This window comes from Streptomyces huasconensis, from assembly GCF_021028635.1.
In the GTDB taxonomy this organism is placed as follows: Bacteria; Actinomycetota; Actinomycetes; order Streptomycetales; family Streptomycetaceae; genus Streptomyces; species Streptomyces huasconensis.
Map to the genome: position 1 here is coordinate 6,815,559 of NZ_CP086119.1, position 111,843 is coordinate 6,927,401.

The following is a 111,843-nucleotide window of genomic DNA, read 5'->3' on the forward strand; positions in this document are numbered from 1 at the left end:
CCGCCGCCGTGATCGGGTACGGGGCTAGGCGGTGAAGGATCAGCGGGGCATCCTTGACGCCATGTTGCAGAAGGCAGACACGGGGCGCGCCCGCGCGGCCGGCACGGCTGAACTCTCGTACGCCCACGGCACCGGGGAGACTCCTCTCCTCGGTGACACCATCGGCCGCAACCTGGACCGGGCCGTCGCCGCCTGGCCCGACCGGGACGCCCTCGTGGACGTCGCCGCGGGAGCCCGGTGGACGTACGCGGAGTTCGGCGCCGCCGTCGAGCGGCTGGCGCGCGGCTTCCTCGGCTCCGGGGTGGCCAAGGGCGACCGCGTCGGGATCTGGGCGGTGAACTGCGCCGAGTGGGTGCTCGTGCAGTACGCCACCGCGCGGATCGGCGCGATCATGGTGAACATCAACCCCGCCTACCGCGCGCACGAGTTGGAGTTCGTGCTCAACCAGGCGGGTGTCTCGCTCCTGGTCGCCTCGCGGGCCCACAAGAGCAGCGACTACCGCGCACTCGTCGACGAGGTGCGGCCCCGCTGCCCCGGACTGCGCGCCGTCCACTACATCGGGGCCGGCTCCTGGGACGCACTGCTCGACGCCGCCGCATCGGTCACGGGTGAGCAACTTGCCGCCCGCGAGGCCGAGTTGAGCTGCGACGACCCGGTGAACATCCAGTACACCTCGGGCACCACGGGCTTCCCCAAGGGGGCCACGCTCTCCCACCACAACATCCTCAACAACGGCTACTGGGTGGGCCGTACGGTCGGCTACACCGAGCAGGACCGCGTCTGCCTGCCCGTCCCCTTCTACCACTGCTTCGGCATGGTGATGGGCAACCTCGGCGCCACCTCGCACGGCGCGTGCGTCGTCATCCCCGCACCGTCCTTCGACCCGGCCGCCACACTGCACGCCGTCGAGCGCGAGCGCTGCACCTCCCTGTACGGCGTACCGACCATGTTCATCGCGGAGCTGAACCTCCCCGACTTCGCCTCGTACGACTTGAGTTCGCTGCGCACCGGCATCATGGCGGGCTCGCCCTGCCCGGTGGAGGTGATGAAGCGGGTGGTCGCCGAGATGCACATGAGCGAGGTCTCCATCTGCTACGGCATGACGGAGACGTCACCCGTCTCCACGCAGACGCGCCGCGACGACGACCTGGAGCGCCGCACCGGCACGGTCGGCCGCGTCCTGCCGCACATCGAGGTGAAGGTCGTCGACCCCGCGACCGGCGTCACCCTGCCGCGCGGCACCTCCGGCGAGCTGTGCACCCGCGGCTACAGCGTGATGCTCGGCTACTGGAACGAACCCGAGCGGACCGCCGAGGTCATCGACTCCGGCCGCTGGATGCACACCGGTGACCTGGCCGTCATGCGCGAGGACGGGTACGTCCAGATCGTCGGCCGCATCAAGGACATGATCATCAGGGGCGGTGAGAACATCTACCCGCGCGAGATCGAGGAGTTCCTGTACGGCCACCCCAAGATCGCCGACGTCCAGGTGGTGGGCGTGCCCGACGAGCGGTACGGAGAAGTCCCGCTGGCCTGCGTCATCCTGCGGGACCCCGAGGAGACGCTGACGGTGGAGGAGCTGCGGGCCTACTGCAAGGGGAAGCTGGCCCACTACAAGGTGCCCGCCGCACTGCGCGTCATGGAGTCCTTCCCGATGACGGTCTCGGGCAAGGTCCGCAAGATCGAGCTCAGGGAGCGGTACGCGGAGTGAGGGCGCGGCGCATGCACAGGCGGGGCCACCGGTCGAGGCCCAGCTCCGCCTCATGCGCGCGGATCTTCCGCAGGGCCGGGGTGAGTTCGGCCTCCGTGAGCGGGCGGAAGCCGATGCGGGCGTAGTACGGGGCGTTCCACGGGACGTCCGCGAAGGTCGTGAGGGTGAGGGCGGTGCCGCCTTCCGCGAGCGTCCGGCCCGCGAGGTGGTCGATCAGGGCCCGCCCGATGCCGCGCCGGGCGGCGCGCGGGTGCACGGTGATCTGCTCGATGTGCTCGCACCGCGAGGCCGTCGCCGTCACCGTCGGCTCGTCCAGGGGCTCGCTGAGCAGGTACGCGAGCGGGGCGCCCGTCCCGCCCGCCGCGACCCACGCCCCGCCCGCCCGGCGAAAGCGCTCCAACTCCGCGACCGTCGGCGGCTCGTCGTCCGCGACGGCGTCCATGCCGAGGGCGCGGAAGGCTTCCCCCGCGGCGCGTTCGATGTCCTGGAGGGCGGGGAGTTCGGCGGCGGTGGCGGGGCGGATCGGCATGGGGCGAGTATGCCCCGGCCAAAAGTGGTTGTGCCGAGCGGCGATGCCGGGGATCGTGTGCCGGTGATCCATGGAGTGACCGGTCGCGGTGAGCGGCCCGAGACGGAGCCGGCCGCGGGCCCCGCCGCACCACCGGCCGGCCTGAGCCGCGGCATGGTGCTGCTGCTCGCCGTGGTGTGCGGGGTGGCCGTCGGCAACGTCTACTTCCCGCAGGCCGTCAGCCCGTTGGTCGCCGAGGGGCTGCACGTGTCGGCGGACACCGCCACCCTGGTGGTCACGGCGACCCAGTTCGGCTACGCCGCCGGCATCTTCCTCCTCGTACCGCTCGGCGACCGCATCCCCTCCCGGTCGCTCATCGCCGCGCTGCTCTCGCTCACCGGGCTCGGCCTGCTCGGCGCGGGGCTCGCGCCGGGCCTGGTGCCGCTGGTCGCCGCGAGCGCCCTCGTCGGCGTCACCACCGTCGTCGCCCCGGTCGTCGCCCCCATGGCCGCGGGCCTCGTGCCCGAGGAACGGCGCGGCGCCGTCACCGGCACCCTGCTCAGCGGCTCCCTCGGCGGCATGCTGCTCTCCCGCGCCTTCGGGGGCAGCCTCGGCGAGTGGCTCGGCTGGCGCGCCCCCTATCTGACGTCGGCGGCCGTCGCCCTGCTCATCGCGCTGGTCCTCCTGCGCGCGCTGCCGAAGACCGCCGCACCCTCGCGGCAGAGCTACCCGGCGCTGGTCGGCGAGTCGCTCCGGCTGCTGCGCACGGAACCGGAGCTGCGGCGCTCCGGCTTCTACCAGGCGATGCTGTTCGGCGCCTTCTCCGCGCTGTGGACCGGCGTCGCGCTCCTGATGACCGGCCCCGCGTACGGGCTCGGGGCCTCGGCGGTCGGCCTGCTGGCCCTCGTCAACGCCGGAACCATGATCTGTACGCCGCTCGCGGGGCGCCAGGTGGACCGGCGCGGGCCCGACGCGGTGAACCTCGCCGCCGCCCTCGCGGTCCTCGCGGCGGCTGCGGTCCTCCTGTTCGGCGGCGCCGGCGGGGCGGCGGGGCTCACGGCGCTGGCCGCGGGGTCGCTGCTGCTCGACGTCGCGATGCAGTCGGGCATGATCGCCAACCAGGTGCGGATCTTCGCGCTGAGCGACGAGGCGCGCTCCCGGCTCAACACGGCGTACATGACCTGCGGCTACCTCGGCGGAAGCATCGGCTCCTGGCTCGGCGCGCGCTGCTACGAGGCGTTCGGCTGGCCGGGGGTCTGCGGGCTCGTGGCGGTCCTGGCCGCGCTGGCCCTCGCCCGCCATCTGCTGCACGTGAAGTCCCGGGGCTCCGGCGCCTGAGGGCTCCGGGGCAGCGGCTCCCGAGGGCTCCGAAGGCAGCGGGTCAGCGCACTCCCCGCGGGCGGAACTGGATGCTGATGCGACCCCCGGTGGCCCGGGCCGACTTGGGGACGGCGTGTTCCCAGGTCCGCTGGCAGGAGCCGCCCATCACGATGAGGTCGCCGTGCCCGAGCGGGTGGCGGACGGTCACGCCGCCGCGGCGCGGGCGCAGCAGCAGGTCGCGCGGTGCGCCCACGGAGAGGATGGCGACCATCGTGTCCTCGCGGGCGCCCCGGCCGATGCGGTCGCCGTGCCACGCCACGCTGTCGCGCCCGTCGCGGTAGTGGCACAGCCCGGCCGTCGCGAACCCCTCGCCGAGTTCGGCGGCGTAGTGCTCTGACAGCGCGCGCCGCGCCTCGTCGAGGACGGGATGCGGCAGCGGTGCGCCGGCGCCGTAGAAGGCGAGCAGGCGGGGCACGTCCACGACCCGCTCGTACATCTGCCGGCGCTCGGCCTGCCACGGGACGTCCGAGGCGAGGTGTTCGAAGAGGGCGTCGGCGCCGGTGAGCCAGCCCGGCAGGAGGTCGATCCAGGCCCCGTCGGCGAGGACCGTCCTGCGGACTCCGTCCAAGGGGCGCAGCCGCGGTTCCTCGCCCTGGTCGAAGAGAGACCCTTGGAGCTGGTGCTGTGCCATGGCACCAGCGTACCCCTGGTTCGAATGGGTGTACTAATAGCGCTGTCCGGCCCTCAGGCGCCGCGTGCGACGAGTTCGTCCGCCGCGCCGTTCACCGGCTGCGGCGTGCCGGTGAGGTCGATCGTGAACAGCGGGACGCCGAGCGTGTCCGCACGGGCGCGCGCCTCGCCCGTGTAGCCCGCCAGGCAGAAGAAGGCGCGGCCGAGAGGCGTGTCGCCCGCCGCCGTCATCGCGGTGAGCCACAGGCATTCGACGTCGCGGGCCGCGACGCGCCGCAGGCCTGGATCGACCTGGGCGACCATCCCGCGGGCGGTGATCCGCGTCCCCGAGGGCGGGCGCCGCGTGGCGCTGCGCGTGTCGCGGTAGCCGAGCCACCGCAGGTACAGCGCGGCCGTGGCCACGGCGTCACGGGCGTCCCGGATCGGCGCCGGCCGGAAGGCGGGGCGGGGGCGGGGCGCCGTGCGCGGCAGCGGGATGTGGGCGGGGGCCGCGCGCCTCGGGGGTGCGGCGGCGCGCGCTATCGGCACCACCGCGAGGCGCAGGACGGTTCCGCAGGCGCAGTCCAGCTCCGGTTGCGGCCACTGGCACCGGCGGCCGCAGGCCGGGCAGCGGACCGTCACCCACTCGTCCGCCCAGCTCCGGTCGGTGACCGGCGTCGGCGGCGCGCCGCGGGCCATCGGCGGGGTGAGCGGGGCCCCGCAGGCGCAGGGCAGGGGAGGGGGCGCGTACAGATGCTCGCGCCGGCACCCCGGGCACCGCACCGGCATGCCGCCGTCCGCCATCGCCCTCACCCGCCCTCGTCCGCCCTCGCGCCGCCTTCCGCACCATCCTCCCCGCATGCGGGCGGCCCGGTGGCCGGATCGCGGACGTCTCTTGACGGCCTTCGGCTCACGCCCTTACATTGCTTCCATATAGCAGAACATTCTTTCCACAATGCGGAAACAGAAGCTCGCCGCGGGGCGCGACGGGAGCCGAATCCGCCAGCCGTATCCGGCAGCCGCAAAGCTGCCGAAGCTGTCGAAGCAGGAGAACCCCATGGCTCGTATGACCGCTGCCCGCGCGGCAGTTGAGATCCTCAAGCGCGAGGGCGTCGTCAACGCGTTCGGTGTGCCGGGCGCCGCGATCAACCCCTTCTACAAGGCGCTCAAGGAGGGCGGTGGCATCGACCACACCCTCGCGCGCCACGTCGAGGGCGCCTCGCACATGGCCGAGGGCTACACCCGGTCCAAGCCGGGCAACATCGGTGTCTGCATCGGCACGTCGGGCCCCGCGGGCACCGACATGATCACCGGGCTGTACTCCGCGACGGGCGACTCCATCCCGATCCTCTGCATCACGGGCCAGGCGCCGACGCACCTGCTCCACAAGGAGGACTTCCAGGCCGTCGACATCGCGACGATCGCCAAGCCGGTCACCAAGATGGCCGTGACCGTCCTGGAGGCCGCGCAGGTTCCCGGCATCTTCCAGCAGGCCTTCCACCTGATGCGCTCGGGCCGCCCGGGCCCGGTCCTCATCGACCTGCCCATCGACGTCCAGCAGACCGAGATCGAGTTCGACCCCGAGACGTACGAGCCGCTGCCGGTCTACAAGCCCGCCGCGACCCGCGCCCAGATCGAGAAGGCGGTCCGCTTCCTGGTCGAGTCCGAGCGCCCGCTGATCGTCGCCGGCGGCGGCATCATCAACGCCGACGCGAGCGACCTGCTGGTCGAGTTCGCCGAGCTGACCAACACCCCCGTCGTGCCGACCCTGATGGGCTGGGGCACCATCCCCGACGACCACGACCTGAACGCCGGAATGGTCGGCCAGCAGACCGGCCACCGCTACGGCAACGCGACGTTCCTGGAGTCGGACTTCGTCCTCGGCATCGGCAACCGCTGGGCCAACCGCCACACCGGCTACAAGCTGGACGTGTACACCCAGGGCCGCACGTTCGTGCACGTCGACATCGAGCCGACCCAGATCGGCAAGATCTTCGCCCCCGACTACGGCATCGCCTCCGACGCGAAGGCGGCGCTGGAGCTGTTCGTCGAGGTGGCGAAGGAGCTGAAGGCCGCGGGCGAGCTGCCCGACCGCTCGGAGTGGGTCGCCTCCCACCTCAGGCGCAAGGAGACCCTCCAGCGCCGCACGCACTTCGACAACGTGCCCATGAAGCCGCAGCGCGTCTACGAGGAGATGAACAAGGCCTTCGGCCCCGAGACGCGCTACGTCACCACGATCGGCCTCTCGCAGATCGCCGGCGCCCAGATGCTGCACGTCTACAAGCCGCGCCACTGGATCAACTGCGGCCAGGCGGGCCCGCTCGGCTGGACCATCCCGGCCGCGCTCGGGGCCGCCAAGGCCGACCCGGAGAGCCCGGTCGTCGCCCTCTCCGGCGACTACGACTTCCAGTTCATGATCGAGGAGCTGGCGGTCGGCGCGCAGCACCGCATCCCGTACGTCCACGTTCTGGTCAACAACGCCTACCTCGGCCTGATCCGCCAGGCGCAGATCGGCCTGGAGATCAACTTCCAGGTCAACCTGGAGTTCGAGAACCAGAACTCCCCGGAGCTGGGCGTCTACGGCGTGGACCACGTCAAGGTCGCCGAGGGCCTCGGCTGCAAGGCGATCCGCGTCACCGAGCCCGACGAGCTGCTGCCGGCCTTCGAGCAGGCCAAGAAGCTCGCGGCCGAGTACCGCGTGCCGGTGGTCGTCGAGGCGATCCTGGAGCGCATCACGAACATCGCGATGAGCCCGACGGCCGACATCAGCGCCGTCAAGGAGTTCGAGGAGATCGCGACGGAGCCCGGCCACGCGCCGACGGCGATCCGTCCGCTGAAGGTCTGAGGCGTCGGCCGAAGTGACCGGGGCGGTCCACCCGAGGGGGGTGGACCGCCCCTTCGGCATGCCCTGCGGCAACCCGCTGCGGGTGCACGCACGTTCCCGTAGCGTGGCCTCGGTGACCGCCGCGGAGGTCAACGACGTGGCGCTCTGCCACGGCTGGATCACCGGACACCGCAAGGCGTACGACGACGTCACCACCTGCAGAAGAGCACCCGCCGCCGACCGCGCGCAAGGCGTTTGAGGCGCTGGGCAAGACGGCCCGGCACACCGTGCCGCACCGCCTGATGACGGCGCGGACGTATGCCACGCCAGCGGCCCGCCTGGAGCGGATGATCGCCACTCTGGAATCCGGCGGCAAGGTGACCCAGGGGGTCGCACATCAACCGCCCGAGGCTGGGGGCGAGGCATCGCCACGCGCTACGAGCCCAGGGGCCGCCCCGCAACGAAGTGACCGGTCAAACCACGTGTGGGTTGCATGCGTTTTTGGTGAGGATCGTCACGCAATGGTGATTGGCGATGCCCCAGAGTGGTCCGTTATGTTCATGATCATTCCGCTCGGGCCGGGCCCAACTTCGCCCCGTGCCCAAGGGATCGCATCAGGAATCACAGGCGGATGCGGGCGCCAGTGCACAGGTTTCGCAAGCCCAGGTGCACTCGTGACGCCCGCACCCTATTCACCTTCGATCAGGAGCATACGTGAACCGCAAGGGACTGCGCATAGCCGCCGCCGCCATGGCCGGCGTCGCTTTCGGAGTCGCCGCCCCGATGGCGTCGGCCACCGAGGCCCGCCGCGCGCAGGAAGCAGCCGTACAGTTCGAGGAGTCGCTGAGCCCGACGGCGAGCGACGTGCGTGACCTCGTCTCGCGCATGCGCGCCGATGGCGCGGACGAGCAGGAGATCAAGCAGTTCGAGCTGTACGCGCAGGAGTTGGAGAACCCCCACCACCGCACGAAGCGGGCCCTGGGCATGGGCACGATCGTGCGCAAGCTGATCGTCGCGGGGCTGCGTCACGGCGGCACCTGGGCCGGCAAGATCCTCGGCAAGGTCAACAAGAAGACCGGGCGGTACGTCGGCAAGTACGGCAACAAGATCGCCGACGCCATCGAGGACGTCGAGGGCTGGAGCGAGACCGCCCTGAGCATCGCTCTGGTCCGCGCCGGTGTCCCGACCGACATCGCTCGTGACCTCGCGCACGCGATCATGCTCGTCGCGATCTGAGCCCTGTCCCATGAGCGTCGGGCCGCGCTCTCCTTGCCTCGCGAGGGCGCGGCCCGCCTCAGGAACTGCCCACTTGCGCCAGGAAGGTGTCAGCGATGAGTGACGAACGTCGGCCGGATGACGAGCAGGAGCCGACATGGGGTTCCTTCGGTACCGGAGGGAAAGTCCTTGCCGCGGTCGGGTTCACCGGGCTGGGACTCGGTGTCGCGGCCCTCGTCATGCTCTTCCTCCTGCTCGTGGTCCTGGGGGTCACGGCTCTGTGCAGCGACCTGATCGAGTTCGACGGACTGAGCGCGCTGTTCTGGGCCGCACTGCTGTGCCTCCCCTGCGGAATCCTCGCCGCTCTCTTCACCGCGCCGGTGCGTCTTCTCCTGCGGCTCAGCAGCCTTGCGGAGCGGACCAAGCGGGCTGCGACAGAGGCCACTTCGTGCCTGACGACGTTCCTGGCCGCCCTCTTCGTACTGGAGTGCACTCCGGGCCTGCACGCCACCAACCCGTGGCTCCCGGCGGCAGCGGCGACCGTGCTCGGGATCGTGGCGAACCTGATCGTGGCCCGGGCGGAGTCACGCGGGAGGTGAGAACCCGGGGGGCCAGCCCCAGCGCAGCGTCAAGCACGGACGGAGGCGGTCCGCGTACGCGCCGAAGAGCGCCGTGGGAACGACGTCGACGACCGACTGGTCCAGGCGAAACCGCCCGGACCCCACGCACGGAAGAGCGCCGGGTACGGGACCGTCCGTACCCGGCGCTCTGGCCGTGTGGCATGTGAAGTGGTGACCGCCCGACGGCGCGCGACTGGCGAGACATGCATACGTGCTGCCGGGCGGAGTCCGTGGACCCCGGGTGCGGGTACGGGACCGCGGCGGGTGCGACGGACCGGTGGTTCCCCTCCCTCAGGTCGAGAGGAAAGCCGCCGGACCTTGACCACCGCACTGGCTCGCAGAGCCGCCGCGGACCGTGCCCGCCCGCCCGCGTCACGTACCACCCCTCATCCGGGTCCGTGACGGCGGTGCGGGCTCAGCGCCGGTGAGCTGACCTCCCGTCAACCCACCGGCGCAGCCTGGGTGCTGGTGCTCGCTCAGTCCTCGCGCAGGGCGCGGACGGCCTCCTCGACGCGCTTGCCGTAGTCGGCGTCGGCGGCGTGGAAGTGGGCGAGGTTCTTCTCGATGACGTCGTCGCGGGAGACCTGCGAGAGGCCACCGGCGATGTTCGCCACCAGACGCGACTTCTCGTCCTCGGACATCAGGCGGTACAGCTCACCGGCCTGGAAGAAGTCGTCGTCCTTGGTGTGGGTCGGGGCGGCGTGCGTGCCCGTGTAGCCGGCGATCGCGAGCGGCGCCGACAGCGGCCGGCCGGTCTCGACGGGGCCGTCGTACGAGTTGGGCTCGTAGTTCTTGCGGTCGCGGCCGTAGGGGTTGGACGCCATCAGGCCGTCGCGCCCGTAGTTGTCGGCCTTGGCCGCCTTGGGGGCGTTGACCGCGAGCTGGGTGTGGTTGACGCCCAGGCGGTAGCGGTGCGCGTCCGCGTAGGCGAACAGGCGGCCCTGGAGCATCTTGTCCGGGGAGGGACCGATGCCCGGCACGAAGTTGTTCGGGGAGAACGCGGCCTGCTCGACCTCGGCGAAGACGTTGTCCGGGTTGCGGTCCAGGACCAGGCGGCCCACGCGCTGGAGCGGGTAGTCCTTGTGCGGCCACACCTTGGTGAGGTCGAAGGGGTTGAAGCGGTAGTCCGCCGCCTCGGACGCGGGCATGATCTGCACGTGCAGCGTCCAGGACGGGTTCACGCCCCGCTCGATGGCCTGGAGCAGGTCGGTCTGGTGCGAGTTCGGGTCCTTGCCCGCGATCTCGGCGGCCTGCTCGCTGGAGAGGGAGCGGATGCCCTGGTTCGTCTTGAAGTGGTACTTGACGAAGAAGGCCTCGCCCTTGGCGTTCGTCCACTGGTAGGTGTGCGAGCCGTAGCCGTTCATGTGGCGGTACGAGGCGGGGATGCCGCGGTCGCCCATCAGCCAGGTGACCTGGTGCGTGGCCTCGGGGGCGTGCGCCCAGAAGTCCCAGACGTTGTCCGGCTCCTGCTTGCCCGTGAAGGGGTCGCGCTTCTGGGAGTGGATGAAGTCGGGGAACTTGATCGGGTCCTTGATGAAGAACACCGGGGTGTTGTTGCCGACGAGGTCGTAGTTGCCCTCTTCGGTGTAGAACTTCACCGCGAAGCCGCGCGGGTCACGGACCGCGTCCGCGCCGCCGAGGTTGTCCGCCACGGTCGAGAAGCGCAGGAAGACCTCGGTGCGCTTGCCGACCTCGCCGAGGAAGTCGGCGTGCGTGAAGCCGGTGACGTCGTCGGTCACCTCGAAGTAGCCGTACGCGCCGGAGCCGCGGGCGTGCACGACGCGCTCCGGGATGCGCTCACGGTTGAAGCGGGCCAGCTTCTCCAGGAGGTGCTGGTCCTGGAGGAGGATCGGGCCACCGACGCCGGCGGTGGCGGAGTTCTGATTGTCGGCGACGGGAGCGCCGGACTCGGTCGTGAGCACACGCTTCGACATGGTGGCGAGGTTGACCTTCCGTACGGAACTGCTTCGACTGCAGACGGTGTTCGGGAGCGTAAGGACCCCTGAACAGCTACGTCAACAGTTTGTTGAAGTTTTTGGGTGGGCCTTGCGGGCGTGCTGGTTCCGGGCCGCGGCGGCGCCTGGGCGCGACAGGACAGGTGTCAGCGCCGCCACGGCCCGGAAGTCTTGGGGAGCCCCGGTGGACTAGAGCTCGGCGCCCGACAGGCGCTCGACGGAGCGCAGCAGGGCGGAGTGGTCGAGGCCGCCGTCGCCCTGCGCGCGCAGGGAGGCGACCAGCTGGGCGACGACCGCGCCGACCGGCAGGGCGGCACCGACGTTGCGGGCGGCGTCGGTGACGATGCCCATGTCCTTGTGGTGCAGGTCGATCCGGAAGCCGGGCTTGAAGTCCCGGTTCAGGAAGTTGTCCTTCTTGCGGGTCAGCACGGTCGAGCCGGCCAGACCGCCGTTGAGCACGTCGAGCGCGGCCGCCAGGTCCACGCCGGACTTCTCCAGGAAGACCACGGCCTCGGCGCACGCCTGGATGTTGACGGCGACGATCAGCTGGTTGGCGGCCTTCACGGTCTGACCCGAGCCGTGCGGACCGCACAGCACGATGGTCTTGCCGAGCGCCTCCAGGAGCGGCTTGGCCTCGTCGAAGTCGGCCTGCTCACCGCCGACCATGATGGACAGGACGGCCTCGATGGCGCCCGCCTCGCCGCCGGAGACCGGGGCGTCCAGCACGCGGATGCCCTTGTCCTTGGCGGCCTTGGCGAGATCCACGGAGGTCTGCGGGGTGATCGACGACATGTCGATCAGCAGCGCGCCCGACCGCGCGTTCTCCAGGATGCCGTCGGGGCCGTACGCGATGGCCTCGACCTGCGGGGAGGCGGGCACCATCGTGATCACGACGTCGGCGTTCTCGACGGCCTCCGCGATGGACTTGGCGGCGGTGCCACCGGCGGCCGAGAGCCGGTCCAGCTTGTCCTGCTCCAGGGTGTAGCCGGTGACGGAGTAACCCGCCTTGATCAGGTTCTCGGACATGGGGGAGCCCATGATGCCGAGACCGATCCAGGCGACCTTGGGAAGCGTGCTCATGAGGGTGCCTCTCTGACTGCTCTAAAGCGTTTGGTACGTCGATGAGTTGGCGCTCAGCGCGCGGCGCGGGCCTCGGCGGGCAGCCAGTCGAAGGCCTCGGCGCTCGGGCGGTCGCCGGCCTTGTACTCCAGGCCGATCCAGCCCTGGTAGCCGGTGTCCCGCAGCTGGTCGAGCAGGGCCTCGATCGGCAGCGAACCCGTGCCGGGGGCGCCGCGGCCGGGGTTGTCCGCGATCTGCACGTGCCCGGTCTTCGCGGTGTACCGCTCGATGACCGAGGGCAGGTCCTCGCCGTTCATGGACAGGTGGTAGAGGTCCATGAGGAACTTCGCGTTGCCGAGGCCGGTCGCGGCGTTCACCCTGTCGACGATCTCGATCGCCTTGGGCGCGCTCACGATGGGGCACTTCGGCGACTCGGGTGCGTTGAGCGCCTCGATCAGCAGGGTCGCGCCGACGCGGTCGGCCTCCCGGGCGGCGAGCACCAGGTTCTCCAGGGCGAGTTCGTCCTGGACGGCCGGGTCCACGCCGTCGACGCGGTTGCCGTACAGCGCGTTGAGCGCCGTGCAGCCGAGCGACTCGGCGAAGTCCGCCGCCACCGCGAGGTTCGCGCGGAACTTCTCGCTCTCCTCGCCGGGGACCGACAGGGCGCCGCGGTCGGGGCCCGGCAGCTGCCCGGCGTAGAAGTTCAGGCCCACCAGTTTCACGCCCGCGTCCTCGATCGCCTTCTTCAGGGCGTCGAGCTCGGACTGCTCGGGGGTGGGGGCGTCGACCCAGGGCCACCACAGCTCGACCGCGCCGAAGCCGGCCTTCGCGGCGGCCGCGGGGCGCTCCAGGAGCGGGAGCTCGGTGAAGAGGATCGACAGGTTCACATTGAAGCGCTGGTCGGAGTATCCCATGGGGCTTCCGCGCTCCTTCCGTATTGCGGAAGTTCATTTCTGCTTGATGGAAGAGTGCCTCCGATCTGCGGAAGCTGTCAAGAGGGGGCTGCCGAAAAATCCCGACGCGGCAGTAGGTTGGCCGCGTGCGATTGAGAGTGGAGTTCACGACCGAGCCCTTTGATCTCGACGAGGCCCCGCAGCATGCGCTGGTGGCCCGCGAGGTCATCCAGGGGGCCTCGCTGGACGCGGTCGATGTCGGCCCGTTCGGCAACACCGCCGAGGGCGACGTCGACGCGGTCCTGACCGCCGTCGACGCGATGCTGCGCCAGTCCCTGGGGGCGGGCGCCACCCGCGTCTCGCTCCAGGTCAACGTGATCGGGGAGCCGGGCCGGCCGGGAGACCGGGGCCTGCCGGGGGAGGCGGATAAGTGACCAGCTTCGGGGACGACCCCTTCGTCACCGCGGTCAAGCCGCTGGTGGACGCCATGGGCGGCGAGATGGTGCCGCCGGACCAGGCCGGGACCGATGACGTGGTCCTGGCCTGGCAGGGCGAGGACGTGGTGGCGGTGCGCCTGCCGCAGCTCGCCGACTCGCTGGACCACATCCTGCTCGCCCTGGAGCGCAAGCGGGGCAAGCCCCTCTCGGAGCTGGACCGCAAGGCGAAACAGGAGGTCGTGCGGATACTGGAGGCGCGCGGCGCCTTCGCCGTCCGGCATGGCGTCGAGACGGTGGCGGGTGCCCTCGGGGTCTCCCGCTTCACCGTGTACAACTACCTGAACAGGGAGAATGCCGCGAAGGGTGATTAAGGGCGGTCCGCCCCGCACCCTCCTGTCGCTCAGTGTGGTCGAGCCGTCACCCGTTTCGTCGGGTGGCGGCTTCTTTGTTCAAGTTATTTCAACAAACTGTTGACGCTGCGTTGTTGAAGGTCTTAGCTGTTCCGCAGCCCGTCCAGCACAAGGCCACGGAGGCTTCCCGTGACTTCGAGTACGACACCGGGCATCGCCCGGTTCAACGCCTTGGCGGAGCCGGCGGCCACCGCCGCGCTCCACGAGGCCTGTGCCTCTTCGGCCTGGGGGAGCAAGCTGCTCTCCCGGCGCCCCTACGCCACCGCCGAGGACCTCTTCGCCGCGAGCGACGCCGCCATGGCCGAGCTGACCGCGGACGACCTGGCCGAGGCGATGGCCGGGCACCCGCCGATCGGCCGCCCGAAGCCCGGGGACCCGACCTCCTCCCGCGAACAGCGGGGCATGGCCGGCGCCTCCGAGGAACTCAAGGCCGAGATGCTCGAACTGAACCTGGCCTACCAGGAGAAGTTCGGCCACGTCTTCCTGATCTGCGCCACCGGCCGCACCGGTGAGCAGATGCGGGACGCGGTCAAGGAACGGATCGGCAACTCGCCCGAACAGGAGCGGGAGATCGTCCGCGCCGAGCTGGGCAAGATCAACCGCATCCGCCTGACCCGCCTCCTGGAAGAGGAAGAGACCGCATGAGTACGGAAACGACCGCATCCGTGTCCACGCACATCCTGGACACCAGCGTCGGACACCCCGCGGAGGGCGTCGCGATCTCGCTGTCGGCCCGCGGTGGCTCCGACGCCCAGTGGCAGGCGCTCGGCGGCAGCGCGACCGACGCGGACGGGCGTTGCAAGGACCTGCCGGCGCTGCCGGAGGGCACCACCCACGTACGCCTCGACTTCGAGACCGAGGCGTACTTCCTGAAGTCGAAGAACCAGCAAGCCGAGGCGCAGCAGGACGCCCCCGCGAATCGGGACAGCGGTGCGACCGGAGCGTTCTTCCCGGAGGTGGCGATCACGTTCGCCGTCACGCCGGGCGAGCACTACCACGTACCGCTGCTGCTCAACCCGTTCGGCTACTCCGTTTACCGAGGGAGCTAGCAGACATGCCCACCATTCTGGGACAGAACCAGTACGGCAAGGCTGAGAACCGGGTCGTAAAGATCACGCGGGACGGCGACACCCACCACATCAAGGACCTGAACGTCTCCGTCGCCCTCTCCGGCGACCTGGACGACGTCCACTACAACGGCTCGAACGCCAACTGCCTGCCGACGGACACGACGAAGAACACCTGCTTCGCGTTCGCCAAGGAATACGGCATCGAATCCGCCGAGCAGTACGGCATCCACCTCGCCCGGCACTTCGTGGACAGCCAGCCCTCGATCCACCGCGCGCGCATCCGCATCGAGGAGTACGCCTGGGAGCGCATCGGCGGCTCCGACAGCAACGCCAAGTTCATAGGCGCCGACGAGGTCAAGCACTCCTTCGTCCGCAAGGGCCAGGAGACCCGGCTCGCCCAGATCACCTACGACGGCGAGAAGTTCGAGGTGCTCTCGGGGCTGAAGGACCTGACCGTGATGAACTCCACGAACTCCGAGTTCTGGGGCTACATCAAGGACAAGTACACGACGCTCCAGGAGGATTACGACCGTATCCTCGCCACCTCCCTGTCCACCTGGTGGCGGCACAACTGGACCAGCGACGAGCAGCGCATGCCGAGCTGGGAGCGCAGCTACGAGCAGGCCAAGAAGCACATCCTGCACGCCTTCGTGGAGACCTACTCGCTCTCCCTGCAGCAGACGCTGTACCAGATGGGTTCGCGGGTCATCAACAACCGCAGCGAGATCGACGAGATCCGCTTCTCCGCGCCCAACAAGCACCACTTCCGTCAGGACCTCTCGCCCTTCGGCCTCGACAACGAAGCCAAGGACGGAGCCGTCTACTACGCCGCCGACCGTCCCTACGGCCTCATCGAGGCCACCATCCTGCGGGACGGCGTCGAGCCGAAGATCCCGGTCGACATGACCAACCTCTGACGCGGGACGCGCGCCCCCGCCCCACCGCAGTGGGCGGGGGCGCGCCACACCGGAGGGAACAGCAATGGCACAGCCTGCACAGGGGCCGGCAGAAGGCCCGTGTTCCACCCCACCCGTAGGTGACGACGCAGCAACTCCCGACTGTCACCCGGTGGATGAGAAGCTCCACCCCTCGCGGCTGGTCCCCGCCGCGCTCCAGCACATCGCCGCCATGTACGCGGGTGTGGTCACCCCTCCGCTCATCATCGGCCAGGCCTGCGGCCTGGACACGGTGGCCCAGACCCGGCTGATCGCCGCCGGACTGCTGATCGCCGGTCTCGCCACCATCCTGCAGACGCTCGGCGTCAAGGGATTCGTCGGCAACCGCCTGCCATTTGTGAACGCCGCCTCCTCGGCCGGCATCGCACCGATCCTCGCCATCGCCGAGACCAACGCCAAGGGCGACCAACTCCCCGCCATCTACGGCGCGGTGATGGTCGCGGGCGTCTTCTGCCTCGCCGTCGGCCCCTTCTTCGGCAAGCTGCTGCGCTTCTTCCCGCCGCTGGTCACCGGCGTCGTCATCACGCTCATCGGCGTCACGCTGATGCCCGTGCCCGTCAAGTGGGCGCAGGGGGGTGACGACACCGACCCGGCCTTCGGCGACATGAAGTACCTCGCGCTCGCCGCCTTCACGCTCGTCGTCATCCTGATGTTCCAGCGCTTCGGACGCGGCTTCCTCAAGCAAGTCGCCCTGCTGGCGGGCATGTTCATCGGCACGCTGGCCGCGATCCCGTACGGCATGGCGGACTTCACCTCCGTGCAGAGCGCGCCGCTGGCCGCGCTGCCCACGCCGTTCGCCGCGGGCACCCCCGTCTTCCAGCCTGCCGCCATCCTCTCGCTCTGCATCGTCATGCTGGTCCTGATGACCGAGTCGGCGGCCGGCATGCTCGCCCTCGGCGAGATCTGCGAGCGCAGGACCGACGGCAAAACCATCACCCGGGGCCTGCGCACCGACGGCATCGCCACGCTCGTCGGTCCCGTCTTCGGCGGCTTCCCGACCTCCGCCTTCGCGCAGAACGTCGGCGTCGTCTCCCTCACCCGGGTCCGCAGCCGCTACGTCGTCGCCGTCGCGGGCGCCACGCTCATCGTCCTCGGCGCCTTCCCGGTCCTCGGCGCCGTCGTCAACGTCGTCCCCATGCCGGTCCTCGGCGGCGCGGGCATCGTCCTCTTCGGCTCCATCGCGGTCAGCGGCATCCGCACGCTCTCCGAGGCGGGCCTCGACGACAGCTCCAACATCATCCTGGTGGCCGTGTCGCTCGGGGCGGGCATCATCCCGCTCGCCGCGCCCACCTTCTACGCGCAGTTCCCCGCCTGGGCACAGACCGTCCTCGGCTCCGGCATCAGCGCCGGCGCGCTCGTCGCGGTCACGCTCAACCTCTTCTTCCACCATCTCGGCACCCGCAGCAGCGCGCAGAGCGCGGCCGCGGCACTCAAATCTTCCTAGGGTCATGCCGTGCCCTCATCGCCACTCACAGAGTAAGGAAGCACCATGGCAGCACCGGCAACCCCCGACAGCGGCGCCGTAGAGCGCATCGTCATTGAGAACGCCGCGATCGCGACCGTCGACGCCCAGGACACCGAGTACGCCTCGGGCCACATCGTCGTCGCGGGCAACAGGATCGAGTCCATCGGCGCGGGCAAGGCGCCCGAGGGCCTGGCGAACGTCGTACGCCGCGTCGACGCCACCGGTCACCTGGTCACCCCCGGCCTGATCAACACCCACCACCACTTCTACCAGTGGATCACCCGGGGCCTGGCCACCGACCACAACCTCTTCAACTGGCTGGTGGCGCTGTACCCGACGTGGGCGCGCATCGACGAGCAGATGACGTACGCGGCCGCGCAGGGCTCCCTCGGCATGATGGCCCGAGGCGGCGTCACCACCGCCATGGACCACCACTACGTCTTCCCCAAGGGCTCCGGCGACCTCTCCGGGTCGATCATCCGCGCCGCCTCCGAGATGGGCGTGCGCTTCACCCTGGCCCGCGGCTCCATGGACCGCAGCGAGAAGGACGGCGGCCTGCCGCCCGACTTCGCCGTGGAGACCCTGGAGGGCGCGCTCGCCGCGACCGAGGAGACCGTCAAGAAGCACCACGACGCCTCCTTCGACGCGATGACGCAGGTGGCCGTGGCCCCCTGCTCGCCCTTCTCGGTGTCGACCGAACTCATGAAGCAGGGCGCCGAGTTGGCCCGCCGCCTGGGTGTACGGCTGCACACCCACGGCAGCGAGACGGTCGAGGAGGAGAAGTTCTGCCATGAACTGTTCGGCATGGGCCCCACCGACTACTTCGAGTCGACCGGCTGGCTCGGTGACGACGTGTGGATGGCGCACTGCGTCCACATGAACGACTCCGACATCGCCGCGTTCGCCCGCACCGGCACGGGCGTCGCCCACTGCCCCTCCTCCAACGCGCGCCTCGCGGCCGGCATCGCCCGCGTCCCCGACATGCTGAAGGCGGGCGTCCCCGTCGGCCTCGGCGTCGACGGCACCGCCTCCAACGAGTCCGGCGAACTCCACACCGAGCTGCGCAACGCCCTGCTGATCAACCGCCTCGGCGCCCACAAGGAAGCCGCCCTCAACGCCCGCCAGGCGCTGCGGCTCGGCACCTACGGCGGAGCCCAGGTCCTCGGCCGGGCCACGCAGATCGGCTCCCTGGAGGCCGGCAAGCTCGCCGACCTCGTCCTGTGGAAGATCGACGGCATCGGACACGCCTCGATCGCCGACCCGGTGACCGCCATCGTCTTCGGCGCGGCGGCCCCCGTCACCCTCTCCCTCGTCAACGGCAGGCCGGTCGTCGAGAACGGCCGCCTGCTGCACGCCGACGAGGACGCCATCGCCCGCTCCACGCGGGACGAGGCGCAGCGCCTCGCGCGGATCGCCGCCGAGAGCTGACCCCAAGAACTCCGGTCAGGGGGGACGGCCCTTGACCGGACTTGAGCGGCCGAGCGGGCCGCTCAAGTGCCGCCCCGCGAACGTGGCCCAAAGCTTCACGTGCGCGGGGCGGTCAGTACTACCTGGGCGCATTTCCACAACCGCATACCGAGCAAGTCCTTGCACCACGCACCACCCCCCCACCTCCCAGAAGCGAAAAGTGCCGGCGCCCAGCCGGGGCTGGAAAACAACCGGAGGAGCCATCGTGGCCACTCAGCCCAGGTTCACCAAGCAAGGCACCACCCCGGACCCCGACTCCGACGACGGGTCCATACGACCGGAAGGCATCCATCCGGTCGACGAGAAGCTCCCGCCCCTGAAGATGGCCACCACCGGCCTTCAGCACGTGGCGGCCATGTACGCGGGCGTCGTCGCCCCGCCGCTCATCGTCGGCGCCGCCGTCGGCCTCTCCGCGAAGGAACTCACCTTCCTGACCGGCGCGTGTCTGTTCACCGCGGGGCTCGCGACCTTCCTCCAGACGCTCGGCATCTGGAAGATCGGCGCCCGCCTGCCGTTCGTCAACGGCGTCACGTTCGCCGGCGTCGCGCCGATGCTCGCCGTCGTCGACTCCACGAAGGACAAGGACGACGCGCTGCCCCTCATCTTCGGCGCGGTGATCGTCGCCGGCGTGCTGGGCTTCATCGCGGCGCCGTTCTTCTCGAAGATGATCCGCTTCTTCCCGCCCGTGGTCACCGGTACGGTCATCACCCTCATCGGCATCTCGCTGATGCCGGTCGCCTTCGGCTGGGCGCAGGGACCGGTGCCGGGCGCCGACGACTACGGCTCGACGAAAAACCTCGCCCTCGCGGGCATCACGCTCGTCGTGGTACTGCTGCTGCGCCGCTTCACCACCGGCTTCGTCAAGCAGATCGCGGTCCTGCTCGGCCTGGTCATCGGCACGCTGATCGCCATCCCGTTCGACGCCACGGACTTCGGGCCGATCGGCGAGGCGGACATCGTCGGCTTCCCGACGCCCTTCCACTTCGGCGCCCCGCAGTTCGCGGCCGCCGCCATCGTCTCGCTCTGCGTCGTCATGGTCGTCTCGATGACGGAGTCGACGGCCGACATGCTCGCCCTCGGCGAGATCGTGGACCGTCCGGCCGACGAGAAGACCATCGCGGCGGGCCTGCGCGCCGACTGCCTCGGCTCGGCGGTCAGCCCGCTCTTCAACGGCTTCATGTGCAGCGCCTTCGCGCAGAACATCGGCCTGGTCGCGATGACGAAGATCCGCAGCCGGTTCGTGGTCGCGGCGGGCGGCGGCTTCCTCGTCCTGATGGGCCTGTGCCCGATGGCGGCCTCGCTGATCGCGGTCGTGCCGCGCCCGGTGCTCGGCGGCGCGGGCGTCGTCCTCTTCGGCTCGGTCGCGGCGAGCGGCATCCAGACGCTGGTCAAGGCGAACCTGGAGAAGGACAACAACGTCCTCATCGTGGCCGTCTCGCTGGCCGTCGGCCTGATCCCGATCGCGGCGCCGGAGTTCTACCACGCGTTCCCGGAGACCGCGAAGATCATCCTCGACTCGGGCATCTCGACGGGCTGTGTGGCCGCCGTCCTCCTGAACCTCGTATTCAACCACATCGGCAAGGGCCGCGAGGACGACGACGTGACGGCACCGATGGAGCCGGGCGGGGAGATCGCGCAGCAGCGTACGCACTCCTCGGCGACGGGGTCGTCCGCAGCCGGGGTGCACTGACGCACGGCCGCGGAGCCGCCCCCGTAGGGCGAACGCCACGCCCACTTTGCCCCGCCCCAGCCGGCCCCTGCCGTCTCTCATGAACACCACGGCACGGGGCCGGCTTCCGACGTCATGCGACGGAGCGCCTCGGGCAGGCCGGAAGCTGCGCGATCGTCAGCTCCCGCACAGCTTCGCCGAGTTGACCGCGCCGCCCGTGTTCTCGTCGTCCGTGCCGAGCAGGGCGGTGCGGGAGTTCGGCACGCACTCCACGGCCTCGATCTTGTGGCCCTTGAACTTCCGCAGGACTTCGGGGGAGTCGCTGAGGCCGAGGCGGACCTTGCCGGTGCGGGTGACGGACAGTGTGCCCGCGTCGACGACCGCCGAGTCGAACGGCCCGTCGTCGCCCGGGTCCGAGGCCGCGCCGATCAGGAGGCGGCCCGACTCCGTGACCGAGATGTCCGAGGCGTGCCGGACCGGGCCCGACGGGTACGGCGTGCGGTAGCGGACGGTGGTGACCGGGCCGAAGTCCGCCTCGCCGTACTTGGTGAAGGCGAAGGAGGCGGCGCGCAGCGTCGCGGGGCGGTCTTTGCCCGCGCCCCGGTCGGCCCACACGGCGGCCGTCCTGCCGTGCCGGGAGATGAGCGCGAAGCTCTCGTAGTCGTCGCCGTCGGCGATCGCGGGGAGCGGGGAGGTGCCCAGGACCTCGACCCGGGTGCCCGTCGCCTTGAGGTGGTAGACGAGGCCGCGGCTGGCGAGTGCCACGTACTCGCCTGGGGTCCCCGGCACCGCCTCGATGGCCTCCAGGTCGATGGGCTCGCCGCCGCCCGCCCAGGTCATCGGCTCGACGGCGGCGGAACGTCCCGGGCGGTAGGTGAGCGCGGCGACGCGGTTCTGGCCGGGCTTCTTGTTGTCGCGTACGACGAGCGCGTGCGTGGTGCCCTGGGCGCGGCCGCTGAACGCGAGGCCGCTGACGCCGGAGGTGATGTCGGCACCCACCTGTTGCCAGCCGCCGCTCGTGGCGGGGGCCGGGGCGGCTCCCGCCGCGACGAGTGCGGCGGTGGCGGCGGTCAGCACGGTCATGCGAAGGAACATGGATCTCTCATCTCGGTGCGCGCCGACGCGCGCGGACGCGCGTAGACGGGGAGTTGGCCGGAAACGTACCCAGCTGCGTGCGCCGGAGACAAGAGGTGCGTGGAAGGGCTGTGGGAGGTGCGTGGAGTGCGTGAGAGCACGCGCCGTCGCGCGGGACGTGTGTGCGCCCCGCGCGAGCGCGCCGGACCGGAGAGGGGCGCCCGTCAGCCGATGCGGTACGAGTCGCCGTACACCTTCCACTCCAGCGGGGTGTCCAGGTTGAGGTTCTGCTTCTTCAGGAACACGCGCTGCGCGGTGTCGACACGGCTGGTGTCCTCGTGGGCCTCCTCCTGCTTCATCGCCCACACGCGCGCGTCCAGGAAGGCGTTGAGGTACGTCACCTCGTCGCCGCCCTGCGCCGGCGTCTTCGCCGAACGCAGCGCGCGCTTGCGGATGTTGCGGAAGCTGGTGGAGTCGCTGCCGTCGCCGTGCATGACGATCGCGTCGTAGTAGCAGAACTGGCCGAGGACGCCGACGCCGTCCGCCTTGCCCTGCTTGACCGCCGGGTCGAAGTACACGCGGTCGCGCTCGTCGTTCTGCGCCTTCTGGAACGCCGGGTCCTCGGCGGCCTTCTCCCAGTCCCTCGTGAAGGTCGGGTCGAGGCCCTCGTGCGAGTCGGTGCCGTCCACCTCGCGCAGCGCGGGCAGGTACTTGGCGAGGACGTTGCCGGGCTTGCGCCGGGTGTACAGCTCGACGAGGTCCAGCATGTCGCCGGTGCCGGAACAGAAGCCGATGATGCCCGCGGTGTAGCCGCGGCCGTCGTTGATGTCCTCGATGTAGCGGTAGTACTTCTTCCAGTCGAGGCTGGAGTTCTCTGCGCTGCAGACGAGCTTCATGGCGATCTCCTTCTTCGCCGGCTCGTCGAGCCCGCCGGCCCGCAGCGGGGACGCGGTGGCGGAGGTCATCTGCGAGGCGATGACCGGCCCGGCCACGACCGAGGCGCCGATGAAGGCGAGCAGGGTGCGGCGGGAGGTGAGGGGTCGCGGGCGTGTGTGAGGGGAGTCGGGGGTCTGCACGAGGGCCTCCAGAAGGGGGAGTTCGTCGTTCCGCGTACTGTTAGGAAGGTTTCCTACCAGAATTTCGGTGTGACGGATACCCGTCAATGCACAATGAGCGGCTCCGCGTTACGAATACGTGGGGGTGGTGCGCCGAAGGTCGCTGAAACCGGCGGCGACCCCTTGGGAACCCATGGTCATCATCGACAGGTGCTTCTTGTCGGGCGTCGTCAGGTACATCTGGGCGGGCAGGGAAGCGGGACAGGCGGAGCCATCCGGGGGTGACCCCGACTCGAGGTTCGTGGTGAAGAGGATGTCCTTCTTCTCGCCCGATATCGAGAACACGCCGCCCTGGTAGAAGCACGATGTGGCCTCACCGGGCTTCCCCGCCTTGATGGAGACCGCGACCTTGCTGGTGAGAAGCACGTTTCCCGGATCGATGGTGACCGTCTGGAGCTGGAGGCGCCGGTCCGGCGAGAAGCCGCTGTCGTCCTTCTTGAGCTGCCAGTGGCCCGTGAACGCCGTCGGCACCTTCTGCTGGACGGCCATCTTCGGCTTCTTGAAAAGCGTGACCGCGTGGTTGCCGAACTCCCAGCTGAGCGTCGTCACCTCGCTGTTCTCCGCACCCTCCGCCACGAGGCTGCCGATCGGCTGCCCCGCGCACGCGTCCTTCTCTGTCGCGGGCGCGCCGGTCCGGAGCTTCGGTGAGCCGAGTACCAGCCGGTCGTAGAACTCCTTCTTCACCTTGACGGGATCGGCTTCCACCATGCAGAACCGATCGGAGTCGACGGTCTGCACAGAGATCTTCGTGTCGCCGGGCAGGATCTCGACCCGCACGACGCGATTGCTTCTCATGGGGCCTTTCTGGGTGAGCTGGCCCTCCCATGTGCCCGTGAACTTGTCCGGGACGGTGGCCGGCGTGAGTCCACCGGCTGATTCCCCCTTTCCGGCTGTCCCGTCACTGCCGCCGCTGCCGTCGGCCCAGGGTTCGAGCGCGACCAGCCCACCGACGGCGGCGATCACGGCCACTGCCCCTGCCGCGATGGCCGTGCGGCTGCGGCGCCGTACGGGGGCCGACGGCGGTGGGCCCGCAGGGGGCCGCGCGGGCATGGTCGGGAACGGGGGTGACGACGGCTCGGGGACGTGCACCGTGGCCGGGTGGTCCTGCGACGCGGCGGACACCGCCGGCGCTGGATCGTAGTCGAGCAACTCGGCGGTACGGCGAGCAAGTTGAGCGAGTACCGCACTGGGCAGCCAGTGCTCGGTCGACCCGTCCTCGGCGCGCTCGGCGATCTGGCCGGGCGTGGGGCGCTGCCGCGGGTCCTTCGCCAGGCACTCCCGCACTAGATCCACCAGTGAAGACGGCACTCCGCTCAGGTCCGGCTCGTCCTCGGCCACACTGAACAGCTGTGCGGCGAGCCCGCCGTTTCCGCCCGCGCCGAACGGCTGGCGCCCCGTGGCCGCGTACACGAGGACAGAGCCGAGGCAGAACACATCGCTGGCCGGGGTGAGTTCGCGCCCGCGGGCCTGCTCGGGGGACATGAACCCGGGTGAGCCGATGACCATGCCCGTGCGGGTCATCGCCGATTCCGCGGCCATCGTGTCCAGGCCGTCGAGGGCCCGCGCGATCCCGAAGTCGATGACACGCGGCCCGTCGACCGTGACCAGGATGTTCGACGGTTTGAGGTCGCGGTGGATCAAACCGCCGCCGTGTATGCCCTGGAGTGCTAGGGCGAGGCGGCAGGCGAGGAAGCGTACGGAACGCTCGGGCAGCGGGGCGAAGTCCTGTGCGACCACGGTGTGCAGATCCGGGCCCGCGATGTACTGGGTGGCGACCCAAGGGACGGCCGCTTCGACGTCGGCGTCGAGAACCGCCGCGGTCCACGGCCCGGCCACACGCCGCGCGGCATCCACCTCGCGCGCGAACCGTCTCCGGAAGTCGGGGGCTTGGGCGATCTCGCTCCGTACGACCTTGAGCGCGACCGTGCGCCCGCCCTCCGACCGGCCCAGGTATACGCGGCCCATGCCGCCCTCGCCGAGCACCCCCAGGATGCGATAGGCCCCGATACGTGCTGGATCGCCCTTGCCCAGTGCCTTCACGTCGTCCCCCGCCGTCTGCCCCACCTGGTCGAAGGTCAAAGTACCCCACGTGTGTGTGGCGGGTGCGGTGGTCCGCCGCTGCTCACGGGCGCGGCGGCCGGGCGGTGGCTGTCAGCCGGGCGTGCACCCGCTTCGCGATCTCGTATGTGTCGCCGACCGGCCGTTTCGCCAGGCGTCCCGGATCGCGGATCCACTGGTCCTCCATGGCGAACCAGTCGATCTTCCGGGGCGTACGGCGCTCCGCGAGCGCGGTCCGCAGCTCCGTGAAGTACCGCTCCCAGCGCAACCGGTAGAGGCCGCCGACGAGCCCGGCCCACTCGCGGTTGGCGTAGTCGCGCAGCCCGGCGTCGGCGCCGGACCGCGGGCCCCACACCGTCACCAACGTCAGTTGGTCGTAGGCCAGCTGGTCCCGCTCGTGCTCGTCGGCTCCCCAGGCCCGTGCGTCGGCGACCCAGCGGCCGAGGAGGTGGCGGGAGTCCGTCGCCACGAGCCGGTCGAGCAGGTCCATCAGCTCCAGCCACTCGCGGGTGAGCCGCTCGAAGCGGGCCGCGTCCCGGGCGTTGTACGCCTCCTTAATGTGTGGCAGCAGGACGCGGCTGCGGTTCGAGAGCGCCTGTCGGGCGACGTCGAGCAGGTCGCGACGGTACGCGGAGGAGTTCCGCAAGCCGGTTCGCACCGCCAGGAGTTCGCCGAGCGCGGGCTCGAAGTCGGTGGGTTCGTACCGCATCTTCCGTGGTGACCAGGACGCCGCCGACTTCGCCGCCAGGTCGGGGCGCGCGCCGAAGAGGCCGTCGGCGCCCTCGGCCCACTTGTCGGCACGGGTCGTGCCGTAGGCGGTGCGGCGCAAGGTGTCCCACGCGGCGGCGGCGTGCGGGTCGGCGGCGCCGTACCGCGCCGTCGACCAGTCGGCGAACCAGGCTTCGAGGTCCAGGTCTCCCGTTCTCCAGGCCAGTTCGGAGAAGAGCGCGAAGGCGGCGGGGTTGTTGTCGGCCGCCTCCGGCATGAGGGAGATGCCGGTGAGCGTGCTGCCCTCCTTGGTGCGCCACGCCTCGAACAGAGTGGCCCAGTCGGGGGTGTTGGCGCCGAGCGTGGTGTGCCCGCCGAAGTTCCAGATGGAGCCGAAGGTGTAGGGCGTGGCGCCCCAGTCGGCCTCGCGGTCGGTGATGGCCGGGAAGCGGTCGGAGAGGCCGTCGACGACGAGCATGCGCTCCTTGTCGACGGCGTCGGTGAGGGCCTTCGGCGGGTTGTGCTGCCAGCCGAGGATCACCCAGATGGCGCCGGGGTGCGCCGTCCTCAGGGCCTTCTCGACGCCCTTGGCCGCCTCGCCCACGGGGACGTCACCCGGTTTGCCGCCCTCATGGAGCAGGTCCATCTTGTACATCGTGGACGGCCCGAACAGCTCGTCCTGGGCGCGGTAGAACGCGGCGGCCACCCGCGCGAAGTGGCCGGTGCGCGGGTCCAGCCAGTCGGGGCGCGCGAAGCCCACCCAGTCGCCCTGAGGGACCGTCCGCGCGCCCGGGTTCCGATCCGCGAAGCCGGGCGGCACGGTCCCGAAGTAGCCCGGCAGGACAGGCGTCATGCCGAGTTCCCGCAGCCGGTCGCAGACGCGGCGGCCGAGGCGGGCGCGGGCGTCGAGAAGCTGCCGGGAGACGAGGTGCGGGAACGCGGACATGTTCTGCAGCAGCCACCACGGCTGGTGGGCGGGGGCGGGTACCCAGGCTCTCAACTCCTCGTCGCCGTACCCGAACTCCCGCCCCTGGAAGGCACGGTGGTACACGGCGTCCGCACCGATGTACACCAGGACTTCGTTGTAACCGTGCAGGGCCAGTACGTCGAGTTCGCGCTCCCAGTAGTCCCAGCCGTGGTACGCGCCCGTATAGCCGTCGTTGGTGTCGTTGAGGACGAAGCGGTGCGGGGTGTTGGCCCGGATGGTGACGGGGGCGGCGAGGGCGGGGAGGCGGTCGGGCAGGTCGGTCTGGCTGCCCGCCCAGGTGATGTTGGCGTGTGCGGTGTGTCTCAGGTAGTGGCCCAGCCCGGTGAGCTGGGTCGCCGGTGTGGTCCCGGTGACGGTGATGTGGCCGCGCCGGCCGCTGATCCGGAAGAAGTCCTCGGCGCCCTGCCCGGGCCGGGCGGTCCGGAAGGTGATCTGGTCCCAGTGCCGGGGCAGGAGACGCCGCGCCGCCTCGGACGCGGCGGCACGGCGCGGGACCGGCGCGCCGTCCCCGGAGGCGCCGTCGATGGTAGTGCCGGGGGAGCAGGCGGCGGTGGCCCCCGCGGTCCCGGCGAGGCCCGTGAGGAACGTACGGCGGGGGAGTGGCATCGGGACTCCGTAGGTCGAAGGGGCCACACAGGGCGGGGCGAGGGCGTACCGAAGTGACTCTTCCCCCGCGCGGCCAGAAGTGTGCTGCCGCAGCCGGACAGCCGGGCAAACGGACGTCATAGGGCCGCAAGTCCCACGAACCAGGGACCAGAGACCATCCGCGCGAGGACCAACGGCAGGCACTTCCCGCCCCGGAGGTTGGCAGTGTTGATCGACGCCCGCAGGGCAGACGAATGATCAGCAAGGACCGACGCCGACCGAGAAAGTGACTGACTGCACCGTGAGCGCGCCCGAAACACCAGAAATACCCGCACCGCCCGCTCCGGAAGCCGTCGCCCGTCACCGCGCGCTCTTCCGTGCCATCTACCGCCGCACGCACCCCCGCCTGCGCCAGTCGGACATCACGGTCACCGAGGAGGCCCAGGTCAAGCGGGCGGTGAAAGCGACCGCCCTGGGCAACGCCATGGAGTGGTACGACTTCGGCGTCTACGCCTACCTCGCCGTCATCATCGGCAAGGAGTTCTTCCCCTCCGGCAACGACACCGCCCAGACCCTCTCCTCGCTCGCCACCTTCGCCGCGGCCTTCTTGGTGCGCCCCATCGGCGGCATGTTCTTCGGCCCGCTCGGCGACCGCGTCGGCCGCAAGAAGATCCTCGCGCTCACCATGATCATGATGTCGACCGCGACCCTCGCGATCGGCCTGATACCCAGTTACGCCTCGATCGGCGTCTGGGCCCCGGTCCTCCTGGTCCTCTGCCGCATGGTGCAGGGCTTCTCCACGGGCGGCGAGTACGGCGGCGCGGCGACCTTCATCGCGGAGTACGCCCCCGACAAGCGGCGCGGTTTCTGGGGCTCCTTCCTGGAGTTCGGCACGCTGATCGGCTACACGGTCGCCGCCGTCCTCGTCACCACCCTCACCGCGCTGCTCAGCGACGACGCCATGCAGTCCTGGGGCTGGCGCGTCCCGTTCCTGGCCGCGGCGCCGCTCGGCCTCATCGGCCTCTACCTGCGGATGAAGCTCGACGAGTCACCCGCCTTCCAGAAGATGGAGGAGGGCGAGGGCCCCGCCGCCGAACGCCAGAAGAAGTCCTTCAAGGATTCCTTCGTCGGTCAGTGGCGGGCGATGCTGCTCTGCATCGCGCTGGTCGCCGCGTTCAACGTCACCGACTACATGCTGCTGTCGTACATGCCGACGTACCTGACGCAGCTCGGCTTCGGCGAGACCGGCGGCCTGCTGTCCATCGTCGTCGTCATGCTGATCCTGATGGCGCTCATCAACTCGGTGGGCCGTCTCTCGGACCGCATCGGCCGCAAGCCGGTCCTGATGGCCGGTTCGGTCGGCTTCTTCGTCCTCGCGCTCCCGGCGTTCCTGCTGATCAAGCAGGGCGGTACGGTGGCCGTCTTCACCGGCCTGCTGATCCTCGGCCTCGCTCTGGTCTGCTACCTGGGCGTCATGTCCTCCTCGCTGCCGGCCCTCTTCCCCACGGACGTGCGCTACGGCTCGCTCTCCATCGGCTTCAACATCTCCGTCTCGCTCTTCGGCGGTACGACACCGCTGGTCGTCGCCGCGCTGATCGGCGCCACCGGCAACGACCTGATGCCCGCGTTCTACACGATGCTCGCGGGCCTGGTCGGCATCATCGCCGTCGCCGCGATGAAGGAGACGGCCCGCCAGCCCCTGGAGGGCTCCCCGCCGGCGGTGGCGACCGACGAGGAGGCCAGGGAACTGGTGGCGGCCCAGCGTCAGCCGCGCGAGGCGTAACCCACGAAGTGCGCCCAGGCACGGGGCTCCAGCGCGAGCTGGGGCCCCTCGGCGTTCTTGGAGTCGCGTACGTGGATGGCGGCGGGGCAGGGGGCGATCTCTACGCAGTCGTCACCGGAGCCGCCGCTGTAGCTGGACTTGCGCCAGGTGAGGGCGACTTCCACGCAGTCACCGGAGCCGCCGCTGCTGTAACTGCTTTTGAACCAGGCCAGGTCGGGGGTGCCCATCATGCTCCTCGCATCCGCTTCAGCAGGCTCACCGAGTCTTCGAACGAGAGAGCCTGGGAGCGCATCTTGGCATACCGCATCTGGAGCGTGCTGACCACTTTTGGGTCGGAAATGAGCTGGCCGCTTTCCTGCCCCTCGGAGTAGGCGAACCACTTGTTCTCCGGGCTCTCCAGCAATCGCATGGGACCGTCGAGCCCCGCATGGCTCTCACGCTGCAAGGGCATGATCTGCACCTCGATGTTCCTGTACTCGGCGAGCGCCAGGACGTGGTCGATGAGTTCCATGGTGACGTCATGCCCGCCCACATGCCGCAGGAACAGGTGTTCCTCAAGGATGAAGCTGTACGCCGTGTTCGGCCGCTCTGTCAGCAGGCGTTGCCTCTCCATGCGGGCCACCAGCTTCTCCTCGACCTGCTCGTCGCTGAACGGGGGCAGCTGATTGGCGAAGAGCGTCCGCGCGTACGCCGGGGTCTGCAACAGTCCCGGGATCAACCGGCATTCGTACGTGTAGAGAGCGATCGCCTCCTTCTCCATATCGGCCCACTGCTGAAACCACTTCGCGAGCCCCGGCTTCCGCGACAGCTGGTTCGACGCGAGCCGCAGCGTCCCGAACGCGTCGAGTGCCGCCTCGCAGCGGTCGACGAAGCCGGGCGGTGGGAACCTCCTGCCCTGCTCGATGGAGGCCAGGAAGTGCGACGAGCAGCCCACCTCACCGGCCAGCTCCTCCTGGGTGTGCCCCGCGCGTTTGCGGAAGCTCTTGAGCACGGCGCCGAACGTCTTCAGACCGTCCGACGCTTCCGGCTCTTTGCTGCTTGACGACATCATGAGTAACCCCCGGCGCTCCTGCCTCTGTCCCCGCCAACACCTCAATGATTACGCACCGTTACCCTGAATGTCTACCCTTCGTACTCGTACGCTTACTCAGCGTACGAGTTTGGGGGCTGGTGCATGACGCCAGGATGGTTCACCGTGGACGCCATGCTGATCCAAGCGCAACCCGCCACCGCGACGCGGGAATTCACGCAACGTCTCAGCGCCACCCCTCGGGGTGCCCGCCTGGCACGCAGGCTGGCCAGGTATCACCTGGACAGCTGGGGCATCGCGTACGACAGCGAACTCTCCGATGTCGCGGAGGCGATCGTCGCCGAACTCGCGGCGAACGCGGCGACGCACGGCCGTGTGCCGGGCCGTGACTTCGAGGTCCGCCTGGCGCTCGGCGTGGACACTCTCCGTATCGAGATGACCGACACCAGAACCGAACTGATGCCCCCGGAATCACCCAAACCCCCGGCCACCGACGGGGAGTCGGGCCGGGGGCTCGTGATCGTGGCCGCGCTGGCCGATCAGTGGGGTGTGACGGCACGGCAGGTGGGCAAGACGGTCTGGGCCCACCTGTCCTTGCCGGGGGCGAGCCGGTAGCCGTGGAGGCGGAGGCGGCGCGCCGACGGCGAGGGAGCCGTGCCGGTCGAGGGCGGGGTCAGCCGGGCAGATCGCCGGTGTAACGGTAGATGTTGCCCGCGGAGTTGACGCCCCAGACGGTGCCGTCGGCGCCCGCGCCGATGTCGGTGAGGGCGCCGGAGACCTGCTGCCAGGGGCCGGCGTCGTTGTTCGTGTAGGTGTAAATGTTGCCGCCCGCGTTGACTCCCCACACCGAGGTGCGGGACCCCGAGGCGATCGCCTTGAGGCCGCCGCTGATCTGCTTCCAGTGGGCGGCGTCGTGGTCGCCGGTGTAGCGGTAGATGTTGCCCGCGGAGTTGACGCCCCAGACGGTGCCGTCGGCGCCCGCGCCGATGTCGGTGAGGGCGCCGGGGATCTGCTGCCAGGGGCTGGCGTCGTTGTTGGTGTAGCGGTAGATGTTGCCGGCCGAGTTCACGCCCCACACGTTGGTCCGTGAACCCACCGCGATGCGCGTCAGGCCGCCGCTGATCTGCTTCCAGTGGGCGGCGTCGTGGTCGCCGGTGTAGCGGTAGATGTTGCCCGCGGAGTTGACGCCCCAGACGGTGCCGTCGGCGCCCGCGCCGATGTCGGTGAGGGCGCCGGGGATCTGCTGCCAGGGGCTGGCGTCGTTGTTGGTGAAGCGGTAGATGTTGCCGGCCGAGTTCACGCCCCACACGTTGGTCCGTGAACCCACCGCGATCCGCGTGAGCCCGCCGCTGATCTGCTTCCAGTCGGCCATGGCACCGACTCCTTCCGCTCGGGAAAAGCTGCGTCCGCATGCTCTCCGGACGCTCTCCAGGCGGAACGATTCACTTGTCAGGAAAATATGCTGAGCGGACGACATCATCGTCCGGAAGGCAATGTTTGGCGGGGGCGGACGCAGTGCCGGGGCGGAGTGCGCCGGTGTCGCGGCGGGTCAAGGTGGCGCGATCCGAGATCCCCCGAGTGAGTTACGAACCGGGCGCGGTGTTGACGCGCCTCGCGTGCGCCCGGTCGCATCAGGGTCCGCACGGGCGGCGGCTTCTCCGCCCGGGTGGCGTGGTCACGGCTTGCGGGCCACCGCCCCGTACGCGTCGACCGCCGTCTGGTCCTCAGTCTCCGGACGCCAGCGCGTGACCTGGGTGACGCCGGGTTCCACCAGTTCGAGTCCCTCGAAGAAGGCGGCGATCTCCTCGACCGCGCGTACGTGGTAGGGGATGGCGCCGCTCTTGTTGTACTCGTTCGACGCGGCGATCATGCCCTCGCTGGTCGCCGTGGAGTCGCTTATCACCAGGTAACTGCCGGACGCCAGACCCGACATGAGACGGGCGACCAGGTCGCGGGCCTCCTTGTGGTCGGCGACGTGGCCGAGGGTGTTGAGGATGATCAGGGCCACCGGCTGCGAGAGGTCCAGCGTCTTCGCGGCCTCCCGCAAGATCGCCTCGGGCTCGTAGAGGTTCGCGTCGATGTACGCCGTCTCGCCCTCGGGGGTGCTGGTCAGCAGGGCCCGGGCGTGGGCGAGCACCAGGGGGTCGTTGTCGACGTAGACGATGCGGGCGTCCGGGGCGGCGCGCTGGGCGACCTCGTGCGTGTTGTCGGCCGTGGGCAGTCCCGTACCGATGTCGAGGAACTGCCGCACGCCCCGCTCCGTCGCGAGATGGCGCACCGCGCGGCCGAGGAAGAGGCGGCTGGTGCGCGCCACGTCGACCAGGCCGGGGAAGATCTCCTTGATGTGGTCGCCGAGTTCGCGGTCCTTCTCGTAGTGGTCCTTGCCGCCCACGAAGTAGTTCCAGAAGCGTGCGGAGTGCGGCTTGCTGGTGTCGATGCGCGCACGGACGTCGGCGGCGGAGCCGAGCTGGGGGTCGTTGTCTGACACGAGAGCCTCCTGGGAACCTGCGTCATGTTGTTCGACGATCAAGCGTCAATCTAGACGGTGTTCCGCCCGGATCGCCCGCCTGCCCCAAGGTTCCGTCGCACGACGGCCGTTGAGCGGGTCACCAGACCTCTTCCACCCACTCCGGGTGATCGATGAACGGGTTCCGGTTGTGCTGGAACTTGTCGAATATGACCTGGTTGCGGTTCTTCTCGAACGCGTCCGGCGGGTCCTCGTCGCTCCACTGCTTCAGGACCGAAAGGCGGCCGATGGCGGGCGCGCTGCCGTTGTCCACCCTGTCGTTGGGCTCCAGGTCGGGGAAGCCGTCCGCGCCGTCGTAGCGCACGGCCATGTAGAGGATCATGCGGGCCACGTCGCCCTTGACCGCGTCGCGGGGTTCGAACGAATCGCCGTCGGTGAGGTTCCCCGGGGCCCCGGAGACGGTGCCGCCGCCGTTGTCGAAGTCCTTGTTGCCGCGGATGCTGTTGACCGTGACGTCCTCGGGGCGCAGGTGGTGGATGTCCGTGCCGGGCCCGGTCGTCGTGCCGAAGTCGCCGTGGGACTTGGCCCAGACGTGCTCGCGGTTCCAGTCGCCCTGGTCGCCGCCGCTGCTGGACTTGCTCCGTGAGGTGCCGGTGTAGAGCAGGATCACGTTCGCGCTGTTGGCCGGGTCCTGGTCGGTGGTCTTCAGGGCGTCCCACACCTGGCTGTACGACAGCTTGGTCTGCTTGCTGATGATGGTGTGCAGCGCGGACTTCAGCGCGGGACCGGTCTTGCCGAGCGCGTCCTTGTAGTACGTGTCGTCATAGGCGCTGACAGCCGTGACGGCCGGGGCCGGCGCGGGAGAGGTGGTGGCCGTCGCCGTGGCGGGCACGGTGATGCCGGCGAGCATGGCGGCGGCGGTCAAGGCCAGGGGTTTCCAGCGGCGTACGCGCGGGACGGGCATGGGGGGCGTGTCCTTTCCCGGAGGCCTCGCGCGCCGGGCGCCCACCTGACAGGGCCGCGGTCTACGCGAGTTGACTTTTCAATCACCGGGAGAGTGGCACGAATGTGCGTACGCCTGTGTGAACGCCGTGAGTCGGTCCGGTAAAGGTGTCATGCACGCGCTCAAAGGGTGGTCGCGTGTGCGCGCGGTGCGTCAGAGGCCGAGCCGGGCGGGGTCGGCCGCCAGCGCCCGGAAGCGTGCGCGAGGCTCCGCCACCATCCGCCGCTCCTTGAGATCGAGCAGCCCGCCCACACAGGAGACCGTCGCGGCGACCGTGCCGTCCGCCTTGGTGATGGTCTGCTCGACGCGGAAGGTCTTCCGCTCACCCCACACGAACGCGCAGCTCACCGCCGTCTCGTCACCCGCGTGCAGCTCGCTGAGATAGCGGATGGTGGTCTCCAGGACCACCGGACCGACCCCCTCGGCCAAGAGGTCGGCCTGTGTGATGCCGGACGCACGCAGCAGCGACCAGCGGGCGTGCTCGGCGTATTGGAGGTACACGGCTTGGTTGAGGTGGCCCTGTGAATCCGTCTCGTACCCACGGACGGCGACGGTCACGGTAAAAGGCTCTGCCATCGTCTTCCCTTCTCCGGTTCATGTTCGTCTCGGGGAGGCCAGGAGATAGCGGGCGCCACGCGGCCCGGCGTGCTCGCCGACCTGCCAGCCCGCCCGCTCCAGCGCCGCCGCGCAGGCCCGCAGCCCGTCCGGGGACGGCTCGCGCACGGCGACGGCCTCGGGCTGCGGGGTGCCCGACACCTCGTAACCCTCCACGAAGCCGGGACCGGGGCGGGCGGGAAGGCAGCCGGCCGCCTCCAGGGCCAGGGCCGCCGCCTGCACCAGATGCGTGCGCTCCCACGCGCAGGGGCGGTCCCGGGCACCATCGGGGTTCGTCATGCGGCGCAGCTCGACCAGGCCCTCCCAGGCACTGCGGACCTCCCGCGCGCGGGCGGGGCCCTCGCTCCCCGTCACGGACGTCTCCGTGCCGGTCCGCGCGGCGAAGACGCCGGGGGCCGCCGCCGTCTCGGCCGGAGCGACGGCGGGCGCGGGACGCGACCGCGCCGCGGCCTCGTCCCGCAGGCGGTGGCCCGCGGGCGTCAGGAAGTACGCGTGCGGGGGCCGGGGATGGCGGAAGGCCAGGCGCGCCCGCACCAGGCCGGACAGCTGGGCCTCGCTGCCGGACAGCCGCCCGGTCCCCGGGTCCGCCGCCTCGATGATCCGTCGCTGCGCGGCCGTGGGTGGCTTCACCGCGCACGCACCCCCTTCCGCGTCGGCACCGTCAGGTCAACTGGTACCGATGGTGCCCTGTGCCACTGACATCACGAGTTCGAGCACCCGCCGGTCCTCGTCGGCGCCCGCCCGTTCGCCGGGAGCACCGGGGTAGGTGTCCAGCAGCACGTCCGTGGCGCCCAGCTCGGCGAGCGTCTCCAGGTCGCCCCGGATCTGGTCCACAGTGCCGTGCCCGAGCGGCCGGTCGCAGGTGTCGGGCCGCTCGCCGATCCGGATCTGGAGCCGCGGCGCGAGGTCCGGCACGGGGCGGCCCGCGGCCTCGGCCTCGGCCGCGATACGGGGCAGCGCGGCGGCCAGCGCGTCCCGTGTCGGCATGAACGGATGCCAGGCCTCACCGAGCCGGGCCGCGCGGCGCTGCGCCGCGGGGGAGTTGCCGCCGACCCAGACCGGCAGCCCGGTCGCGGGGGCCGGGGCGGTGCGGACATCCTCGTACGAGACGTACGTGCCCCGGAAGGACGTCGGGTCCTCCCGCCAGGCGGCGCGGATCGCGGTGAGGTACTCGTCGGTGATCGCCCCGCGCTCGCGGAAGGGGACGCCGAGCACCTCGTACTCGGCGGCGGACCAGCCCACCCCGGCGCCGAGGATGAACCCGGCGGCGTTGAGCCGGTCGATGTTGGCGGCGAGCCGCGCGGTCTGCAAGGGGTGCCGGTACGGGATCACGGTGATGGTGGTGCCGAGCCGCAGCCCCGGCACGCGCCCCGCGAGATGCGCGGCCAGCACGAACTGGTCGTAGAACGGCGCCGGATAGACCTCGTGGACGTCCGGGGTCACCGCGATGTGGTCGGAGATCATCGCGAACTCGAAGCCGAGTTCACGGGCGTCGGTCGCCTGCCGCACGAGGGAGTCGGGGGTGGTGCCGGAACCGAAGTTGAGGAGATTCACGCCGTATCGCATGCGCGCAGTCTTGATGATCAAGAGCGTGGCTGTCGAACGCCGTCCTGCGGCCGCAGGTTCCAGCTCGCCACCACCGGCCGCCCGTGCTCCGTGCTCAGCCGGCTCACCGTGCCCGTGGCGAGGAGGAACATCGAGCCGCCCGACGCGGGCAGGCCCAGCCGACGCGCCGTCAGGACACGCAGGAAGTGGCTGTGGGCGAAGAGGACCACGCTGCCCTCGTTGTTGGCGAGCGCCGCGTCCACCTTGGCCAGCATGCGGTCGGCGCGCTCGCCCACCTGCTCCGGGCTCTCGCCGGGGTGCTCCGGCGGGCCGGGCGCGACGCCGTCGGTGAACAGGTACCAGTCGGGCCGCGTGCGGTGGATCTCGACGGTCGTCACGCCCTCGTACCCGCCGTAGTCCCACTCGCGCAGATCCGGGTCGACGTACGCGTCCGGGAACCCGACCAGCTCCGCCGTCTCCCGCGAGCGCCGCAGCGGGCTCGTGAACGCCGCCCCGATCCGGAACCCGCCGACGAGCGGGGCGAGCGAGCGGGCCTGCCGCCTGCCGTTGTCCGTGAGGGGGATGTCCGTCCAGCCGGTGTGCTGCCCCGAGAGGGACCACTCCGTCTCGCCGTGCCGGACGAGGAGCAGATCGCCCATGGTCGCGCCCTTCCTGTTCTTCCGGTGGTGGCCGGACCGTGCGGTCCGGCCACCACCGAGCCTGCCACGCCGCGCGGCGCACCCGCGTGGCGGGCCCGCCGAGGCGGCTACATGCCTTGCGGCACCCGCGCGGGGCGGCCCGAGCCGCGGGTCAGGGCGTATCCGCCGACGCCCGCGAGGGCCGCGAGCACACCGCCGGCCGCCGTCCAGAGCCAGCGCGAGGACCACCAGCCGGAGGACCAGCCGTCCTCCGGTTCCGTGGCGGCGGCGGGCCGCTGCCGGTCCGAGCCCGCGCCCGGCACCAGCGGCTCCGCGAGCGACCCGTCGACGGCCTGCGCGCCGCCCGCGTCGGTGGTGGTCACCTTCGTCTCGGCCCGCACCGGCAGGCCCAGGTCATCGGCCTTCAGCCCGGTGACCGTGAGCCGCAGGTAGTAGGTGCCGGGCAGCGGGTCGTTCGCCCACTGCTCCGACCAGGCCCGCACGGTGCGCAGCGTGCAGGAGAGCGAGACGGACGCGGCGTCCGGCGCCACCGTCCTCTTCGGCGTGCCGAGCCGGCAGGCCTGGCGGCGCCGCAGGCCGTCGTACACGTCGACCTGCCAGGTGGAGGCCGCGTGCCGGGCGGCCGCGTCCGGCAGCTTCACCGTGGCGTGCACGGTGGCGCGCTGCCCGGTGTCCACGGGGAACGCCCAGTACAGGTAGTCGCCCGTGGACGCCTCCGCGGTGGCCGCCTGGTCGGGGCGGATCGGGGTGGCGGTACGGAAGGACGTGCCCGCCTCGGTCGGGGCGTCACCCTTGTCATCACCGTCGCCGTCGGCGGCGGCTGCTCCGGGGAAGGCCAGCAGGGCGGCCGCGCCCAGCAGGGCCGCGCGCCCCCATACACGTGTCGTAGGCGTTGAACGGTCCATCAGTTGGTCCTCCAGACCGCGAAGCGCCAGCGCGAGAGCCAGCCCCAGACCAGACCGGCGACGAAGCCGACGAGTACGAGCAGACCGAGCAGCCACCAGCCGTGACCGAGCCCGAAGAAGGCGACGTCCGAGGCCTCGTCGGGGGAGTCGACCAGGTCGACGGCGAGCTCGACCGGCAGGCCCGGCGTCTTCTTCACCGAGGCGGGCGCCGAGAAGGAGTTGCTGACGCGCAGGCAGACCGTCTCGGTGGCCCCGTACTTGTCCTTCTCGTCCATACCGTCCGCTTCCGGCCTCGGGTAGCGCAGACCCGTCGAGATGACGTCGGTACGGCCGTCACCGGACTCCTGGCCGCGTACGATCTCGCGTCCGCCCGGCGTCTCGGCGCGCAGCAGCACGCCGTAGTCCTGGTTGACGGCGCGGTCGGCCGACACACTGACGGAAGCGCGCAGCTCCTTGCCCGCGGGCACGTCCACGCGGTACCAGCGGTGCTCGCCGAACTTCTCGCGGTCGGTGTAGAGGCCGGACTTCAGCCGGGGCGCGTCGGTGCATTGGGCGGCGCCCTTGGCCTCCGCCGGGGTGACCACCGGATCGGCGGCGCGGTCGATCAGCTGCTTGACGCGGCCCGCGAGTTCGTCGGTGTGCCGGATCGACGTGTACGTCCCTCCGGTGGCCTCCGCGATGCAGCTCAGCTGGTCGCGGGTCTTGGCGTCCGGCACCAGGCCGAGCGTGTCGATGGTGAGGTGGATGCCCTTGGCGGAGATCTCCCGCGCCACCACGCACGGGTCGAGCGGCTGGCAGGTGTCCTCGCCGTCGGATATCAGTACGATGCGGCGGCTGCGCTCGGCGGTGTCGTCCGTCAGGTCGTCGGCCGCCTTGAGCAGCGTCGGGCCGATCGGGGTCCAGCCGGTCGGCGCGAGGGTCGCCACGGCGGTCTTCGCGTCGGTGCGGCCCGCCTTGTCGAGGCGCTCCACGGGGTAGAGCAGCTCGGTGTCCTTGCAGCCCGTCTTGCGGTCGTCGCCGCGGTAGTTGGCGCCGAGGGTGCGGATGCCGAGCGCGACCTCGTCCGGGGTGGCGTCCAGGACCTCGTTGAACGCCTGCTTGGCCGCGGCCATGCGGGACTTGCCGTCGATGTCGCGGGCCCGCATGGACCCGCTGACGTCGAGCACCAGCTCGACCTTGGGGTCGGGGCGCGCCGGTTCGTCGTCATCGGCGGCGGCGGGGCCTGCCGTGACGACCCCGGCGGTCAGGGCGGCGAGCAGGGCGATGACCCAGGCCGCCGGCCGTTGTCTTGTGATCATCGCCGGATCTTATTGATCACGCCCACCATCCCCCAAAACGACACCGCCCCAGGAGGCACTGGACGGGCCCGAAGCCCCGTCAGGGGCGCGGGGAACTGCGCGCCCAGCCACCCCCACCCGCAGACCCGGACGGCCCGCACCGGTCCCCCGGAAGGGCACGGTGCTCCTCAGGTGGTCGGTGCGGTCACTGGCGGTAGCCGCTCAAGAAGCGGCCGATGCGGCTGATCGCCGCGTCGAGGTCGTCGGCGTGGGGGAGGGTGAGGATACGGAAGTGGTCGGGGCGGGGCCAGTTGAAGCCGGTGCCCTGCACGACCTGGATCTTCTCCTGGAGCAGCAGGTCGAGCACGAACTTCTCGTCGTCGTGGATCGGGTGGACCTTCGGGTCCAGGCGCGGGAAGGCGTACAGCGCGCCCTTCGGCTTGACGCAGGAGACCCCGGGGATCTCGTTCAGCTTCTCCCAGGCCCGGTCCCGCTGCTCGTGCAGCCGGCCGCCCGGGGCGGTGAGCTCACGAATGGACTGCCGCCCGCCGAGCGCGGCCTGAATGGCGTACTGCGCGGGCGCATTGGGGCACAGCCGCATGGAGGCGAGCATCGTGAGCCCCTCCAGGTAGTTCTTCGCGTGCTGCTGCGGCCCGGTGACGACCAGCCAGCCGGAGCGGAACCCCGCCACCCGGTACGTCTTGGACAGGCCGCAGAAGGTGAGGACCACGAGGTCCGGGGCGAGGGCGGCGACGCTGTGATGCACGGCGTCGTCGTAGAGGATCTGGTCGTAGATCTCGTCGGCGAAGACCATCAGGCCGTGCCGTCGCGCGAGATCGAGGATGCCCTCCAGGATCTCCTTCGGATAGACCGCGCCCGTCGGGTTGTTGGGGTTGATGATCACGACGGCCTTGGTCCGGTCCGTGATCTTCGCGGCCATGTCGTCGAGGTCGGGGTACCAGTCCGCCGACTCGTCGCACACGTAGTGCACGGCCTTGCCCCCGGAGAGGGTGGTGACGGCGGTCCACAGGGGGAAGTCCGGCGCGGGGATGAGGACTTCGTCGCCGTCCTCAAGAAGCGCCTGCACGGCCATCGTGACCAGTTCGGAGACGCCGTTGCCGAGGAAGACGTCGTCCACGGAGACCTCGTCGAGGCCGAGCGCCTGATAGCGCTGGGCGACCGCGCGGCGGGCGGACAGGACACCGCGCGAGTCGGTGTAGCCGTGCGCGCGGGGGAGCATCCGGATCATGTCTTGGACGATCTCCTCGGGCGCCTCGAAGCCGAAGAGCGCCGGGTTGCCGGTGTTGAGGCGCAGGACGCTGTGGCCCGCCTCCTCCAGCGCGTTGGCGTGCTCGATGACGGGGCCCCGGATCTCGTAACAGACCTCGCTGAGCTTGCTCGACTGCCGGAACTCCATGCGGTGCGCCTCCCGTGACGTGAGTTACTTGGTTTTACCAAGTCCCGCCTTGGAAAGTCCAACAACCTGTCTAGACTGCGTCCCATGTCACCTCGCCGAAGCTACGACCAGTACTGCGCCGCGGCCCGCGCCCTGGACGCCGTGGGCGACCGCTGGACCCTCCTGGTCGTCCGGGAGCTGCTGGTCGGCCCCCGCCGCTACACCGACCTGCACGCCGACCTGCCGGGCGTCAGCACCGACGTCCTCGCCTCGCGCCTGAAGGACATGGAGCAGCAGGGCCTGACCACCCGCCGCCGCCTGCCCCCGCCCGCGGCGGCGTACGTCTACGAACTCACCGAGCGGGGCCGGGCGCTGCTCCCCGTCCTGGAGGCCCTCGCCGGGTGGGGCGCGCACGGCCTGGCGGAACGCAGGCCCACGGACGCGGTGCGCGCCCACTGGTTCGCCCTGCCGCTGCTGCGGCGCCTCGCCGGGACCGGGCTCGAAGGCGTGGTGGAGGTACGGCTCGACGAGGGACACTTCCACGTACGCCTCGGCGACACCGGGAGCTACGGCGACGGACCCGCGCCGGACGAGCCGGACGCACGCGTCGCGCTGGACGCCGGGACGTGCGTCGCGCTGAGCCGCGGCGAACTCACCGTCGGGCAGGGCGTGCGGGAGGGCCGGATCGAGGTCGCCGGGGACTCCGTCCTCGCCAAGGCGCTGCGCGAGACGTGACGCCCGCGGCCCCGGCGGTCAGGGCAGGGGGCCGCCCCGGGCGGTGACCCACAGCTCGTACCACTCCTCGTGGGTGAGTTCGGGCTCGCGGCTGACGGCGTCGCGGCAGGCGAGGATGCGTTCGGGCCGGCTGGAGCCGATGACCGGCGCGATCCGGGCGGGATGGCGTTGGAGCCACCACAGCAGGATCGCCTCCGGCGTCGTCCGCTTGCGCTCGGCGAGGTCGGCGACGAGCCGCCTGACCGGTGAGTCCTCCGTGCCCGTGTAGCGGCCCTGCGCGAGGGCGCCCCAGGCCTGGAGCTGGATCTTGTGGGCGTGGCAGTACTCGACGGTCCCGTGCGGGAAGCCGTTCGCCGCCGCGGCCGGTGTGTTGACCAGGACGCCCGCTTCGACCCAGTCCCGGTCGGCGAGGCTCATCTCCAACTGGTTGGCCACCAGCGGGACATCGACGTACGCCTGGAGGTGCGCGATCTGCGCGGCGCTCATGTTCGACACCCCGAAGCGGCGCACCAGGCCCTGCCCGTGCAGCGAGCCGAACGCCTCCGCGATCTCCGCCGGGTCCGCCAGCGGATCGGGCCGGTGCAGGAGCAGTACGTCGATGACGTCGGTCCGCAGCCGGGTGAGGCTCTCCTCGACGCGCCGCACGATGGTCGGCCCCCGCAGGTCGTACATGCCGGGCAGACCGTCGGCGGCCTGCCGGATGCCGCACTTGGTCTGCACGGTGACACGGCTCCGCAGCTCCGGCGCGCGGGCCAGCAGCTCACCGAAGACCGCCTCGGACTTGCCGTGCCGGTAGATGTCCGCGTGGTCGAACACCGTGATGCCGATGGCCAGCGCCGCCTCGACGGCGGCCTCGGCGTGCGCGATGTCCGAGGCGGTGTACGGCGTGGTGTCCCAGGCCCCGCCGAGCCCCATGCACCCGTAGAGCGGTCGGCCGGTCGGCCCGGCGGCGGTCTGCGACGTCATGCCTCTGCCTCCGTCTGCGCGAGAAACGTGGGTGACGAACCCGCCGTGGCCACGTGTTACGCGTCGTCGGTACGGTCTCGCCGGGCGGCGCGGCGCCGCAGGGCGAGCGGCAACGCGAACCAGCAGACACCGAACCACAGCATGACCCCGCCGACGAGCACTTCGGCGAGGACACCGGGAACCGTGACCCGGAGGATCAGCAGAAGGGTGCAGCCGATGGTGAGCGCGAGGAGCACCATGCCGCACATCATCAGACGGCCGGCGACCTCCACGAGGTCGTCCTTCATCCGCTGCCCCGACAGGAAGCGGTGGAGGGAGACGGGCGCAATCAGGGCTCCGGTGGCCGTCGCGCCGAGCACCACGGTGACGACGTAGGTGACGCGGTCGAACGTCTCCAACTGCCGGAACAGGGGAGTGAAGGCCACGCTGAGCAGGAAACCGAAGAGGATCTGCACGCCCGTCTGGGCGACCCTCGTCTCCTGCAGCAACTCGTGCCAGCGGCGGTTGACCCGCTCGTGCGCCGCTTCCGGCTCCTCTCCGCCGGGCCCCTGCCCGCGGCCATCGTGGCGCGGACAGCAGGCCACGTCGCCCTTCGGCACCACTGGCTGCTCCGTCATGGTCATGGCATCCTCCACTTCCCAGACGGTCAGCTTGCCCCGCGCCGACCCGGCCATGCGTGTCGGGCTTCCGAGGGGGTGCCTGCCCGTGGGGCTCGGCCATTAAGGGTGACCCGCGGCGCGCTCGCGTTCCCCGCACTCTGTGAAAGAAACGTGACGCTTCCGCGTTTGTGTGGCGAACTCAAGAGCACACGGTGGTCAGGAGGTTGATACACATGGTTCCCCTGCTTTTGGTTCTTCTGCTCGCCCTCATCCTTTTCGGTGCCGGTTTCGCCCTGAAGGCTCTGTGGTGGATCGCCGTCATTGTGCTGGTCGTATGGGTTCTCGGATTCATCATCCGGCCCGCTGCGAGCGGCGGCCGCAAGGGCCGCTGGTACCGATGGTGACGAGCATGCCGTGAAGGAACACGCGCATGAAGGGGTGGGCCCAGCCGACAACGGCTGGGCCCACCCCTTTTCGGTGTGCAATAACGGTGTCCAATAAAGGGACGATTTCGAGCCGGGGTTCCCTGTATGGGACATATGGGGCGGGCGGCGGGGTACGCGTAATCCCAGCGGCCCCCGCGGGCCCAGCAGTGGGAACCCTGCGCCTCCACCCGCGGGGGCCGCCTTCGGCAGACGCTAGTGCGGGACCGGGCACACGCCCGAGGCGACCGAGTTGTAGTTGGGCGCGGCCATCGGAGTCGTCGTGTTGCTGCCCAGCTGGATGAGGATCTCGTCGGACAGCAGGTCCTGCTGGCCCTTCAGCGCGTCGGCGACCTTCGTGTCCTTCGGGAACACCATCTCGGCGGCGATGTTGTCCTGCACGATCCGCGCGAGGTTGTCCAGCGCGGTGAAGATCGGGTCCGCCGGCGGCTCCAGGCCGGGCAGGTCGATCAGGTGGGTGGCGACCTTCGCCGCGTTCATGCAGTCCTTGATGATGATGGTGTTCTGGTTGAGGACGCTCGTCGTCCACTGCGACAGGACCACGCAGTACAGGTCGGTCCACGCTTCTTCGCCGACCTTGGCACGCCAGGTCTTCATGATGTCCTGCACGCCCTTGATCTGGGCCTGCGAGGCGTGCTCCATGTTGGTGCGGATGTCGGGGTAGACGCTGGCGGAGAAGGTCTCGAAGGACGCCATGTCGAACTTCTTGGCCGCGACCGAGGCGCTGATGAACTTCTGGCCGCCGTCGAGGATGTTGCCGCAGGACGTGGTAAGCGCCGCGGGCAGATTGGCGGAGGCGAGCTGGTGGCGGGCCGTGGCGAGTTTGGCGGCGTACGCCTGCAGCGGCTCGATCCACGCGGTGGACGTGCTGCCGTTGAACGCCACCATGACGAGGTCGTGCGCGTCGATGCGGTTGGCGTTGGGCAGGTTCGGCACCTTGTTCGCCAGGTAGGGGGCGATCACGGAGAAGATGCCGAGCGGGACGTGAGCGATGGACTTGGCCAGCTCGAACGTCTCCGACACGGGGTTGGCGGACTGCTGGCCGTCCTTGGTCACCAGGGTGAACCGGCCGCCCTTGGCGTCGTTCTGCACGACGACCACCGGGGAGAGGTGCTTGATCAACTCTGACTTCAGAACGGCGTAGTTGGCGCGCATTCCGGCGTTGACGGCGAGCAATGAGGACCGCGCCGTCTGCTGGCTGACCGCTTCCGCGGCCGCGGTGTCCGCCGCGGTGGCCGCGTGGCTCGGGGATGCCGAGTAGCCGAGCAGGGTCGCCGTGCCGATACCGGTGGCGCTGCCTATGAACCCTCTGCGGGTAGCCATCTTCGTTTTCTCCATTGGGTTTTGCTGTGCTGTTTCTGACGCTTTTTCGATGTGGGGATCGAATTCATGGGGGGACCTTTGGGTCGGGAGGTTGGGGGGTTTGGGGGGATAGGGGGGATCGGGGGAAGGAGGGGGATTTTGAGGAGGGGGCTTTTCAGGGGGCGCAGGTAGTTGCGCTCATCGGCGGGGAAGGAACCGGAGTTCCTTCCCCCGCCGAAGTCGGAGCTACTTGATGTCGCGCTGCCGGGGGACCACGACGCCGAAGCGGTCCTGGATCGTGGCGAGCGCGGACTCGTGGACCTGCTTGGCGGGAATGCCGTTGGGGTTGCCCTTGACCGGCAGCGGCCGCGTCGCGGAGGCGTCGCCCACCACGGTCGGGTTGTACCCGTTGTAGACGGCTCCCTCAGTGGTGAAAAGGGTGCACATGTGGGTCATGAACCCGGCGATGATGACGTTCTTGCGGCCGGTCTTCTTCAGCTCGGCGTCGAGGTTCGTGTCGTGGAAGCCGTTGGGGACGGCCTTCTCGACGACGGCCTCGCCCTTGGCCGGCTCGAGCGCCGGAATGATCTGCCCGGCCTTCGACTTGAGGTCGTAGCCCTTCTCGACGATGTGGATGACCGGGGTGTCGGCCTTGCGGGCCCGCGCCAGCAGGGCCTTGGTGTTGTCCACCGACTCGCGCCAGCCGTCGAGTTCCATCGGGCCGCCGGTATAGACGTTCTGGTAGTCGACGAGGATCAGCGTGGCGTCGGACAGCTTCGCCGGCGTCTCGTCGAGCTTCATGATCTGACGCAGCGTCGTGGTGTCCTTCGCGACGTTCCCCTCGGCGGACGGCGACGGCTTCTTGTCGTTCCGGTCGGTGCGGGTGGCGGCGTCGGTGTCCCCGCCGCACGCGGTCACGGTGGCCGCGAGAACGGCGGTGGCACCCAGGACGACGAGCGAACGCAGCGGCTTCATCAGACGATCTCCTTCTGGGAGGCGGTGACGACCCCGTACAGGTCGGCGATGGTGGCGAGAGCGCCCTGATGCACCTGGTCGGCGGGGACGTCGGTGCCCGCGACGGGAAGCGAGCGGGTGGCGGTCGCGTCGGCGGCGACCGTGGGGCGGTTGCCGTTCAGGAACGCGCCCTGCGCGGTGAACGCGACACACATGTGGGTCATCCACCCGGCGATGACGACGTCCTGGCCCTCCGTGAGGTGGCTCGCCAGGTCGGTGCCGACGAACGCGTTCGGGACCTCCTTGACGACGACCGGCTCGCCGTCGACAGGGGCGACCTTCGGGTGGATCTGGCCGATCTCCGCCCGGATGTCGTACGGAGTTCCCTCCCCGCCGTCGTTGATGACGTGCACGACCTTCGTGCCGGCGGCGCGGGCCCGGGCCAGCAGCTGCGCGGCGGCGTCGAGGGACTGCTCCCAGCCGTCGAGCTCCATCACGCCCTGGGTGTAGGTGTTCTGGAAGTCGATCAGGATGAGCGTCGACTCGGCCAGCTTCGCGGGCGCCTGAACGAAGCCGTTCAGCTCGCGCAGCGTGGTCCTGGACATGGGTGTACCGCCTTTGCATCGCGTGGAGAGATCACAGCCCGATGCCGGTCCTTCTCGGTCCGGGAGGCTGTGTCCACCACGCTATGAGCCCGCGGCGATGTCAACAATGACGTCTAACATGCAGAAACCGACGTACGGTTGGCCGACACAGCGGCAGCGACTCCAGGGGGAAGCGTGACGGAAACCGCGAAACGGCTCGTCGTGATCGTGATCTTCGAAGGTGTGGACCTGCTCGACGTCACCGGGCCACCGGAGGTGTTCGCGCTGGCCCGCCGGGAGACCGCGGACGCCGCCAGCTACCACGTGGTCCTCGCCGCCGAGACCATGGACCCGGTCACCACCGGCGCCGGTGTCCGTGTCCTGCCCGACCTCACCTTCGGCGCGGCCGCCGAGCGCAGCATCAACACCCTCATCGTGCCGGGAGCCGTGGAGATCGATGACGACGGGCGCGTCCACCCCCTCGTCGACCCCGCCCTGGTCGACTGGGTGAAGGTGCTCGCGGCACGGACGCGGCGGATCACCTCGGTGTGCGTCGGGGCGCACCTGCTCGCCGCCGCCGGGCTGCTCGACGGCAAGCGGGCCACCACGCACTGGTCGACCGCACCGCAACTGGCCGCCGACCACCCGGAGGTGGAGGTTGACGCCGACCCCATCTTCATCCGCGAGGGCGACGTATGGACCGGCGCCGGGATCAGCGCCTGTCTCGACCTCTCCCTCGCCCTGATCGCCGACGACCTCGGCGAAGCCGTCGCGCTGCGGGTGGCCCGCCAGCTGGTGATGTACCTCAAACGCCCCAGCGGCCAGAGCCAGTTCAGCGTCCCGCTGGAGCAGGTGTCCACCACCCGCCGCATCGAGGAACTGCGCCACCACATCCTGCGGCACATCTCCGAGCCGCTCACCATCGTGGACCTCGCCGCGTACGCGCACGTCAGCGACCGGCACCTGACCCGCCTGTTCAAGAACGAACTGGGCACGACCCCGCACGCGTACATCGAATCGGTGCGCGTCGAGAAGGCCCGCCACGAGCTGGAGTCCTCCGACGCCACGCTCGACCGCATCGCGTCCCTGTGCGGCTTCGGAACGACCGACACCCTCGTACGGGCCTTCCGTCGTCGCCTGAACACGACGCCGACGGAGTACCGGCGCAGGTTCCGGGTGCCACACGTCTCCTGACGGACGTGATGCCACGAAAAGCCAAGAAGAGGCGAGGAGGGGCAAGAAAAGCCAAGAAGAGGCAAGAAAAGCAAGCAAAGGTTAAGCAGAGGCAAGCAGAGGCAGGGAGAGAGGAACAGCGTGCAGAATCTGCCCGATTCCACGACGGACCGAGACGACGGGCACGCGGTCGTGCGCGTGCTCAGCTACAACGTCCGTTCCATGCGGGACGACGTCGCCGCCCTCGCCCGGGTCATCCGGGCCTGCCGGCCCGACGTCGTCTGCGTCCAGGAGGCGCCCCGGTTCTTCCGCTGGCGCAAGGCCGCCGCCCGGCTCGCGCGGACCAGCGGGCTCGTGTACGTCTCGGGCGGGGCCACCGCCTCCGGCCCGATGATCCTCTCCTCGCTCCGCGCCCGCGTGGAAAGCACCGAAGACATCCTGCTGCCCCGCACCCCGGGCCTGCATCAGCGTGGCTTCTCGACCGCCGTGCTGCGGTTCGGCCGGGCCCGGCTCGGCGTCCTGAGCTGCCACCTGAGCATCGACGACCAGGAGCGCTACACGCAGGGAGAACTGCTTCTGGAGAGGCTGTCCGCCCTCGGAGCGCCACACGCCGTCGTCGGGGGCGACTTCAACGACCGGCCCGACGGCCGTACGTTCGGCCTGCTCAGCGACGCTCTCCAGGACGGCTGGGCGACGCGGCCGTGGGGGCGGGAGCACACCACCCGGCTGGGCGATCCGCTCCAGCGCATCGACGCCGTCTTCGCCACGCCGGAGGTGGAGGTGCTGGGCTGCGGAGTGCCGATGGGGCTCCCCGGGGTCCGTGAACAGGATCTGCGCGCGGCCACGGATCACCTGCCGGTGCTGGCCGCCGTGCGGGTTCCGGCCGCGCGCTGACCGCTCCGCGGGCATGGACGCCGGTGATCGTTGTGGCGGGAGGTGTCGGTGTGGCCTGTGGTTTTCGGGGTTAGACGTACGACAGTCGTACGAAACTGAGGAGTGCCGATGAGTCGCCCCCTTCACCAGGCTCCGCTGACCCGGCAGGACGGATCTGTCCGGTGGCAGCCGCGCCGCCACCGCACCGCCGGTGGGCGTCACGCAGGCCGGGTGACCCGTGGTTGATCCGGAGCGACGCCGCGGCCTCGACATGAGCGCGGCGCAGTGACCATCGCCGACGCGGTGTTCGCGTGGCTGGGAGTGGGAGCGCTGGTCGCGGCGGTGCTGCCCCGGGTGGTGGCCGGGCGGCCCGTGTCGTTGCCGGTGGTGTTCCTGGTGTGCGGCATCGTCGTGTACGCGTTGCCGCTGCCGTTGCCGGAGGTCGACCCGGTGGAGCAGCGGCTCCTGACGGAGCACGTCACCGAGGTCTGCGTCATCATCGCCCTGATGGGCGCCGGGCTGGCACTCAACCGGCCGGTGGGCCGGCGCCTGTGGGCCTCGACCTGGCGGCTGCTGGGCATCACGATGCTGCTGACCGTCGCGGTGACCGCGGTGGTGGCGTGGTGGCTGCTGGGCTGGCCGCCGGCCGCCGCGTTGTTGCTCGCGGCGGTCCTCGCGCCGACCGATCCGGTGCTCGCCTCCGAGGTGCGGGTGGGGGAGCCCACCGAGGACAAGCACGACGAGGACGAGGTGCGGTTCGCCCTCACCAGCGAGGCGGGCCTCAACGACGGCCTGGCCTTCCCCGTCACCTACGCCGCGATCGCGCTGGCCGCCGCCGCGGGCAGCGGCTGGTCGGCGGAGTGGATCGGCCCGTGGGCGGCGAAGGACGTGGCGTTCAAGTGTGTCGTCGGCGTCTTGAGCGGCTTGCTCATCGGCAAGCTGCTCGGCTGGCTGTTCTTCCGGACCCGCTCCTCGGCGCTGCGGCTGGCCGAGTACAGGGAAGGGTTCGTCGCGCTGGGCGCCACCTTCCTGGCGTACGGGGTGACCGAACTCCTCGGCGGCTACGGCTTCCTCGCCGTGTTCACGGCCGCCTGCGCGGTCAGGGCGGCCGAGCGGGCCCACGGCTTCCACAACGTGCTGCACGACTTCGTGGAACAGGTCGAGCGACTGCTGACGGCGGCGCTGCTGTTCCTGCTGGGCGCGTTCGTCGCGCTGGGCGGCCTGGCCCCGCTGACCTGGCAGGGAGCCGTCACCGGCCTGCTGCTTCTGCTGGTCGTGCGGCCGTTGGCCGGGTGGGCCGGACTGCTGGGGAGCCGCTTGCGGGGCCGGGAGCGCCGGGTCGTGGCGGGCTACGGAATCCGCGGGATCGGTTCGCTGTACTACCTCGCCTACGCGCTGGGGCAGCAGGATTTCTTCGTCCCGGCACGGGAGCTGTGGGCGGTGGTGACGTTCACGGTGCTGGTGTCGGTCGTGCTGCACGGTGTCACGGCCGGGCCGGTGGTGGCGCGGCTGGACCGGTGGCGGGCCGGGGGGCCGGGAGAAGGGGCGGAGTCGGGGGAGCCGGGGCGGGGTGCCGAGACGCTGCGGGCGGTTTCTGGCCCCCGGCGTAGGCGGTAGCCGGACCCTTCATCGCCGGTGCCCGGGACGGCAGTCATACGGGACCGGAGCGGTGACAAGGCGAGGAGCACGGGCCACCGCCGCCCGAGCGCGAGGCACGTCTTTGCGCCATTCGGGTGGACTCGCGCCGTTTCCTGCCGCGCCGTCGGGTTCCTTCGTCTTGGATGGCCGAGGGTGCCCGGCCGTGCCCGGCCCCCGCACGTCGGCGTCGCGCGCTTCTGGAGGGGGTCGGCCGAGTGGATCGACAGGTGCACTTCGCGTATGTGCTCCCGGTGCTGCCCGCAGGCCCCCAGGCGGTCTCCGTCCTGGACGCGGGCCATCACCTCGTCGGCTGCCTCGAATACCAGGTCTGCCATGTGTGCCGGATCGGCTACGTGGCCAATATCGCCGTCGCCAGCCACTGCCAGGGGCAGGGACTCGGCCGCCACGCCCTGCACACGGCGATGGCGCCGTGCGGGGGGTATGCCTGGTCCACGTCCCGGCAGTCGTCCGAAGGACGGCGCTTCTTCGCCGCGATGGAGGAGGAGACGGAGGTCGCCTTCCCTGCCCGCGGCGTGCGGTGCTCACACATGAGGTCGTGATCGCCCGGAACGGAATGCCGCCGAGATGCCTGGTGTTTACAGGCTTCGCAACCGGGGCCCGTAACGAAGGAGAAACACCTCATGTCGCAGCCCGTGTTCCAGGGTGACCGCCCCACGGCGCGGCACCCACGATGCCCCCGGCGCCCATGGCCGCATGCGGGCGAACGGAGCGCGTCGTGAACCGGTCCGCCGCCACCCTCGGCCTCCCGCCCCTCCCCCGGTCCTCCGCATCCTGCGCGGAGGACCGGGGGACGGGGGCCGCCAAGGAGTCCGACGAGACGCTGCGCATCGGTGAGATGGCCGAGACCACCGGGGTCAGCGAGCGACTGCTGAGGTACTACGAGAGCCGGGGCCTGCTCACGCCGGGACGCAGCGCCACCGGACACCGCGTCTACACCCGGGCGGACGTGGCCCGGGTGCGGCTCGTCAGGTTCCTGCTCGACGGAGGGATGAGCACCAAGGACATCCGTTTCCTGCTGGAATGCGTCCACGAGGGAGTGGACGTGGCACGGGTGTGCCCGGAACTGGACTCCGTGCTGACACGTGAGTTCGTCCGCATCAGCAAGGAGATCGAGTCCCTCGCCCTCACCCGCAGCTACCTCGCGGTGCTGACCGGACGTCCGCTCGCGGACGGCGACCTGGCGGTGAGCGTCGGTCAGGAGTCCGCCCCGGCCGCCGCGCGGCTCCCGTAGCCCACCGCGTTGCGGGGTGCGCCCCGACCGCCGTCGCCCGTGTCACCGGCGTTACGGTCTCAACGCCCCACCCGCACGCCGAGCGCGCCGCACAGAGCGGCCTCGTACGGTGCCAGAAAGGCGTCGATCTCGTCGAGCGGCGCCGACGGCAGCAACGTGGCCACCTGGTCGACCCCGGCCTCGGCCAGGACGGTGATGACGGCCGGGTCGTGCGGCACGCCCATCACCACGATCGGCAGGTGCCGGCCCTGTTGTCGGCCGATCTCGCGGACCGCGGCGACGCCCTTCAGCAACTCGGGCAGCGGGACCGAACCGAAGTCGGGCATCCAGCCGTCGCCGAAGGCGCGTACCCGGTGCGGGGCGCGCGGGCCGGCGCCCGCGACGAGGAGGGGCGGGCCGGGCCGTTGCAGCGGTGTCGGGAGGACCACCACGTCCTCGAAGTCGAGGTGCTCCGAGCGGATGGTGGTGGGTTCGCCCGACCACAGGGCCCGTACCGCCAGGGCGTGTTCGGTCAGCCGCGCGTTGCGGCGGGCCGGGTCGACGCCGTGCCGGCGCATCTCGTCCTCGATCCAGCCGGCGCCGACGCCGACGTCGAGGCGGCCGTCGACCAACCGGTCCAGGCTGGCGAGCCGCTTGGCCATGGAGATCGGCTCGTGCTGGGCCAGCAGGCTGATGGCGGAGCCCACCCGCAGGCGTTCGGTCACGGCGGCCGCGGCCTGCGCGGCCACGAAGGGGTCGAAGGTCTCCCGGAACCGGCGCTCCAGCGTGGGCGCCTGCCGGGCGAACGCCAGGGACTGGTGGGTGTGCTCGCAGAAGTACAGGGCGTCGTAACCGGTCTCCTCCAGGCGGCGTGCCAGGTCGGTCACCTTGGCGGTGCGGGTGGTCTGGAAGACCGAGGCGCTGATCTTCATGCCGCTGCCGCCTCTCCCGCGCCCTGCTCCCGCGGGGTTGCGGAGGTGATCACGGAAGAAGCCATGGGATCTCCGTCGCAGGGCGCATGCCCGGAACCGGTCTGCCGGCGGCGTACGAGGACCCAGGCGAGGGCGGCCGCCAGGGCGGCGGGCGGCAGCGCGATGAGCGGTAGGTTCTCGATCGGCCGGTCGGAGTCGAGCCAGGCCGAGCCGGTCCAGCCTGCCAGCGCGATGCCGATGTTGAAGGCGGAGCTGTTGAGGGCCAGGGCGAGGTGCGGGGAGATGCCCCGGGAGGTGGCGGCCACCCAGGTGTTGAGGGCCGGGAAGGTGGCGAAGTAGGCGAGGCCGACCAGGACGGTGAGGGCCACCGTCGGCACGGCGTTCCCGGAGACCAGCAGGAGGAGGGCGAGCACGGCGAGGGTCGCGGTGACGGTGGCGGCCATCGCCTGGAGCACGCGGCCGTTGGCCAGCCGTCCGCCGAGGGTGTTGCCGACGACGCAGGCGACGCCGTACGCGAGCATGATCCACACGATCAGGCCGGAGTCGACTCCGGAGCCCCGGGTGAGGAAGGGCGCCACGTAGGTCACCACGGTGAGGGCGGCCATGCCGGTGAGCGCGGTGACGCAGATGCCGATGACCAGTTCGGGGCGCCCGAGTCCGCGCAGGCCGGCCCGGGTCGCGCCGTCACCGGTGGAGCCGTCGGCGGGCCCGGCCTCGGGCCGGTCGTCGGCCGGGAAGGCGGCCAGGACCACCAGGAGGCTGACCGCGGCCAACACGACGACCAGCCAGAACGAGGCCTGCCAGGCCAGGTGCCGGCCCAGGAAGACGCCGATCGGGACACCGAGCACGGTCGCGACAGAGAGGCCGAGGGTGATGCCGGCCGCGGCTGAGGCCTCCTTGCCGGGCTCGGCGACGCGCATGGCCGCGGTCATGAAGACGACCATGATCGTGGTGTGTACGAGGCCGGTGACGACCCGCCCCGCGACGACCATCGCGAACGAGTCGCTTACGGCGGCCAGGACCGATCCCGCGAGGTACAGCGCGATCGCTCCGGTCACCAGCTTCTTCGGCCCCACCCGGTCGAGGAGGAGCGTCACGATCGGCCCGGCCACGGTCACCGTCCCGGCGTACGCGGTCACGAGCAGTCCGGCGGAACCTTCGCTCACGCGCAGCCCGCGAGCGATGTCGGGCAGGATTCCGGCGACCACGTTCTCGCTGGTGCCCAGGGCGAAGGCACCGATCACGAACCCCAGGAACAGGAGCCTTCGGGTCGCCTCATGAGGTCTTGACTGGATCATGGGACAGGACGCTATGACCTGACACCATGTGAGCCCGAAACCCGCGAAGGGGTGAGCTGAGCCACACCCCTGACGTGCGGAAGGGTGCAGCCCGCCTCGCGCCTTCCCCATGGCGGAGTACAACGCGCAACGCCTGCTTGCCGGAGTAGGCACAGAAGGGGCGGTCGTCGCCAACGTGTCGCCTTGGGCTATCGTCTGATGCTTCGTCATACGGATCACTCCGGCCGGCCGGACGCGGCGCCGCAGCCCACCAGTGGCGTGCGCCATCTGCTGAAGGGCCGGGTCTCCGACTGCTCGTCCGCAGCCGCCGTCAGGACCCCACGGCCACGCTCTCGCCCCGGGAGCGGGACGTGCCGTAGGGCTGCACCCGGAAGACGGCGAACACCGCCGTGTACTCGCCGTTCCACGTCACTTGGGAGCTTGAAGAACATGGCAACGCGCAAGAACCGCTGGCTGCTCGCCGTCGGCCTGACCGTCCTCGCCGTGATAGCCGGCACCGGTGCCTGGTTGGTCACCAAGGCCCTGCCCGCCCATGAGCAGTACTCCTCCACCCACACCGCGAACGCCGCCGGCACCCTGCTGCGCGTCGACACCCGCGGCGGCGTCACCCTGCACGCCGGCCATGATGCCAAGATCCACGTCAAGGCCACCGGCGATTACGCGGACACCCCGCCGAAGGTGTCCGTGAAGTCCGCGGACGAGACGACCACCGTCACCGGCTCCTGCGGCGACGACTGCTCCCTGAACCTGGACATCACGCTGCCCGCCGCCCTGGCCGCCGAGGTCAGTTCGGGCCCGGGGCAGATCACCGGGAGCGGCCTGACCGGACGCCTGGCCCTGACCACCGAGGCCGGGGCCATCGACCTCACAGGCCCGCGGGGCCCGCTCGTGCTGCACACCTCCAGCGGCCGGATCGAGGTGAAGGACGCCAGGCCCGCCGCCTTCGAGGCCAGGACGGAACAGGGCGAGGTCCGCGCCACGTTCGCGACCGCCCCCGCCACCACCGACGTCACCACCGGCCAGGGCGGCGTCGACCTGACCCTGCCGCCGCACGCCGACTACTCCATCCAGGCCCAGAGCAAGACCGGGACGCCGCACATCACCCTGCCGTGGAATCGCGACGGCAAGCACACCGTGACCGTGCACACGAACCAGGGCGGCGTGGAGATCCACTGACGGCGTGCGAAGGCACCGCCGACCCACCACAGCCCCCCCGTGAAGGGGGCACGGTTGACCGCGCCGTCAGGTGAGCCGCCGGTAGCGGCGAAGAACACCAAGGCGGTCAGCGCGGCGCCGAAGGCGATGCCGAGCTGGGTCGAGGTGTTGAACAGGCCTGCCGGGTGCTGACCTGCACGCCGTGGACGACCATCGCGGCGACTGCGATCACTGGCCCGGTCTGAGGCACGCGGCGCCCCAGGCGCCCGACGGTCTGCATCACGATCACCCCACCGGCCAGCTCACCGAGGGCGATCAGCACGAAGGTCCCGGCCGCTTGGAGCGGAGTCAGGCCCAGCCCGCGTTGCAGGTACAGCGTCCAGGTCGTGAAGAACGTGCCGGACAGCAGCTCCAGCAGCAGCTGCGCCAACAGGCCACCGGAGAAGCCTCAGTGGGACGTGCCCTCGGCAGCGGGCGAGTTCGTGCGGGAGGCCTCCCGCAAGCTGTTCAGAAGTGCGGCGCCGCGTTCGGCGTCGTCCACGCTGACGGCGAAGTCCTTCCCCTTGGCGCGGATGACGAGGCACTGACCGCCGCGCACCATCACGGTGGTGCCCAGGCCGCTCAGCCGGTAGCCCCAGCCACCCACCTGCGCGGGGGTGCGGTGCTCGACGCGGGCGGAGTCGATGTCCTTCACGGCCCAGTGGCGGCTCGGCCAGCCGAGGGGGCCGAACGTCACCTTCATGCCCCGCTCGCTGACGCGCACCTGTACGGAGGAGCACCCCAGGAACGCGAGGGCGGCGAGCGCGAACGGGGCGAACAGCGACGGGTGCAAGGAGAAAAGGCCGCCATACCCGGCCACGAGGAGGGACAGGCCCGTGATTCCGGTGACGGTCGCGGCCATGGTGAGCCGGCGGTTGGACGTACGGGCGAACCAGACGAGCTGCTGGCCTGCGGGAATACTCATGCCGGGGCCACTCGTGACCCCCTGTGCCCCGTCGGCCGGTCGGCGGAGCGCCAGCCAGGCGAGAACGCCCGCGGCGAGGGCGATGGCGAAGATCGACACCACCCACGGTGTCACCGAATCGGCGTCGCGCCAGGTGGACTTGTCGAGGTTGGCCCACACGATCGACGCCTGGCCACCGGCCAGGAACACCCCTCCCGACGCCAGGGTGACCCCGGCCCACCCTCTGGACGCCGGGCCCGTCGCGCCGCCCGGCCGCCTGGCGAGGAACGCCACGGCCAGCATCAGGACGAGCCAGACCAGCGCGGGGAACAGCGCCGCCGCCCACAACGGCATGGAGTCGTCAGGGCTACCGCCCGCACCCCAGTGGGTCGCCAGCCGGTCCGGAAGCCGCCTGCTCGCCGCCGTCGGCAAGCCCAGCAGCAGCGCCAGGACACCGGCCCCCCAAGCGGCCGCCGCCCATACGGTGCCGCTAGCGCGCCGCACTTGTGCGTTCACGAAACCCCCTCGATCGCTTTGACGACGTCCGCCTTGCTGTAGCCCCTGCGGGCAGCCTCCTCGACCAGGGCGCGCACGAGGTCGACCAGATCGGAGCGGCGGTCCGCCCCGGCGGCCACGGTCACACCCCGGCCGCGCCTGAACTCCAGGACGCCTTCGTCCCGCAGGGTCCTGAGGCCGCGCAGCACCGTGTTGGTGTTGACGCCCAGGGCCTGGGACAACTCCCTGGCCGGGGGCAGCCGGTCACCGGGGGCGCACTCGCCCTCCGCGACCGCGCGCCTGATCGCACTCGCGACCTGTTCGTGCAGCGGGCGGGAGTCCGAGACGTTCAGCTTCAGCAGCATGGTGCTATTGAAGGTAGCACCAACCGGTCGCGTCGTGCGTCGGCAGAGGGCGACAGGGGCAGCGGCGTGCCTTGCGGGGCGGCCGGCCAGGTCCGCCCTGTCGCCGCGCGCCGAAGAAGCGAAACCCTCTCCTCGCCCGCGATCACCGGTCACTATGCTCACTTCATGCTGAGAGACGTCACCGCGACCCGCTACATCGAGCCCCTGCACACCGGCGGCTCCGTCCCCGGCGTCGTCGAGGCCGACGACCTCGGTACGTACGTCGTGAAGTTCACCGCGTCCGCCCAGGGCCGCAAGGCGCTGGTCGCCGAGATCATCGTGGGGGAACTGGCGCGCCACCTGGGGCTGCGCTTCCCCGAGATGGTCCTCGTCCACTTCGACCCGGCGGTCGCACGTGACGAGCCGCATCAGGAGGTCCAGGACCTGCTGCGCGCCAGCGCGGGCCTCAACCTCGGCATGGACCTGCTGCCGGGCGCGAAGGACTTCACCCCGGACGCCATCGACGTGGACCCGCTGGAGGCAGGCAAGGTCGTCTGGCTCGACGCCCTCACCGCCAACGTCGACCGCACGGTGCACAGTTCGAACCTCATGATCTGGCCCACCTTCGGCACCCGCCCCCCGAAGCTGTGGCTCATCGACCACGGCGCCGCCCTCGTCTTCCACCACCGCTGGGGCGCGTCCGCGCCCGACAAGGCGTACGACTTCCGCCACCACGCCCTCGGCGGCTACGGCCCCGACATGGCCGCCGCCGACGCCGAACTCGCCCCGCTCGTCACGGAGTCCGTGCTGCGCGACATCGTCGGCCTCGTACCGGACGCCTGGCTCGCCGACGAGCCGGGCTTCGCCTCGTCCGACGAGGTGCGCGAGGCGTACGTCGGCCACCTCCTGGCCCGCGCCCGCTCCTCCGCGGCCTGGCTGCCCACCGGCTTCCCCACCCGCGGCGAACTGGCCGCGGCCGACGCGCGCCGCGCCGCCGCCACCCAGGCGGGCCGCCCGGCCTGGCTGAAGCGGGTGCCGGACCTGCACGGCAAGCCGGCGGCGGAGCAGGACTGGACGCGGCACGTGGGCTGACGGCGCGCGCCCGCCCGGGGAAGCGGGGGCACGCCGTCAGCCGGTCTCAACGGAGCGGACGGACGGTCAGCTCTTGGGCATCAGGACGGTGTCGATGATGTGGACCTTCGCGTTGGAGGTCTCGACGTTGCCGCAGACCACGTTCGCCGAGTCGTTCACCTTGAACGACTCCCCGGAACCGGACGTCGTCAGCCTGCTCTTCTCCAGCGTCTCGTAGGAGCCCTTCTCCAGGTCCTTGGGCTCCAGCTTCTCCCCGACCACGTGGTAGGTGAGGATCTTGGTGAGCTGGGCCTTGTCGCCGAGGACCTTGTCCAGGTCGGCCTTGGGGATCTTCGCGAAGGCGTCGTTCGTCGGGGCGAAGACGGTGATGTCCTTGGCGTTGTTGAGCGTGTCGACGAGACCGGCCTTCTTCACGGCCGTGACCAGCGTCGACAGCTCCGGGTTGTTCGAGGCCGCGGTGGCGACCGGGTCCTCGGCCATGCCGTCGAAGCTGCCCTTGCCGTCCTTGGGCACGGACGAACAGGCGGGGCCGAAGGGCTCGGTCATGGCGGCCGTGTCCTTGGCGGGACTCTCGTCGGCCTTCTTCTCGGCGGCCGACGACTTCGACGCGTCGGACGACGAGGAGCTGTCGCCGCTGTCGTCCGAGCAGGCCGTGAGGGCCAGCGGGAGGAACGCGACCGAGGCGGCGGCGAGAGCGGTGCGGCGCAGACGGCGGGGTGTGGTGTTCATGGTTCTTTCTCCTGGGAGACGGCCGCGGTACGGATCTGGTCCGCGGGGATTGGTGTTCTCTGGTGCGAGCGGAGGGCTCGCGCGGGTGCCGGAGGCGGGCGGGGGTCAGTCGACGGTGACCACCACCGAATGCCGGCCGCTCGCCCCGTCGGGGATCGTGCGGGTCCGCTTCTCGGTCTGGACCGTGCCCGTGCGGTCGGTCGCCCGCACGGTGAGGGTGTGGCCGCCGGACGTGGCCTCCCAGGGGAACGACCACAGGCGCCAGGTGTCCCGGGTGTTCTCGGCGGCGAGGTCGGCGGGCCGCCAGGGGCCGTCGTCGACACGCACCTCGACCTTGTCGATGCCGCGGTGCTGCGCCCAGGCGACCCCGGCGACCATCACCGTGCCCGCTTTGGGCCGGGCGAAGGGCTTGGGGGTGTCGATCCGCGACTGGGTCTTGACGGGAGCCTTCCGGGCCCAGTCCCGCTTCACCCAGTACGGGTCGTAGTCGTCGAACGTGGTCAGCTCGATGTCCCTGATCCACTTGCAGGCCGACACATAGCCGTACAGGCCGGGGACCAGCATGCGCACCGGGAAACCGTGCACGAAGGGCAGCGGTTCGCCGTTCATGCCCAGGGCGAGCATCGCGTCGCGGCCGTCCATCACGTCGTCCACGGGTGTGCCGATGGTCATGCCGTCCACGGACCGGGCCACCAGCTGGTCGGCGGGGCCGCCCCGGGACGGGGGTACGACACCGCTCTCCTCCAGCAGCTCCGTCAAGGGCACGCCGATCCAGCGGGCGTTGCCGACGTAGGGGCCGCCGACCTCGTTCGAGACGCAGGTCAGGGTGATGTCCCGTTCGATCAGGTCACGCCGCAGCAGATCCGCGAAGGAGAAGGTCCTTTCGCGCGTGACGCCCTTGCCGTGAATCCGCAGCCGCCAGGTCTCGGCGTTCACCTTGGGCACCACGAGCGCGGTGTCCACCCGGTAGAAGTCCTTGGTGGGCGTGACGAAGGAGCTGATGCCCGGCACCCGCGGCTGTACGCCCCTGGGCACGCGGGCGGCGGGCGACGCGGGGTCCGGGAGCACGACACCCGCGCGCGAGGCGACGGCGTCCTTGCCGCTCGCGGCGTTGAGGGACTTGCCGAGGACACCGGCCCCCGCCGACGCGGCGGCGGCCGCGCTCGCGGCGATGAGGAAGCCGCGCCGGTCCCATCCCTCGCCGCCGTCCCCGGCCGCCGCGGGCGCCGCGCGCCGGACGAGGCGTCCCGCGAGCACGTAGAGGACCGCGGCACCGGCGACCGAGCCCACGAGCGAGGGCACGGCGTCCCCGAGGCTCGTGGAGTCCGGGCGGGCCGTCGCCGCGACGGCGCCGATCACGCCGAAGAGCAGCACACCCGCCGCGCCCACCCGGCGGTGGCGCAGCGCCAGCAGCCCCAGCGCGAGGGCCAGGAGAGCCAGCACCGCGAGAATCCCCGCCTGGAGGACGAGCTTGTCGTCCGTGCCGAAGCGCTGGATCGCCCAGTCCTTGACGGCGGCGGGCGTGCGGTCGATGGCGGCGCCGCCGACCGCGACCACGGGACCGGACTCGGGGCGGACCGCCGCGGACAGCAGTTCCGCCACCGCCAGCGCCGCGCAGCCGGCCAGCAGTCCGCTGAGCGCGCCGGCCGCCACGCGCCACCGGTCGGCGTGCCGCCGCGGGACCTTCCGTTCTGTCTTCACGTGGGGTATCCGTGGCCGACGGCCGCGCGGATTGGTCGATTCCCCGATCGAGTGAAAGGACTTCTGGCGGCGACGCCGACGCCAGACGTCTGCGCAGGTCAGCTCGGGAAGGTCAGGAGCGCAACCGGCGTGGACGTCGGTTCCTTGGAGCCGCCCGCGGGCTCCACCGTGATGCCCATGCCCCTCGCGTCGCCGACCTCGCCCCGCATCAGCACCGCCTCGGTCGGGCGGTCGGGGTCCATCAGACCGGCCGGGCGCATGGCGTCGCCGTCGTTGAACCAGAGCTGATAGACCTTGCCGCGCGGTGGCCGCGCCATGCCGTCGGCCACGAACACGGCCTTGTCGAGGCTCTTGGAGACCACGACCGTGCCGCTGGCCCCGCCGTCGATCCCGCCGGTGCGCGCCCTGGCGTCGGGGGCGGCCAGCACCTCCGCCAGTTCCTGGGAGCGTTCCCTGGCCTGCTCCTGGACCTGCCGGGCCTGCTCGCGCGCCTCCTGCGCCCGCTGGTGCTGCCAGACCGTCGTGCCGCCGAAGGCCACGGCCGCGGCGAGGCACGCCGCCAGGGCCCACCGGGAGGCACCCTGCGACCTGGGTGTCCTGCGCGGCTTCGTGGCCGGGCCCGGGTCCGGTTCGCCGCGCGGGACGTCCTGGCGGACCGTGGCGATGCGCCCGAGCACCTCGTCCTTCATGGCGCGCCGGGGAGCCACGGCGGATGCCATCGCGAGCCGCGTGACGGTCGCCGTCAGCTCCCGTACCTCCTGGGCGCACGAAGGGCAGAGCGCGAGGTGTTCCTCGAACCGGGCGCGCTCGGCGTCGTCCAGCGCGTTCGCGGCGTAGGCACCCGTGAGGGTGTGGAGATCGGCTGTGGTGCTCATGCGGTCACCCCCAGGCAGTCGCGCAGCCGGATGAGTCCGTCGCGCAGGCGGGTCTTGACCGTGCCCAAGGGCAGGGCGAGGAGTTCGGCGACCTGCCGGTAGGTCAGGCCGCGGTAGTAGGCGAGCGTCACGGACTGGCGCTGGACCTCGGTGAGGCCGCGCAGGCACCGGCGCACCTGTTCCCGCTCCAGGTGGGTCTCGACCTGCTCGCTGACCTCGTCGAACTCCGGGGTCCGGGAGAGCAGGGCGGCCTTGTGCTCACGGGCCGCCGACGCCTCCACCGAGCGGACGCGGTCCACCGCGCGACGGTGGGCGAGGGTGAGCACCCAGTTCATCGCGGTGCCGAGGTCGGGCCGGTAGCGGGGCGCGGTGCGCCACACCTCGACCATGACTTCCTGGGCGACCTCCTCGGACTGGGCGTGGTCGCGCAGCACGCCGCGCACGACGCCGAGGACGGGGCCCGCCACGGCGTCGTAGACACCGGAGAAGGCCTGCTGATCGCCGCGGGCGACGCGGGCGACCAGCTCTTGGAGGTCGGGTCCGGGTGCTGACCGGGAGCCGATGCGGACGACATCATTCACGCGGTGATCCTTCGGGGACGGGGCGCGGGTCGGCGTACAGAACTGATACGTAGCCGACGGCGCCCCGGATTGCCCACTGACGCACGCGATCCGCCCCCGGCGCTGTGCGGTGCCGGGGGCGGACAGAAGGAACGCAGGCGGAAGGGGTGCGTCAGCGGAGCTGCTCGTACGCCGGGAGCGTCAGGAAGTCCGCGTAGTCCTGGTCCAGGGAGACCTGGAGGAGGAGGTCGTGGGCCTGCTGCCACTTGCCCGCGGCGAACGCCTCGTCGCCGATCTCGGCGCGGATGGCGTCGAGTTCCCGCGCCGCCACCTTGCGGGCGAGGTCCGCGGTGGCGGTCTCGCCGTTCTCGAAGACGACACCGGCGTTGATCCACTGCCAGATCTGCGAGCGCGAGATCTCCGCGGTGGCGGCGTCCTCCATGAGGTTGAAGATGGCGACGGCGCCGAGGCCGCGCAGCCACGCCTCGATGTAGCGGATGCCGACCTGGACGGCGTTGACCAGCCCGTCGTACGTGGGCTTCGCGTCGAGGGAGTCGATGGCGATCAGGTCGGCCGCCGAGACGTGCACGTCCTCACGGAGGCGGTCCTTCTGGTTCGGCTTGTCGCCGAGCACCGCGTCGAAGGACTCCATGGCGATCGGGACCAGGTCCGGGTGGGCCACCCACGAGCCGTCGAAGCCGTCGGCGGCCTCGCGGTCCTTGTCGTTCTTGACCTTCTCGAACGCGACCTTGTTGACCTCCGCGTCCTTGCGGGAGGGGATGAACGCCGCCATGCCGCCGATCGCGTGCGCGCCGCGCTTGTGGCAGGTGCGCACGAGGAGTTCGGTGTACGCGCGCATGAACGGGGCGGTCATCGTGACCTGGTTGCGGTCCGGCAGGACGAACTTCTCGCCGCCGTCGCGGAAGTTCTTGACGATGGAGAAGAGGTAGTCCCAGCGGCCCGCGTTCAGCCCCGAGGCGTGGTCACGCAGTTCGTAGAGGATCTCCTCCATCTGGTACGCGGCGGTGATCGTCTCGATCAGGACGGTCGCGCGGACCGTGCCCTGCGGGATGCCGACGTAGTCCTGGGCGAAGACGAAGATGTCGTTCCAGAGGCGCGCCTCCAGGTACGACTCCGTCTTCGGGAGGTAGAAGTACGGGCCCTTGCCCAGCTCGATGAGGCGCTTGGCGTTGTGGAAGAAGTACAGGCCGAAGTCGACCAGGGCGCCGGGGACCGGGCGGCCCTCCACCTGGAGGTGGCGCTCGTCCAGGTGCCAGCCGCGCGGGCGCATGACGACCGTGGCCAGCTCACCGGCGTCCTTCAGGGCGTACGACTTGCCGGTGCGCTCGTCGGTGAAGTCGATGCGGCGCTCGTAGGCGTCGGTGAGGTTCAGCTGGCCGAGGACCACGTTCTCCCAGGTGGGCGCGGAGGCGTCCTCGAAGTCGGCGAGCCAGACCTTGGCGCCCGAGTTCAGGGCGTTGATGGTCATCTTGCGGTCGGTCGGGCCCGTGATCTCGACCCGGCGGTCGTTGAGCGCGGCCGGGGCCTCGGCGACCCGCCAGGAGTCGTCGGCGCGGACCGAGGCGGTCTCCGGGAGGAAGTCGAGGGTGGAGGTGGCGGCGATCTCGGCGCGGCGCTCGGCGCGCCGGGCGAGGAGCTCGTCACGCCGGGGCGTGAACAGCCGGTGCAGCTCGGCCACAAAGGCGAGGGCCGCGTCGGTGAGCACCTCTTCCTGCCGGGGCAGGGGCTCTGCGTCGACGATGGCCAGCGGCGACGGCGCTAGTGCGGACATGAGCTGTCACTTCCTTCAGAGAGCTGCACGGACGGTGCCGGGCGAGCCGCCGGGCAGACACGGTGGCACTGAGTGCCACAGGAGCCGAGGTGCGGCTGCGGGGCCCCGTCCGAGGGAACGGGCCTTCTGGTCAGTGGATACTAGTTTTCTCATGGTGGAAGTTCAATCGTTTGTTGATGTCGAGATTCTCTTCGTCGACAGAACGTGTCGCTGAGTGCCACCCCGGTCACTCCAAGTGGATCAGGTCCTCCGCCGTGTCGATGTCGTACGCCTCGGCCACCTCCCCGCACTCGATGAGCGTCAGCGCGTCGGCGTGCGCCCGCAGATAGTCGCGTGCCCCCCGATCGCCGACCGCGGTCGCCTCGATGCCCGCCCAGTGCGCGGAACCGAACAGCACGGGATGGCCGCGCAGCCCGTCGTACGCGGCCGCCGCGAGCGTCGACGGCGAGCGGTAGGCGTCCCGCACCCGCGCCGTCGCCGCCGCGCCGATCCCCGGCTGGTCGACGAGCGAGACCAGCGCCGCGCCCGCCCCCGTGCCCCGGAGCGAGGCGAGACCGGCCCGCAGCGACGAACCCATGCCCTGCTCCCACTCCGGGTTGTCGACCAGTACGCAGCCGGGCAGTGAGGCACGCGCGCGTACGGTGTCGGCGGCGGCGCCGAGGACCACGTGCACCCGCGTGCAGCCCGCCGCGCGGAGCACCTCCACCGCGTGCTCCACCAGGGGGCGGCCGCGGTGCTCCAGGAGCGCCTTCGGCCGACCGCCGAGGCGCCGTCCGCCACCGGCCGCCAGCAGGAGCCCGGCGACCTCGGTCACATCCGTGTCCTCGGCCGCGTCCGCGCCCTGGGGATGCCCGTTCATCGGTTCTGTCCTCATGCCTACTGGATACACCCGATCGGGGCAGCCCGTTCCGGCCGCGGCCACGGCCGGAAAGTGGCGCCGCCCGGGCGAGGGGCGGTTTACTGATCCACGGCCCCCGGCGCCTGACCAGCGCCGACCGGGGGCCCTGGAAGACGCACGAGAACAGCCGCACGAAGACGTGCGAGGGGGAGAACTGTGTTGCAAAGCATGGGGCAGAGGCGAGTGACGGGCAGCGACGAGGACCCGCGGGTGGCGGAACTGCGCACCGCCGTGTCCCGGCTGCGCCGAGAACTCGCCGCGCACCCCGTCGAGTTCGCCGACCGGGGCATCGCCGAGGACGAACTGGCGGCGCTCGCCGCGATGGCCGACGGCGGCACCCCGGAGATCCCCCGGCTGCGGCGTTCCCTCCTCCTCGTGGCGGGCGCGATCGGCTCGGTCAGCGCCCTGGCGCCGGGCCTGGCGGGGGTGCGGGGGGCGGTCGAGACGTTCGGCGAGACGGGCGGCCGCTGACGGGGCGCCCGGTCCCGCAGGGCCGGGGGCGCTACGCCACCCAGTGCCGGCGGCTCACGTCGTCCCCGGCGCCCCGCAGGTCGCCCGCCGACGCCGCCGCCAGTCGCGCCACCGCCTGCTCCAGCAGGTCGGGCGGGAGCGTGTAGGGGATGCGGAGCCGGTGCTCGTGCGTCCCCGGGTCCGCGCCGAACCGCGACCCGCCCTCGATCCGTACGCCGTGCGCGAGCGCCGCGCGGGCCAGCGACGACGCCACCGGCCGCCCCAAATCCACCCAGAGCGAGAGGCCGCCCGGCGGCAACCGCCAGTGCCACTCCGGCAGCTGGCGGGCCAGCGACGCCGCCAGGGAGTCCCGCTGCGCCCGCAGGCGCGGCAGCCGCTCGCGCAGCACGTCGTCCATGCCGCGCAGCAGATGGAGCGCCACCAGCTGCTCGATGACGGGCGTCGCCATGTCGACCGGCACCCGCGCCATCGCCAGCTCGGTGACCAGCTTCGAGCCCGCCCGCACCCAGCCGATCCGCAGCCCGCCCCAGTGCGACTTGCTCAACGACCCCACGGTGACCACCTGTTCACCCGCGCCGGCCGGTGCCAGCGAGGCGAACGGCGCGGGGCGCGGGACGTCCAGCGCGATGTCGGAGATGGTCTCGTCGATCACCAGCCAGGTACCGGTGGCCCGGGCCGTCTCCAGGACGCGCACCCGCTGCTCGCGCGGCATCAGCCTGCCCGTCGGGTTCTGGAAGTCCGGGACGAGGTACGCGATACGGGGCGCCGCCTGCCGCAACGACGACTCGACGAGCCCGCTGTCCCAGCCGTCGTCCGTGACCGGCACCGGCACCGCGCGCAGGCCCGCGCCGCGGATCGCGTCCAGGGCGTTCGGGTACGAGGGGTTCTCCACCAGGACCCGGTCGCCCGGCCTGCCGAGGAGGTTCAGGGTCAACGACAGCGCGTGCTGGGCGCCCGTGGTGATCAGGATCTGGTCGGGGAGCGTGGGCAGGCCACGCCGCGTGAACCGCTCGGCGACCGCCGCCCGCAACTCCGGGATGCCGTACGGGTGGTAGCCCGGCGTCGGCGCGTGCGCGGCCAGCATCCCGGCCGCCGCGCCGAGCGCCGCGCTCAGCTCCGCCTCCGGGGCGCCGGGCGCCGCCACCGCCAGGTCGAGCACGTCGTCCCCCACCGGGAACGCCGCCACGCTCGACGGGCGCTGCCCTTCCGGCAGCTCGGTCCAGGTGCCCGCGCCGCGACGGCTGCGCGCGTAACCGCCCTCGCGCAGGACGTCGTACGCCGCCGTGACGGTGGCCCGGCTCACCGAGAGGGCCGCCGCCAGCTCGCGCTCGGCGGGCAGCCGGGTGTGCAGCGGGACGCGGCCGTCGAGCAGGAGCGTGCGCACGCCCTGGGCGAGCGCGCGGTAGCCGGGGCGCTCGCCGACGGTGCCGGTCAGCAGATCGGCCAGCCGGTGGCTGCCCAGCCTTCGGTCCACCCTCCGGGCGGCGCTGTCCATGCTGTGGACCACCCGTGCCTCTGCCATGCCAACTCCCGCTGATTGGCCCTGCTCTCCAGGCCAATCAGCGTACAGACTCCCTTCCCGTCGGCTTCAGTGAGCTTGTTTGGCCTGGGAGGGGCAGCGATGACGCGGATGTGGACGGGGTCCGGCAGTGGAACGGGACGCGTGGTGGTCGGGGTGAGCGGCTCCCTCGCGAGCCTCGCGGCCCTGCGCGTCGCCGCCGAGGAGGCCCGGCGCAGCCGCCGCGTGCTCGTCGCGGTGATCGCCTGGGAGCCACCGGAGGGCGAGACGCTGTATCTGCGCCACCCCGACCGGGAGTGGGCCCGCCACTGGTGGGGCGACGCGCGCACCCGCCTCGACCGTGCCTTCGACGAGGTCTTCGGTGGCGCGGCGCCCGGCGTCAGGACCGAACGCCGGGTGGTCAGGGCCCGCCCGGCCCGTGCCCTGAGCGACCTCGCCGCGCACCCCGGCGACCTCCTGGTCCTCGGCACCCGCCCCGGCAGACACCGCCCGACCCGGACCCACCGCCGCGTCCGCGCCCGCATCACCTGCCCGATCCTCACGGTCCCGGCCCCGCCGGTGCCGCGGCGCGTGCGCAGGGCGCTGCGCAAGATGACGGCGGAGGACTTCGCGCTGGCGGGGGAGTGAGGGCGGGCTCCCACGTCTCGACGCCGGGTTCCCGCCAGCCCCGGAGGTCCTTGCGGCAGGGGGAGCGGCCGCCGGGTGCCCCGCAGGGCCTTGCCTCAGGGAAAGCGGCCGCCCGGTGCCCCGCAGGGTCCCGTCAGGACGGCGTCGGGCCCGCGTTGACCAGGGCCGCGGAGAGTTCCACCGCCACCTGCTGCAGCACCGGCACGATCCTCTCCGTGGCCGCCTCCGTCACCCGCCCCGCCGGGCCGGAGATCGAGATCGCCGCCGCCGTGGGCGAGTTCGGCACCGGCACGGCAAGGCACCGTACGCCGATCTCCTGCTCGTTGTCGTCCACTGCGTACCCCGCCCGGCGGACCTCCTCCAGCGCGTCGAGGAACCCTTCCGGCGTCGTGATCGTCTTCTCCGTGGCCGCCGGCATCCCCGTACGGGCCAGCAGCGCCCGCACCTCCTCAGGCGGCGTGTGGGCCAGCAGCGCCTTGCCGACGCCCGTGGAGTGCGGCAGGACCCGCCGGCCGACCTCGGTGAACATCCGCATGGAGTGCTTGGACGGCACCTGCGCGACGTACACGATCTCGTCGCCGTCGAGCAGCGCCATGTTGGCCGTCTCGCCGGTCTCCTCGACGAGCCGGGCCAGATACGGCCGCGCCCACGTGCCGAGCAGCCGCGAGGCCGACTCGCCGAGCCGGATCAGGCGCGGGCCGAGCGAGTAGCGGCGGTTGGCCTGCTGGCGCACGTACCCGCAGGCGACGAGCGTGCGCATCAGGCGGTGGATCGTAGGAAGGGGCAGGCCGCTGCTGGCGGAGAGTTCGCTCAGGCCGACCTCGCCACCCGCGTCCGCCATCCGTTCGAGCAGATCGAAGGCGCGCTCAAGTGACTGGACGCCACCGCTCGCGGCGGGGGGCTTCGAGACGGCGACTTCAGCAGGGGCGTCGTTGGCGCTTGACGTCGGCACGGCGCGTTCCTTTCGGTGCTGGCGGGCAAGGAAGCAGCCTACCGGGCGGTTCCTGCCGAGGGGTTTCGCGCGTGGGGGCGTCATAGCCGGTCAGGGGGGCTTTGTCCGTGTCTTCGCGGGCTTGTCCGGTGGCCCACGGTGGTGTGGTTGTGGATAGCTACGTTCTGATTGGCGGAATTCTAATTCCACTCTGTGGAAACGTCCAGTGTGGGTCTCTGGCGGCGCTTCGGTGACCTCGGATGGGCACCGGCTGCCGAAGTCAACTCTTGACGCCGCGCGGGCGAGCGTGAAAACTCCTTCAACAGAACGTTGAATTCCGTTAAGCGGAAACAAAAGGTCTGTGTAGCGGAACAGAAGAGAGGGGACACGGGTGTCCGAGAAGGACGTGGACGTGGACACGAGCGTTGCCGCGGGTGTGGAGCTGGTGCTGCGCTCCACCCGCGTCGTCACCCCGGAAGGGACGCGCGCCGCCTCCGTCGCCGTCTCCGGCGGGAAGATCGTGGCCGTCGCCGCGCACGACGCCGCGGTGCCGCACGGCGCACGTCTTGAGGACTTCGGCGACGACGTCCTGCTCCCCGGCCTCGTCGACACCCACGTCCACGTGAACGACCCGGGCCGCACCGAGTGGGAGGGCTTCTGGACCGCCACCCGCGCCGCGGCGGCCGGTGGCATCACCACCCTCATCGACATGCCGCTCAACTCCCTGCCCCCGACGACGACGGTGGACAACCTGCGCACCAAGCAGGACGTCGCCCGCAGCAAGGCGCACATCGACGTCGGCTTCTGGGGCGGCGCCCTGCCCGACAACGTCGCGGACCTCAAGCCCCTGCACGACGCCGGTGTCTACGGCTTCAAGTGCTTCCTCTCGCCCTCCGGCGTCGAGGAGTTCCCCGAGCTGAACCAGGACCAGCTCGCCACCTCCATGGCCGAGATCGCCGGATTCGGCGGCCTCCTGATCGTGCACGCCGAGGACCCGCACGAGCTGGACGCCGCCCCGCACACCAGCGGCCCCAAGTACGCGGACTACCTGGCGACCCGGCCCCGCGTCTCGGAGGACACCGCGATCGAGAAGCTCATCGCCCTGGCCAAGCGCATCGGCGCCCGCGTGCACGTCCTCCACCTGTCCTCCTCGGACGCCATCCCGCTGATCGCCGCCGCCAGGCGCGAAGGCGTCCGGCTGACGGTGGAGACCTGCCCGCACTACCTGACCCTGACCGCCGAGGAGGTCCCCGACGGCGCCAGCGAGTTCAAGTGCTGCCCGCCCATCCGCGAGGCCGGCAACCAGGACCTCCTGTGGGGTGCGCTGGCCGACGGCACCATCGACTGCGTCGTCACGGACCACTCCCCGTCCACCGCCGACCTCAAGACGGACGACTTCGCGACCGCCTGGGGCGGCATCTCCGGGCTCCAGCTGAGCCTGCCCGCCGTATGGACCGAGGCACGCAAGCGCGGGCACACCCTGGACGACGTGGTGCGCTGGATGTCCACGCGCACCGCGGAGCTGGTCGGCCTCGACCGGAAGGGCGCCATCGAGGCCGGCCGCGACGCCGACTTCACGGTCCTCGCGCCCGACGAGACCTTCACCGTGGACCCCGCGGAGCTGCACCACAGGAACCGGGTCACGGCGTACGCGGGCAAGACCCTCAGCGGCGTCGTGAAGTCCACCTGGCTGCGCGGCGAACGCATCCTGCACGGCGGCGAGTTCACCGAACCCGCGGGCCGACTTCTGGAAAGGAACAACTGAACCAGTGGCGATACCTTCCTTCACCGGCGACGCGAGCCCCTACGGCGGCGGCGAGCCCTACGCCGACTACCGCACGGCCGACTTCCCCTTCACCCAGTACGCCAACCTCGCCGACCGGCAGCTCGGCGCCGGGGTGATCGCCGCCAACGACGAGTTCTTCGCGATGCGCGAGAACCTGCTGCTCCCGCACCCGGCCGTCTTCGACCCCGAGCACTTCGGGCACAAGGGCAAGGTCATGGACGGCTGGGAGACCCGCCGCAGGCGCGGCGTCTCGGGCGAACACCCCTGGCCCACCGAGGCCGACCACGACTGGGCCCTCGTGCGGCTCGGCGCCCCCGGCGTCATCCGCGGCATCGTCGTCGACACCGCCCACTTCCGCGGCAACTACCCCCAGGCCGTCTCCGTGGAGGGCACCAGCGTCGAGGGCTCGCCGACGCCCGAGGAGCTGAGCGGCGACGACGTGAAGTGGACGACCCTCGTCCCGCGCACGCCCGTCGGCGGGCACGCCGCCAACGGCTTCGCCGTCGACGTCGAGCAGCGCTTCACGCACCTGCGCGTCAACCAGCACCCGGACGGCGGCATAGCCCGCCTGCGCGTGTACGGCGAGGTCGCCGCCGACCCGAAGTGGCTCGCCGCGCTCGGCACCTTCGACGTCGTCGCCCTGGAGAACGGCGGCCAGGTCGAGGACGCCTCCGACCGCTTCTACTCCCCGGCCACCAACACCATCCAGCCGGGCCGCTCCCGCAAGATGGACGACGGCTGGGAGACCCGCCGCCGCCGCGACACCGGCAACGACTGGATCCGCTACCGGCTCGTCCAGCAGTCCGAGATCCGCGCCGTCGAGATCGACACCGCCTACCTCAAGGGCAACTCGGCCGGCTGGGCCTCGCTCTCGGTGCGCGACGGCGAGAACGGCGAGTGGGCCGAGGCGCTGCCCCGCACCCGGCTGCAGCCCGACACCAACCACCGCTTCGTCCTGGACACCCCGGTCGTCGGCACGCACGTACGCGTCGACATCTTCCCGGACGGCGGCATCTCCCGCCTGCGCCTGTTCGGTTCGCTGACCGAGGACGGCGCCGCCAAGCTGGCGGCCCGCCACCAGGAGCTGGGCGGCTGATCCGCCCCCGCTGAACGTGGGGCGCACCGGGTGGACAGCCCCGGTGCGCCCCGCACCCATCTCCTGGACTTTCCGTCGGTACTTCCGCCCTTGTACATTCCTGCGTGCGCAAAGCTGCTGGTGAAGTACGTATACGGGGGTTGCGGCATGGCGGGCCATCGGCCGAAGGATTGGCATGTCCTGGATCTGGACAAGGATCCGACGCCGGGTGATCCGCACCGGGTGCGCAAGCTCGCCAAGGATCTGCATGACTTCTCCGATGACGTCGGCAAGGTGCTGCGGGACATCAAGGGGATGGCGGGCGAGGACGCGATCCTGCGGTGGGCGGGGAAGACGGCCGACGCTTTCACGGAGAAGTTCGAGAAGGCGCCGGAGAAGCTGAAGAAGCTGAAGAAGTCCTACGGGATGGCCGGCGACGCCCTGGCCGCGTACTGGCCGGAGCTGGAGCGCGCCCAGGCCCTGGCCGACAAGGCCCTGGTCAAGGGCCGCGAGGCGCAGGCGGACCTGAGCAGCGCCAAGTCCCGGCTCTCCTCCGCCGATTCCTGGGTGGAGAAGGCGGGCAAGGAGGCCGACAAGTACAAGGACGGCGGCTCCAAGGGCAAGGACGTGCCCAAGCCGGACGAGGACAAGGTCCGCGCCGCCACCCGTAACGCCGCCTCCGCGGAGAAGGCCCAGAAGTCCGCGCAGGGTGACGTCGACGCCGCCAAGAGCGCGCTGGAGGCGGCCAAGAAGATGGCCGCCGATGCCCGCAAGATGCGGGAAGAGGCCGCGGGCACCGCGAAGCGGAAGATCGACGAGGCCTCGGACGCGGGCATCAGGAACCGCAAGTGGTGGGAGGAGATAGGCGACTGGGTCTCCGACAACTGGGACACCATCGTCGAGATCTGCAAGGTCGTCGTCGCCGTCGTCGGCATCATCGCCATCATCATCGGCGGACCGATCCTCGCCGCCATCGTCATCGTCGCCGGCGCCATCGTCCTGGCCGACACCCTCAACAAATACCGAAAAGGCCAAGCAGGCCTGATGGACGTGGCGTTCGCCGCCCTCGACTGCGTTCCCGGCGCCAAGGGGCTGACCACCGCCGCCAAACTGGCCAAGGGGATGAAGGGCCTCAAGGGCATGAGCAAGGGCCTGAAGAACGGCCTGCGGCGCGGCGGGGACGACCTGGCCACCAGCAAGCCCGCCAAGGGCCGCTGCAAGAACGGCGACCCCGTCGACATGGTCTCCGGGGAAATGATCATGGAGAAGACGGACGTGGAACTGCCGGGCCTGCTGCCGCTGGTCCTGCGCCGCACCCATCTCTCGACCTACGAGTACGGCCGCTGCTTCGGCCCGTCCTGGGCCTCCACGCTCGACGAACGCCTCGAACTCGACCACGAGGGCGCCCTGTTCGCCACCGAGGACGGCATGATCCTCATCTACCCGGTGCCCGCACCCGGTGCCTCCGTCCTGCCGGTGGCGGGCCCCCGCCGGCCTCTGGACTGGGACGGTGCGCCCGGGGCGCCCATCCGCATCACCGACCCCGACACCGGCCACACCCGCCACTTCGCGCCGACCGGTCGCGCCGCGGCCGCCGACGAGGCGTTCACCCTCCCGCTCGCGGCGGTCACCGACCGCAACGGCCACCGCATCGACATCGACCGCGCCGCCGACGGCACCCCGGTCGCCGTACGCCACTCGGGCGGCTACCACATCGACATCGACACCGAGGGCGGCCGGGTGACCGGGCTGAGGCTGCGCGACCCCGAGGTCGGCCCCGCCGGCACGAGCCTGCTGACCTACCGCTACGACGCCGACGGCAACCTGAGCGAGGTCCGCGACTCCTCCGGGCTGCCGTACCGGCTCACCTACGACGAGCGCGGCCGCGTCACCTCCTGGACCGACCGCAACGACCACTGGTACCGCTTCACCTACGACGAGGAGGACCGCTGCGTCCGCGGCGAGGGCGCCGAAGGCTTCCTCGACTGCACCATCGGCTACGACCCCGACCTCCGTACCACCCGCTACACCGACTCGCTCGGCCACACCACCCGCTACGAGTACAACGAGCGGCTGCAACTCGTCTCGGTGACCGACCCGTTGGGGAACACCACGCGCACCACGTGGAACAGCCGGGACCAACTCCTGTCGCGGACCGACCCGCTCGGCCACACCACCCGGTACAGCTACGACGACGCGGGCAACATGGTCAGGGTCGAGCAGCCCGACGGCAACGTCACCACCGCCGTCTTCAACGAACTGAACCAGCCGGTGGTCATCACCGACCAGGACGGCCTGGTCTGGTCCCACGCCTACGACGGCCGCGGCAACCGGCTGAAGACGGTCGACCCGGCGGGCGCCGAGACCCACTTCGGCTACGACGGAGCGGGACGCCCCGTCTCCGTGACCGACCCGCTCGGCAGGGTCCAGCACGCCGTGTGCGACGCGGCCGGACTGACACTGGAGATCATCGACCCGCTCGGACAGCGGACCCGGGTCAGCCGGGACGCCTTCGGACGCATCGTCGCCGTCACCGATCCGTCGGGCGCGGTCACCCGCCTCACCTGGACGGTCGAGGGCCTGCTCGCGCGGCGCGAATCGGCGAACGGCGCGGTCGAGGGCTGGGAGTACGACGGCGAGGGCAACGTCCTGCGGCACGTCGACCCCGCCGGGCACACCACGTGTCACACGTACACGCACTTCGCCCTGCCGACGAGCCGACGGGACCCGGACGGCACGGTCCACACCTTCACGTACGACACCGAGCTCCAGCTGACCGCCGTGGTCAACCCGCAGCAGCTGCACTGGAGTCACACGTTCGACGCCGCGGGACGGCTGGTCGCCGAGACCGATTTCAACGGGCGGGAACTCACCTACACCCACGATGCCGCGGGCCGGCTCACCTCCCGTACCAACGGGGCGGGCGAGACCGTCCGCTACGAGCGGGATGTCTTCGGCCAGGTCTCGCTGGCGCGCTCCGCCGACGACACCACCTCGTACACCTACGACGCCTACGGCCGTCTCGTCCGCGCCGCCAACAGGGACGCGGAGGTCGAACTCGCCTACGACGCGCAGGGCCAGGTCGTGCGGGAGAGCATCAACGGACGGGTGACCTCGTTCGTCTACGACGCCGCAGGCCGCCGGACGACCCGCAGTACCCCGTCCGGAACGGTGTCCAGTTGGCAGTACGACGCGGCCGACCGGCCGCTGTCACTGGTCATGGCCGGTACGCGCATGGAGTTCCGGCACGATGCCGCCGGTCACGAGATACGCAGGAGCTTCGGCGACGGCGTCGCCCTCGCTCAGGGCTGGGACGCCGTCGGCCGGCTGGCCGACCAGACGATCAGCGCACGTACCGATGCCGGCGGCCGTGTCCTGTGCCACCGCTCGTACGCCTACCGGCCCGACGGGCACCTCACGGAGATCCGCGGGCCGGCCGCGCACAGCCGGCGCTTCAGCCTCGACGCCGCCGGGCGGGTCACAGGTGCCGACGGTGCCGGCCGGACCGAACGCTACGCCTATGACAGCGCGGGCAACCTCAGCCAGGCCCACGTGACCGGCTCGTCCGGCCATCCCGACGGGTGGACGGCGACCGGCACCCTCGTGCACCGGACGGGGAACGGCCACCACGAGTACGACGCCCAGGGGCGTCTCGTCCGTCGCAGCCGCCGCCTGCTGAACGGGCAGCGGCGGGTGTGGACGTACTCCTGGGACGCCGAGGACCGGCTCACCCGGGTGACCACACCGGACGGCGAGACCTGGCACTACCGGTACGACCCCCTGGGCCGCCGTATCGCCAAACAGCTGCAGGCCGCCGACGGCACGCTCGCGCGGCAGACCACCTTCACCTGGGACGGCAGTCTGCTCGTGGAACAGGTCACGGACGGCGTGGTGACGACGTGGGACTACGAGCCGGAATCCCACCGCCCCCTGGCCCAGACCGAGCGCGCTCAGGCCGACTACGACGTGCGTTTCCACGCCATCGTCACCGACCTGGTGGGAACTCCCACCGAACTCGTCTCCACCGGCGGTGACATCGCGTGGCAGACGCACACCACCGTATGGGGCGTGGCCGTTCCGCACCCGGAAGCCGACGCGTACGCCGCCACTGCCGACTGCCCCCTGCGCTTTCCCGGCCAGTATCACGACCCGGAATCCGGACTGCACTACAACTACGCACGCCACTACGACCCCGAGACGGCCCGGTACGCCTCCGCCGACCCCCTCGGCCTGGAGCCGGCACCCAACCACCACGCCTATGTGCCGAACCCGCTGACCTGGCAGGACCCTCTCGGCCTCGCCCGCCGGGGCCCCAAGGACCCGATCAATCTCAGCGAGGGCTACCGGGGCCGGATGGACACCTTCGACATCGGGCATGCCACAGACTTCGAAATGCATGTCTACGACAAGAACGGCCGGGAGGTCGGCCTGTACGGAAGCAACGGCTGGTTCGACAAACACCGCCTTGATTCCGATGTACAGGTCCCGCGCAGCGTGGAAAACCGCCTCAAGGGCGAGGCAGTAAAGTTCATGCGCAGAACCGGTCGCATCGGCCCTCGCGGAACCGAGGACATCTCCGGCGACAAATGGAAGCGGCCCCGCCTGAAAGGATCGTGCGGATGAAGTACGTGAAGGTCGACTGGGACCCGGAGCTCCACGGGTTCCGGACCGACGCGCGTGCCTATGTGGCCGCCCTTCCCGAATTCCGGGACGCGCTTCCCGAGGGGGCCCGCGCCTTCGCGTCCGAGGCCGGGCACTACGACTACACGAGCGAGCGGTGCGTCAAGGACCTGGAGCTCGCCGACATCGCCCTGCCCACGACGACCATGGGCAGGGCAGGCACCGCGTCGGTCACCTATCGCCCCAACCGGTGGAAGCACTCCGCCGGACTGCGGATCGAGTACACGGGCGTCACGCACTTCTCCGTCGACTACGAAGCGTCGATCGACTGGATGGAGGCCATCACGGTGCTGCTCGACGAGACCCTCCCGCACGAGGACGGCGTCGTGCACCGTACCGAACTGACGGACGCCATGATCACGGTCCGCTGCGCCGACCTGACGGCGACGTGGGTGGCGGTCCCGTGAGTGCGTGACCCCGGGTGTCAGGCGGCGTGGCCGCCGTCCACCGACAGCTCGGTGCCCGTGATGTACGCGGCGTCGTCCCCGGCCAGATAGGCCACGAGGGACGCCACCTCATCGGGGGAACCGAACCGGCCGAGCGCGGTCAGCACGCTCTGCCCCTCCGCGTAGGGGCCGTCCGCCGGGTTCATGTCGGTGTCGACGGGGCCCGGCTGGACCAGGTTCGCCGTGATCCGGCGCCCGCCGAGCTCCCGTGCCAGCGCCTTGTTGAGGCCGATCAGCGCGGCCTTGCTCGTCGCGTAGAGCGTGCCGCCGGGGCCCGGGACCCGCTGGGCGATGCAGCTGCCGATGGTGATGATCCGGCCGCCGTCGCGGAGCCGTCCCGCGGCGGCCTGCGAGGCCAGGAAGACCCCGCGTACGTTGATGGCCAGGAGCCGGTCGATGTCGGCGAGCAGGAGGTCGCCGAGGGGCCCGAGAACTCCGATGCCCGCGTTGTTCACCAGGATGTCCAGCCCGCCCAGGTCGTCCGCCGCGCGCTCCACGGCGCCCGCGGCGTCCCCGGCATCGGCCGCGTCCGCCCGCAGGGCGAAGCCGCGCCTCCCCATGGCCTCGATCTTCGTGACGACCTCCAGGGCCGCCGCCTCGCGGTGCACGTACGTGACCGCCACGTCCGCGCCCTCCCGAGCCAGGCGCAGCGCGATCGCCGCGCCCATGCCACGGCTGCCGCCGGTGACCAGGGCCGTCCGGCCGGTGAGAGAAGACATGTCTGTGCCTCGTTCCGTAGGGCGAATAAGTGCTTGCGGGTTCAATGAAAGGCGTCGGCGCGGTCGAGGGCTGGCGGGAAACGGACGCGCATCTGCCGCTGGCCGAGCGGCGATGACTTCCGGTCGGTGGCACGGTCTGAGTAGGTGACAAGACCGTGCTGACCGGTTGGCCGTGTTGACCGGTGGACCGTGTCACCGAGGAGAGGCCTTCGCCATGAAGATCACATTCACCCAGTTCCTCACCCTCGACGGGGTCTTCCAGGCCCCCGGCGGCCCCGACGAGGACCGCGGCGGCGGCTTCGAACACGGCGGCTGGTCGGTGCCCTACGGCGACGACGACTTCGGCGCCTTCATCGACCAGGTCTTCGCGCAGGCCGACGCGTTCCTGCTCGGGCGCGGCACGTACGAGATCTTCGCCGGGTACTGGCCCGCGGTGCACGACCCCGACAATCTCGTGGCCACCAAGCTCAACGACCTGCCGAAGTACGTCGCGAGCACCACCCTGACCGACGCCGACTGGCAGAACTCCCGGATCATCGGCCGCGAGGACCTGGTCAAGGACGTCACCGCGCTCAAGGAGCAGCCGGGGCGCGAGCTCCAGATGCACGGCAGCGGCGGTCTCGCGCGGTCCCTGATGGGACACGACCTGATCGACACCCTGCACCTGCTGACGTTCCCCGTCGTCCTCGGCACCGGCAAGCGGCTCTTCGCGGAGGGCGCCCCGCCCACCGCCTTCCGGCTGACGCAGTCGCGTACGACCTCCACGGGCGTCGTCATCAGCACGTACGAGCGCGCGGGGCGACCGGAGTACGGCACTTACTAGACCTGCGGCGTCATGGTCGCGCCTCGCGTGAGACGTCATCGCCATGCCTTCACCTCGCGATATTCGGCCGATACGGTGTGTGCTCCGCGTGAGAGCCGCCGAAGTCTCCACATCGCCGCACCCGTTGGAGACCGCGCCCCGTGTCGACGCTCGCCGCCCCCGCCACGCCCGCCCCGCGCAGCGCCTGGCGCACCGATCTGCCCGTCCTGCTCGTCGCCGTGGTGTGGGGCGCCAGTTATCTCGCCGCCAAGGGCATCACGACCACCCACACCGTCGTCGCCGTGCTCGTGCTGCGGTTCGCCGTGGTGCTGCCCGCGCTCATGGTGGCGGGATGGCGCTCACTCCGCGCGCTGACCGGCGCCCAGTGGCGGGGCGCCGGGGTCCTCGGGCTGATCCTCGGCGTCATCTTCCTCCTGGAGACGTACGGGGTCGTCCACACCTCGGCGACCAACGCGGGCCTCATCATCAGCCTCACCATGATCTTCACGCCGCTCGCGGAGGCCGCCGTGCGGCGAACCCGGCCGCCGCGCGCGTTCCTCGCGGCGGCCGGGCTCTCCGTGCTCGGCGTGGTCCTGCTGACGCAGGGCGGCGGCTTCACCCGGCCCTCGGCCGGTGACCTGCTGATCCTCCTCGCGGCCCTCGCCCGCACGGTCCACGTCCTGGCCATGTCCCGCGTCAAGGCGGTGCGCGACGCGGACTCGCTCTCCCTCACCACCGTGCAACTCGGTACCGCTCTGGGGATGTTCGCCGTGCTCGCGGCTCTGGGCACGGGACGTTCGCCGTGGTCCGTCGCCGTGGACTTCGGTGCGCGGGAGTGGGCCGGGCTGCTCTTCCTCTCCGTCTTCTGCACGCTCTTCGCCTTCTTCGTGCAGATGTGGGCGGTACGCAGGACCTCGCCCTCCCGGGTCAGCCTGCTGCTCGGCACGGAACCGCTGTGGGCCGCGGCGGCCGGCATCGCGCTCGGCGGTGAACGGCTGGGCACGGTGGGGCTGTTGGGCGGGGCGTTGGTGCTCGCCGGGACGAGCTGGGGGCGCGGCGCGCTGCGTGAACTGCCGGGTGGAAAAAGTTAACTCCCGGAGAATTCAGCGGCCTTGTCGTTGACACGCCAACCTCTACGCGCGTCACACTGATCCCATGCGAATCCCCCCACGAATGCTCGCCGTCACCGCTCTCGCCGCCGCCCTCTTCGCCGGCGGCCCCGTCACGGCCGCCGCGAGCGCGGCCCCCACCGCTCCCGTCGTGTCGGCGTCGGCGTACTCCGCCGCCGTCGGCGACATCTGTTACTCCGCGCTGCCCCCGCAGGCGCACGACACCCTGAAGCTGATCGAGGCGGGCGGCCCCTACCCGTACCCGCAGGACGGCACCGTCTTCCAGAACCGGGAGGGCGAGCTGCCGCGGCAGAGCTCCGGTTACTACCACGAGTACACCGTGGTCACGCCGGGCTCCGACGACCGCGGCGCCCGCCGCATCGTCACCGGGGAGAAGAGCCGGGAGGACTACTACACCGCCGACCACTACGCCTCGTTCGACCTGGTCGACTACGGCTGCTGAGGTCCGATGCGGCAGCGCGGCGGTGCGGCGCGTGCTCAGCCGGTCCTGCGGCCGCTCTCCGCCGCGGCGAACAGCGCGACCGCCAGCACGATCATGGCGATGCTCGCGTACAGCTCGTAACTCTCCAGGAAGCCGAAGCGCCGCAGCAGGCCCCAGCCGTACCGCTCGTCGGTGAGGTCGTGGACCGCACCACCGGCGCCCTGGACCAGCAAGAGGAAACCGAGACATTCCAGAAGCCGCTTCATGACCCAGATCCTCGCCCCACGCCTTCCCCGCGCACATCCGCCGCGGGGCGAGGATCTGCCCGGCGGATCGGTCCGAAAGTCGGGGCCCGCGCGACTTTGGTGCACGATCGCTCGCCGGGGCCGCCTACGGCCCTCCTCGGCCGCTGCCGGTGCGTAGATTTGTCGACCATGAGCGGTCACGAGCGGTCATGAGCAGTACTGAGTCCACGCGGCACCCCAGGAGACCCTGGGCGCTGCCGTCCGCCGTCGCCCAGGAGTTCGACCCGAGCAGAGCGGGGCGCGGGACGCGGCGGACCGTGCGCGACTGGTTCGCCGACTTCACCTGCTTCGGCGCGGCCGTCCTCCTCGGCATGATGGGCGCCGACGCCATCAGCTCCAACCCGCACGTCTCCCAGGGCCTCGCGGACTTCGACCAGGTCGTCGGAGCGTTCGCCTGCGCCGCGGTCTGGCTGCGCCGGCGCTGGCCGGTCGGCCTCGCCATCGCGATGGTGCCGGTCGGCCTGGCCTCCGACACCGCGGGCGGCGCGGCGGCCGTCGCCCTCTTCACCCTCGCCGTGCACCGGCCCTTCCGCTACGTCGCGTGGATCGGCGCCGCCTCGATCGCGGTGATCCCCTTCGCGTACCGGCTGCGCCCGGACGCCGACGCGTCGTACGGGGTGTCGATCGTCTTCGGGGTGCTGGTCAGCCTGACGGTCATCGGCTGGGGCATGTTCGTGCGCTCCCGCCGCCAGCTCCTGCTCAGCCTGCACGACCGGGCGCTGCGCGCCGAGAACGAGGCGGTCCTCCGCGCCGAGCAGGCCCAGCGGCTCGCCCGCGAGGAGATCGCCCGCGAGATGCACGACGTCCTCGCGCACCGCCTCACCCTGCTCAGCGTCCACGCGGGCGCCCTGGAGTTCCGCCCCGACGCACCCCGCCCCGAGATCGTCCGCGCGGCGGGCGTCATCCGGGAGAGCGCCCACGAGGCCCTCCAGGACCTGCGCCAGGTGATCGGCGTCCTGCGCGGCGGCGACACGGAGACCCCGGGCCGCCCGCAGCCCACGCTCGCCGCCCTGGACGCCCTGGTCTCCGAGTGCCGCGAGGCGGGCATGAAGGTCGTCCTCGACAGCCGCGTCCCGGACCCCGGGTCCGTGCCCGCCGCCCTCGGCCGCACCGCGTACCGCATCGCACAGGAAGCCCTGACCAACGCCCGCAAACACGCCCCCGGCGCCGAGGCCACCGTCACCGTCACGGGCGCGCCCGGCGAGGGCCTGACGCTGACCGTGCGCAACCCGGCGCCGCCCGGCGACGTGCCGCGGGTCCCCGGCTCCGGGCAGGGCCTCATCGGCCTCGCCGAACGCGCCTCGCTCGCGGGCGGCAGGCTCGGTCACCACCCCCTGCCCGGCGGCGGATTCCACCTGGAGGCCTGGCTACCGTGGGCGTCATGAAACCGATCAGGCTGCTCCTCGTCGACGACGACCCGCTGGTGCGCGCCGGGCTCTCCTTCATGCTCGGCGGCGCGGACGACATCGAGATCGTCGGCGAGGCGGGCGACGGCACCGAGGTCGCCCCGCTGGTCGGCGAAGTCCGCCCGGACGTCGTCCTGATGGACATCCGCATGCCCACGATGGACGGCCTCGCCGCCACGGAGGCGCTGCGCAAGCGCCCCGACGCCCCCGAGGTGATCGTCCTGACCACCTTCCACGCCGACGAACAGGTCCTGCGGGCCCTGCGGGCGGGCGCCGCCGGTTTCGTCCTGAAGGACACGGCGCCCGCCCAGATCGTCGCGGCGGTCCGCGCGGTCGCCGCGGGCGAACCGGTCCTCTCCCCGACGGTCGCCCGCCAGCTGATCGCGCAGGTGACCGGAGCCGACCCGCAACTGGAGCGCAGGAAGCGGGCGTTGGCGCGGCTCGACGCGCTCGGTGAGCGTGAGCGGGAGGTCGCCGTGGCGGTGGGCCGAGGCGGCTCGAACGCGGACATCGCGGCCCAGCTGTTCCTGAGCGTCGCGACGGTCAAGGCCCATGTCTCCCGCATCCTCACGAAGCTGGACCTCAACAACCGGGTGCAGATCGCGCTGTTGACGCACGACGCGGGGCTGCTGGACGAGGACGGCTGAGGGTGCGCCCGCGCCGTCCCCCGCTCGCCGGGCGGCCCCGGACGGTGGTAATAGTCGTGCATGACGGAGACGCCGCCCGAGCCCATCGACCTCGCCATGGCCCAGAAGGTCCTCGACGCCCAGCCGTTCAGCAGGCTCGTGCGGGCGCGCATCACGCGGTTCGGCGAGGGCGCGGCCACCCTGGAGATCGGCGCCCGCGAGGAACTGCGGCAGCAGAACGGCTTCCTGCACGGCGGAGTCCTCGCCTACGCCGCCGACAACAGCATCACGTTCGCCGCGGGCACCACTCTCGGCCCCGCCGTGCTGACCTCCGGCTTCTCCATCCAGTACGTACGTCCCGCGACCGGCGCCAGGCTGGTCGCCCACGCCGTCGTCGTGCACACGGGCCGACGCCAGGCGGTGGTCCGCTGCGAGCTGTTCAGCGTGACGGATGAGGCGGGCGTGAGCGAAGAGGACGGCCGGACGCTGTGCGCCATCGCCCAGGGGACCGTGCTCTCCACGGCGTGAGGGCCGGGCGCGGCTCCTCAAGCCTCCTCAACGCTTCTCAACTTGTGGCGATCTCCGCCATCGGCACCGGCCGCCGCTCCCGCCGCGACAATTCGCACGCCTCCGCGATCCGCAGCGCGTGCAGCGCCTCGCGGCCGTCGCAGGGGTTCGCCCGCTCCCCGCGTACGACCGCGACGAAGGCGGCCAGCTCCGCCTCGTACGCGGCGGCGAAGCGCTCAAGGAAGCCGGGCCACGGATTGCCCGGCGCGGGCGGGCCCGCCGGTTCCGCGGAGGTGAGGGGCGTGCGGTCGTCCAGGCCGACCGCCAACTGGTCCAGCTCACCGGCGAGTTCCATGCGTACGTCGTAGCCCGCGCCGTTGAGCCGGGTCGCCGTCGCCGTGGCGAGCGTGCCGTCGTCGAGGGTGAGGAGCGCCGCCGCCGTGCCCACGTCGCCCGCCTCGCGGAACATCGCGGGGCCCGCGTCGGAGCCGGTCGCGTACACCTGGGTCACCTCGCGCCCCGTCACCCAGCGCAGCACGTCGAAGTCGTGGACCAGGCAGTCGCGGTAGAGGCCGCCGGACAGCGGCAGGTACGCGGGCGGGGGCGGCGCCGGGTCCGAGGTGATCGCGCGCACGGTGTGCAGCCGCCCGAGCCGGCCCGCCCGCACCGCCTCGCGCGCCGTCACGTACCCCGCGTCGAAGCGCCGCTGGAAGCCGAGCTGGAGCACCGTGCCCGCGGCCTCGACCTCGGCGAGCGCGGCCAGGGTCCCCGGCAGGTCGAGCGCGATGGGCTTCTCGCAGAACACCGGGAGCCCGGCCCGCGCCGCCCGGCCGATCAGCTCGGCATGGGCCGCGGTCGCCGCCGTGATCACCACCGCGTCCACCCCGATGGTGAAGACGTCGTCCACCGAGGGCGCGGGCACCACTCCGGTCCGCGCGGCGAGATCGGCCGCCCGCACCGGGTCCGCGTCGGCGACGACGAGTGACGTCACGTCGGGGTGACGGCTCAGGGCCGCCGAGTGAAAGGTGCCGATACGGCCCGTTCCGATCAGTCCGATGCGCATGGGGCCACCCTCCTCATAGCCGCCCGCCCTGTCAATCCTTTGTCAGGACAAACGAACCAACCGAGGCGGTGCGCGCTGATCTCGCACGGCAGCGTGTCAGCGTCGAGCCCATGTGCTGCCCGCGCCGTCCGCGTCTTGTCCGGACAACAGAACTTCCTGACTTCCCGCCGTCATTTCCCCGGACTACGCTCGGCCCGTGTCCAAACCAGCCGCCAGATCAGCTCAGCACGGTCGGGCCGACGACCCCACCGTGACCCTCCGGCTCGGCGTCGACCGCGGCAGCCCGGTCCCGCTCTACTTCCAGCTCGCCCAGCAGCTGGAGGCGGCGATCGAGCGCGGCGCCCTCACCCCGGGCAGCCTCCTCGGCAACGAGATCGAGCTGGCCGGACGGCTCGGCCTCTCCCGGCCCACCGTCCGCCAGGCCATCCAATCTCTCGTCGACAAGGGCCTGCTCGTACGGCGCCGGGGCGTCGGCACGCAGGTCGTGCACAGCCAGGTCAAGCGCCCCCTGGAGCTCAGCAGCCTCTACGACGACCTGGAGGCGGCGGGCCAGCGGCCCGAGACCCGCGTCCTGCGCAACACCGTCGAGCCGGCCTCCGCCGAGGTGGCCGCCGCGCTCGGCGTGGCCGAGGGCGACGAGGTGCACCGCGTCGAGCGGCTGCGGCTGGCCCACGGTGAGCCCATGGCGTACCTCACCAACCACCTGCCGCCGGGACTCCTCGACCTCGACACCGGGCGCCTGGAGGCCACCGGCCTCTACCGCCTGATGCGCGCCACCGGCCTGACCCTGCACAGCGCGCGGCAGTCCGTCGGCGCCCGCGCCGCCACCGAGGAGGAGGCCGAGCGCCTCGCCGAGCCGCCGGGCGCCCCGCTGCTCACCATGCGGCGCACGACCTTCGACGACACGGGACGCGCGGTCGAGTTCGGTGCGCACGTCTACCGGGCGTCGCGCTACTCCTTCGAGTTCCAGCTCCTCGTACGGCCGTAGGAGCCTGCCTCGCCGCGGGGCCCCACCGGGCACGGTCGTCAGAATGTTCTGACAAAGTCATTGACGGTGCCGCGTCAGCGCCGCTAGAACTCCCCCAACCGCGCTCGGGCGATCCGCGTGGTCGATACTTGGGCGGCTGGGGCCGGGCATCCGGACCGGCCGCACGGAGCAGCAGACCAAGAAGGGCACGGCGTCGTGACAAGGGTGAAGACAGGGGTACGCGCGGTGGGGGCCGTGCTGGTGGCGGTGCTCGGCGTGACCGCGGGACTGACCGGATGCAGCAGTACCGGCGGCAAGCGCGCCGAGGACGCCCGCAAGGCGGCAGCGGCGGGCGGCAGGGCCGCCGTGGACACGCCGCGCTGGACCTTCGGCATGGTCACGCACTCCGGCGATGGCGACACCTTCTGGGACATCGTGCAGAGCGGCGCCAAGCAGGCCGCGGTCAAGGACAACATCAAGTTCCTGTACGCCCATGACGACGAGGCCCAGCAGCAGGCCCAGCTCGTCGACTCGTACATCGACAAGAAGGTCGACGGGATCATCGTCACGCTGGCCAAGCCCGACGCGATGAAGGGCGCCCTGGCCCGAGCGAAGAAGGCCGGCATCCCGGTGATCACGGTGAACTCCGGCTCCGCCGAGTCCAAGAAGTTCGGCGCGCTCACCCACATCGGCCAGGACGAGACGATCGCCGGCGAGGCCGTCGGCGAAGAGCTGAACAAGCGCGGCAGGAAGAAGGCGCTGTGCATCCTGCACGAGCAGGGCAACGTCGGCCATGAGCAGCGCTGCGAGGGCGCCAAGAAGACCTTCGACGGCACGATGCAGAACCTCTACGTGACCGGCACCAACATGCCCGACGTCCAGTCCTCCATCGAGGCCCGCCTGCAGAGCGACAAGTCGGTCGACGCCGTCGTCACCCTCGGCGCGCCCTTCGCGGACACCGCCGTCAAGGCCGCGGACAGCGCGGGCAGCAAGGCCGAGGTCGCCACGTTCGACCTCAACGAGAAGGTCGCCGCGGGCCTGAAATCCGGCGACCTCGGCTTCGCCGTCGACCAGCAGCCCTACCTCCAGGGCTACCAGGCCGTCGACCTGCTCTGGCTGTACAAGTACAACGCCGACGTGCTCGGCGGCGGCAAGCCCGTGCTGACCGGCCCGCAGATCGTCACCAAGGACCAGGCCGACGAGCTCGAGGATTACGCGAAGCGAGGCACCCGATGACCGCCACAGCGCCCGCACCGGCACCGGGTGCCGAGGGCGACGAGCGGCTGCTGAAGACCTCGCCGCTGAAGAAGCTCCTCGGCCGCCCCGAGCTGGGCTCGGTCGTCGGCGCCGTCGCCGTCTTCGTCTTCTTCGCGATCGTCGCGGACAGCTTCCTCCAGGCCACCAGCCTCGCCACGGTGCTGTACGCCGCCTCCACCCTCGGCATCATGGCGGTGCCGGTGGCGCTGCTGATGATCGGCGGCGAGTTCGACCTCTCGGCGGGCGTCCTGGTCACGACGTCCGCGCTGATCTCCTCGATGTTCAGCTACCAGATGACGGCGAACGTCTGGGTCGGCGTCCTCGTCTCGCTCGTCGCGACCCTCGCGGTCGGCGTCTTCAACGGCGTCATGCTCACCCGCACCGATCCGCCGAGCTTCATCATCACGCTCGGTACGTTCCTGATGCTGACCGGCATGAACCTCGGCTTCACCAAGCTGATCAGCGAGACCGTCTCCACCAAGTCGATCGCCGACATGGAGGGCTTCTCCTCCGCCCAGGACGTCTTCGCCTCCACCATCACCATCGGCGGCGTCGACTTCAAGATCACCATCGTCTGGTGGCTCGCCCTGATCGCGGTCGCCACCTGGATTCTGCTGCGCACCCGCGTCGGCAACTGGATCTTCGCGGTCGGCGGCGGCGAGGAGGCGGCCCGCGCGGTCGGCGTCCCGGTCGCCGCGACCAAGATCGGCCTCTACATGGGCGTCGCCTTCGGCGCCTGGATCTCCGGGCAGCACCTGCTGTTCAGTTACGACGTGGTCCAGTCCGGCGAGGGCGTCGGCAACGAACTGATCTACATCATCGCGGCCGTCATCGGCGGCTGCCTCATCACCGGCGGCTACGGCTCCGCGGTCGGCGCGGCCGTCGGCGCGCTGATCTTCGGCATGGTCAGCAAGGGCATCGTCTTCGCCGAGTGGAACCCCGACTGGTTCAAGTTCTTCCTCGGCGTGATGCTGCTCCTGGCCACCCTGCTCAACCACTGGGTCCGCAAGCGCGCGGAGGCGACGAAATGACGGAAGAGACCGACGCGACGCCCGTGACGGAGCGCACGCCTCTCGTCGAGCTGGACGACGTCAGCAAGTATTACGGCAACATCCGCGCCCTCGAAGGCGTGTCCCTGGAGGTCCACGCGGGCGAGATCTCCTGCGTCCTAGGCGACAACGGCGCGGGCAAGTCCACCCTCATCAAGATCATCGCGGGGCTGCACCAGCACGACGCGGGCGGCTTCCGGGTCGAGGGCGAGGAGACCCGGCTCGGCTCGCCGCGCGAGGCCCTGGACCGCGGTATCGCCACCGTCTACCAGGACCTCGCCGTCGTCCCGCTGATGCCGGTCTGGCGGAACTTCTTCCTCGGCTCCGAGCCGACGAAGGGCGTCGGCCCCTTCAAGCGCATGGACGTCGACTTCATGCGCGAGACGACGCGGGCGGAGCTGCTGCGCATGGGCATCGACCTGCGCGACGTGGACCAGCCCATCGGCACCCTCTCCGGCGGCGAGCGCCAGTGCGTGGCGATCGCCCGCGCCGTCTACTTCGGCGCGAAGGTGCTGGTACTGGACGAACCGACGGCGGCACTCGGCGTCAAGCAGTCGGGCGTCGTCCTGAAGTACGTGGCCGCGGCGCGGGACCAGGGCCTCGGCGTGGTCCTGATCACGCACAACCCCCACCACGCGTACCTGGTCGGCAACCGCTTCGTGCTGCTGAAGCGGGGCGTGATGTCGGGCTCGTACGCCCGCGAGGACATCACCCTCGACGAACTGACCCGAGAAATGGCGGGCGGCAACGAACTGGACGACCTCCGTCACGAACTGGAGGGACGGGGCGCCTAGCGCCCCGCCAGGGGCGCGGGGAACTGCGCGACAAGCCACGACGTGGCCGCAGACGCGTGTGCTGCGTTCTCGGCAGTCGCGTCTGCGGCCTTTTCGTCGGCCGACCCTCCGTCCGGGCGCCCCGCCAGGGGCGCGGGGAACTGCGCGCCCAGCCACGACCTGGTCGCAGACGCGTGTGCTGCGTTCTCGGCAGTCGCGTCTGCGGCTGTTCGTCGGCTGAGCGCGCAGTTCCCCGCGCCCCTGGGGGGCGACACCGCCGACCTCCGCCACGCTGGAGGGACAGGGCGTCCAACGCCCCCGCGGCGACCACACCCCGTATCCCGTTGTGCGCGCCCCCGCGAGAGTGAGGCAGAATCGCCGCAATGAGCACCTACCGCGACCTCGCGCACCGCGGCTCCGCACGAGCCACCGTCCTGCGGACCGTGGGCACGCGCGAACGCCGATCCCACCTGACGGCCCCCCGCGTCAACACCGTCGGCATCGACATCGGCGGCACCAAGGTGATGGCGGGCGTCGTCGACCCCGACGGCAACATCCTGGAGACGCTCCGCACGGAGACCCCGGACAAGTCCAAGAGCCCCCGGGTCGTCGAGGACACCATCGTCGAGCTGGTCCTGGACCTCTCCGACCGGCACGACGTGCACGCGGTCGGCATCGGCGCGGCCGGCTGGGTCGACGCGGACCGCAACCGCGTCCTGTTCGCCCCCCACCTGTCCTGGCGCAACGAACCGCTCCGCGACCGCATCTCCGGCCGCCTCGCCGTGCCCGTCATGGTGGACAACGACGCCAACACCGCCGCCTGGGCCGAGTGGCGCTTCGGCGCGGGCCGCGGCGAGGACCACCTCGTCATGATCACGCTCGGCACCGGCATCGGCGGCGCGATCCTGGAGGACGGCCAGGTCAAGCGCGGCAAGTTCGGCGTCGCCGGCGAGTTCGGGCACATGCAGGTCGTCCCCGGCGGCCACCGCTGCCCCTGCGGCAACCGCGGCTGCTGGGAGCAGTACAGCTCCGGCAACGCGCTGGTCCGCGAGGCCCGCGAGCTGGCCGCCGCCGACTCCCCGGTGGCGTACGGCATCATCGACCGCGTCAAGGGCAACGTCCCCGACATCACCGGCCCCCTCATCACCGAGCTGGCCCGCGAGGGCGACGCGATGTGCGTGGAGCTGCTCCAGGACATCGGCCAGTGGCTGGGCGTCGGCATCGCCAACCTCGCCGCCGCGCTCGACCCCTCCTGCTTCGTGATCGGCGGCGGCGTCAGCGCCGCCGACGACCTCCTGATCGGCCCGGCCCGCGACGCCTTCCGCCGCCACCTCACCGGCCGCGGCTACCGCCCCGAGGCCCGCATCGCCCGCGCCCAGCTGGGCCCCGAGGCAGGCATGGTGGGCGCCGCCGACCTGGCCCGCCTGGTCGCCCGCCGCTTCCGCCGCGCCAACCGCCGTCGCGTCGAGCGCCACGAACGCTACGAGCGCTTCGCCGAGGCCCGCCGCACCGACGACCGCACTTCGCAGGGAACCCCGTAGATGACCGTCCCCCGCCAGCCCACGCCCCCGGACCTCCCCGGCGCCCACGAGCCGGGGCGCGACGGAGGCCGGACCGAGGACCACCGCCACATGATCCGCCGCCGCTGGCTGACGGCGACGATCATCGTGCTCCTCATCGGCATCCCCGCCGGCTACCTGGTGATCTCCGCGAACCAGAGCCGCAACAGCGGCCGCGACAAGGAGGACAAGTACTCCGCGACCGGCCTCACCGAGGGCTGGCCCTCCAAGGTGCAGCGCCGCCTGTACGACGTGCCGATCCCGCCGTACTCGGCGGAGGTCGCCTACTACGAGACGAACAACTGGCGCACCAGCCGCCTCTACGTCCAGTTCCTCACGAGCAACGAGGGCCTGGACAAGTTCCTCAAGCAGGTCGGGACGGACAGCGGCAAGCTGAAGCCGAAGGACATCACCATCAGCAAGCGCGACCAGAACGTCGTCGGCTGGGAGTTCACGGGCCCCGGCCCCTGGTCGGGCCTGACCCACGAGCAGAAGGACCCGGTACCGACGCTGGACGTGGTCGTCGACCGCGCGAACGCCCGGCACCCCATGGTGTACGTGGTGTCGACGACGACGCCCTGACGGCGCATGAGCACGCTCTGACGAGAAGGGAGTTGTGACCCGGTAGGGTCGCAACTCTTTCTCTCGCCCAGGAAGGTGTGCGTGCCATCCAGCACGTGTTCCGGCCCGGCGGCCAACCGACCCAGCAGCGGTGCACGCGGCGGTGTGCGGCGCGGGGTCACTCACGCGTCGGCCGCCTGCCGACGGGTGACACCGCGCGACCAGGCGGGTGATCCACGCGGCCAAGTCATTGCCCGTGGCGCTCCGCCGGAGTTGAGGTGGGCTCGTTCCACTCGCCCCCCTCTTGGAGGTTCCCTTGCCGCGCACCCGTTCCCGTACCCGGCTGCTCCGCGCCGGTGTGCTCACCGCCGCTTCCGCGATGCTGGCCGGCACCGCCCTGGCCGGTACCGCCGAGGCGGCTCCGAAGCCCGAGGCCAAGGACAAGAAGGACGTGAAGGTCCTCGACTGGCTGGCGGTCAAGCAGTCGGACAGCAGGCCCAAGCACGCGCGTGTCGGCGTCGACTGGACCATCCACTCGCACCTGTACACCAACCGCAAGGGCCACCCCGGCAAGAAGATCGGCGACGCCTCCTCGCACTGCAGCGTGGTCGACGTGAACCACCGCGGGTACGTCGCCCTGTGCCACCGGGTGCTGCGGACCGACAAGGGCGGCATCAGCCTGAGCGACACCATCGACCACTACGGTCCGCACCCGCACGGCGGCTACTCGAAGGTCACCGGCGGCACGGGCAAGTACCGCGAGGCCGAGGGCCAGGCGGAGATCACCATGCGGCACGACATCGCGCGGTACCGCATCATGCTCGACGACTGACCGTACGCCCGCCACGGGCGTCAGTCGGCCTCCCGTTCGTCTGCCGGGGCCCTTCCTGGGCCCCGGCAGCGTGCTGTCCGGCACTCCCCGGCGCGCGCCGCACGCGGCGGCGCAGCGCGCGGCCACCGGCGGCGTACCACTGGGCGGCGAGCACCGAGGCGAGGGCGATCTCGACGAGGTCGCCGCCGTAGTACATGAGCCGGGCGGCGGTGTGCACGTCGTCGGCCGTGAAGCCGGTGCCCGGCGGCGGAGCGGCATAGAGGGTCTTGGCGAGGACGGCGTGGGCCCAGCCCGCGGCCAGCAGGGTGGCGCCGCGCCAGGCGAGGCTCCACCGTCGGCGCACCGGGTCGAGCCGGCAGACGGCGAAGGTGAACAGCAGCCCGGCCGCCAGGACGTGCAGGTGCACGGCGGCGCCGAGCAGCGGCCGGTGGTGGGTGGCGGCCAGCAGGGGAGTGCGGTGGAGCAGCCACAGGCCGCCGATGTCCAGCAGGGCGGCCAGCGGCGGGAACAGCAGCCACGCGGCGGGCCGGGAGTGCGCGACGGCCAGCAGACCGCGCCGGACCCGGCCGGGCGGCAGGGTGCGCAGGACGAGGGTGAGCGGGCGGCCCAGAACCAGCAGCAGCGGGGCGGCCATGGCGACGGCCAGGTGCTGGGCGACATGGGCGGTGAACGGCCCGCCCGGCGGCGTACCGACGACGGCGTGGGCGAGGACGGCACCGCCGGCGGTGAACGACGCGTCCCGGTGACGCGGCCAGGCGTCGCCGCGCCGGCGCAGGCGGGCGGCGGCCGTCAGATAGGCGAGCACGACCAGCGCGACCAGTACGACCGTCAGCTGGGCGGCGGTGGCGACGGACCCGAGGGGCCATGGCCAGGCTCCGGTGTGTGCCTGCGTCACGCCGTCGGCCTGTCCCGTGACGCGCGGCGGCGTGCACGTACGGCCAGGGCGGCGCCGACCAGGAGCAGGACGAGACCGGTGGCGTTCCACGCCCAGTCGTAGGGGGTGACGTCGACGCCGTAGCGGACCTGGTGCAGGCGCAGCAGCTTGTGGTCGACGATCCCGTCGAAGAGCTGGAAGATGCCGAGCCCGAGGAAGAACCCGGCCCAGGCGTGCGCGACGGACAGGGCCCGGCGTCGGCGCAGGTCCGCGAAGAGGAAGAACCCGGCGACCAGGGCGAGGAGTTCGCCGGTGTGCAGCAGCCCGTCGGACAGCAGGCCGATGCCCAGGGTGGACCGGTCGTAGAAGTGGTGCCAGTGGAGGATCTGGTGGAAGACGATCTCGTCGAGGGCGGCCATCACCGCCACTCCGATCAGCGCGGACACCGCCAGCGACCGCTCCGGTCGGGGGTGGGCGTCGGTGGCGCCGGGTGGAACCGGTCGGCTGCTGCTCATCGCGGCTGCATCTCCTGGGGGGGCTCGGGTGCGCTACGTGTACCCGCGTGGGCCCCGAGAAGCCCGCTCGGCGCCGCATACGGGTGAGGAGCGATGAGGACGGGCGAAGGGGGGAACCCGTAGGGACATGATCAAACGTGCGCTGTGGCAAGGACTCCTCGCGGGCACGGCAGGAGTCGTGGTGATGACGCTGGGCGAGAAGGCCGAGCAGCGCCTGACGGGCAGGCCCGACTCCCATGTGCCGGCGCGCACCCTGGAGCGGCTGACGGGCAGGGCGGAGCGGCCGGGACGTCAGCCGGTGGCGGTGAACCTGGCGATGCACTACGGCCAGGGCGCGCTGCTGGGCGTACTGCGGTCGGTGATGGCGCACGCCGGGCTGCGCGGGCCGGTGTCCTCGGCGCAGTTCGCCGTCGTGCGCCTGACCAACGACCAGATCCTGGAGAACGCCACGGGGGTCGGAGCGCCGCCGCAGACCTGGCCGCGCAAGGAACTGGTGGTGGACCTGCTGCACAAGACCGTCTACGCGTTCGCCACGGGCGCCGTCGCCGACGCCCTGGCGGCACGCTCCGGCCCGGGCCCCGGTCAGCGGCACGCCGCCCTGCGGCCGGGCCGCCACGCGGACGTGGGGCCGCTGCCCCGCCACCTGGCCTGACGGGGCCGGGCCTTTCCTCCCTCAGGCCAGGTGGAGCCGGGGCCAGTCCGCGAGGTCCCGCAGCAGCTGCCGGTCGTGCGTCGCGACCACGACGGCGGCGCTCGTGGCGCGGATCGCCTCGGTCAACTCGTCGACCAGCGTGGACGACAGGTGGTTGGTCGGCTCGTCCAGCAGCACGAGGCCGGGCCGCCCCGCCAGGGCCAGCGCCAGGTCGAGACGCCGCCGCTGCCCCTGCGACATCCGCCCGACCGGTGTCCGCATCGCCTCGGAGTCCAGCAGCCCGAGCGCCCCGAGCGGGACGGCGTCGGCGTCGCGCAGCGCCCCGCGGGCCACGAGGTGCCCCACGTGACGGGCGTGCACCTCACGGGCGGTCAGCCCGGGGTCCTGCTCGGCGGTCTCCTGGGAGATCCGGACGACCCGCGCCTCGCGCGCCCGGCTGACGTACCCGTGCGTCGGTTCGAGGGCGCCCGCGAGGACCGCGAGGAGCGTGGACTTCCCGGCTCCGTTGGCTCCGGTGACCAGCAGCCGGTCGCCGCCGTCGAGGGCGACGTCGACGGGGCCCGCCAGCCGCCCTTCGACGGCGACGCCATGCGCCCGCAGCTGCGGTGCGCCCGGCCGGACCCCGAGGTCCGGCCACCGCAGGGCCGACGGCGGCTCGGGCACGTCGACCCGGTGCGCGTCCAGCGCGTTCCGCTGCCGGTGCAGGGCCTGTACGACCCCGGGGGCGCGGGACTGGCGCTGGTGCTTGCCGGTGCCCTTGTCGGGCCGCCAGCCGGTGGAGAGCCGGTCGCGGGCCTTCGACACCGCGTCCTGCAGCCGCCGGTGCTCGGCCTGCTGCTCCTCGTGGTCCTGCTCCCAGCGCTCCCGCTCGCGCCGCCGGGCCGTCTGCCAGGCGTCGTACCCACCGGCGTACAGGCGCGCCCTTCCGTCGCGGGCCGGGTCGAGGTCGAGGAAGCGGTCCGCCACGTCGCGCAGCAGCGCACGGTCGTGGCTGACGACGGCGAGGCCGCCGTCGTGCTCGCGCAGCCTGCGGGTCAGGAAGGCGAGCCCGCCGGCGTCGAGGTGATTGGTCGGCTCGTCCAGCAGCAGGACATCGTGCCGCGCGCCGAGCAGGCACGCGAGGCGGACCCGGTAGCGCTGCCCGACCGACAGCGTCGACAGCGGACGGTCGCGGTCGGCGCAGGCGCCGAGGGCTTCGAGGGCGACGTCGACGCGGCGTTCGGCGTCCCACGCGTCGAGCCGGGTGGCGGCGTCGAGCGCGGCGGCGTAGCGGTCATCGGCGGTGGGGTCGCCCTCGGCCAGGGCGCGGGTCGCCTCGTCCAGCGCGCCGAGCGCGGCGAGCGACGCGGCGAGCGCCTCGGACGTGAGGGTGCCGACGGTCTCCCCGTCCCGCGCGGACAGCTCCTGGCGGGCCAGGCCGATGGTGCCGTTGCGGTGCACGGTGCCCTCGTCGGGCGTGAGCAGCCCGGCGAGGACGTGCAGCAGGGTCGTCTTGCCGCGGCCGTTCTCGCCGACGACGGCGATCCGGGACCGGGCGGAGACGATGACCGACAGGTCGTGCAGGACGCGCCGGGATCCGCGGGTGACGGTGACGCCGTCGGCACGGAGGTGGGCAGAGCCGCCCGCTTCGGGGGACGGGGACAGGGTGGAGACGGCCTCGGGGGCCGGGGTGGTGGGGTACAAGGTGTGCTCCGCAGCTCGCAGTGGAGCCGGGCAACGCGAGAAGGCCGCCCGGCGGGAACCGGGACGGCGAGCGCGGATTCAGCAGAGAGAAGGCGCCGCCGTCAGCGGGCGGAGCGGACCTTCTGCGACCAGATACCTCGTGCCATACCTGTCAGGCTAGCAGCGGCGGGCCCGGTCGGCAGGGGATATCGCTGCCGGGCCGTGCGGCCGGCCGGCTCGGCCAGTCGGCTTCATGTGACGGGAGCGGTCGGCTTCAAGTGATCAACAACTGCGTACGTTCGGGCGTTGCGGGATACCTGGTGCGCATGAACCTTTTGACAGGTGTGAGCGAGCTCGACCGAGTGGTGACGCAGCAGGTGGCCCGGCGCGTCCCGCCAGGTGTGGGCAGGGTGTTGTCCGGGGTGGAGGAGGCGGCGGAGAGCACGAAGCTGTGGTGCGGGGCCGCCGTCGCGATGGCGTGCCTGGGCGGGTGGCGGGGCCGTACCGCCGCGGTCGCCGGCCTCGCGGCCATGACGGTGGCGCAGCTGGCGTCGAACGGCGTGTGCAAGCAACTGGCCGACCGGTCCCGGCCGCCGAAGGAGTGGTTCCCGCACGACGAGGCGGACGACCGTCCCGACTCCTCGTCGTTCCCCTCCGGGCACACGGCGGCCGCGGTCGCGTTCACCGCCGCCGTCCTCCCGAACTGGCGGGCGGCCGGCGTGGCCTGCGCGGTACCGGCGGCCATGGTGGCGGTCGAGCGGGTGCAGAGCGGCGCGCACTACCCCAGCGATGTGGTCGGCGGTGCGGCCATCGGCCTGGCGAGCGCCTGGTTCGTCCGGCGGATTCCCCGCCTCGCCCTGCGCCACTGGCTGTAGAAGGCACCCGGAACGACGAAGGCCCCCGGCGCGATGCGCCGGGGGCCTTCGTCAGGAGTGGGACGGGATCAGGCGTGCCGTCGGGCCCACAGCGGCGTCACGAGCGAGATCAGGACGGCGGCGACCCCGATCTGGAAGACGTGCCGAATCCAGTCGATGCCGCCGGTGTCCCGGACGCCGAAAGCACTGGCGAGGGCGTTGCCGACGACGGCACCGACGATGCCCAGGACGACCGTCAGCCAGAGGGGGATGGGCTGACGACCGGGCAGAACGAGCTTGGCCAGCAGGCCGATGATGAGTCCCGCGATGATGGCCCAGAGAAACGACACGACAACTCCTCCTGATCTATGGTCCCGATCTTTCGGATACCTACGTCCGCTTGCCCGGCAATCCGCGGCTCATTCATCCCCGTGCCGAGTCGTGTCGTGCCGTTTTCGAGTCGTGTCGTTTCCGTGTCGTGCCGGCCGCGCCGCCCCGGGCGGGGCGGCGCGGGATCGGGCGCGGTCTAGTACGGGCCGTTCACGTTGTCGATCGAGCCGTACCGGTCGGCCGCGTAGTTGCAGGCGGCGGTGATGTTGGCGACCGGGTCGAAGCTGTCCGTCGACGTGCCGGGCACGTGGTACGCGGCGAACGTGGGGCCGATGACCTGCAGGAGGCCCTTCGACGGGGTTCCGGCGACAGCGTTGGAGTCCCAGTTGTTGATGGCCAGCGGGTTGCCGGAGGACTCGCGCATGATGTTGCGGTGGATGCCCTCGTAAGTGCCGGGGATGCCGTGCCGGGCCATGATGTCCAGCGACTCCTTGATCCAGCCGTCGAGGTCGTCGGTGTACGACTTCTTCGCCGGGGCGGCGGCGGTCTTGACGGAAGCCGGGGAGGCGGCCGACTTCTTCGCCGGCTCTGCGGGGTTCTTCTTTCCGAGGGTGAGCTTGAGGCCGGGGTGGATCAGCTTCGGGTCGTCGCCGAGAACTCCGCGGTTGTCCTCGTACAGCTTCTTCCAGCCGCCGCTGAGGGAATGCTCCCGGGCGATCTTGGAAAGGGAGTCACCCGCGACGACGACGTGGACATTCGGGGCGGCGGCGGGCTTGGCGGCCGCCCCGGGCTCCGCCGCACCGGCGGCGGTCGCGCCGAGCACCGGCAGGACGAGCACGGCTCCGCCCGTTCCCGCGGCGGCTATGCCCCGGTGGAGCGAGCTGGACTTCGGGCGGCGGTGCTTTCCCTTTGCGGGCATGGCGAATTCCTCTCCGTCGCCTACGAGGTGAGCTGTCGGGTTCGGACGGGAGATGTCCGGTCGCACTGGGCGTGCGACTTCACCCCGAGCCGTTCCGGAAACCGGATCGGCGGCTTACCTGGGTCCCCCGCTCCTGCCGTGCGTGAGTCAGTGTGTGTGGGTGGGTGCAAAGGCTTCCGGACGGCGGCAGGATTCGGCGTTCCATCCGGTTCGACGGTGACATTAAGCGAGAAAGTCCGGACGGAACAAGACGGGAATTCGAATACGGAATGCGAGACGCTGTTCCTGAATGATCAAATTCCACCGTCCCGTTTTGATCGAAAACTCAACTCTCGTGCCGGGTAACGGGAATGCGTCCCGTGACCCCACAAGATCGTGGAATTCGGCGTGACCCATTTCACGGAACGGGTGCGGCGAAAGGTTGGTCTTTCACTTCAAAACGGGCATACCGCAATCCCTTGTTGAGGGTTCCGTGGATGTGGGCGGCTTTTGGCTGACCGGTGTGTGTCCGCGTCACTGATGCCGTCAACTCAGGGGAATTGCAAGGTGCGTTGGGTCGGAAATGCGTCTGCCGGGCCTTTCGGCGTGGCCGGCGGCTCGCGGCTCAGTCCCGCCCCGCCGTCAGACGGCGTCCCGCGTACCAGACCGCACCCGCCGCCAGGACCGCGGCACCGGAGACCACCGACGCCACGGGCAGGGCGAAGGCCAGCGCCAGGCAGCCGGCCAGGCCGACGAGCGGGACGGCCCGGGGTGGGCGGCCCCCGTCCGAAGTCAGCGTCCAGGCCGAGGCGTTGGCGACGGCGTAGTAGGCCAGCACGCCGAAGGAGGAGAAGCCGATGACCCCGCGTACGTCCGCTGTCGCGGCGACCACCGCCACCACCGCGCCCACGGCCAGTTCGGCGCGGTGCGGCACCTTGAACCGCGGGTGGACCGCGGCGAGGGCGTGCGGCAGATGCCGGTCGCGGGCCATGGCCAGCGTGGTGCGGGAGACGCCCAGGATCAGCGCGAGCAGCGAGCCGAGCGCCGCCAGGGCCGCGCCGGCGCGGACGACGGGCACCAACCAGTCGGCCCCCGCCGCCCGGGCCGCCTCGGACAGCGGCGCCGAAGCCCCGGCCAGTTCCTCCGGGCCGAGGACCGCTGTCACGGCGATCGCGACGACGGCGTAGACGACCAGCGTGATGCCGAGCGCGATCGGGACGGCCCGGGGGATGGTGCGCGCGGGGTCGCGGACCTCCTCGCCCAGGGTGGCGACGCGCGCGTACCCGGCGAAGGCGAAGAAGAGCAGACCGGCCGCCTGGAGCACCCCGCCGACGGTCGCGTCGTCACCGATCTCCAGGCGGGCCATGTCCGAGGCGCCGGACGTGAGGGCGGTGACCGCCACGGCGGCGAGCACGGCGAGGACCACGGCCACGATCACGCGGGTCAGCCAGGCGGACTTCCGCACCCCGGCGCAGTTCACCGCCGTCAGCGCCACCACCGCGGCGACCGCGACCGCGTGGGCCTGCCCGGGCCACGCGTACGCGCCCACCGTCAGCGCCATGGCGGCACAGGAGGCGGTCTTGCCGACGACGAACGCCCACCCGGCCAGGTAACCCCAGAACGCGCCGAGCCGCTCGCGTCCGTAGACATAGGTGCCGCCGGAGGCCGGGTAGCGGGCCGCGAGCCGGGCGGAGGAGGTCGCGTTGCAGTAGGCCACCACGGCCGCCAGCGCGAGCCCGAGCAGCAGCCCGGACCCGGCCGCACGCGCCGCCGGGCCCAGCGCGGCGAAGATCCCCGCGCCGATCATCGCCCCGAGACCGATCACGACGGCGTCGGACAGCCCGAGGCGGCGCCGCAACTCGTCCGGAACGCCGGTGGTGGTCGACGGCTCACTCATGGACACACTCCTCGGCGGCAGGCACGGCCTTTTTCACGGGTCCTCGCGGGCTCCCACGCATTCTCGCGGTTCTCGCCGACTCGACGGGACGGCCGACGGCCGCATCCTAGGGGCTCCGGCACCACCACCTGGCGCGGCGGCGCACCGCTCGCATCAGCGGTACGCCGCATACGCCGCCCGCGTCACCGGAGCTTCAGTGACCGACCCTCAGTGCCCCAGTGCCTGCCCGTAGTACAGCGCCCCGCGCAGCCCGAACAGCCGTGCCGTCAGCGCCTTGGAGCCCGTCCCGGCGCCGTTCGGCAGCGTCCAGACACCACCGGAGCTGAGCGTCTGCTCGTACTCCGTGCTGTCCTCGTTGAAGACGCCGACCGTGATGTCCCCGTCGCCGTCGTAGTCACCCAGGGCCAGCGCCGAGCCGAACTCGTCGTTGACCTCCGGCGCGCCCGGAACCCCGGCGGAATCCTGGTGCCACGCCGCGGACTTGGCGGTGCCCGAGGCGTCCGGCAGACCGGTCGGGCCCGAGGTCAGCACGGTCGCCGAACCGGCCCTGTCCGCCGCCCCGACGCCCTCAGCGGGCGTGCCCGCCACAAGGTCGTCCCGGCCGTCACCGGTGAGATCACCCGCGGCGAGCTTGATGCCGAAGCTGTCCGCTTCCTCGGCCGTGCCCGCGACGCCCGGAGTCTCCCGGCCGATGGTGTGGCTGCGGGTGCCGAAGCCCTCCGCGTCCGCGCTTCCATAGAGGACCCGCACCTTGCCGCCCTTGGCCAGTTCATCGGGGCCGCATGCCCCGGTGGGCCGGTCGGCCTCGGCGGTGATCAGACAGTGCCCGAGGGCCAGGTCGTCCACGTTGTCGCCGTCGAAGTCACCCGCGGCCATGTCGTAGCCGGTGGCCGGGGACTTCCAGTACTCCCGCAGGGCCGAGCCGTTCCGGCGCCACAGGGTGGTGCGCGAGTCGTCGTTGGAGTACGCGGAGACCGCCAGCTCGGTCCTGCCGTTCCCGTCGAGGTCCCCGGCCGCCAACCTGCCCGCGGTGCCGTCGAAGCCGGTGTGGAGCAGACGCGTCAGCGGCTTGTCCTCGGTGAGCGGACCCGGCCGCAGGGTGACTTCTCCGAACTCCCCGTGGGGCAGGCCCACCGCCACGTCCATGGCGCTGTCCTGGGTGAAGTCGCCCACGGCGAGCGAACTCCCGGCGCCGCTGCCCGCCTGGCCCTGCGCGATCGTCCGTCGGACGAGCCGTACAGGACGACCACCGAGCCGTGGCCCGCCGTACAACACGTGCAGGTAGCCCGCGGACTTCTTGCCGTCGACGTCGCCCCGGTACACGCCGACCACGGCATCCGCGTACCCGTCACCGTTGAAGTCGGGCCCCTTGACGGCCGCCGGCGCCGCGGTACTCCACATCTCAAGGCGGGAAGGTCAGGGACTTGCCCTGCGGGTACGTCTCCCGGGTGCCGCTCGGCGCGAACCAGCGGCCAGGGTACGTACAGGCGAACACGGCGTGGTTGCGCGCGAGTTCTCTTCCCAGGCCCGTGTTCGCGTCGATGGCAGACCATGTGCTGATCTATGGGGCACTGTTACATGATCTGCGGTTATCCGTTATGACGGGTCAACTACGTTATGTAGGTACTCGCCGCACGGCACTGATGGCGAGGCCGCACAGGACAGCCTCCCGGCGTGGCGCCGCCCGACCAGCGGAGCTGTGCCGTGCGTGCGAACAGATCCATGATCGTGAAGGGGAACCACGTTATGCGTACCACCACCCACCGCCGCAGCGCCCTGCGTACCGCCGCCGTTTCGGTCCTCGCCGGTACGGCGCTCCTGGCCCCGGCCGCGGCCGCGCTGGCGAGCACCCCCACCGCGGAGCGACCCGCCGCGGTGCGCACCGCCGCCGCCAAGTCCGTGAAGATCGACATCGGTGCGGGCGTCACCATCACCGTCAAGGACGGCAAGCCGTACTACAACGGCAAGGTCCTCAAGCCGGGCCAGACGGTCAACGACGGCATCTACCTGCACCTGAGCGCCAATGGCAAGCGCCTGTACAGCAAGACGCAGGGCGGCGGCACGCCGTACGCCATCTGGGACGTCGCGACCGGCAAGAGCCTCGGTACCCAGAAGAACAGCCCCACCGCCACGGTGAAGGCCGCACTCACCGCCAAGCCCTCGACGGCCACCGTGAAGGCATGGCAGGAGCTGCGCGTCAGCGGCAAGGCCACCGGCCTCACGGCGGGCACCAAGGTCGACCTGCAGCAGAAGCAGCGCGGCACGTGGAAGACGCTGCCCGCCTCCACGACCGTCAACAAGTCCGGCGCGTACAGCCTGCGCGTCAAGCTCGGCCTCAAGGGCAAGAACGAACTGCGCGTGCAGAGCGGCTCCACCTTGTCGCCCGTCTTCACCGTGACGGTCCGCTGACAACGCAGCGACCCGCGCACGACGCACAGGCGTCCGCCAGCCCCAGGGGTGGCGGACGCCTGTGCGTGGCGGGCACCTTCATTGCGGAGCGGCGGCCGCCGTCTTGAGCGTGTCGCCGGTGTACTGGAATTCCTCCATCAGCCGGGTGGCCTCGACGATGAGCACGCCGTACGGCCGGGAGGGGTCCGCCAGCGGCAGCTGATGCCGCTGCGCCGCGTCAAGGACGTCCTCGAGCGCTTGCTGGGCCGACGTGGACTGGCGGCAGACCTGTTCGGCCTGTTCCTCCAGGGTGTCCGCGTCCAGTTCGGAGAGGGTGCCGGCGATGCCTTCGAGACTGGCGGTGAAGTCGGCGTAGGCCCGCAGCACAGGCGTATAGGTGTACGTCTCCTCGCGCTCACGCCACTGATGGAGGCTGCGGGTCAGCGAGGCCAGCTGGTGGACGGCGCGTTCCATCGCGTCCAGGACTCGCCGGTAGCGGTGGAACGTCAGGTACTTGCGGTGCGCGGGCAGGAACCGGCGCGGATTGAGCGGCAGGCTGTTCTGCGCGGTGTCGAGTGCCGCCCTGGCCTGGGCGACGGAGCGGTGAGCGCGTTCGCCGGCCGCCACCCACGCCTGAGTGCGCTCCTTGCTCAGGTCCTGCTCCCGCAGTCCCTCGGTCATCTCGCGCAGCAGGGACCCGATCTCACAGGCGAGGGACCGGAGGCCCTGCTCGGCGCCGCGGTAGCGCAGCGGCGGGGCGATGCACATATTGACCAGCACTCCGAGGCCACAGCCGATCAGAACCATGACGACGATCTCCCCCAGATCCACGGCGCGCTGGTGGGGGGTGCTCCCGGTGGCGTAGGTGGAGAACGCGAAGAACGCCGCGGTGGCCACCTGCGAGCGCTGTTCCCCCAGCACCGGCCACTGCCCGATCGTCAAGGCGATGAGCGCGACCAGAGGAAAGACGAACAGGTCGGGGCCGATCAGGAAGCCGAGGACGGCCTGGACGGCCACTCCGACGGTGACCGCCCCCGTGTAGCGCGCGGCCTGCCACACACTCTGATACACGGTCACATTCATGATGAGCACGGCGGAGAACGGCGCGAACGCCGGTGACTTCGCGTGCAGGAGATCGTGGGCGATCCACCAGGCGACGGTCGCGGCCAAGGCGCTCTTGCAGATCATCAGGACGGTGTTGCGCTCATGTCCCGAGGACGCCCAGGCCCGCCTCATCCATGCGCCCGCCCCTCGTACGGTGGTGCTCGACACGTGTTCTGTGCGCCTTTCTCGAACTGATTCCTGGGAGAGCGGTTAACCCGCGTGGAGCAGCTCACACAAAGTGCTCACGACGCGCCCATGTTCCCTGTTTCGTCCTCCGATGACGGGGAAGACGCGGGAGGCAACGCCATCGGCAATGAGGTAAGGGTGGGACGCATGATCACCGTGACGGCCACGGAACAGACCACGGCGCGGACCGAGGGGGACCTGGCGGAGCGTCCCTGTCTGGACCCGGCGTCGGTGGCGCCGCGTGACGCGCGGGTGATCTCCAAGCGCTTCTTCGAGCGCCTCGGCGAGCTGGAGGAAGGCACGCACGAGTACCAGTACGTGCGGAACTGCCTGATCGAGATCAACCTGTCCCTGGTGAAGTACGCGGCATCGCGGTTCAAGCACCGGGGTGTGCAGGAGATGGAGGACATCGTCCAGGTCGGCACGATCGGGTTGATCAAGGCGATCGACCGGTTCGAGCTGACCCGCGAGGTGGAGTTCGCCACCTTCGCCGTCCCGTACATCACCGGTGAGATCAAGCGCTTCTTCCGCGACACGAGCTGGGCCGTGCACGTGCCGCGCCGCCTTCAGGAAGCGCGTATCGAGCTGTCCAAGGCGACCGAGGAACTGCGTACGCGCCTGGGCCGCACGCCCACCACCGCGGAGCTGGCCGAACTGATGCAGCTGGACCCGGCCGAGGTCAGCGAGGCGCAGAAGGCGTCGAACGGTTACGCGTCCGTCTCCCTGGACGCCGCCCTCAGCGGGAACGGCGACGACACCGAGTCGGCTCTGAGCGACTTCATCGGCGTCGACGAGGACCGCTTCGAGCTGGTCGACGACTTCCACGCGCTGGCCCCGCTGATCGCCGAACTCGACGACCGCGAGCGCCAGATCATCCATCTGCGTTTCGTGGAGGAGCAGACGCAGAGCCAGATCGGCGAGATCCTGGGCTGCTCGCAGATGCACGTCTCCCGCCTCATCAGCAGGATCGTCGCGAAGCTCCGGGCGGGCCTGAACGCGAGCTGACGGAAGATCTCGCGCCGGCCCGCGGCATCAAGCTGAGGCCGGCAGGCAGACAGGTCGGTCGGCGAGTGGAGGTTGGCACTGCCGTCGTGTGCCATCGAGACGGCCACGTGTTCCGCGAGGCGCGGAGTACGTGGCCGTAATCAGTGGTGCGATCAGTAGTGCGATCAGTGGGGTGCAGCCGGACGCGGGGCAGCCGTGGCCCAGTCAGGCCGTGCCGTGGCCCAGTCAGTGAGCGACGGCACGTGGAGCGGCGGTCACATCGCCTGGCGGCCGGCCGCATCGTTCCCCGGATCATCCGCGAGGACGACCGTGGCGGTGATGCGCTTGCCGACCGGCTCACGACGTACCTCAAAGCTCCGGCACACCGCCATGACGATCTCCAGGCCGTGCTGGCCGATCCGGTTGGGGTCCGGTGCCAGGATCGCCGGCAGGGTCGTACTGCTGTCCCATACCGTCACCTCGACGGCCCCGTCACTGACGGTGAGCGTCAGTGCGCAGGGGCCGGGAGCGTACTTGCCGGCGTTGGTCACCAGCTCGCTCACGACGAGCTGCACCATACCCATGACCCGAGACGACACCGGCAATCCGTGCACCGCCTGCAATGAGGTCAGGAAGTCCCTGCTGAGCGCCCGGGCGGCGGCTATGTCCTCGCCGCTGCCCTCGAACGCGGCAGATACCGATGGTGCGTCCTCCAGGAGTCGCAGGTGGCCATTGTCTTGCCCAGCCAGGTTCATCTGTTCGCCTCACTGCCGAAGCGCTGTCACTTGTCGCTCCGCCTACCCCGAAAACGGCACCGCATGTCGCCACCTGCCGCGGGGCCGGTCGGCACGTGGGGGCCCGACCCAGTTTCACCGAACCCTGGGGCGAGTGCGGCGAAGCATCCGGGCGCCGGACGGTGTCGGGGAAACCCATGGAAGCCGCTCCGCCCGCAGGCGGCTCAGGTGTCGTACGGACCGGCCTGCGCGTTCCCGCAAGGGTGCGCGGCCGGCTTAAGGATGCGCGGCCGGCTTTAAGGATGCGCGGCCGACTTGCGGCGGCGGTAGGCGGCGGCGTTGGCCCGGCTCCCGCACGCCAGCTTGTCGCACCAGCGGCGGTTGCCCGCGCGTGAGCGGTCCAGGAAGAGCCGGGTGCACTCCGCGCCGGCGCACACGCGTACGAGATGCCGATCGTCACCGCCGAACAGTTCCCCCGCCCTGGTCGCGACCGTGGCCAGCACCTCGTGGACGCCACCGCGCCGCTCGACCTCGCCCAGCGACTTGAGGGCCACGACCACCTGGGGCCCACGGGCGCACTCGCGGATCAGCCGTACGTCGGCCACGGCGGCATCCGCGCCCCGCTCCGCCGCGACGGCCGTCCGGTAGACGGCCTCCCGCAGCTGCCGGGCGCGGTCGAGAGCCGTGCGGGACACCCGCCCGGGATGGTCGGTCAGACCCGCCTGTGTCGCCCACGCGGCGAGGTCCGCCGGCTCCGCGAGGAGGTCGATGGGGTGAGTGGTGCGCCACGTCAGGGTCGCGGCGAAATCCAGGGCCAGGTGATCGCTGACGAAGAAGAAGTCCACGACCTCAGTGTGGCGCTCGCCGGCATGGAACAGCAAGATCGTGGAATCAGACCCTTGACCGATGACGCCGAACAGGCCCTGTGGGGTCGGCTCGACGCCCCGCCGCACCCGTATCGCGGCCGCCACCCGGCAGGAGGGCACATGACCACGAATGCCGCACCCGTCACCACCACCCCCCGGCTGATCCACTACCTCGGGGTGGCCGTACCCGCCCGGCTCGTCGGCGAGGGCGCCCGGATCGGCCTCGTCCTGCTCGCCCTGGAGCGCACGCACAGCGCGGGGCTGGGCGGCGCGCTGGTCGCGGCGCTGACGATCCCGCACGTCGTGGCGGCACCGGTCCTCGGCGCCGTGGCGGACCGGATCCGTCGCCGCCGCCTCTTCCATGCCTTATGCCTGTTCGCCTACGGCCTGGGACTCGCCGTCACGGCGGTCGCGGTGGGCCGCGTGCCGGACGGGCTCACCCTCGCCCTCGTCGCGGCGGCCGGATGCTGCGCACCGCTTGTCACCGGGGGCCTGACCAGTCTCCTCGGCGAGCTGGTCCCGGCCGACCGGCTCAGCAGGGCCTTCAGCATCGACTCCACTTCGTACAACCTCGCGGGCATCTGCGGCCCGGCCCTGGCCGCCGCCCTGTCCGCGGCGGCCGGCCCGGCCATCACGTTGACCGCACTCGGCGCGGCCGGAGCGGTCGCGGGCCTCGTCATGCTCACGCTGCCACTGCAACCGAGGACCGAAGAGAGCGGGCACAGCACGCGCCCGCGCCGCGCCGACCTGGCCACCGGACTGCTGCAACTGATCAGGAACCCGCCCTTGCGCGCGGTCACCTGGTCCAGCAGTACCGGTCAGATCGGCGTCGGCGCGCTGCCCGTACTGACCGCGCTGCTCGCCCAGCAGTACGGCGCGGGCTGGGCCGCGGGCGGCCTCATGACCGCGTTCGCCGCCGGTGCCCTGGCCGGGTCGCTGATCTACGCGGTACGCCCCTGGACCGACACGCACCCCGAGCGTGTGGTGCTGGGCTGCTTGGCGGCGACCGGCCTGCCTCTCGCCCTGGCCGCCGCGCAACCGGCACTCGGCGTGACGACCGTGCTGTTCGTACTGGCCGGAGCCTGCACCGGCCCCCTCTTCAGCGCGCTGCTCGCCGCCCGGGAGCGGTACGCGCCGACCGAGGTCCGCACCCAGATCTTCACCCTGGGTGCCGGGCTGAAGAGCACCGCCGCCGCCGGGGGCGCGGCCGCCGCGGGAGCCGTCAGCGGCGCCGGCAGCGGCGCCCTCCTGCTGGCGATCGCCGCGTGCCAGCTCCTCGCGACTCTGCTCGGCGCGGCCCTGCTCACCGGCCGCCGTGCCGTCGGCGCGGACCGAGGCGACCGGGCGGGGGAGGCCGCCGTCCCGGATACGGCTTCCCGGACGGGCCATACGTGAAGCCCGGGCCCCGGGCCAGCAACGGCCGTCCCCCAACTCGTCGGCAGCGGCGAGGCGGACGGTTCCACGGAAGCCGTCGGAACTCGCACCCGCACACCGGTACGACACCGCCGAGGTCCGCGTCCTCACCTCTCTCAGTTTCGGCGCGTTCGCCCTCGACGAAATCCTCCGGTCATCGCGACGGATTCCTCCGGTCACCGCGAAGGCATTCCCGGCGCCCCGGCACAGTGGGGTGGACGCGGCCCGCGCAACCGTCAGGACAACGTCAGCCCGAACCCTGGGGATCGCCCGTCTGTCGCAGGACGGACATCGATCTCATCATCACCCGCGGCTGCCAGAACGCCCTGACGGCCTCGCTGCTCGCGTGGTGCCGGTCATCGGAACCCCGGGCACGGCCACGTCTGTCACCCACCGCTGAAATGACACGCGGCCGTACAGCGCCCAGGACGCGCACCCGACCACTCGACCGGCAGCCGAGCCAAGCACCCCCTCCCTCACGCCCCGCACCCATGGAGCGCACATGTCCGGCGCCACGACCACTCCCCTCACGGCCGCAGCAGTGCTCTTCGACCTCGATGGCACTCTCATCGACTCGGAGCCCCGCAGCCAGGAACTGTGGCGAAGGCTCTTCGCCGCTCACGGCATCGCCACCACGCCCGCGCTGCTCGCCTCGTTCGGCGGGCGCCGCAGCGCGGATGTCATCGCCGAACACCTCCACCGTTTCGACCCCGGCCTCACCCCGGACGCCCTCCGCCGCGACCTGCGTCGGCTCGACGAGGAGACCGGCCTGCCCGAGGCGCGGCTGATGCGCGGCGCCCGCACCCTGCTGAACCGGCTCAGGGACGCCGGCATCCCCACCGCCCTGGTCACCTCGGGCGGCCCGCGATACGCGACCCACCACCTGACGCGGCTGGGTATTGCCGACCATTTCAGGACTCTCGTCACGGCGGACGACGTCACCCACGGCAAGCCCGACCCCGAGGGGTACCTCCTCGCCTGCCGACGCCTCGGTGTCGACCCGCGCCAGGCCCTGGTCTTCGAGGACTCGGCGGCAGGCATTGATGCAGCCAGGGCGAGCGGAGCGGCCTGCATCGCGGTCGGCGCCCGTTCACCGGCGTCGACGGCGGAGACGCCGGCCGTGGTGCGCGACCTGGCCGACACCCCGGAGATCCGGCCGGCGGCTGGAGTCGCGTACAAAGGCCAGGCGGAAGCCGGCCCGGGGCCCGACTGATCGAGTGCGTGTCCGGCACAGCCGACAGCCCCTGCCGCAAGCCGCCGGGATCACGCACTCAGGTGATGACGGGACGCGTCCGGCGACATACGGGGAAGTGGAATCTCAGCCGGCCTTCTCCCAGGTTTGGCTGGGAGGAGAGGGCGTGCCCGATTTCGAGGTGGACCAGGTGGTTCAGCGGGCCCTGGACCGGCTGACCCTGCTGGCGGAGACCACCACCGCCATGACCAGCACGCTGGACCCCTATGCCGCCGTACGACGGGTATGCCGCATCCTGGTGCCGCAACTGGCCGACTGGTGCGCGGTCGACCTGCTCGAGGACGACGGCCGCCCGCGCCGGGTCAGTGTCGTCCACCGCGACCCGGGAACGCTGCCGATCGGCGGCCTCACCGGGCTGCTTCCCGAGGTCCCGGAAACCCCGGTCGGACCGCTGTCCCGCGCGCTCCTGGGCGCGGGCCCGCTGCTGCTCACCTCGGCCGACATTTCTGGCCCGGACGAGGCCGCCGACCCCCTGCACGCCCGCCAGCTGCAAATGTTCGAGCAGCTCGGAACCCACACCGCCGTGGTCGCCCCGATCCGAGCCCGCCGACAGGTACTGGGGGCCCTGACCATCGGCCGCTCCGCCGACCGCGCCTCCCTCACCTACGACGACCTCGCCATGGTGGAAGACCTCACCCACCGCATCGCCCTCGGCGTCGACAACGCCCGGCTGTACCGCGAGACCCAACGCATCGCCGAACGCCTCCAGCGCTCCCTGCTGCCGACCCTTCCGCAAACCGGTCCTCTGCGGCTCGCCGCCCGCTACGCACCCGCTGCCAGCACCGCCGAGGTCGGCGGCGACTGGTACGACAGCTTCCTCCTGCCCAACGGCAGCACCACCATGATCATGGGTGACGTCACCGGTCATGACCTCCGCGCCGCGATCACCATGAGCCAGCTCCGCAACATGCTGCGCGGTATCGCCTGTGACCGGCAAGAACCGCCCGGAGAGATCCTGCGCCGCCTCGACGTCGCGCACCACGCCCTCTATCCGCACGCGACCGCCACCTGCCTCTACTCCCTCCTCGACCAGGACGAGGACGGAAGGTGGAGCCTCGCCTACTCCAGCGCCGGACACCCGCCGCCCCTGCTGGTGACCGCTGAGGGCGACACCCACTACCTGGACGGTGGCCGCGGCCTTCTCCTCGGCGTCGACCCCGGCTTCCCACGCAGCCACGCCACCGAACCGCTGCCCGCCGGCGCCACACTGCTCATGTACACCGACGGCCTCATCGAACGCCGCGGCGAGGACCTCACCCACGGCATGACCCGCCTACGCCAGCACACGGCGGCACTCACCCGCGAGGGGCTCGACACCTTCTGCGACGAATTGCTGATCGGCATGGCCACCGACCATGCCGACGACATCGCCCTGCTCGCCGTACGAACACCACCCGCACACACTCTGAACGGCGCCTGACGTCCCGCACACCTTGCGGACCGGGCAGGGCTGACTCGATCGACGAGGCCGACTGTGTGCGTTTTCGTGAGACGTGAGAAGGTCTGGGGCGTGAGTGAGACGCCGTCGAACACCCTGCAATACCGCTTTGACGGGCCAGAAGAGGCCCCCGTCCTGATCCTGGGTGCCTCACTGGGTACCACCTGGCACATGTGGGACCGGCAGATACCCGACCTGACCCGGCACTGGCGGGTCTTCCGCTTCGACATGCCCGGGCATGGCGGTGCGCCCGCGCACCCGTGCGGGTCCGTCGGGGAACTCGCCGAGCGGCTGCTCGCCACGCTCGACGAATTGGGTGTGCAGCGCTTCGGGTTCGCGGGGTGCGCCTTCGGTGGTGCCATCGGCATCGAGCTGGCGTTGCGGCACCCGCAGCGGGTCGCCTCGCTCGCCCTGATCGCCGCGTCGCCGCGGTTCGGCAGCGCCGACGAGTTCCGGCAGCGCGGCGTGATCGTCCGCAGCAACGGCCTCGACCCCATCGCCCGCTCCGCGCCCGAACGCTGGTTCACGCCCGGCTTCGCCGCCGCGCAGCCCGCGATCACCGACTGGGCCGTGCAGATGGTGCGCACCACCGACCCCGGGTGCTACATCGCGGCCTGCGAGGCCCTCGCCGCCTTCGACGTCCGCGCCGAGCTGGGCCGGATCGGCGTTCCCACGCTGGTCCTCGTCGGCTCCGAGGACCAGGTCACGGGGCAGGGCGAGGCCCGTACGCTCGTCGCCGGCATCCCCGACTCGCGGCTCGCCGTCGTGCCGGGCGCCTCGCACCTCGCGCCCGTCGAGCAGCCCGCCGCCGTCACCGACCTCCTCGTACGCCACTTCTCCACCGCCTGGCAGGAGAGCCACGCGGCGATCACACCGCCGCCCGTCAAGCCCGTCCTGTCCCCGCCCGCCGCCCCGGTGGCGCCCGTGGCCGCGATCGCCGGCGCCGAGCAGCCCGAGGCGGTCGTCGGCGCCGTCCGGAACGACCCCTACGAGGCGGGGCTCAAGGTCCGCCGCGAGGTCCTCGGCGACGCCCACGTGGACCGCGCGCTGGCCGCCGCCGACGACTTCTCCGGCGACTTCCAGGAACTCATCACCCGCTACGCCTGGGGCGAGGTCTGGAACCGCCCCGGCCTCGACCGCCGCTCCCGCAGCTGCGTCACCCTCACCGCCCTCGTCGCGGGCGGTCACCTGGACGAGCTGGCCTTCCACACCCGCGCCGCCCTGCGCAACGGCCTGACCCCGGCCGAGATCAAGGAGGTGCTGCTCCAGGCCGCCGTCTACTGCGGCGTCCCCGCGGCGAACTCCGCCTTCAAGGTCGCGCAGGCCGTGATCCGTGAGGAAACCACACCGCAGGAGTAGCAGGATGGGGGGATGACTGGCATGAGGACCCCCGCGGACAACGCTCCCACGCGCGCGAAGCGCATCACGTTCACGAAGAAGTCCCACGCGTGCGTGCGTCTCGAAAAGGACGGACGCACGCTCGTCGTCGACCCGGGCGGCTTCAGCGAGGACGACGCCGCCGTCGGCGCCGACGCCATCCTCGTCACCCACGAGCACCCCGACCACTTCGACGAGGGCCACCTGCGCGCGGCCATGGAGGCCCGCCCCGGCACCGAGATCTGGACCCTGAAGGCGGTCGCCGACCAGCTCTCGGCGGCCTTCCCCGGCCGCGTGCACACCGTCGGGCACGGCGACACGTTCACCGCCGCCGGGTTCGACGTCCAGGTGCACGGCGAGCTGCACGCCGTGATCCACCCGGACATCCCGCGCATCACCAACGTCGGCTACCTGGTGGACGGCTCCGTCTTCCACCCCGGTGACGCGCTGACCGTCCCCGACCAGCCGGTGGAGACGCTGATGCTCCCGGTCATGGCGCCCTGGAGCAAGATCTCCGAGGTCATCGAGTACGTGCGCGAGGTCGGGCCGCAGCGCGCCTACGACATCCACGACGCCCTGCTGACCGACCTCGCCCGGCCGATCTACGACAACCAGATCGGGGCCCTGGGCGGCGCCGAACACCTGCGGCTGACCCCGGGGGAGACGGCCGAACTCTGACTGTCGGTGGCGGCCGGTAGGTTGTGAGGCATGCGCATTGCGACCTGGAACGTGAACTCGATCACCGCTCGGCTCCCGAGGCTCCTGGCCTGGCTGGAGAGCACCGGCACGGACGTGCTGTGCGTCCAGGAGACCAAGACGACGGCCGAGGGCTTCCCGGCCGCCGAGCTGAGCGAGCTGGGCTACGAGTCGGCGGTCCACGCGACCGGCAGGTGGAACGGCGTCGCGCTGATCTCCAGGGTCGGCCTCGAAGACGTCGTCAGGGGCCTGCCGGGCGATCCCGGCTACGACGGCGTGGAGGAGCCCCGCGCGATCTCCGCGACCTGCGGCCCGGTCCGCCTCTGGTCGGTGTACGTGCCGAACGGCCGCGAGGTCGACCACGCCCACTACGCGTACAAGCTCCAGTGGTTCGAGGCCCTGAAGGCCGCCGTCGCCGGGGACGCGAAGGGCTCCCGCCCCTTCGCCGTCCTCGGCGACTACAACGTCGCGCCGACCGACGACGACGTCTGGGACCCCTCGCTCTTCGTCGGCGCCACACACGTCACCCCCGCCGAGCGCGCCGCCCTCGCCGACCTGCGCGGCACGGGCCTGTCGGACATCGTGCCGCGCCCCCTGAAGTACGACCACCCGTACACGTACTGGGACTACCGCCAGCTCTGCTTCCCCAAGAACAAGGGCATGCGCATCGACCTCGTGTACGGCAACGAACCCTTCGCCAAGGCCGTCACCGACTCTTACGTGGACCGCGAGGAGCGCAAGGGCAAGGGCGCCTCCGACCATGCCCCGGTCGTGGTGGACCTGGAGCTCTGAGCCCCCGGGCTCAGGGCACCAGCTTCCGCAGGTCCACGGAGTCCGCGAGCGCCGCGAGGCCCGCGTCGCCCGGATGCAGATGGTCCCCGCTGTCGTAGGCGGGCAGCATCCGCGCCGGGCGCGCGGGATCGCGCAGCACCGCGTCGAAGTCGAGCACGGCGTCGAAGTCACCGCCCTCACGGAGGTAGGCGTTGACGGCTTCCCGTCGGGCGTTCGCCGCCGCCGTGCAGAGCGACTCGCCCTCGCAGGGCGCGATGGTCGCCGCCACGACGCGCAGGCCCCGGGCCCGCGCCCGCTCCGCGATCTCCCGCAGCCCCGCGATCACCTGGTCCGCGGAGGTGCCCCAGCGCACGTCGTTGACGCCCTCGAAGACCACCACCGTGCGCGCCGACGTCTGGGCGAGGACGTCGCGGTCCAGGCGGTGCAGGGCGCTCACGCCGCCCGTGTCGGTGGAGACGCCGTCGCCGGGGTAGCGGTCGGTGACCACGCGGTTCGCCGAGATGCCGTGGTTGAGGACGCCGTAGCGCGGCACGTCGGACTGGCTCAGCAGGCGCCTCGCCAGCACATTCGGCCAGCGGCGGTTGGCGTCCGGCGTCGACTTCGTCCCGTCGGTGATCGAGTCGCCGAGCAGCACCACCGAACCGGGCCCGCCGCCGACATCGACCCCGGTGAGCAGCGGCCACGTCGTGATCGTCGAGGTGTACGCCGCCGGGGAGCCGTCCGCCGCGTGGTCGCCGGGGCCGCTGACGTACGAGCGTTGGAGGGCCTGGCTGTGCACGGGCGCCGCCGCCACCGGCCCCGGCAGGTGGAAGCTCACCAGCAGGTTGGCGTCGGCGGGCACGTCGAAGTCGAGGGGGTCGCTGAAGCCCTGGGCCCCCGCCGGGATCTCGGTGCCGGCCCGGCCACGGAAGGACAGCCGCCGCGGCTCGCCCCGCGCCTGCGCCCCGGCCGCCTGCACCACCACGGTGGCGCCGCCGATCCGCACCGGAGCCGCCGCGAAGGTGTTGTCGAGCCGGACGCGCACCCGGGGCCCGCCCACGCTGGTGTGCACGACGAGACGTACGGTGCGGTCGCTCCAGGGCCCGACCGTCGTGTACCCGGCGGTCGACGCCGCCCAGCTGCCGGTCCACCCCGTGGTCCGCGCCCGCACCGACAGGGCGAAGACGTGCAGGTCAGGGGCGCCCGGGTCGCGCGGCAGCCGCACCGACGCCACCTCGCGCCCCCGGACCAGCGGCACCGTCACCACGTACAGCCGTGCCTTCTCGGCGCGCTGACCGCCCGGGGTGTTGATGTGCGGCAGGGCGACCGACTTCGTGGCCGCCGGACCCGAACGCCAGTCCGGTGCGGTGAGCCGGTAGCTGCCCTGTGAGCCGTCCCGGTAGCGCACCACCCCCGTGCCGCTCGCCTCGCCGCCCGTGCCCGCCACCAGGAACGCGAGGGCGTCCCCACGGCCGCGCACCCGCACCGACTGGCCGTCGGCCCGCACGTTGTCCCGCTCGCCCGGCTCCGTGCGCGGCCAGGTCAGCCGCGCCCCGTCAACCCCGAGGGAGCGCCCGGGAGTCCACCCCGCGGCCCGCAGGTCCCGTGCCGAGAGCGAGCCGCCCGCCCCGTCGAAGTCCGCGGCGCCGGGCCGGGCGTCGTCGCTGACCGCCCGGTTGTCGAAGAGGCGCTCCAGGGGCAGCGGCCGGGGCGGTCCGTGCGGGGCCGCCTCGGCGGCGACCGCGGGGGCGAGGCCCGCGCAGAGGCAGAGCGCGGTGGCCGCCCCCCGGATACGTCGACGCACGACAGTCCCCTCCCGCGTGATGACGGATGCGCCATGAAGCTACTGGGCCGGTGAGCGGCTGTCACGTACGCCCCGATGGCCCTCCACGGCCGGTCACATCGCGTTCATGCCAGGTACATTTCTTGGGCACACGGACGTTCGCGTGTCGTCGCGTTTCCGGCGGACGCCAGCAATGGAGAGGTGCCGACCATGAACATTCCGTTCCTCGACAAATGGCGCAGACGGCACTCCGCGGCGGACGCGGCCGGCGAGGGGCTCGCGGCGGCCTTCCGCGAGAACCCGCAGGGCGTGGCCGAGCTGCTCTCCGAGTGCGAGCTGCTGCGCTCCCAGGCGGCCGCGGCGGGACTCGAACTGGACGACACCCCGGCGTCGTTGACCGCCCTCGACCAACTGCTGCCGCGCTGGCGCGACGACCCGGAGCTGCTGCCCTGGCTCGGCAACGACGCGGGGCTCTACCTGGGCACGCTGGTGGTGCGGACCGTGCCGGGCGCCGCCTGGCACGTGTGGCCCGGCGGCAGCCCCGTCGTGCGGCTCCGCTCCGGGCGGGAGATCCCGGTCGTCCAGGCGGGGCTCGACTGGGCGGTGCACGGGGCGCCGGAACTGTCGCAGATCTACGCCGAGGCCGCCGAAACGTAACCGGCGATGCCGGGGAAACGCCTCAAATACGGTTAATGCCCCCGCGAGCGTGTCGTCCAGTAAGTCCCGTTTTCACGCGGATAGTTTGCGCGGACGTACACAGCTGAGAGTGGGCAGGTCTTGCCATGGCCGTCGATCCTTTGATCGAGCTGCGTGATGTGAACAAGTACTACGGGGAGCTGCATGTCCTCCAGGACATCAACCTCACCGTCGGCAAGGGGGAGGTGGTCGT

General features: G+C 71.3%; 111 protein-coding genes and 1 riboswitch (1 of these 112 cut by a window edge). Of the genes, 57 read left to right on the forward strand and 54 right to left on the reverse strand.

All coding sequences use genetic code 11. From position 1 onward, the window contains the following. Positions 1–61 precede the first annotated feature (61 nt). Positions 62–1,711, forward strand: coding sequence for an AMP-binding protein (locus tag J2N69_RS30390; protein WP_230903549.1), 1,650 nt, complete (start codon positions 62–64; stop codon positions 1,709–1,711). Here J2N69_RS30390 and J2N69_RS30395 read toward each other — a convergent pair. Beyond that, entirely contained in the window at positions 1,689–2,240 is a 552-nt protein-coding gene (locus J2N69_RS30395) for a GNAT family N-acetyltransferase (protein WP_230903550.1), read from the reverse strand. The two genes, J2N69_RS30390 and J2N69_RS30395, sit on opposite strands and share 23 nt — an antisense overlap. A gap of 63 nt (positions 2,241–2,303) precedes the next feature. On the opposite strand from J2N69_RS30395, the gene J2N69_RS30400 reads away from it, so the two are divergent. Continuing rightward, positions 2,304–3,557: an MFS transporter gene (locus tag J2N69_RS30400; protein ID WP_408056834.1), complete on the forward strand. Its 1,254-nt coding sequence runs from the start codon at positions 2,304–2,306 to the stop codon at positions 3,555–3,557. Positions 3,558–3,600: 43 nt separating this feature from the next. Here the strand turns inward: J2N69_RS30400 and J2N69_RS30405 are convergent, their stop codons facing one another. Both J2N69_RS30405 and J2N69_RS30410 read right to left on the reverse strand, forming a co-directional pair. Next, positions 3,601–4,230, reverse strand: coding sequence for an alpha-ketoglutarate-dependent dioxygenase AlkB (locus tag J2N69_RS30405; RefSeq protein ID WP_230903551.1), 630 nt, complete (start codon positions 4,228–4,230; stop codon positions 3,601–3,603). 53 nt (positions 4,231–4,283) lie between these two features. Further along, positions 4,284–5,012: a hypothetical protein gene (locus J2N69_RS30410; RefSeq protein WP_230903552.1), complete on the reverse strand. Its 729-nt coding sequence runs from the start codon at positions 5,010–5,012 to the stop codon at positions 4,284–4,286. A gap of 262 nt (positions 5,013–5,274) precedes the next feature. Here J2N69_RS30410 and gcl point away from each other — a divergent pair, with 262 nt between their 5' ends. From gcl to J2N69_RS30425, 5 genes are all read left to right on the forward strand, one after another. Next, positions 5,275–7,053, forward strand: a complete 1,779-nt coding sequence (gcl, locus tag J2N69_RS30415) for a glyoxylate carboligase (RefSeq protein WP_230904940.1) — start codon at positions 5,275–5,277, stop codon at positions 7,051–7,053. Positions 7,054–7,165: 112 nt separating this feature from the next. Further along, positions 7,166–7,291 carry a hypothetical protein gene (locus J2N69_RS36440; protein ID WP_269075646.1) on the forward strand — a complete coding sequence of 42 codons (126 nt, stop codon included), beginning with the start codon at positions 7,166–7,168 and terminating at the stop codon, positions 7,289–7,291. A gap of 28 nt (positions 7,292–7,319) precedes the next feature. Beyond that, the gene (locus tag J2N69_RS36755) at positions 7,320–7,904 is read left to right on the forward strand and encodes a hypothetical protein (protein WP_408056835.1); all 585 of its coding nucleotides are present in this window, start codon (positions 7,320–7,322) and stop codon (positions 7,902–7,904) included. Next, positions 7,816–8,268 (forward strand): cytochrome c-type biogenesis protein, encoded by a 453-nt coding sequence (locus tag J2N69_RS30420; RefSeq protein WP_408056836.1) that lies wholly within the window; start codon positions 7,816–7,818, stop codon positions 8,266–8,268. The genes J2N69_RS36755 and J2N69_RS30420 overlap by 89 nt, the downstream gene beginning before the upstream one ends. Before the next feature lie 95 nt (positions 8,269–8,363). Further along, on the forward strand, positions 8,364–8,846 hold the full coding sequence (locus J2N69_RS30425) for a hypothetical protein (RefSeq protein WP_230903554.1): 483 nt from the start codon (positions 8,364–8,366) through the stop codon (positions 8,844–8,846). Between the two features lie 497 nt (positions 8,847–9,343). Here J2N69_RS30425 and J2N69_RS30430 read toward each other — a convergent pair whose 3' ends face one another. From J2N69_RS30430 to J2N69_RS30440, 3 genes are all read right to left on the reverse strand, one after another. Next, the gene (locus J2N69_RS30430; RefSeq protein WP_127910515.1) at positions 9,344–10,801 is read right to left on the reverse strand and encodes a catalase; all 1,458 of its coding nucleotides are present in this window, start codon (positions 10,799–10,801) and stop codon (positions 9,344–9,346) included. A 210-nt stretch (positions 10,802–11,011) separates the two neighbouring features. Beyond that, on the reverse strand, positions 11,012–11,902 hold the full coding sequence (locus J2N69_RS30435) for a 2-hydroxy-3-oxopropionate reductase (protein WP_230903555.1): 891 nt from the start codon (positions 11,900–11,902) through the stop codon (positions 11,012–11,014). Between the two features lie 53 nt (positions 11,903–11,955). Continuing rightward, positions 11,956–12,795, reverse strand: a complete 840-nt coding sequence (locus J2N69_RS30440) for a TIM barrel protein (protein WP_230903556.1) — start codon at positions 12,793–12,795, stop codon at positions 11,956–11,958. Positions 12,796–12,920: 125 nt separating this feature from the next. On the opposite strand from J2N69_RS30440, the gene J2N69_RS30445 reads away from it, so the two are divergent. The 8 genes from J2N69_RS30445 (at position 12,921) to J2N69_RS30480 (ending at position 20,269) form a co-directional block, all read left to right on the forward strand. After that, positions 12,921–13,208 (forward strand): thiamine-binding protein, encoded by a 288-nt coding sequence (locus J2N69_RS30445; protein WP_230903557.1) that lies wholly within the window; start codon positions 12,921–12,923, stop codon positions 13,206–13,208. Then, positions 13,205–13,582, forward strand: coding sequence for a helix-turn-helix domain-containing protein (locus J2N69_RS30450; protein ID WP_127910511.1), 378 nt, complete (start codon positions 13,205–13,207; stop codon positions 13,580–13,582). Before J2N69_RS30445 ends, J2N69_RS30450 begins: the two co-directional genes overlap by 4 nt. A 168-nt stretch (positions 13,583–13,750) precedes the next feature. Then, on the forward strand, positions 13,751–14,266 hold the full coding sequence (gene uraD, locus J2N69_RS30455) for a 2-oxo-4-hydroxy-4-carboxy-5-ureidoimidazoline decarboxylase (protein ID WP_230903558.1): 516 nt from the start codon (positions 13,751–13,753) through the stop codon (positions 14,264–14,266). Next, positions 14,263–14,670, forward strand: a complete 408-nt coding sequence (gene uraH / locus J2N69_RS30460) for a hydroxyisourate hydrolase (RefSeq protein ID WP_230903559.1) — start codon at positions 14,263–14,265, stop codon at positions 14,668–14,670. The genes uraD and uraH overlap by 4 nt, the downstream gene beginning before the upstream one ends. Positions 14,671–14,675: 5 nt before the next feature. Further along, complete coding sequence (gene pucL / locus J2N69_RS30465; protein ID WP_230903560.1) at positions 14,676–15,608, forward strand: factor-independent urate hydroxylase; 933 nt, start codon at positions 14,676–14,678, stop codon at positions 15,606–15,608. 64 nt (positions 15,609–15,672) lie between these two features. Then, positions 15,673–17,091: a nucleobase:cation symporter-2 family protein gene (locus J2N69_RS30470; RefSeq protein WP_230903561.1), complete on the forward strand. Its 1,419-nt coding sequence runs from the start codon at positions 15,673–15,675 to the stop codon at positions 17,089–17,091. 45 nt (positions 17,092–17,136) lie between these two features. Then, positions 17,137–18,540 carry an 8-oxoguanine deaminase gene (locus J2N69_RS30475; protein ID WP_230903562.1) on the forward strand — a complete coding sequence of 468 codons (1,404 nt, stop codon included), beginning with the start codon at positions 17,137–17,139 and terminating at the stop codon, positions 18,538–18,540. A 244-nt stretch (positions 18,541–18,784) separates the two neighbouring features. Continuing rightward, entirely contained in the window at positions 18,785–20,269 is a 1,485-nt protein-coding gene (locus tag J2N69_RS30480) for a nucleobase:cation symporter-2 family protein (RefSeq protein ID WP_408056837.1), read from the forward strand. A gap of 156 nt (positions 20,270–20,425) precedes the next feature. On the opposite strand, the gene J2N69_RS30485 is transcribed toward J2N69_RS30480, so the two are convergent. From J2N69_RS30485 to J2N69_RS30500, 4 genes are all read right to left on the reverse strand, one after another. Continuing rightward, positions 20,426–21,331 carry a hypothetical protein gene (locus J2N69_RS30485; protein WP_230903563.1) on the reverse strand — a complete coding sequence of 302 codons (906 nt, stop codon included), beginning with the start codon at positions 21,329–21,331 and terminating at the stop codon, positions 20,426–20,428. 215 nt (positions 21,332–21,546) lie between these two features. Continuing rightward, positions 21,547–22,398 (reverse strand): chitosanase, encoded by an 852-nt coding sequence (locus tag J2N69_RS30490; protein WP_230903564.1) that lies wholly within the window; start codon positions 22,396–22,398, stop codon positions 21,547–21,549. A gap of 108 nt (positions 22,399–22,506) precedes the next feature. Next, a complete protein-coding gene (locus J2N69_RS30495; RefSeq protein ID WP_230903565.1) occupies positions 22,507–24,501 on the reverse strand; it encodes a serine/threonine-protein kinase in 1,995 nt (664 codons plus the stop codon). Positions 24,502–24,559: 58 nt separating this feature from the next. Continuing rightward, positions 24,560–26,797: an alpha-N-acetylglucosaminidase gene (locus J2N69_RS30500; RefSeq protein WP_230903566.1), complete on the reverse strand. Its 2,238-nt coding sequence runs from the start codon at positions 26,795–26,797 to the stop codon at positions 24,560–24,562. Between the two features lie 280 nt (positions 26,798–27,077). Here J2N69_RS30500 and proP point away from each other — a divergent pair, with 280 nt between their 5' ends. After that, positions 27,078–28,559: a glycine betaine/L-proline transporter ProP gene (proP, locus tag J2N69_RS30505; protein WP_230903567.1), complete on the forward strand. Its 1,482-nt coding sequence runs from the start codon at positions 27,078–27,080 to the stop codon at positions 28,557–28,559. On the opposite strand, the gene J2N69_RS30510 is transcribed toward proP, so the two are convergent. Next, positions 28,541–28,786 carry a DUF397 domain-containing protein gene (locus J2N69_RS30510; RefSeq protein ID WP_230903568.1) on the reverse strand — a complete coding sequence of 82 codons (246 nt, stop codon included), beginning with the start codon at positions 28,784–28,786 and terminating at the stop codon, positions 28,541–28,543. The two genes, proP and J2N69_RS30510, sit on opposite strands and share 19 nt — an antisense overlap. Further along, positions 28,786–29,610, reverse strand: coding sequence for a helix-turn-helix domain-containing protein (locus tag J2N69_RS30515; protein ID WP_230903569.1), 825 nt, complete (start codon positions 29,608–29,610; stop codon positions 28,786–28,788). Before J2N69_RS30515 ends, J2N69_RS30510 begins: the two co-directional genes overlap by 1 nt. 153 nt (positions 29,611–29,763) lie before the next feature. On the opposite strand from J2N69_RS30515, the gene J2N69_RS30520 reads away from it, so the two are divergent. After that, positions 29,764–30,204 carry an ATP-binding protein gene (locus J2N69_RS30520; protein ID WP_230903570.1) on the forward strand — a complete coding sequence of 147 codons (441 nt, stop codon included), beginning with the start codon at positions 29,764–29,766 and terminating at the stop codon, positions 30,202–30,204. Between the two features lie 58 nt (positions 30,205–30,262). Here the strand turns inward: J2N69_RS30520 and J2N69_RS30525 are convergent, their stop codons facing one another. The 10 genes from J2N69_RS30525 to J2N69_RS30570 form a co-directional block, all read right to left on the reverse strand. Further along, positions 30,263–30,961 carry a tectonin domain-containing protein gene (locus J2N69_RS30525; protein ID WP_230903571.1) on the reverse strand — a complete coding sequence of 233 codons (699 nt, stop codon included), beginning with the start codon at positions 30,959–30,961 and terminating at the stop codon, positions 30,263–30,265. 303 nt (positions 30,962–31,264) lie between these two features. Continuing rightward, positions 31,265–32,077 carry an SAM-dependent methyltransferase gene (locus tag J2N69_RS30530; protein ID WP_230903572.1) on the reverse strand — a complete coding sequence of 271 codons (813 nt, stop codon included), beginning with the start codon at positions 32,075–32,077 and terminating at the stop codon, positions 31,265–31,267. Between the two features lie 118 nt (positions 32,078–32,195). After that, positions 32,196–33,020 (reverse strand): endonuclease I family protein, encoded by an 825-nt coding sequence (locus tag J2N69_RS30535; RefSeq protein ID WP_230903573.1) that lies wholly within the window; start codon positions 33,018–33,020, stop codon positions 32,196–32,198. Between the two features lie 192 nt (positions 33,021–33,212). After that, the gene (locus J2N69_RS30540; protein ID WP_230903574.1) at positions 33,213–33,635 is read right to left on the reverse strand and encodes an acyl-CoA thioesterase; all 423 of its coding nucleotides are present in this window, start codon (positions 33,633–33,635) and stop codon (positions 33,213–33,215) included. 18 nt (positions 33,636–33,653) lie between these two features. Next, complete coding sequence (locus tag J2N69_RS30545; RefSeq protein WP_230903575.1) at positions 33,654–34,304, reverse strand: hypothetical protein; 651 nt, start codon at positions 34,302–34,304, stop codon at positions 33,654–33,656. Between the two features lie 36 nt (positions 34,305–34,340). Beyond that, positions 34,341–35,240, reverse strand: a complete 900-nt coding sequence (locus J2N69_RS30550; protein ID WP_230903576.1) for a TIGR03619 family F420-dependent LLM class oxidoreductase — start codon at positions 35,238–35,240, stop codon at positions 34,341–34,343. 17 nt (positions 35,241–35,257) lie between these two features. Continuing rightward, positions 35,258–35,878, reverse strand: a complete 621-nt coding sequence (locus tag J2N69_RS30555; protein ID WP_230903577.1) for a histidine phosphatase family protein — start codon at positions 35,876–35,878, stop codon at positions 35,258–35,260. A gap of 107 nt (positions 35,879–35,985) precedes the next feature. Continuing rightward, positions 35,986–36,783: a hypothetical protein gene (locus J2N69_RS30560; RefSeq protein WP_230903578.1), complete on the reverse strand. Its 798-nt coding sequence runs from the start codon at positions 36,781–36,783 to the stop codon at positions 35,986–35,988. Then, positions 36,783–38,081, reverse strand: coding sequence for a VWA domain-containing protein (locus J2N69_RS30565; protein ID WP_230903579.1), 1,299 nt, complete (start codon positions 38,079–38,081; stop codon positions 36,783–36,785). The genes J2N69_RS30560 and J2N69_RS30565 overlap by 1 nt, the downstream gene beginning before the upstream one ends. A gap of 184 nt (positions 38,082–38,265) precedes the next feature. Then, the gene (locus J2N69_RS30570; protein ID WP_230903580.1) at positions 38,266–39,477 is read right to left on the reverse strand and encodes a pyridoxal phosphate-dependent aminotransferase; all 1,212 of its coding nucleotides are present in this window, start codon (positions 39,475–39,477) and stop codon (positions 38,266–38,268) included. 84 nt (positions 39,478–39,561) lie between these two features. On the opposite strand from J2N69_RS30570, the gene J2N69_RS30575 reads away from it, so the two are divergent. Further along, entirely contained in the window at positions 39,562–40,191 is a 630-nt protein-coding gene (locus J2N69_RS30575; protein WP_127910494.1) for a winged helix-turn-helix transcriptional regulator, read from the forward strand. Between the two features lie 18 nt (positions 40,192–40,209). Here J2N69_RS30575 and J2N69_RS30580 read toward each other — a convergent pair whose 3' ends face one another. After that, complete coding sequence (locus J2N69_RS30580; protein WP_230903581.1) at positions 40,210–41,157, reverse strand: aldo/keto reductase; 948 nt, start codon at positions 41,155–41,157, stop codon at positions 40,210–40,212. 56 nt (positions 41,158–41,213) lie between these two features. Beyond that, positions 41,214–41,780 (reverse strand): DUF6328 family protein, encoded by a 567-nt coding sequence (locus J2N69_RS30585; RefSeq protein WP_230903582.1) that lies wholly within the window; start codon positions 41,778–41,780, stop codon positions 41,214–41,216. A 209-nt stretch (positions 41,781–41,989) separates the two neighbouring features. On the opposite strand from J2N69_RS30585, the gene J2N69_RS30590 reads away from it, so the two are divergent. Further along, on the forward strand, positions 41,990–42,160 hold the full coding sequence (locus J2N69_RS30590) for a hydrophobic protein (protein WP_230903583.1): 171 nt from the start codon (positions 41,990–41,992) through the stop codon (positions 42,158–42,160). Positions 42,161–42,394: 234 nt separating this feature from the next. Here J2N69_RS30590 and J2N69_RS30595 read toward each other — a convergent pair whose 3' ends face one another. The 3 genes from J2N69_RS30595 to J2N69_RS30605 form a co-directional block, all read right to left on the reverse strand. Then, a complete protein-coding gene (locus J2N69_RS30595) occupies positions 42,395–43,522 on the reverse strand; it encodes a hypothetical protein (protein ID WP_230903584.1) in 1,128 nt (375 codons plus the stop codon). Positions 43,523–43,747: 225 nt separating this feature from the next. Further along, positions 43,748–44,476 carry a cysteine hydrolase family protein gene (locus J2N69_RS30600; RefSeq protein ID WP_230903585.1) on the reverse strand — a complete coding sequence of 243 codons (729 nt, stop codon included), beginning with the start codon at positions 44,474–44,476 and terminating at the stop codon, positions 43,748–43,750. Next, positions 44,476–45,060 (reverse strand): isochorismatase family protein, encoded by a 585-nt coding sequence (locus J2N69_RS30605; RefSeq protein WP_127911725.1) that lies wholly within the window; start codon positions 45,058–45,060, stop codon positions 44,476–44,478. The genes J2N69_RS30600 and J2N69_RS30605 overlap by 1 nt, the downstream gene beginning before the upstream one ends. A gap of 174 nt (positions 45,061–45,234) precedes the next feature. Between J2N69_RS30605 and J2N69_RS30610 the strand changes: the two genes are divergently transcribed. The 5 genes from J2N69_RS30610 to J2N69_RS30630 all read left to right on the forward strand — a co-directional run bounded on the left by J2N69_RS30610 (position 45,235) and on the right by J2N69_RS30630 (position 49,975). After that, positions 45,235–46,233 (forward strand): GlxA family transcriptional regulator, encoded by a 999-nt coding sequence (locus J2N69_RS30610; protein WP_230903586.1) that lies wholly within the window; start codon positions 45,235–45,237, stop codon positions 46,231–46,233. A 120-nt stretch (positions 46,234–46,353) separates the two neighbouring features. After that, on the forward strand, positions 46,354–47,106 hold the full coding sequence (locus J2N69_RS30615) for an endonuclease/exonuclease/phosphatase family protein (RefSeq protein WP_230903587.1): 753 nt from the start codon (positions 46,354–46,356) through the stop codon (positions 47,104–47,106). Between the two features lie 264 nt (positions 47,107–47,370). Further along, positions 47,371–48,702, forward strand: a complete 1,332-nt coding sequence (locus tag J2N69_RS30620; RefSeq protein ID WP_230903588.1) for a cation:proton antiporter — start codon at positions 47,371–47,373, stop codon at positions 48,700–48,702. 236 nt (positions 48,703–48,938) lie between these two features. Then, positions 48,939–49,283: a GNAT family N-acetyltransferase gene (locus J2N69_RS30625; RefSeq protein WP_230903589.1), complete on the forward strand. Its 345-nt coding sequence runs from the start codon at positions 48,939–48,941 to the stop codon at positions 49,281–49,283. A 176-nt stretch (positions 49,284–49,459) separates the two neighbouring features. After that, entirely contained in the window at positions 49,460–49,975 is a 516-nt protein-coding gene (locus J2N69_RS30630) for a MerR family transcriptional regulator (RefSeq protein ID WP_230903590.1), read from the forward strand. Between the two features lie 59 nt (positions 49,976–50,034). On the opposite strand, the gene J2N69_RS30635 is transcribed toward J2N69_RS30630, so the two are convergent. Both J2N69_RS30635 and J2N69_RS30640 read right to left on the reverse strand, forming a co-directional pair. Beyond that, positions 50,035–50,886 carry a TIGR03619 family F420-dependent LLM class oxidoreductase gene (locus J2N69_RS30635; protein ID WP_230903591.1) on the reverse strand — a complete coding sequence of 284 codons (852 nt, stop codon included), beginning with the start codon at positions 50,884–50,886 and terminating at the stop codon, positions 50,035–50,037. Further along, positions 50,883–52,184: an MFS transporter gene (locus J2N69_RS30640; RefSeq protein ID WP_230903592.1), complete on the reverse strand. Its 1,302-nt coding sequence runs from the start codon at positions 52,182–52,184 to the stop codon at positions 50,883–50,885. Before J2N69_RS30640 ends, J2N69_RS30635 begins: the two co-directional genes overlap by 4 nt. 429 nt (positions 52,185–52,613) lie before the next feature. Here J2N69_RS30640 and J2N69_RS30645 point away from each other — a divergent pair, with 429 nt between their 5' ends. Further along, positions 52,614–53,360, forward strand: coding sequence for a DUF4097 family beta strand repeat-containing protein (locus J2N69_RS30645; protein WP_230903593.1), 747 nt, complete (start codon positions 52,614–52,616; stop codon positions 53,358–53,360). A gap of 106 nt (positions 53,361–53,466) precedes the next feature. Here J2N69_RS30645 and J2N69_RS30650 read toward each other — a convergent pair whose 3' ends face one another. The 3 genes from J2N69_RS30650 to J2N69_RS30660 are packed head-to-tail and all read right to left on the reverse strand — an operon-like array spanning position 53,467 to position 55,142. Next, positions 53,467–53,769 carry a hypothetical protein gene (locus tag J2N69_RS30650; protein ID WP_230903594.1) on the reverse strand — a complete coding sequence of 101 codons (303 nt, stop codon included), beginning with the start codon at positions 53,767–53,769 and terminating at the stop codon, positions 53,467–53,469. An 18-nt stretch (positions 53,770–53,787) separates the two neighbouring features. Then, the gene (locus J2N69_RS30655; protein WP_230903595.1) at positions 53,788–54,798 is read right to left on the reverse strand and encodes a DUF1648 domain-containing protein; all 1,011 of its coding nucleotides are present in this window, start codon (positions 54,796–54,798) and stop codon (positions 53,788–53,790) included. Then, positions 54,795–55,142 (reverse strand): GntR family transcriptional regulator, encoded by a 348-nt coding sequence (locus J2N69_RS30660; RefSeq protein ID WP_230903596.1) that lies wholly within the window; start codon positions 55,140–55,142, stop codon positions 54,795–54,797. The genes J2N69_RS30655 and J2N69_RS30660 overlap by 4 nt, the downstream gene beginning before the upstream one ends. Positions 55,143–55,307: 165 nt before the next feature. Between J2N69_RS30660 and J2N69_RS30665 the strand changes: the two genes are divergently transcribed. Next, positions 55,308–56,213, forward strand: a complete 906-nt coding sequence (locus tag J2N69_RS30665) for a HipA family kinase (RefSeq protein ID WP_230903597.1) — start codon at positions 55,308–55,310, stop codon at positions 56,211–56,213. A gap of 66 nt (positions 56,214–56,279) precedes the next feature. On the opposite strand, the gene J2N69_RS30670 is transcribed toward J2N69_RS30665, so the two are convergent. The 6 genes from J2N69_RS30670 to J2N69_RS30695 all read right to left on the reverse strand — a co-directional run bounded on the left by J2N69_RS30670 (position 56,280) and on the right by J2N69_RS30695 (position 62,729). Beyond that, complete coding sequence (locus J2N69_RS30670) at positions 56,280–56,942, reverse strand: fasciclin domain-containing protein (RefSeq protein WP_230903598.1); 663 nt, start codon at positions 56,940–56,942, stop codon at positions 56,280–56,282. A gap of 105 nt (positions 56,943–57,047) precedes the next feature. After that, positions 57,048–58,643 (reverse strand): molybdopterin-dependent oxidoreductase, encoded by a 1,596-nt coding sequence (locus J2N69_RS30675; RefSeq protein ID WP_230903599.1) that lies wholly within the window; start codon positions 58,641–58,643, stop codon positions 57,048–57,050. A 98-nt stretch (positions 58,644–58,741) separates the two neighbouring features. Then, positions 58,742–59,518 carry an anti-sigma factor gene (locus tag J2N69_RS30680; RefSeq protein ID WP_230903600.1) on the reverse strand — a complete coding sequence of 259 codons (777 nt, stop codon included), beginning with the start codon at positions 59,516–59,518 and terminating at the stop codon, positions 58,742–58,744. Further along, positions 59,515–60,099, reverse strand: coding sequence for a sigma-70 family RNA polymerase sigma factor (locus tag J2N69_RS30685; RefSeq protein WP_230903601.1), 585 nt, complete (start codon positions 60,097–60,099; stop codon positions 59,515–59,517). The genes J2N69_RS30680 and J2N69_RS30685 overlap by 4 nt, the downstream gene beginning before the upstream one ends. 151 nt (positions 60,100–60,250) lie before the next feature. Continuing rightward, a complete protein-coding gene (aceB, locus tag J2N69_RS30690) occupies positions 60,251–61,870 on the reverse strand; it encodes a malate synthase A (protein WP_230903602.1) in 1,620 nt (539 codons plus the stop codon). Positions 61,871–62,096: 226 nt separating this feature from the next. Continuing rightward, positions 62,097–62,729 carry a nucleotidyltransferase family protein gene (locus J2N69_RS30695; RefSeq protein WP_230904942.1) on the reverse strand — a complete coding sequence of 211 codons (633 nt, stop codon included), beginning with the start codon at positions 62,727–62,729 and terminating at the stop codon, positions 62,097–62,099. A gap of 195 nt (positions 62,730–62,924) precedes the next feature. On the opposite strand from J2N69_RS30695, the gene J2N69_RS30700 reads away from it, so the two are divergent. Further along, positions 62,925–63,239: a DUF5955 family protein gene (locus J2N69_RS30700; protein ID WP_230903603.1), complete on the forward strand. Its 315-nt coding sequence runs from the start codon at positions 62,925–62,927 to the stop codon at positions 63,237–63,239. Positions 63,240–63,270: 31 nt separating this feature from the next. Here J2N69_RS30700 and yczR read toward each other — a convergent pair whose 3' ends face one another. After that, entirely contained in the window at positions 63,271–64,761 is a 1,491-nt protein-coding gene (gene yczR / locus J2N69_RS30705) for a MocR-like transcription factor YczR (RefSeq protein WP_230903604.1), read from the reverse strand. A 108-nt stretch (positions 64,762–64,869) separates the two neighbouring features. Here yczR and J2N69_RS30710 point away from each other — a divergent pair, with 108 nt between their 5' ends. Then, on the forward strand, positions 64,870–65,385 hold the full coding sequence (locus J2N69_RS30710) for a universal stress protein (RefSeq protein ID WP_269075683.1): 516 nt from the start codon (positions 64,870–64,872) through the stop codon (positions 65,383–65,385). A gap of 133 nt (positions 65,386–65,518) precedes the next feature. On the opposite strand, the gene J2N69_RS30715 is transcribed toward J2N69_RS30710, so the two are convergent. Then, positions 65,519–66,337, reverse strand: coding sequence for an IclR family transcriptional regulator (locus tag J2N69_RS30715; protein ID WP_230903606.1), 819 nt, complete (start codon positions 66,335–66,337; stop codon positions 65,519–65,521). A gap of 391 nt (positions 66,338–66,728) precedes the next feature. Here J2N69_RS30715 and allB point away from each other — a divergent pair, with 391 nt between their 5' ends. The 4 genes from allB (at position 66,729) to J2N69_RS30735 (ending at position 74,264) form a co-directional block, all read left to right on the forward strand. Next, positions 66,729–68,081 carry an allantoinase AllB gene (gene allB, locus J2N69_RS30720; protein ID WP_230903607.1) on the forward strand — a complete coding sequence of 451 codons (1,353 nt, stop codon included), beginning with the start codon at positions 66,729–66,731 and terminating at the stop codon, positions 68,079–68,081. Between the two features lie 4 nt (positions 68,082–68,085). Further along, the gene (gene alc, locus J2N69_RS30725) at positions 68,086–69,198 is read left to right on the forward strand and encodes an allantoicase (protein WP_230903608.1); all 1,113 of its coding nucleotides are present in this window, start codon (positions 68,086–68,088) and stop codon (positions 69,196–69,198) included. 147 nt (positions 69,199–69,345) lie between these two features. Next, positions 69,346–73,800, forward strand: coding sequence for a DUF6531 domain-containing protein (locus J2N69_RS30730; RefSeq protein ID WP_230903609.1), 4,455 nt, complete (start codon positions 69,346–69,348; stop codon positions 73,798–73,800). Further along, positions 73,797–74,264 (forward strand): hypothetical protein, encoded by a 468-nt coding sequence (locus J2N69_RS30735; protein ID WP_127911943.1) that lies wholly within the window; start codon positions 73,797–73,799, stop codon positions 74,262–74,264. The genes J2N69_RS30730 and J2N69_RS30735 overlap by 4 nt, the downstream gene beginning before the upstream one ends. Before the next feature lie 17 nt (positions 74,265–74,281). Here the strand turns inward: J2N69_RS30735 and J2N69_RS30740 are convergent, their stop codons facing one another. Beyond that, the gene (locus tag J2N69_RS30740; protein WP_230903610.1) at positions 74,282–75,022 is read right to left on the reverse strand and encodes an SDR family oxidoreductase; all 741 of its coding nucleotides are present in this window, start codon (positions 75,020–75,022) and stop codon (positions 74,282–74,284) included. A 214-nt stretch (positions 75,023–75,236) separates the two neighbouring features. Between J2N69_RS30740 and J2N69_RS30745 the strand changes: the two genes are divergently transcribed. From J2N69_RS30745 to J2N69_RS30755, 3 genes are all read left to right on the forward strand, one after another. Then, positions 75,237–75,845 carry a dihydrofolate reductase family protein gene (locus tag J2N69_RS30745; protein ID WP_230903611.1) on the forward strand — a complete coding sequence of 203 codons (609 nt, stop codon included), beginning with the start codon at positions 75,237–75,239 and terminating at the stop codon, positions 75,843–75,845. Positions 75,846–75,985: 140 nt separating this feature from the next. Then, positions 75,986–76,915, forward strand: coding sequence for a DMT family transporter (locus tag J2N69_RS30750; protein WP_230903612.1), 930 nt, complete (start codon positions 75,986–75,988; stop codon positions 76,913–76,915). A gap of 64 nt (positions 76,916–76,979) precedes the next feature. Continuing rightward, entirely contained in the window at positions 76,980–77,396 is a 417-nt protein-coding gene (locus J2N69_RS30755; RefSeq protein WP_230903613.1) for a guanyl-specific ribonuclease, read from the forward strand. Between the two features lie 35 nt (positions 77,397–77,431). On the opposite strand, the gene J2N69_RS30760 is transcribed toward J2N69_RS30755, so the two are convergent. Then, positions 77,432–77,641 (reverse strand): hypothetical protein, encoded by a 210-nt coding sequence (locus tag J2N69_RS30760; RefSeq protein ID WP_230903614.1) that lies wholly within the window; start codon positions 77,639–77,641, stop codon positions 77,432–77,434. Between the two features lie 188 nt (positions 77,642–77,829). Between J2N69_RS30760 and J2N69_RS30765 the strand changes: the two genes are divergently transcribed. From J2N69_RS30765 to J2N69_RS30775, 3 genes are read left to right on the forward strand one after another with little or no spacing between them, the layout of a single operon-like run. Further along, positions 77,830–79,065 carry a sensor histidine kinase gene (locus J2N69_RS30765; RefSeq protein ID WP_230903615.1) on the forward strand — a complete coding sequence of 412 codons (1,236 nt, stop codon included), beginning with the start codon at positions 77,830–77,832 and terminating at the stop codon, positions 79,063–79,065. After that, positions 79,062–79,733 (forward strand): response regulator, encoded by a 672-nt coding sequence (locus tag J2N69_RS30770; RefSeq protein ID WP_230903616.1) that lies wholly within the window; start codon positions 79,062–79,064, stop codon positions 79,731–79,733. Before J2N69_RS30765 ends, J2N69_RS30770 begins: the two co-directional genes overlap by 4 nt. Positions 79,734–79,793: 60 nt before the next feature. Next, complete coding sequence (locus tag J2N69_RS30775; protein ID WP_230903617.1) at positions 79,794–80,240, forward strand: PaaI family thioesterase; 447 nt, start codon at positions 79,794–79,796, stop codon at positions 80,238–80,240. A gap of 37 nt (positions 80,241–80,277) precedes the next feature. Here J2N69_RS30775 and J2N69_RS30780 read toward each other — a convergent pair whose 3' ends face one another. After that, positions 80,278–81,282, reverse strand: coding sequence for a Gfo/Idh/MocA family protein (locus J2N69_RS30780; protein ID WP_230903618.1), 1,005 nt, complete (start codon positions 81,280–81,282; stop codon positions 80,278–80,280). A 250-nt stretch (positions 81,283–81,532) separates the two neighbouring features. Between J2N69_RS30780 and J2N69_RS30785 the strand changes: the two genes are divergently transcribed. The 7 genes from J2N69_RS30785 to J2N69_RS30815 all read left to right on the forward strand — a co-directional run bounded on the left by J2N69_RS30785 (position 81,533) and on the right by J2N69_RS30815 (position 88,280). Next, positions 81,533–82,270: a GntR family transcriptional regulator gene (locus tag J2N69_RS30785; protein WP_230904943.1), complete on the forward strand. Its 738-nt coding sequence runs from the start codon at positions 81,533–81,535 to the stop codon at positions 82,268–82,270. Between the two features lie 225 nt (positions 82,271–82,495). Further along, positions 82,496–83,485 carry a sugar ABC transporter substrate-binding protein gene (locus J2N69_RS30790; protein WP_392720841.1) on the forward strand — a complete coding sequence of 330 codons (990 nt, stop codon included), beginning with the start codon at positions 82,496–82,498 and terminating at the stop codon, positions 83,483–83,485. Further along, entirely contained in the window at positions 83,482–84,537 is a 1,056-nt protein-coding gene (locus tag J2N69_RS30795) for an ABC transporter permease (protein ID WP_230903620.1), read from the forward strand. The genes J2N69_RS30790 and J2N69_RS30795 overlap by 4 nt, the downstream gene beginning before the upstream one ends. Continuing rightward, the gene (locus tag J2N69_RS30800; RefSeq protein WP_127911933.1) at positions 84,534–85,349 is read left to right on the forward strand and encodes an ATP-binding cassette domain-containing protein; all 816 of its coding nucleotides are present in this window, start codon (positions 84,534–84,536) and stop codon (positions 85,347–85,349) included. Before J2N69_RS30795 ends, J2N69_RS30800 begins: the two co-directional genes overlap by 4 nt. A gap of 362 nt (positions 85,350–85,711) precedes the next feature. Then, positions 85,712–86,869: an ROK family glucokinase gene (locus J2N69_RS30805; RefSeq protein ID WP_230903621.1), complete on the forward strand. Its 1,158-nt coding sequence runs from the start codon at positions 85,712–85,714 to the stop codon at positions 86,867–86,869. Further along, on the forward strand, positions 86,870–87,469 hold the full coding sequence (locus tag J2N69_RS30810) for a sugar kinase (RefSeq protein ID WP_230903622.1): 600 nt from the start codon (positions 86,870–86,872) through the stop codon (positions 87,467–87,469). Between the two features lie 295 nt (positions 87,470–87,764). Then, a complete protein-coding gene (locus tag J2N69_RS30815) occupies positions 87,765–88,280 on the forward strand; it encodes a hypothetical protein (RefSeq protein ID WP_157996645.1) in 516 nt (171 codons plus the stop codon). Here the strand turns inward: J2N69_RS30815 and J2N69_RS30820 are convergent. Both J2N69_RS30820 and J2N69_RS30825 read right to left on the reverse strand, forming a co-directional pair. Beyond that, on the reverse strand, positions 88,264–89,175 hold the full coding sequence (locus J2N69_RS30820; protein ID WP_230903623.1) for a cytochrome c oxidase assembly protein: 912 nt from the start codon (positions 89,173–89,175) through the stop codon (positions 88,264–88,266). The genes J2N69_RS30815 and J2N69_RS30820 overlap by 17 nt on opposite strands. Continuing rightward, the gene (locus J2N69_RS30825; protein WP_230903624.1) at positions 89,172–89,669 is read right to left on the reverse strand and encodes a DUF2243 domain-containing protein; all 498 of its coding nucleotides are present in this window, start codon (positions 89,667–89,669) and stop codon (positions 89,172–89,174) included. The genes J2N69_RS30820 and J2N69_RS30825 overlap by 4 nt, the downstream gene beginning before the upstream one ends. Before the next feature lie 127 nt (positions 89,670–89,796). On the opposite strand from J2N69_RS30825, the gene J2N69_RS30830 reads away from it, so the two are divergent. After that, positions 89,797–90,321 (forward strand): hypothetical protein, encoded by a 525-nt coding sequence (locus J2N69_RS30830; protein ID WP_230903625.1) that lies wholly within the window; start codon positions 89,797–89,799, stop codon positions 90,319–90,321. Positions 90,322–90,342: 21 nt separating this feature from the next. Here J2N69_RS30830 and J2N69_RS30835 read toward each other — a convergent pair whose 3' ends face one another. After that, on the reverse strand, positions 90,343–92,004 hold the full coding sequence (locus tag J2N69_RS30835; protein ID WP_230903626.1) for an ABC-F family ATP-binding cassette domain-containing protein: 1,662 nt from the start codon (positions 92,002–92,004) through the stop codon (positions 90,343–90,345). A gap of 305 nt (positions 92,005–92,309) precedes the next feature. Between J2N69_RS30835 and J2N69_RS30840 the strand changes: the two genes are divergently transcribed. Then, positions 92,310–92,858 carry a phosphatase PAP2 family protein gene (locus J2N69_RS30840; protein ID WP_230903627.1) on the forward strand — a complete coding sequence of 183 codons (549 nt, stop codon included), beginning with the start codon at positions 92,310–92,312 and terminating at the stop codon, positions 92,856–92,858. A gap of 68 nt (positions 92,859–92,926) precedes the next feature. Here J2N69_RS30840 and J2N69_RS30845 read toward each other — a convergent pair whose 3' ends face one another. The 4 genes from J2N69_RS30845 to J2N69_RS30860 all read right to left on the reverse strand — a co-directional run bounded on the left by J2N69_RS30845 (position 92,927) and on the right by J2N69_RS30860 (position 97,363). Continuing rightward, positions 92,927–93,187 (reverse strand): GlsB/YeaQ/YmgE family stress response membrane protein, encoded by a 261-nt coding sequence (locus J2N69_RS30845; protein ID WP_205038895.1) that lies wholly within the window; start codon positions 93,185–93,187, stop codon positions 92,927–92,929. 176 nt (positions 93,188–93,363) lie between these two features. Then, a complete protein-coding gene (locus tag J2N69_RS30850) occupies positions 93,364–94,086 on the reverse strand; it encodes a transglycosylase SLT domain-containing protein (RefSeq protein WP_230903628.1) in 723 nt (240 codons plus the stop codon). Positions 94,087–94,088: 2 nt separating this feature from the next. Next, a riboswitch (cyclic di-AMP (ydaO/yuaA leader) is annotated at positions 94,089–94,249 on the reverse strand. A gap of 441 nt (positions 94,250–94,690) precedes the next feature. Beyond that, positions 94,691–95,962 (reverse strand): APC family permease, encoded by a 1,272-nt coding sequence (locus J2N69_RS30855; protein WP_230903629.1) that lies wholly within the window; start codon positions 95,960–95,962, stop codon positions 94,691–94,693. 207 nt (positions 95,963–96,169) lie between these two features. Next, positions 96,170–97,363 (reverse strand): FG-GAP and VCBS repeat-containing protein, encoded by a 1,194-nt coding sequence (locus J2N69_RS30860; protein WP_230903630.1) that lies wholly within the window; start codon positions 97,361–97,363, stop codon positions 96,170–96,172. Positions 97,364–97,708: 345 nt separating this feature from the next. Here J2N69_RS30860 and J2N69_RS36580 point away from each other — a divergent pair, with 345 nt between their 5' ends. Continuing rightward, the gene (locus tag J2N69_RS36580) at positions 97,709–98,371 is read left to right on the forward strand and encodes a hypothetical protein (protein ID WP_330166841.1); all 663 of its coding nucleotides are present in this window, start codon (positions 97,709–97,711) and stop codon (positions 98,369–98,371) included. A 78-nt stretch (positions 98,372–98,449) separates the two neighbouring features. On the opposite strand, the gene J2N69_RS30870 is transcribed toward J2N69_RS36580, so the two are convergent. Then, on the reverse strand, positions 98,450–99,622 hold the full coding sequence (locus tag J2N69_RS30870) for an FUSC family protein (RefSeq protein ID WP_230903631.1): 1,173 nt from the start codon (positions 99,620–99,622) through the stop codon (positions 98,450–98,452). Between the two features lie 165 nt (positions 99,623–99,787). Here J2N69_RS30870 and J2N69_RS30875 point away from each other — a divergent pair, with 165 nt between their 5' ends. Further along, the gene (locus tag J2N69_RS30875) at positions 99,788–100,645 is read left to right on the forward strand and encodes a SigB/SigF/SigG family RNA polymerase sigma factor (protein ID WP_230903632.1); all 858 of its coding nucleotides are present in this window, start codon (positions 99,788–99,790) and stop codon (positions 100,643–100,645) included. Positions 100,646–100,899: 254 nt separating this feature from the next. Here J2N69_RS30875 and J2N69_RS30880 read toward each other — a convergent pair whose 3' ends face one another. Continuing rightward, a complete protein-coding gene (locus J2N69_RS30880; RefSeq protein ID WP_230903633.1) occupies positions 100,900–101,379 on the reverse strand; it encodes an ATP-binding protein in 480 nt (159 codons plus the stop codon). A 275-nt stretch (positions 101,380–101,654) separates the two neighbouring features. Further along, the gene (locus J2N69_RS30885; protein WP_230903634.1) at positions 101,655–102,203 is read right to left on the reverse strand and encodes a CGNR zinc finger domain-containing protein; all 549 of its coding nucleotides are present in this window, start codon (positions 102,201–102,203) and stop codon (positions 101,655–101,657) included. Between the two features lie 141 nt (positions 102,204–102,344). Between J2N69_RS30885 and J2N69_RS30890 the strand changes: the two genes are divergently transcribed. The 6 genes from J2N69_RS30890 (at position 102,345) to J2N69_RS30915 (ending at position 109,192) form a co-directional block, all read left to right on the forward strand. Further along, positions 102,345–103,619: an MFS transporter gene (locus J2N69_RS30890; protein ID WP_230903635.1), complete on the forward strand. Its 1,275-nt coding sequence runs from the start codon at positions 102,345–102,347 to the stop codon at positions 103,617–103,619. 520 nt (positions 103,620–104,139) lie between these two features. Beyond that, entirely contained in the window at positions 104,140–104,850 is a 711-nt protein-coding gene (locus tag J2N69_RS30895) for an HAD family hydrolase (RefSeq protein WP_230903636.1), read from the forward strand. A 145-nt stretch (positions 104,851–104,995) separates the two neighbouring features. Next, positions 104,996–106,309 carry a PP2C family protein-serine/threonine phosphatase gene (locus tag J2N69_RS30900; protein ID WP_230903637.1) on the forward strand — a complete coding sequence of 438 codons (1,314 nt, stop codon included), beginning with the start codon at positions 104,996–104,998 and terminating at the stop codon, positions 106,307–106,309. A 90-nt stretch (positions 106,310–106,399) separates the two neighbouring features. Continuing rightward, the gene (pcaDC, locus tag J2N69_RS30905) at positions 106,400–107,686 is read left to right on the forward strand and encodes a bifunctional 3-oxoadipate enol-lactonase/4-carboxymuconolactone decarboxylase PcaDC (RefSeq protein ID WP_230903638.1); all 1,287 of its coding nucleotides are present in this window, start codon (positions 106,400–106,402) and stop codon (positions 107,684–107,686) included. A 63-nt stretch (positions 107,687–107,749) separates the two neighbouring features. Next, positions 107,750–108,382: an MBL fold metallo-hydrolase gene (locus tag J2N69_RS30910; RefSeq protein WP_230904944.1), complete on the forward strand. Its 633-nt coding sequence runs from the start codon at positions 107,750–107,752 to the stop codon at positions 108,380–108,382. A gap of 30 nt (positions 108,383–108,412) precedes the next feature. Next, complete coding sequence (locus J2N69_RS30915) at positions 108,413–109,192, forward strand: exodeoxyribonuclease III (RefSeq protein ID WP_230903639.1); 780 nt, start codon at positions 108,413–108,415, stop codon at positions 109,190–109,192. 10 nt (positions 109,193–109,202) lie between these two features. Here the strand turns inward: J2N69_RS30915 and J2N69_RS30920 are convergent, their stop codons facing one another. After that, on the reverse strand, positions 109,203–110,975 hold the full coding sequence (locus J2N69_RS30920; protein ID WP_230903640.1) for an SGNH/GDSL hydrolase family protein: 1,773 nt from the start codon (positions 110,973–110,975) through the stop codon (positions 109,203–109,205). A gap of 189 nt (positions 110,976–111,164) precedes the next feature. On the opposite strand from J2N69_RS30920, the gene J2N69_RS30925 reads away from it, so the two are divergent. Then, positions 111,165–111,611: a DUF6278 family protein gene (locus tag J2N69_RS30925; protein WP_230903641.1), complete on the forward strand. Its 447-nt coding sequence runs from the start codon at positions 111,165–111,167 to the stop codon at positions 111,609–111,611. A 125-nt stretch (positions 111,612–111,736) separates the two neighbouring features. Continuing rightward, positions 111,737–111,843: the beginning of an amino acid ABC transporter ATP-binding protein gene (locus tag J2N69_RS30930; protein ID WP_230903642.1), read on the forward strand. 637 nt of this gene lie beyond the right edge of the window; only the first 107 of its 744 coding nucleotides appear in the window; it begins with the start codon at positions 111,737–111,739; the stop codon falls past the right edge of the window.

What these genes read in the sequence shown, in the direction of transcription:
- J2N69_RS30390 (WP_230903549.1), top strand. Translation starts at nt 62, where the DNA reads ATGTTGCAGAAGGCAGACACGGGGCGCGCCCGCGCGGCCGGCACGGCT.
- J2N69_RS30395 (WP_230903550.1), bottom strand. Translation starts at nt 2,240, where the DNA reads ATGCCGATCCGCCCCGCCACCGCCGCCGAACTCCCCGCCCTCCAGGAC.
- J2N69_RS30405 (WP_230903551.1), bottom strand. Translation starts at nt 4,230, where the DNA reads ATGGCACAGCACCAGCTCCAAGGGTCTCTCTTCGACCAGGGCGAGGAA.
- J2N69_RS30410 (WP_230903552.1), bottom strand. Translation starts at nt 5,012, where the DNA reads ATGGCGGACGGCGGCATGCCGGTGCGGTGCCCGGGGTGCCGGCGCGAG.
- gcl (WP_230904940.1), top strand. Translation starts at nt 5,275, where the DNA reads ATGACCGCTGCCCGCGCGGCAGTTGAGATCCTCAAGCGCGAGGGCGTC.
- J2N69_RS30420 (WP_408056836.1), top strand. Translation starts at nt 7,816, where the DNA reads ATGGCGTCGGCCACCGAGGCCCGCCGCGCGCAGGAAGCAGCCGTACAG.
- J2N69_RS30425 (WP_230903554.1), top strand. Translation starts at nt 8,364, where the DNA reads ATGAGTGACGAACGTCGGCCGGATGACGAGCAGGAGCCGACATGGGGT.
- J2N69_RS30430 (WP_127910515.1), bottom strand. Translation starts at nt 10,801, where the DNA reads ATGTCGAAGCGTGTGCTCACGACCGAGTCCGGCGCTCCCGTCGCCGAC.
- J2N69_RS30435 (WP_230903555.1), bottom strand. Translation starts at nt 11,902, where the DNA reads ATGAGCACGCTTCCCAAGGTCGCCTGGATCGGTCTCGGCATCATGGGC.
- J2N69_RS30440 (WP_230903556.1), bottom strand. Translation starts at nt 12,795, where the DNA reads ATGGGATACTCCGACCAGCGCTTCAATGTGAACCTGTCGATCCTCTTC.
- uraH (WP_230903559.1), top strand. Translation starts at nt 14,263, where the DNA reads ATGAGTACGGAAACGACCGCATCCGTGTCCACGCACATCCTGGACACC.
- pucL (WP_230903560.1), top strand. Translation starts at nt 14,676, where the DNA reads ATGCCCACCATTCTGGGACAGAACCAGTACGGCAAGGCTGAGAACCGG.
- J2N69_RS30470 (WP_230903561.1), top strand. Translation starts at nt 15,673, where the DNA reads ATGGCACAGCCTGCACAGGGGCCGGCAGAAGGCCCGTGTTCCACCCCA.
- J2N69_RS30475 (WP_230903562.1), top strand. Translation starts at nt 17,137, where the DNA reads ATGGCAGCACCGGCAACCCCCGACAGCGGCGCCGTAGAGCGCATCGTC.
- J2N69_RS30485 (WP_230903563.1), bottom strand. Translation starts at nt 21,331, where the DNA reads ATGACCGTGCTGACCGCCGCCACCGCCGCACTCGTCGCGGCGGGAGCC.
- J2N69_RS30500 (WP_230903566.1), bottom strand. Translation starts at nt 26,797, where the DNA reads ATGCCACTCCCCCGCCGTACGTTCCTCACGGGCCTCGCCGGGACCGCG.
- J2N69_RS30510 (WP_230903568.1), bottom strand. Translation starts at nt 28,786, where the DNA reads ATGGGCACCCCCGACCTGGCCTGGTTCAAAAGCAGTTACAGCAGCGGC.
- J2N69_RS30515 (WP_230903569.1), bottom strand. Translation starts at nt 29,610, where the DNA reads ATGATGTCGTCAAGCAGCAAAGAGCCGGAAGCGTCGGACGGTCTGAAG.
- J2N69_RS30520 (WP_230903570.1), top strand. Translation starts at nt 29,764, where the DNA reads ATGCTGATCCAAGCGCAACCCGCCACCGCGACGCGGGAATTCACGCAA.
- J2N69_RS30525 (WP_230903571.1), bottom strand. Translation starts at nt 30,961, where the DNA reads ATGGCCGACTGGAAGCAGATCAGCGGCGGGCTCACGCGGATCGCGGTG.
- J2N69_RS30535 (WP_230903573.1), bottom strand. Translation starts at nt 33,020, where the DNA reads ATGCCCGTCCCGCGCGTACGCCGCTGGAAACCCCTGGCCTTGACCGCC.
- J2N69_RS30540 (WP_230903574.1), bottom strand. Translation starts at nt 33,635, where the DNA reads ATGGCAGAGCCTTTTACCGTGACCGTCGCCGTCCGTGGGTACGAGACG.
- J2N69_RS30550 (WP_230903576.1), bottom strand. Translation starts at nt 35,240, where the DNA reads ATGCGATACGGCGTGAATCTCCTCAACTTCGGTTCCGGCACCACCCCC.
- J2N69_RS30555 (WP_230903577.1), bottom strand. Translation starts at nt 35,878, where the DNA reads ATGGGCGATCTGCTCCTCGTCCGGCACGGCGAGACGGAGTGGTCCCTC.
- J2N69_RS30560 (WP_230903578.1), bottom strand. Translation starts at nt 36,783, where the DNA reads ATGGACCGTTCAACGCCTACGACACGTGTATGGGGGCGCGCGGCCCTG.
- J2N69_RS30565 (WP_230903579.1), bottom strand. Translation starts at nt 38,081, where the DNA reads ATGATCACAAGACAACGGCCGGCGGCCTGGGTCATCGCCCTGCTCGCC.
- J2N69_RS30570 (WP_230903580.1), bottom strand. Translation starts at nt 39,477, where the DNA reads ATGGAGTTCCGGCAGTCGAGCAAGCTCAGCGAGGTCTGTTACGAGATC.
- J2N69_RS30575 (WP_127910494.1), top strand. Translation starts at nt 39,562, where the DNA reads ATGTCACCTCGCCGAAGCTACGACCAGTACTGCGCCGCGGCCCGCGCC.
- J2N69_RS30580 (WP_230903581.1), bottom strand. Translation starts at nt 41,157, where the DNA reads ATGACGTCGCAGACCGCCGCCGGGCCGACCGGCCGACCGCTCTACGGG.
- J2N69_RS30585 (WP_230903582.1), bottom strand. Translation starts at nt 41,780, where the DNA reads ATGACCATGACGGAGCAGCCAGTGGTGCCGAAGGGCGACGTGGCCTGC.
- J2N69_RS30590 (WP_230903583.1), top strand. Translation starts at nt 41,990, where the DNA reads ATGGTTCCCCTGCTTTTGGTTCTTCTGCTCGCCCTCATCCTTTTCGGT.
- J2N69_RS30595 (WP_230903584.1), bottom strand. Translation starts at nt 43,522, where the DNA reads ATGGCTACCCGCAGAGGGTTCATAGGCAGCGCCACCGGTATCGGCACG.
- J2N69_RS30600 (WP_230903585.1), bottom strand. Translation starts at nt 44,476, where the DNA reads ATGAAGCCGCTGCGTTCGCTCGTCGTCCTGGGTGCCACCGCCGTTCTC.
- J2N69_RS30605 (WP_127911725.1), bottom strand. Translation starts at nt 45,060, where the DNA reads ATGTCCAGGACCACGCTGCGCGAGCTGAACGGCTTCGTTCAGGCGCCC.
- J2N69_RS30635 (WP_230903591.1), bottom strand. Translation starts at nt 50,886, where the DNA reads ATGAAGATCAGCGCCTCGGTCTTCCAGACCACCCGCACCGCCAAGGTG.
- J2N69_RS30640 (WP_230903592.1), bottom strand. Translation starts at nt 52,184, where the DNA reads ATGATCCAGTCAAGACCTCATGAGGCGACCCGAAGGCTCCTGTTCCTG.
- J2N69_RS30645 (WP_230903593.1), top strand. Translation starts at nt 52,614, where the DNA reads ATGGCAACGCGCAAGAACCGCTGGCTGCTCGCCGTCGGCCTGACCGTC.
- J2N69_RS30660 (WP_230903596.1), bottom strand. Translation starts at nt 55,142, where the DNA reads ATGCTGCTGAAGCTGAACGTCTCGGACTCCCGCCCGCTGCACGAACAG.
- J2N69_RS30665 (WP_230903597.1), top strand. Translation starts at nt 55,308, where the DNA reads ATGCTGAGAGACGTCACCGCGACCCGCTACATCGAGCCCCTGCACACC.
- J2N69_RS30670 (WP_230903598.1), bottom strand. Translation starts at nt 56,942, where the DNA reads ATGAACACCACACCCCGCCGTCTGCGCCGCACCGCTCTCGCCGCCGCC.
- J2N69_RS30680 (WP_230903600.1), bottom strand. Translation starts at nt 59,518, where the DNA reads ATGAGCACCACAGCCGATCTCCACACCCTCACGGGTGCCTACGCCGCG.
- aceB (WP_230903602.1), bottom strand. Translation starts at nt 61,870, where the DNA reads ATGTCCGCACTAGCGCCGTCGCCGCTGGCCATCGTCGACGCAGAGCCC.
- J2N69_RS30695 (WP_230904942.1), bottom strand. Translation starts at nt 62,729, where the DNA reads ATGAACGGGCATCCCCAGGGCGCGGACGCGGCCGAGGACACGGATGTG.
- yczR (WP_230903604.1), bottom strand. Translation starts at nt 64,761, where the DNA reads ATGGCAGAGGCACGGGTGGTCCACAGCATGGACAGCGCCGCCCGGAGG.
- J2N69_RS30710 (WP_269075683.1), top strand. Translation starts at nt 64,870, where the DNA reads ATGTGGACGGGGTCCGGCAGTGGAACGGGACGCGTGGTGGTCGGGGTG.
- J2N69_RS30730 (WP_230903609.1), top strand. Translation starts at nt 69,346, where the DNA reads ATGGCGGGCCATCGGCCGAAGGATTGGCATGTCCTGGATCTGGACAAG.
- J2N69_RS30735 (WP_127911943.1), top strand. Translation starts at nt 73,797, where the DNA reads ATGAAGTACGTGAAGGTCGACTGGGACCCGGAGCTCCACGGGTTCCGG.
- J2N69_RS30740 (WP_230903610.1), bottom strand. Translation starts at nt 75,022, where the DNA reads ATGTCTTCTCTCACCGGCCGGACGGCCCTGGTCACCGGCGGCAGCCGT.
- J2N69_RS30745 (WP_230903611.1), top strand. Translation starts at nt 75,237, where the DNA reads ATGAAGATCACATTCACCCAGTTCCTCACCCTCGACGGGGTCTTCCAG.
- J2N69_RS30755 (WP_230903613.1), top strand. Translation starts at nt 76,980, where the DNA reads ATGCGAATCCCCCCACGAATGCTCGCCGTCACCGCTCTCGCCGCCGCC.
- J2N69_RS30760 (WP_230903614.1), bottom strand. Translation starts at nt 77,641, where the DNA reads ATGAAGCGGCTTCTGGAATGTCTCGGTTTCCTCTTGCTGGTCCAGGGC.
- J2N69_RS30765 (WP_230903615.1), top strand. Translation starts at nt 77,830, where the DNA reads ATGAGCAGTACTGAGTCCACGCGGCACCCCAGGAGACCCTGGGCGCTG.
- J2N69_RS30770 (WP_230903616.1), top strand. Translation starts at nt 79,062, where the DNA reads ATGAAACCGATCAGGCTGCTCCTCGTCGACGACGACCCGCTGGTGCGC.
- J2N69_RS30775 (WP_230903617.1), top strand. Translation starts at nt 79,794, where the DNA reads ATGACGGAGACGCCGCCCGAGCCCATCGACCTCGCCATGGCCCAGAAG.
- J2N69_RS30780 (WP_230903618.1), bottom strand. Translation starts at nt 81,282, where the DNA reads ATGCGCATCGGACTGATCGGAACGGGCCGTATCGGCACCTTTCACTCG.
- J2N69_RS30795 (WP_230903620.1), top strand. Translation starts at nt 83,482, where the DNA reads ATGACCGCCACAGCGCCCGCACCGGCACCGGGTGCCGAGGGCGACGAG.
- J2N69_RS30800 (WP_127911933.1), top strand. Translation starts at nt 84,534, where the DNA reads ATGACGGAAGAGACCGACGCGACGCCCGTGACGGAGCGCACGCCTCTC.
- J2N69_RS30805 (WP_230903621.1), top strand. Translation starts at nt 85,712, where the DNA reads ATGAGCACCTACCGCGACCTCGCGCACCGCGGCTCCGCACGAGCCACC.
- J2N69_RS30810 (WP_230903622.1), top strand. Translation starts at nt 86,870, where the DNA reads ATGACCGTCCCCCGCCAGCCCACGCCCCCGGACCTCCCCGGCGCCCAC.
- J2N69_RS30825 (WP_230903624.1), bottom strand. Translation starts at nt 89,669, where the DNA reads ATGAGCAGCAGCCGACCGGTTCCACCCGGCGCCACCGACGCCCACCCC.
- J2N69_RS30830 (WP_230903625.1), top strand. Translation starts at nt 89,797, where the DNA reads ATGATCAAACGTGCGCTGTGGCAAGGACTCCTCGCGGGCACGGCAGGA.
- J2N69_RS30840 (WP_230903627.1), top strand. Translation starts at nt 92,310, where the DNA reads ATGAACCTTTTGACAGGTGTGAGCGAGCTCGACCGAGTGGTGACGCAG.
- J2N69_RS30850 (WP_230903628.1), bottom strand. Translation starts at nt 94,086, where the DNA reads ATGCCCGCAAAGGGAAAGCACCGCCGCCCGAAGTCCAGCTCGCTCCAC.
- J2N69_RS30855 (WP_230903629.1), bottom strand. Translation starts at nt 95,962, where the DNA reads ATGAGTGAGCCGTCGACCACCACCGGCGTTCCGGACGAGTTGCGGCGC.
- J2N69_RS30860 (WP_230903630.1), bottom strand. Translation starts at nt 97,363, where the DNA reads ATGTGGAGTACCGCGGCGCCGGCGGCCGTCAAGGGGCCCGACTTCAAC.
- J2N69_RS36580 (WP_330166841.1), top strand. Translation starts at nt 97,709, where the DNA reads ATGCGTACCACCACCCACCGCCGCAGCGCCCTGCGTACCGCCGCCGTT.
- J2N69_RS30875 (WP_230903632.1), top strand. Translation starts at nt 99,788, where the DNA reads ATGATCACCGTGACGGCCACGGAACAGACCACGGCGCGGACCGAGGGG.
- J2N69_RS30880 (WP_230903633.1), bottom strand. Translation starts at nt 101,379, where the DNA reads ATGAACCTGGCTGGGCAAGACAATGGCCACCTGCGACTCCTGGAGGAC.
- J2N69_RS30890 (WP_230903635.1), top strand. Translation starts at nt 102,345, where the DNA reads ATGACCACGAATGCCGCACCCGTCACCACCACCCCCCGGCTGATCCAC.
- J2N69_RS30895 (WP_230903636.1), top strand. Translation starts at nt 104,140, where the DNA reads ATGTCCGGCGCCACGACCACTCCCCTCACGGCCGCAGCAGTGCTCTTC.
- J2N69_RS30915 (WP_230903639.1), top strand. Translation starts at nt 108,413, where the DNA reads ATGCGCATTGCGACCTGGAACGTGAACTCGATCACCGCTCGGCTCCCG.
- J2N69_RS30925 (WP_230903641.1), top strand. Translation starts at nt 111,165, where the DNA reads ATGAACATTCCGTTCCTCGACAAATGGCGCAGACGGCACTCCGCGGCG.